General features: G+C 69.1%; 90 protein-coding genes (2 of these 90 running past the window's edge). 41 read left to right on the top strand and 49 right to left on the bottom strand.

The annotated features are described in order from the left end of the window. Together HUA75_RS10775 and HUA75_RS10770 are read left to right on the top strand one after the other, a co-directional pair. Positions 1 to 1,153: the 3' portion of a deoxyribodipyrimidine photo-lyase gene (locus HUA75_RS10775; protein ID WP_174456858.1), read on the top strand. 314 nt of this gene lie to the left of the window's left edge; 1,153 of the gene's 1,467 nt are visible here — the last part of the coding sequence; its start codon lies beyond the left edge, outside the window; the stop codon is at positions 1,151 to 1,153. Between the two features lie 104 nt (positions 1,154 to 1,257). Next, complete coding sequence (locus HUA75_RS10770) at positions 1,258 to 1,578, top strand: polyhydroxyalkanoic acid system family protein (protein WP_141647258.1); 321 nt, start codon at positions 1,258 to 1,260, stop codon at positions 1,576 to 1,578. 12 nt (positions 1,579 to 1,590) lie between these two features. Here HUA75_RS10770 and HUA75_RS10765 read toward each other — a convergent pair whose 3' ends face one another. From HUA75_RS10765 to HUA75_RS10740, 6 genes are read right to left on the bottom strand one after another with little or no spacing between them, the layout of a single operon-like run. Next, complete coding sequence (locus HUA75_RS10765) at positions 1,591 to 3,384, bottom strand: CheR family methyltransferase (RefSeq protein WP_174486314.1); 1,794 nt, start codon at positions 3,382 to 3,384, stop codon at positions 1,591 to 1,593. Beyond that, positions 3,378 to 4,376 (bottom strand): chemotaxis protein CheB, encoded by a 999-nt coding sequence (locus tag HUA75_RS10760; protein WP_174486501.1) that lies wholly within the window; start codon positions 4,374 to 4,376, stop codon positions 3,378 to 3,380. Before HUA75_RS10760 ends, HUA75_RS10765 begins: the two co-directional genes overlap by 7 nt. A 35-nt stretch (positions 4,377 to 4,411) precedes the next feature. Then, the gene (locus tag HUA75_RS10755) at positions 4,412 to 6,676 is read right to left on the bottom strand and encodes a hybrid sensor histidine kinase/response regulator (protein WP_141649261.1); all 2,265 of its coding nucleotides are present in this window, start codon (positions 6,674 to 6,676) and stop codon (positions 4,412 to 4,414) included. Between the two features lie 39 nt (positions 6,677 to 6,715). Next, complete coding sequence (locus HUA75_RS10750; protein WP_141649262.1) at positions 6,716 to 7,963, bottom strand: methyl-accepting chemotaxis protein; 1,248 nt, start codon at positions 7,961 to 7,963, stop codon at positions 6,716 to 6,718. Between the two features lie 5 nt (positions 7,964 to 7,968). Beyond that, the gene (locus HUA75_RS10745) at positions 7,969 to 8,355 is read right to left on the bottom strand and encodes a Frizzy aggregation protein FrzB (RefSeq protein WP_141649263.1); all 387 of its coding nucleotides are present in this window, start codon (positions 8,353 to 8,355) and stop codon (positions 7,969 to 7,971) included. Beyond that, positions 8,352 to 8,834 carry a chemotaxis protein CheW gene (locus HUA75_RS10740; protein ID WP_141649264.1) on the bottom strand — a complete coding sequence of 161 codons (483 nt, stop codon included), beginning with the start codon at positions 8,832 to 8,834 and terminating at the stop codon, positions 8,352 to 8,354. Before HUA75_RS10740 ends, HUA75_RS10745 begins: the two co-directional genes overlap by 4 nt. Before the next feature lie 170 nt (positions 8,835 to 9,004). Here HUA75_RS10740 and HUA75_RS10735 point away from each other — a divergent pair, with 170 nt between their 5' ends. Beyond that, on the top strand, positions 9,005 to 9,877 hold the full coding sequence (locus HUA75_RS10735; protein WP_174486313.1) for a response regulator: 873 nt from the start codon (positions 9,005 to 9,007) through the stop codon (positions 9,875 to 9,877). 110 nt (positions 9,878 to 9,987) lie between these two features. On the opposite strand, the gene HUA75_RS10730 is transcribed toward HUA75_RS10735, so the two are convergent. Then, positions 9,988 to 11,289 (bottom strand): radical SAM protein, encoded by a 1,302-nt coding sequence (locus HUA75_RS10730; RefSeq protein ID WP_174456659.1) that lies wholly within the window; start codon positions 11,287 to 11,289, stop codon positions 9,988 to 9,990. Between the two features lie 200 nt (positions 11,290 to 11,489). On the opposite strand from HUA75_RS10730, the gene ald reads away from it, so the two are divergent. The 4 genes from ald (at position 11,490) to HUA75_RS10710 (ending at position 16,384) form a co-directional block, all read left to right on the top strand. After that, entirely contained in the window at positions 11,490 to 12,614 is a 1,125-nt protein-coding gene (gene ald / locus HUA75_RS10725) for an alanine dehydrogenase (protein ID WP_141648080.1), read from the top strand. A 244-nt stretch (positions 12,615 to 12,858) separates the two neighbouring features. After that, on the top strand, positions 12,859 to 13,500 hold the full coding sequence (locus tag HUA75_RS10720; RefSeq protein ID WP_141648079.1) for a sigma-70 family RNA polymerase sigma factor: 642 nt from the start codon (positions 12,859 to 12,861) through the stop codon (positions 13,498 to 13,500). A 23-nt stretch (positions 13,501 to 13,523) separates the two neighbouring features. Continuing rightward, positions 13,524 to 14,405, top strand: a complete 882-nt coding sequence (locus HUA75_RS10715) for an anti-sigma factor (protein WP_141648078.1) — start codon at positions 13,524 to 13,526, stop codon at positions 14,403 to 14,405. A 212-nt stretch (positions 14,406 to 14,617) separates the two neighbouring features. Continuing rightward, on the top strand, positions 14,618 to 16,384 hold the full coding sequence (locus tag HUA75_RS10710) for a response regulator (RefSeq protein WP_174486312.1): 1,767 nt from the start codon (positions 14,618 to 14,620) through the stop codon (positions 16,382 to 16,384). A gap of 84 nt (positions 16,385 to 16,468) precedes the next feature. On the opposite strand, the gene HUA75_RS10705 is transcribed toward HUA75_RS10710, so the two are convergent. From HUA75_RS10705 to HUA75_RS10680, 6 genes are all read right to left on the bottom strand, one after another. After that, the gene (locus HUA75_RS10705) at positions 16,469 to 17,611 is read right to left on the bottom strand and encodes a hypothetical protein (protein WP_174486311.1); all 1,143 of its coding nucleotides are present in this window, start codon (positions 17,609 to 17,611) and stop codon (positions 16,469 to 16,471) included. Further along, entirely contained in the window at positions 17,608 to 18,378 is a 771-nt protein-coding gene (locus tag HUA75_RS10700; protein ID WP_141648083.1) for a type III pantothenate kinase, read from the bottom strand. The genes HUA75_RS10705 and HUA75_RS10700 overlap by 4 nt, the downstream gene beginning before the upstream one ends. Positions 18,379 to 18,433: 55 nt before the next feature. Continuing rightward, positions 18,434 to 19,453, bottom strand: a complete 1,020-nt coding sequence (locus HUA75_RS10695; RefSeq protein WP_174456662.1) for a biotin--[acetyl-CoA-carboxylase] ligase — start codon at positions 19,451 to 19,453, stop codon at positions 18,434 to 18,436. Positions 19,454 to 19,551: 98 nt separating this feature from the next. Then, positions 19,552 to 20,202 (bottom strand): hypothetical protein, encoded by a 651-nt coding sequence (locus HUA75_RS10690; protein WP_371746087.1) that lies wholly within the window; start codon positions 20,200 to 20,202, stop codon positions 19,552 to 19,554. After that, entirely contained in the window at positions 20,180 to 21,094 is a 915-nt protein-coding gene (locus tag HUA75_RS10685; RefSeq protein ID WP_174486309.1) for a HEAT repeat domain-containing protein, read from the bottom strand. Before HUA75_RS10685 ends, HUA75_RS10690 begins: the two co-directional genes overlap by 23 nt. 67 nt (positions 21,095 to 21,161) lie before the next feature. After that, positions 21,162 to 23,327 (bottom strand): HTH domain-containing protein, encoded by a 2,166-nt coding sequence (locus tag HUA75_RS10680; RefSeq protein ID WP_174486308.1) that lies wholly within the window; start codon positions 23,325 to 23,327, stop codon positions 21,162 to 21,164. A gap of 98 nt (positions 23,328 to 23,425) precedes the next feature. On the opposite strand from HUA75_RS10680, the gene HUA75_RS10675 reads away from it, so the two are divergent. After that, the gene (locus HUA75_RS10675) at positions 23,426 to 25,624 is read left to right on the top strand and encodes a PQQ-binding-like beta-propeller repeat protein (protein WP_174486307.1); all 2,199 of its coding nucleotides are present in this window, start codon (positions 23,426 to 23,428) and stop codon (positions 25,622 to 25,624) included. Between the two features lie 40 nt (positions 25,625 to 25,664). Here the strand turns inward: HUA75_RS10675 and HUA75_RS10670 are convergent, their stop codons facing one another. Beyond that, complete coding sequence (locus HUA75_RS10670; RefSeq protein ID WP_174456665.1) at positions 25,665 to 26,579, bottom strand: hypothetical protein; 915 nt, start codon at positions 26,577 to 26,579, stop codon at positions 25,665 to 25,667. A gap of 51 nt (positions 26,580 to 26,630) precedes the next feature. On the opposite strand from HUA75_RS10670, the gene HUA75_RS10665 reads away from it, so the two are divergent. Further along, positions 26,631 to 27,665 (top strand): alpha/beta fold hydrolase, encoded by a 1,035-nt coding sequence (locus HUA75_RS10665; RefSeq protein WP_174465359.1) that lies wholly within the window; start codon positions 26,631 to 26,633, stop codon positions 27,663 to 27,665. 12 nt (positions 27,666 to 27,677) lie between these two features. On the opposite strand, the gene udk is transcribed toward HUA75_RS10665, so the two are convergent. Genes udk through HUA75_RS10645 form a run of 4 tightly spaced genes read right to left on the bottom strand, consistent with a single transcriptional unit; the run spans position 27,678 to position 33,033 of the window. After that, positions 27,678 to 28,316 (bottom strand): uridine kinase, encoded by a 639-nt coding sequence (gene udk, locus HUA75_RS10660; protein WP_141643739.1) that lies wholly within the window; start codon positions 28,314 to 28,316, stop codon positions 27,678 to 27,680. An 11-nt stretch (positions 28,317 to 28,327) separates the two neighbouring features. Beyond that, positions 28,328 to 30,025, bottom strand: a complete 1,698-nt coding sequence (locus HUA75_RS10655; RefSeq protein WP_174486306.1) for a DUF692 family multinuclear iron-containing protein — start codon at positions 30,023 to 30,025, stop codon at positions 28,328 to 28,330. 22 nt (positions 30,026 to 30,047) lie between these two features. Continuing rightward, complete coding sequence (locus tag HUA75_RS10650; RefSeq protein ID WP_174486305.1) at positions 30,048 to 30,938, bottom strand: protein tyrosine phosphatase; 891 nt, start codon at positions 30,936 to 30,938, stop codon at positions 30,048 to 30,050. 7 nt (positions 30,939 to 30,945) lie between these two features. Beyond that, the gene (locus HUA75_RS10645) at positions 30,946 to 33,033 is read right to left on the bottom strand and encodes a hypothetical protein (protein ID WP_174486304.1); all 2,088 of its coding nucleotides are present in this window, start codon (positions 33,031 to 33,033) and stop codon (positions 30,946 to 30,948) included. Positions 33,034 to 33,231: 198 nt separating this feature from the next. On the opposite strand from HUA75_RS10645, the gene HUA75_RS10640 reads away from it, so the two are divergent. Beyond that, complete coding sequence (locus HUA75_RS10640; protein WP_254627487.1) at positions 33,232 to 35,112, top strand: von Willebrand factor type A domain-containing protein; 1,881 nt, start codon at positions 33,232 to 33,234, stop codon at positions 35,110 to 35,112. Positions 35,113 to 35,201: 89 nt separating this feature from the next. Beyond that, positions 35,202 to 36,017: a GNAT family N-acetyltransferase gene (locus HUA75_RS10635; protein WP_174486303.1), complete on the top strand. Its 816-nt coding sequence runs from the start codon at positions 35,202 to 35,204 to the stop codon at positions 36,015 to 36,017. Between the two features lie 9 nt (positions 36,018 to 36,026). Here the strand turns inward: HUA75_RS10635 and HUA75_RS10630 are convergent, their stop codons facing one another. Together HUA75_RS10630 and HUA75_RS10625 are read right to left on the bottom strand one after the other, a co-directional pair. Further along, positions 36,027 to 36,698, bottom strand: a complete 672-nt coding sequence (locus tag HUA75_RS10630) for an RNA polymerase sigma factor (RefSeq protein ID WP_246137267.1) — start codon at positions 36,696 to 36,698, stop codon at positions 36,027 to 36,029. Positions 36,699 to 36,764: 66 nt separating this feature from the next. After that, complete coding sequence (locus HUA75_RS10625; RefSeq protein ID WP_174486302.1) at positions 36,765 to 40,811, bottom strand: protein kinase; 4,047 nt, start codon at positions 40,809 to 40,811, stop codon at positions 36,765 to 36,767. A gap of 195 nt (positions 40,812 to 41,006) precedes the next feature. On the opposite strand from HUA75_RS10625, the gene HUA75_RS10620 reads away from it, so the two are divergent. The 4 genes from HUA75_RS10620 to HUA75_RS10605 all read left to right on the top strand — a co-directional run bounded on the left by HUA75_RS10620 (position 41,007) and on the right by HUA75_RS10605 (position 45,798). After that, positions 41,007 to 42,593 (top strand): hypothetical protein, encoded by a 1,587-nt coding sequence (locus tag HUA75_RS10620; protein WP_174486301.1) that lies wholly within the window; start codon positions 41,007 to 41,009, stop codon positions 42,591 to 42,593. After that, on the top strand, positions 42,535 to 44,112 hold the full coding sequence (locus HUA75_RS10615; protein WP_174486300.1) for a Dyp-type peroxidase domain-containing protein: 1,578 nt from the start codon (positions 42,535 to 42,537) through the stop codon (positions 44,110 to 44,112). Before HUA75_RS10620 ends, HUA75_RS10615 begins: the two co-directional genes overlap by 59 nt. A gap of 79 nt (positions 44,113 to 44,191) precedes the next feature. Continuing rightward, on the top strand, positions 44,192 to 45,016 hold the full coding sequence (locus tag HUA75_RS10610; protein ID WP_174456674.1) for a hypothetical protein: 825 nt from the start codon (positions 44,192 to 44,194) through the stop codon (positions 45,014 to 45,016). Positions 45,017 to 45,126: 110 nt separating this feature from the next. Then, positions 45,127 to 45,798, top strand: a complete 672-nt coding sequence (locus HUA75_RS10605; RefSeq protein WP_174486299.1) for a hypothetical protein — start codon at positions 45,127 to 45,129, stop codon at positions 45,796 to 45,798. A 290-nt stretch (positions 45,799 to 46,088) separates the two neighbouring features. Here HUA75_RS10605 and HUA75_RS10595 read toward each other — a convergent pair whose 3' ends face one another. Beyond that, positions 46,089 to 47,099: an Ig-like domain-containing protein gene (locus HUA75_RS10595; protein WP_174486297.1), complete on the bottom strand. Its 1,011-nt coding sequence runs from the start codon at positions 47,097 to 47,099 to the stop codon at positions 46,089 to 46,091. Between the two features lie 337 nt (positions 47,100 to 47,436). On the opposite strand from HUA75_RS10595, the gene HUA75_RS10590 reads away from it, so the two are divergent. The 5 genes from HUA75_RS10590 to HUA75_RS10570 all read left to right on the top strand — a co-directional run bounded on the left by HUA75_RS10590 (position 47,437) and on the right by HUA75_RS10570 (position 52,111). Beyond that, positions 47,437 to 47,958: a hypothetical protein gene (locus HUA75_RS10590; protein WP_174486296.1), complete on the top strand. Its 522-nt coding sequence runs from the start codon at positions 47,437 to 47,439 to the stop codon at positions 47,956 to 47,958. Then, positions 47,952 to 49,163, top strand: a complete 1,212-nt coding sequence (locus HUA75_RS10585) for a hypothetical protein (RefSeq protein ID WP_174486295.1) — start codon at positions 47,952 to 47,954, stop codon at positions 49,161 to 49,163. The genes HUA75_RS10590 and HUA75_RS10585 overlap by 7 nt, the downstream gene beginning before the upstream one ends. Positions 49,164 to 49,207: 44 nt before the next feature. Beyond that, positions 49,208 to 51,331, top strand: a complete 2,124-nt coding sequence (locus HUA75_RS10580; RefSeq protein ID WP_174486294.1) for a hypothetical protein — start codon at positions 49,208 to 49,210, stop codon at positions 51,329 to 51,331. A gap of 114 nt (positions 51,332 to 51,445) precedes the next feature. Continuing rightward, positions 51,446 to 51,859, top strand: coding sequence for a hypothetical protein (locus tag HUA75_RS10575; protein WP_141643753.1), 414 nt, complete (start codon positions 51,446 to 51,448; stop codon positions 51,857 to 51,859). 102 nt (positions 51,860 to 51,961) lie between these two features. Further along, positions 51,962 to 52,111, top strand: coding sequence for a hypothetical protein (locus tag HUA75_RS10570; RefSeq protein ID WP_174462411.1), 150 nt, complete (start codon positions 51,962 to 51,964; stop codon positions 52,109 to 52,111). 76 nt (positions 52,112 to 52,187) lie between these two features. Here HUA75_RS10570 and HUA75_RS10565 read toward each other — a convergent pair whose 3' ends face one another. After that, complete coding sequence (locus HUA75_RS10565; protein ID WP_141643754.1) at positions 52,188 to 53,021, bottom strand: endonuclease I family protein; 834 nt, start codon at positions 53,019 to 53,021, stop codon at positions 52,188 to 52,190. Between the two features lie 132 nt (positions 53,022 to 53,153). Here HUA75_RS10565 and HUA75_RS10560 point away from each other — a divergent pair, with 132 nt between their 5' ends. Genes HUA75_RS10560 through HUA75_RS10550 form a run of 3 tightly spaced genes read left to right on the top strand, consistent with a single transcriptional unit; the run spans position 53,154 to position 55,837 of the window. Then, positions 53,154 to 53,852, top strand: coding sequence for a response regulator transcription factor (locus HUA75_RS10560; protein ID WP_174465348.1), 699 nt, complete (start codon positions 53,154 to 53,156; stop codon positions 53,850 to 53,852). Beyond that, positions 53,821 to 55,458 (top strand): histidine kinase dimerization/phospho-acceptor domain-containing protein, encoded by a 1,638-nt coding sequence (locus tag HUA75_RS10555; RefSeq protein ID WP_174486293.1) that lies wholly within the window; start codon positions 53,821 to 53,823, stop codon positions 55,456 to 55,458. Before HUA75_RS10560 ends, HUA75_RS10555 begins: the two co-directional genes overlap by 32 nt. Before the next feature lie 13 nt (positions 55,459 to 55,471). Next, the gene (locus HUA75_RS10550; protein ID WP_174486292.1) at positions 55,472 to 55,837 is read left to right on the top strand and encodes a GatB/YqeY domain-containing protein; all 366 of its coding nucleotides are present in this window, start codon (positions 55,472 to 55,474) and stop codon (positions 55,835 to 55,837) included. On the opposite strand, the gene HUA75_RS10545 is transcribed toward HUA75_RS10550, so the two are convergent. The 3 genes from HUA75_RS10545 to HUA75_RS10535 form a co-directional block, all read right to left on the bottom strand. Continuing rightward, positions 55,825 to 57,012, bottom strand: coding sequence for a hypothetical protein (locus HUA75_RS10545; protein ID WP_174486291.1), 1,188 nt, complete (start codon positions 57,010 to 57,012; stop codon positions 55,825 to 55,827). The two genes, HUA75_RS10550 and HUA75_RS10545, sit on opposite strands and share 13 nt — an antisense overlap. Positions 57,013 to 57,019: 7 nt before the next feature. Next, the gene (locus HUA75_RS10540; RefSeq protein WP_174486290.1) at positions 57,020 to 58,330 is read right to left on the bottom strand and encodes a hypothetical protein; all 1,311 of its coding nucleotides are present in this window, start codon (positions 58,328 to 58,330) and stop codon (positions 57,020 to 57,022) included. A 118-nt stretch (positions 58,331 to 58,448) separates the two neighbouring features. Beyond that, positions 58,449 to 60,242 (bottom strand): choice-of-anchor X domain-containing protein, encoded by a 1,794-nt coding sequence (locus HUA75_RS10535; protein ID WP_174486289.1) that lies wholly within the window; start codon positions 60,240 to 60,242, stop codon positions 58,449 to 58,451. A 214-nt stretch (positions 60,243 to 60,456) separates the two neighbouring features. Here HUA75_RS10535 and HUA75_RS10530 point away from each other — a divergent pair, with 214 nt between their 5' ends. Then, positions 60,457 to 61,125, top strand: coding sequence for a hypothetical protein (locus HUA75_RS10530; RefSeq protein WP_141643761.1), 669 nt, complete (start codon positions 60,457 to 60,459; stop codon positions 61,123 to 61,125). A gap of 9 nt (positions 61,126 to 61,134) precedes the next feature. Here the strand turns inward: HUA75_RS10530 and HUA75_RS10525 are convergent, their stop codons facing one another. The 8 genes from HUA75_RS10525 to HUA75_RS10490 all read right to left on the bottom strand — a co-directional run bounded on the left by HUA75_RS10525 (position 61,135) and on the right by HUA75_RS10490 (position 70,348). Next, positions 61,135 to 62,556, bottom strand: a complete 1,422-nt coding sequence (locus tag HUA75_RS10525) for an RICIN domain-containing protein (protein WP_174486288.1) — start codon at positions 62,554 to 62,556, stop codon at positions 61,135 to 61,137. 197 nt (positions 62,557 to 62,753) lie between these two features. After that, positions 62,754 to 63,758: a cysteine synthase A gene (locus tag HUA75_RS10520; RefSeq protein ID WP_174486287.1), complete on the bottom strand. Its 1,005-nt coding sequence runs from the start codon at positions 63,756 to 63,758 to the stop codon at positions 62,754 to 62,756. Positions 63,759 to 63,814: 56 nt separating this feature from the next. Then, positions 63,815 to 65,047, bottom strand: coding sequence for an ABC transporter permease (locus HUA75_RS10515; protein WP_141643764.1), 1,233 nt, complete (start codon positions 65,045 to 65,047; stop codon positions 63,815 to 63,817). A gap of 4 nt (positions 65,048 to 65,051) precedes the next feature. After that, complete coding sequence (locus tag HUA75_RS10510) at positions 65,052 to 66,290, bottom strand: ABC transporter permease (RefSeq protein ID WP_174486286.1); 1,239 nt, start codon at positions 66,288 to 66,290, stop codon at positions 65,052 to 65,054. Then, positions 66,287 to 67,039, bottom strand: coding sequence for an ABC transporter ATP-binding protein (locus HUA75_RS10505; protein WP_141643766.1), 753 nt, complete (start codon positions 67,037 to 67,039; stop codon positions 66,287 to 66,289). Before HUA75_RS10505 ends, HUA75_RS10510 begins: the two co-directional genes overlap by 4 nt. After that, entirely contained in the window at positions 67,036 to 68,301 is a 1,266-nt protein-coding gene (locus HUA75_RS10500) for an efflux RND transporter periplasmic adaptor subunit (RefSeq protein ID WP_141643767.1), read from the bottom strand. The genes HUA75_RS10505 and HUA75_RS10500 overlap by 4 nt, the downstream gene beginning before the upstream one ends. After that, entirely contained in the window at positions 68,298 to 69,638 is a 1,341-nt protein-coding gene (locus HUA75_RS10495) for a TolC family protein (protein WP_174486285.1), read from the bottom strand. The genes HUA75_RS10500 and HUA75_RS10495 overlap by 4 nt, the downstream gene beginning before the upstream one ends. Next, on the bottom strand, positions 69,635 to 70,348 hold the full coding sequence (locus tag HUA75_RS10490) for a YIP1 family protein (RefSeq protein ID WP_174486284.1): 714 nt from the start codon (positions 70,346 to 70,348) through the stop codon (positions 69,635 to 69,637). Before HUA75_RS10490 ends, HUA75_RS10495 begins: the two co-directional genes overlap by 4 nt. A gap of 232 nt (positions 70,349 to 70,580) precedes the next feature. On the opposite strand from HUA75_RS10490, the gene HUA75_RS10485 reads away from it, so the two are divergent. Both HUA75_RS10485 and HUA75_RS10480 read left to right on the top strand, forming a co-directional pair. Then, positions 70,581 to 73,151, top strand: coding sequence for an AAA family ATPase (locus HUA75_RS10485; RefSeq protein WP_174486283.1), 2,571 nt, complete (start codon positions 70,581 to 70,583; stop codon positions 73,149 to 73,151). Then, positions 73,148 to 74,083, top strand: a complete 936-nt coding sequence (locus HUA75_RS10480; protein WP_174486282.1) for a Rossmann-like and DUF2520 domain-containing protein — start codon at positions 73,148 to 73,150, stop codon at positions 74,081 to 74,083. The genes HUA75_RS10485 and HUA75_RS10480 overlap by 4 nt, the downstream gene beginning before the upstream one ends. Here HUA75_RS10480 and HUA75_RS10475 read toward each other — a convergent pair. Further along, positions 74,076 to 75,392, bottom strand: coding sequence for a hypothetical protein (locus tag HUA75_RS10475; RefSeq protein WP_141645671.1), 1,317 nt, complete (start codon positions 75,390 to 75,392; stop codon positions 74,076 to 74,078). The genes HUA75_RS10480 and HUA75_RS10475 overlap by 8 nt on opposite strands. A gap of 223 nt (positions 75,393 to 75,615) precedes the next feature. Between HUA75_RS10475 and HUA75_RS10470 the strand changes: the two genes are divergently transcribed. Further along, positions 75,616 to 79,059, top strand: coding sequence for a hypothetical protein (locus tag HUA75_RS10470; RefSeq protein ID WP_254627486.1), 3,444 nt, complete (start codon positions 75,616 to 75,618; stop codon positions 79,057 to 79,059). 6 nt (positions 79,060 to 79,065) lie between these two features. On the opposite strand, the gene nadD is transcribed toward HUA75_RS10470, so the two are convergent. From nadD to HUA75_RS10445, 5 genes are all read right to left on the bottom strand, one after another. Beyond that, positions 79,066 to 79,626 carry a nicotinate (nicotinamide) nucleotide adenylyltransferase gene (nadD, locus tag HUA75_RS10465; RefSeq protein ID WP_141645669.1) on the bottom strand — a complete coding sequence of 187 codons (561 nt, stop codon included), beginning with the start codon at positions 79,624 to 79,626 and terminating at the stop codon, positions 79,066 to 79,068. A gap of 14 nt (positions 79,627 to 79,640) precedes the next feature. Further along, a complete protein-coding gene (locus tag HUA75_RS10460) occupies positions 79,641 to 80,312 on the bottom strand; it encodes a hypothetical protein (protein WP_141645668.1) in 672 nt (223 codons plus the stop codon). 16 nt (positions 80,313 to 80,328) lie between these two features. Next, entirely contained in the window at positions 80,329 to 81,510 is a 1,182-nt protein-coding gene (locus HUA75_RS10455; protein WP_174486280.1) for a DUF1343 domain-containing protein, read from the bottom strand. 39 nt (positions 81,511 to 81,549) lie between these two features. Continuing rightward, positions 81,550 to 82,854: an adenylate/guanylate cyclase domain-containing protein gene (locus HUA75_RS10450; RefSeq protein ID WP_174486279.1), complete on the bottom strand. Its 1,305-nt coding sequence runs from the start codon at positions 82,852 to 82,854 to the stop codon at positions 81,550 to 81,552. 65 nt (positions 82,855 to 82,919) lie between these two features. Next, complete coding sequence (locus HUA75_RS10445) at positions 82,920 to 83,666, bottom strand: lipopolysaccharide assembly protein LapB (protein WP_174486278.1); 747 nt, start codon at positions 83,664 to 83,666, stop codon at positions 82,920 to 82,922. Between the two features lie 75 nt (positions 83,667 to 83,741). Between HUA75_RS10445 and HUA75_RS10440 the strand changes: the two genes are divergently transcribed. Next, entirely contained in the window at positions 83,742 to 86,147 is a 2,406-nt protein-coding gene (locus tag HUA75_RS10440; RefSeq protein WP_174486500.1) for an endonuclease MutS2, read from the top strand. Positions 86,148 to 86,294: 147 nt separating this feature from the next. Further along, positions 86,295 to 87,062 carry an ATP-grasp domain-containing protein gene (locus HUA75_RS10435; RefSeq protein ID WP_174486277.1) on the top strand — a complete coding sequence of 256 codons (768 nt, stop codon included), beginning with the start codon at positions 86,295 to 86,297 and terminating at the stop codon, positions 87,060 to 87,062. Positions 87,063 to 87,071: 9 nt separating this feature from the next. Here the strand turns inward: HUA75_RS10435 and HUA75_RS10430 are convergent, their stop codons facing one another. Both HUA75_RS10430 and HUA75_RS10425 read right to left on the bottom strand, forming a co-directional pair. Next, positions 87,072 to 88,580 carry a hydroxymethylglutaryl-CoA reductase gene (locus HUA75_RS10430; RefSeq protein WP_254627485.1) on the bottom strand — a complete coding sequence of 503 codons (1,509 nt, stop codon included), beginning with the start codon at positions 88,578 to 88,580 and terminating at the stop codon, positions 87,072 to 87,074. Positions 88,581 to 88,840: 260 nt separating this feature from the next. Next, the gene (locus HUA75_RS10425) at positions 88,841 to 90,565 is read right to left on the bottom strand and encodes a phosphatidylinositol-specific phospholipase C (protein WP_141645662.1); all 1,725 of its coding nucleotides are present in this window, start codon (positions 90,563 to 90,565) and stop codon (positions 88,841 to 88,843) included. Positions 90,566 to 90,806: 241 nt separating this feature from the next. On the opposite strand from HUA75_RS10425, the gene HUA75_RS10420 reads away from it, so the two are divergent. Together HUA75_RS10420 and HUA75_RS10415 are read left to right on the top strand one after the other, a co-directional pair. After that, positions 90,807 to 92,981 carry a M4 family metallopeptidase gene (locus HUA75_RS10420; protein ID WP_174486275.1) on the top strand — a complete coding sequence of 725 codons (2,175 nt, stop codon included), beginning with the start codon at positions 90,807 to 90,809 and terminating at the stop codon, positions 92,979 to 92,981. A gap of 157 nt (positions 92,982 to 93,138) precedes the next feature. Then, entirely contained in the window at positions 93,139 to 93,534 is a 396-nt protein-coding gene (locus HUA75_RS10415; protein ID WP_174456700.1) for a VOC family protein, read from the top strand. A 10-nt stretch (positions 93,535 to 93,544) separates the two neighbouring features. Here the strand turns inward: HUA75_RS10415 and HUA75_RS10410 are convergent, their stop codons facing one another. After that, complete coding sequence (locus HUA75_RS10410; RefSeq protein WP_141645659.1) at positions 93,545 to 94,006, bottom strand: M48 family metallopeptidase; 462 nt, start codon at positions 94,004 to 94,006, stop codon at positions 93,545 to 93,547. Positions 94,007 to 94,104: 98 nt separating this feature from the next. Between HUA75_RS10410 and HUA75_RS10405 the strand changes: the two genes are divergently transcribed. Next, on the top strand, positions 94,105 to 94,695 hold the full coding sequence (locus HUA75_RS10405) for a hypothetical protein (RefSeq protein ID WP_174486274.1): 591 nt from the start codon (positions 94,105 to 94,107) through the stop codon (positions 94,693 to 94,695). 40 nt (positions 94,696 to 94,735) lie between these two features. Here HUA75_RS10405 and HUA75_RS10400 read toward each other — a convergent pair whose 3' ends face one another. Beyond that, complete coding sequence (locus HUA75_RS10400; protein WP_141645657.1) at positions 94,736 to 96,082, bottom strand: sigma-54 dependent transcriptional regulator; 1,347 nt, start codon at positions 96,080 to 96,082, stop codon at positions 94,736 to 94,738. A 3-nt stretch (positions 96,083 to 96,085) separates the two neighbouring features. Continuing rightward, positions 96,086 to 97,300, bottom strand: a complete 1,215-nt coding sequence (locus HUA75_RS10395) for a sensor histidine kinase KdpD (protein WP_246137460.1) — start codon at positions 97,298 to 97,300, stop codon at positions 96,086 to 96,088. Positions 97,301 to 97,869: 569 nt separating this feature from the next. On the opposite strand from HUA75_RS10395, the gene HUA75_RS10390 reads away from it, so the two are divergent. The 4 genes from HUA75_RS10390 to HUA75_RS10375 are packed head-to-tail and all read left to right on the top strand — an operon-like array spanning position 97,870 to position 102,871. After that, positions 97,870 to 99,378, top strand: a complete 1,509-nt coding sequence (locus tag HUA75_RS10390; protein ID WP_254627484.1) for a TolC family protein — start codon at positions 97,870 to 97,872, stop codon at positions 99,376 to 99,378. An 8-nt stretch (positions 99,379 to 99,386) separates the two neighbouring features. Beyond that, complete coding sequence (locus HUA75_RS10385) at positions 99,387 to 100,103, top strand: ABC transporter ATP-binding protein (protein WP_141645674.1); 717 nt, start codon at positions 99,387 to 99,389, stop codon at positions 100,101 to 100,103. Between the two features lie 45 nt (positions 100,104 to 100,148). Beyond that, positions 100,149 to 101,642, top strand: coding sequence for an efflux RND transporter periplasmic adaptor subunit (locus tag HUA75_RS10380; protein WP_174486273.1), 1,494 nt, complete (start codon positions 100,149 to 100,151; stop codon positions 101,640 to 101,642). A gap of 23 nt (positions 101,643 to 101,665) precedes the next feature. Continuing rightward, on the top strand, positions 101,666 to 102,871 hold the full coding sequence (locus HUA75_RS10375; protein ID WP_141645341.1) for an ABC transporter permease: 1,206 nt from the start codon (positions 101,666 to 101,668) through the stop codon (positions 102,869 to 102,871). A 48-nt stretch (positions 102,872 to 102,919) separates the two neighbouring features. Here HUA75_RS10375 and HUA75_RS10370 read toward each other — a convergent pair whose 3' ends face one another. After that, positions 102,920 to 103,690 carry an SDR family oxidoreductase gene (locus HUA75_RS10370; RefSeq protein ID WP_174486272.1) on the bottom strand — a complete coding sequence of 257 codons (771 nt, stop codon included), beginning with the start codon at positions 103,688 to 103,690 and terminating at the stop codon, positions 102,920 to 102,922. Positions 103,691 to 103,881: 191 nt separating this feature from the next. Between HUA75_RS10370 and HUA75_RS10365 the strand changes: the two genes are divergently transcribed. Continuing rightward, complete coding sequence (locus HUA75_RS10365) at positions 103,882 to 105,108, top strand: metallophosphoesterase (RefSeq protein WP_174477010.1); 1,227 nt, start codon at positions 103,882 to 103,884, stop codon at positions 105,106 to 105,108. 15 nt (positions 105,109 to 105,123) lie between these two features. Here HUA75_RS10365 and HUA75_RS10360 read toward each other — a convergent pair whose 3' ends face one another. Next, a complete protein-coding gene (locus HUA75_RS10360) occupies positions 105,124 to 105,576 on the bottom strand; it encodes a hypothetical protein (protein WP_141645338.1) in 453 nt (150 codons plus the stop codon). Further along, positions 105,573 to 107,120, bottom strand: a complete 1,548-nt coding sequence (locus tag HUA75_RS10355; protein WP_174486271.1) for an alkaline phosphatase — start codon at positions 107,118 to 107,120, stop codon at positions 105,573 to 105,575. Before HUA75_RS10355 ends, HUA75_RS10360 begins: the two co-directional genes overlap by 4 nt. Before the next feature lie 313 nt (positions 107,121 to 107,433). Here HUA75_RS10355 and HUA75_RS10350 point away from each other — a divergent pair, with 313 nt between their 5' ends. Continuing rightward, positions 107,434 to 111,276, top strand: a complete 3,843-nt coding sequence (locus HUA75_RS10350; protein WP_217446014.1) for a G8 domain-containing protein — start codon at positions 107,434 to 107,436, stop codon at positions 111,274 to 111,276. Positions 111,277 to 111,327: 51 nt separating this feature from the next. Here the strand turns inward: HUA75_RS10350 and HUA75_RS10345 are convergent, their stop codons facing one another. Then, positions 111,328 to 112,236 (bottom strand): sigma-70 family RNA polymerase sigma factor, encoded by a 909-nt coding sequence (locus tag HUA75_RS10345; RefSeq protein ID WP_174486269.1) that lies wholly within the window; start codon positions 112,234 to 112,236, stop codon positions 111,328 to 111,330. Positions 112,237 to 112,308: 72 nt separating this feature from the next. Between HUA75_RS10345 and HUA75_RS10340 the strand changes: the two genes are divergently transcribed. Continuing rightward, positions 112,309 to 112,614: a hypothetical protein gene (locus tag HUA75_RS10340; protein WP_174456713.1), complete on the top strand. Its 306-nt coding sequence runs from the start codon at positions 112,309 to 112,311 to the stop codon at positions 112,612 to 112,614. An 89-nt stretch (positions 112,615 to 112,703) separates the two neighbouring features. On the opposite strand, the gene HUA75_RS10335 is transcribed toward HUA75_RS10340, so the two are convergent. Continuing rightward, complete coding sequence (locus HUA75_RS10335; protein WP_174486268.1) at positions 112,704 to 113,450, bottom strand: hypothetical protein; 747 nt, start codon at positions 113,448 to 113,450, stop codon at positions 112,704 to 112,706. Between the two features lie 344 nt (positions 113,451 to 113,794). Between HUA75_RS10335 and HUA75_RS10330 the strand changes: the two genes are divergently transcribed. Both HUA75_RS10330 and HUA75_RS10325 read left to right on the top strand, forming a co-directional pair. Further along, the gene (locus HUA75_RS10330; protein WP_141645332.1) at positions 113,795 to 114,580 is read left to right on the top strand and encodes a tetratricopeptide repeat protein; all 786 of its coding nucleotides are present in this window, start codon (positions 113,795 to 113,797) and stop codon (positions 114,578 to 114,580) included. Between the two features lie 173 nt (positions 114,581 to 114,753). Then, positions 114,754 to 115,343, top strand: the 5' portion of a protein-coding gene (locus HUA75_RS10325; protein WP_141645331.1) for an S-(hydroxymethyl)glutathione dehydrogenase/class III alcohol dehydrogenase. It continues 523 nt past the right edge of the window; only the first 590 of its 1,113 coding nucleotides appear in the window; the start codon lies at positions 114,754 to 114,756; its stop codon lies beyond the right edge, outside the window.

Here is a 115,343-nt window from a genome sequence, read left to right as displayed (position 1 = left end):
GCTGCCGCGCCATGCACGCGAGCACCACCCGCGCCTGGCGGAATTGGGCAAGCGCGCCGCCGCCGTGGTGACGGACTTCTTCCCCACGTACATCATCCCCGGGCACCTGCGCGGCGCGGCCAAGGCGCTCCACGTGCCGCTGTTCGCGGTGGATGCCTCCTGCGTGGTGCCCATGCAGCGCATCCCCACGCTCCAGGCCGGCGCGTACACCCTGCGGCCGAAGCTGCAGAAGCTGTGGCCGGAGTACCTGGGCCGCACGCTGCGCTCGCGCCACCTCGAGGCCGCGGCCGCGGGGCGCAAGCTGTCACCGGACTTCGACGTGGCGGACGCGCGCGAGGCCCGTCAGTCCCTGGCGAGCTTCCACATCGACCACGCGGTGACACCGCTCGCGGAGCGCGGAGGGCGCAAGGCGGGCCTCAAGGCGCTCGACGCCTTCCTGCACGAGAACCTGGAGGGCTACGACGCCGGACGCAATGACCCGGGCCTCGCGCGCCAGTCCGGCCTGTCCCCCTTCTTCCACTGGGGCAACCTCTTCCCGGGCGAGGCGGCCCGCGCCGCCATCCGCGCGCGCGGCACCGACGACCCGAACGTGCGCGGCTTCCTGGAGGAGCTGCTGGTGCGGCGCGAGCTGGGCTTCAACTTCTGCTTTCACACGCCGGAAGCGAAGCAACTCTCCGTGGAGTCCTTGCCCGGCTGGGCGCGAGAGACGCTGTCCACACACCAGAAGGACGCGCGGGAGCACCTGTACTCGCTGGAGCAGTTGGAGCACGCGAGCACGGCGGATGGCCTGTGGAACGCGGCGCAGCGCGAGCTGGTGGAGCGGGGCCGCATCCACAACTACCTGCGCATGTTGTGGGGCAAGAAAATCCTGGAGTGGAGCCGCACACCGGACGAGGGCCTTCAGCGCATCGCCCACCTGAACGACAAATACGCGGTGGACGGCAGAGACCCGGCGAGCGTGGCCAACTTCATGTGGGTCCTGGGGCTGCATGACAGGCCCTTCCAGGAGCGCAAGGTGCTGGGGAAGGTGCGGCCCATGAGTTCGCCACGCACCGCGGAAAAGTATGACCTGGCGCCCTATATGGCGCGCTGGGGACGGCCCGGGGACCCGCCGGTGAAGCTCAAGCGCGCCCGGCGCGTGGCGGACCGGTGAGCAAGGCTGTTGACATCCGCGCGTCCAAAAGTGACACGGCGGTTCCCTTCCCGTCTCACCGCCACTAAACGCAAAGGTGGGACAACGACGCCAGGAGCCGCGCCATGGGCATGATGAAGTTCGATATTCCCCACTCCCTTCCGAAGGACGAAGTGAAGAAGCGCGTGGAGCAGCTCCTTCAGTACTGGGGTGGCAAGTACGGGGTGAAGGCGGACTGGCAGGGCGAGGGCGCCAAGATTGTCGGCAAGGTGATGGGCATCCAGTTGGACGCGTCTTTCAAGATCACCGACAAGGCCGTCGAGGGCGAGGGCACGGACCCCGGCATGCTGCTGCGCGGTCAGGCCAAGTCCTACCTCCAGAAGAAGTTCGGGTCCGTGCTGGACCCGAGCAAGTCGCTGGAGCAGGTGAAGAGCACCCTGGACTAAGGGCGCCGGGCTTCAGTGCGGAGGCTGTTCCTCCAGCGCGGCGAGGGCATAGCGCGCCGCGCGGGAGATGGCCTCCGCCGAGTCGGGCATCTCCGGGTAGTGCCCCGCCAGCGTGCGCTGCGGGAAGCGCAGCTGGGCAATCGCGTTGCGGTAGCTGCGACGCGCCGCCTCCGACTCGTGGCTGCGCTCCTGCACCTGGGCCAGCAGGTAGTGGCCGATGGCCAGCGTGGGCTCCAGGAACAGCGCCTTGGCCAGCTCCGAGCGCGCCTCCTTCAGCTCCCCGGCCTGCAGCGCCGCCACCCCGCCGAACACGCGAGCCTCCACGCACAGCGGCTCGCGCAGGATGGCCTGGGCGAAGGCCTCGCGCGCCTCGGGAATGCGCCCGGTGAGCGAGAAGAGGTTGCCCAGCGTCAACAGCGCGTCCAGGTCGCTGGGCTCATCCACCAGCAGCCGCTGAACGCCGGAGATGGCGGCCGGGAAATCCCCCAGCGTCATCTTCCGCACGGCCATGGCCAGCCGCTCCGCCGGAGGCAGCAGCTTGGGCCACGCGGAGGGCACCGGCAGCTCTCCGGTGACGGTGCGCGCGGGCGCTGACACCGCGGGCAGCTCCACGGTGGGGCGCGTGCGAGCGGCGTCCGAGGTCCCCACCGCGGGCAGCTCCACGGTGATGCGCGGACGGCCCAGGTCATTGACCCGCGACGTCGTCGACGACGACGGGGTCGACGCGGAGGAAATCCCCGGCACGGGCGAGGCGGCGGGCAGCGGCCCCACGGCGGGAAAGGACCCGGAGAGTGCGCCGGCCCCCCGGACCGAAGAGGCCTCCGCCGCGTTGCGAGGACGGGCTCCGAAGGCCCCTTCCACGGGCGGCCGCGCGTACACGGCCGGGGAGAACGGCTCCGGCTCCGGGGCGCGCTGGGACTGCTCCGCGGTGCCGGGATACGGATGGATGCGCAGGGGCGGCGGGCGGTAGCCCTTGTCGCTCGGCGGGCGCCGGTACACGAAGGCGCCGTCCACTTCGATCATCTCGAAGCGGACATAGACCTTGAAGAGGCTCTCCGAGTACCCGAGGAAGAGCAGCCCACCGGGCCGCAGCGCGCTGAGGAACCGGTCCATCAGCCCGCGGATGGTGGGCAGGTCGAAGTAGATGATGACGTTGCGGCAGAGGATGAGGTCCAGCGAGTTGAGCGCGACCTTGTCGAAGACGGGCACGGCCAGGTTCTGCCCGTCGAAGCGGATGTACTCGCGCAGCGCGGGCAGCGCCTCGTGGCCATCCTCGACGGGACGGAAGAAGCGGCCCAGGCGCTCCGGCTGGATGCTGATGCTCCGTCGCAGGGAGAAGCGCCCCTGCCGCGCGGCCTCCACCGCGGCCAGGTTCAAGTCCGTGGCCCACAGGTCCACCTCGGCGGACAGCGCCCCCAGCTCCGCCAGCACCATGGCCACGCTGTAGGGCTCCTCGCCCGTCGCGCAGCCCGCGGACCAGACGGACACCTTGCGCATCTCCCGCCGCGCGCGCGCCAGCAGGTCCGGCAGCACGCTCTTCTCCAGCGCGCGGAACTGCTTGCCGTCGCGGAAGAACTCCGTGTGCCCCACCGTCACCAGCGGCAAGAGCGAGCGCAACTCCTCCTCGCCCCCGGCTCCCGTCAGTCGCTGGAGGTAGCGCTCCGGCTCCTCCACGCCCAGCGCGGGCATGCGGGTGGACAGCGCCAACCTCAAGCTGTGGAACCCATCCGGGGTAATCTTCAGCCCCGCGCGCTCCAAGAGGAGCGCCGCGAGCTGCTGAAGCACTTTGTTGCTCACGTTCAGCACGCATCCACCCACTGCACCAACGTGGGGCCAATTCGCTCCAGCGGCAGCACTTCCTGCGCCGCCCCGAGCAGCACCGCCTCGCGAGGCATGCCCCATACCGCGGACGTCCCTTCATCCTGAGCGATGGTCCGCCCTCCCCGCTCCCGGATCTCCTTCATCCCCCGCGCTCCGTCCCGCCCCATCCCCGTCAGGATGACTCCGACACAGCTCGAGCCGAAGGCCTCCGCCGCCGAAGTGAGCAGCATGTCACACGAAGGCCGGAAGCCCCGAAGTGCCGGTCCCGAGTCCAGCTCCAGCCGGCCCTCGGGTCGCACCAACAGATGACTGCCCGACGGTGCGATGTAGACCGTCCCCGGCACCATCACCATGCCGTGCTCCGCCTCTGTCACTCCCAGCGCCGTCTCCATCGTCAGCCAGTGCGCGAGGCCCTCCGTGAAACCCTCGCTGATGTGCTGGCAGTAGGCGATGGGCGCGGGAAAGTCTCGTGGAATCTTCCGCAGTACCTGTGCAACGGCCTTTGGACCACCCAGGGACGCGGCGATGGCCACCAGGGGAAAGGGCGGCGGGGGCAGGTCCTCCTTGGGCAGCTTCGCGGAGGAGCGCGTCTGGCGCACGGCCTTCACCTGGGCCAGCAGCACCAGCTTGCGCGCGATATGGGCCCAGAAGTCCCCGCCGGGGGTGGCGGGGCGCTCCACCACGTCCAGGGCCCCCAGGGCCATGGCCTGGAACGCCTCCTGGCCGGACAGCGCGCCCGGGTGCAGCGCGAGGACGGGCACCGGCCGCCCCGCCATCACCTGTTCAATCGCCTCCAGGGCCTCCAGGCTGGTGAGGTCCACCAGCAGCACGTCCGGGAAGTGGCGCTGCACGGCGACGAGGGCGCCCGGGAAGTCGATTTCGGCGGGCCCCACCGGGACGAGCGACTCGCCGTCGAACAGGCCACGGGCCGCGAGCGCGCGCAGCCCCTTGCCCACCATGAGCACCCTGAACGCCATCCCCGCCGCGGCCGTGCCACCCAAAACGTCGCTCCTCAGGTCAGCCGGTCAATCGCCTGCGCGAGCACTTCCACGCCCAGCTCTCCCTTGACGAGATAGGCATCCGCGCCCGCGTCCAGGCCGCGCCGCTTGTCCTCGGGCGAGGCGAGTGACGACAGGATGATGACGGGGATGCGCGCCACGGCGGGCGTCGACTTCAGCCGCCGCGCGAGCGAGAAGCCGTCCATCTTCGGCATCTGCACGTCGGTGAGGATGAGGTCGTAGCTGTTGTTCTGCACCTTCCCGTAGGCCTCCTCGCCGTCCTGGGCCTCCTCCACCATGTGGCCCAGCGCCTTGACGAGCGCGCCTTCCGTCGCGCGGGCAATGGGAGAGTCGTCCACGAGCAGCACCCGGAGCCGCTTGGCCGCTGGCGCCTGGGTGACGGGCCGCGCCATGCGGCGCACCTCCGTCATGATGTCGGGGACATGCAGCAGCACGGCGATGCGGCCGTCCTCCAGCGCGGCGGTGCCGGCGATGAAGGGCGCGCCCTTGAGGAACTCTCCGCCGCAGGGCTTCACGGCCACTTCGCGCTCGTCCACGAAGCCGTCCACCACGAGGGCCGCGTGGTCCTCGCCATGGCGCACGACGACGGCGGGGGGCCGGTCGAACCGGTTGCCACCGTTGAGGCCGAGCAGCGGCCCCAGCGCCACGAGCGCCGTGGGCTTGCCCCGGTGTCGCACGGCGAGGGTGCCGAAGATCTCCAGACGGTCATCCGGCTTGACGCGCATCACCGCCTCGACGTCGGCGGCGGGCATGCCGTAGACGTCGTCGCCCAGGCGCACCAGCAGCACCTTCATCAAGGCGAGCGACTGGGGCAGCCGCAGGGTGATGGTGGTGCCACGGCCAATGCGGCTGTTGACGCCCACCGAACCGCCGAGCGTCTCCACCTTGCGCTTCACCACGTCCATGCCCACGCCGCGGCCGGACAGCTCGCTGACCTGCTCGCGGGTGGAGAAACCGGGACGGAAGATGAGCTCGATGGCCTCTCGCTCCGACAGCGCGGCGGCCTGCACCGCGTTGATGAGGCGCTTGTTGACGGCCACCTGGCGCAGGCGCTCCGGGTCGATGCCGCGCCCGTCGTCCTCCACCTCGATGTGGAGCATGTCGCCATCCACGCGGACGCGGATGCGGACACGACCCGTGAGCGGCTTGCCGAGCTGCTGGCGCGTGTCCGGCGACTCCAGGCCGTGGTCCACGGCGTTGCGCAGGAGGTGCACCAGCGCGTCGCGCACGTCGGCCAGCATGGACCGGTCCACGCCGATGTCGGCGTTCTCGATGAGCAGGTCCACTTCCTTCGTCTGCGTGCGCGCCATGTCCCGCACCGCGCGCGGGAAGGCGTCGAACACCGTGGACAGCGGCACCAGGCGGGCCTCCGCCACGTGGTCCGCCATCTTCGACAGGTTGCCGTGCAGGATGTTGATGCCGTCGTCGTTGCGCCGCACGAAGCGGAACGCATCGTCGCGCAGCATGTGGAGGTCGCTCTCCACGCGGTCCAACACCATGCGCACTTCGTTGGGAATCTCCACCTGCTCGGCCAGCCGCAGGAAGCGATCCCCCAGGCGGCTGAAGCGCTCGAACAGCGCCTCCGTCTCCGAGCTGCGCAGCCGACCCCGGGCGCTCTCCACCAGCAGGTCACCCGCGAGCAGGCCCAGCGAGTCCAGCACCTCCACGTTCACCCGAATCGTGCGGTCGGCGATGGCCGACTTCGCCGCGCTCGGAGCCTCCTCCTCCCCACCACGGCCCGGAGGGTGCGCCACGGCCGGAGCCGGAGCATCCACGGACGCCGGACGGGGAGCCGCCACGGGGGGCGGAGCGGCGACAACGGGCGCCGCCACCGGAGGCGGCTTGGGCTTCGCGACATGAATGGCGGGCGCGGCCTGGCCGGACACCTCCGCCATCGCGCGCACGATGTCCTCGCTCGCGGACGTGCCGGTGTTCGCACCGGACATGTCCTCGATGAGATCGGACAGGACATCGCAGGCACGGAGCATGACGTCCGTGGCGATCTCCGTGGCCGTGCGTCCCTCGCGCTCGGCGCGCAGGACGTCCTCCGCCGCGTGAGCGAGCTGACCGATGGCGGCGAGGCCCAGCATGCGGGCCTCTCCCTTCATCGTGTGCAGCTCGCGCGCGACGTCGTCCGCGGCCTGATCCGCGGTCTCCTTCTCCAGGTCCAACACACCCAGTTGGATCTTCTGGAGGCGGTCGGCGGTGACCTCCTGGAACTTCTTCAGGAGGGATTTCTTGAGTGCCTCGGTATCCATGGGCGGTGAGCGCTGCGCACCCTCCCCTTCCCAAAAGAGCTAGTCGGCCTTGAAGCGCTTGATGAGCTCCGCCAGCCGTGCGGCCAGCTGAGTGAGCTCCGCCGCCGCCCCCGTCGCCTGCTTCGACGCCTGGGTCGTCTGACGCGTCACATCTTCAATCTCCGCCATGGACGCCACCACCTGCTCGGTGGCCGTGCGCTGCTGCTGGGTGGCGAGGTTGATGACGCGGGCCGCGTCGCTCGTCTCCTGCACGCCGGCGAGGATGCCTTCCACGGCCTGGGCCGCGACGGCGCCCAGCTTCTCACCGGACTCGGTGGCGGACTTGGACGCTTCGGCGGCGCCCGCGGCGGCCGCGGTGGCCTCGCGGATCTCCGTGATGAGGTTCTTGATCTCCTTGGTGGAGTCCAGGACGTTCTCCGCCAGCCGGCGCATCTCCGCCGCGACGATGGAGAAGCCCTTGCCCGCCTCGCCCGCGCGGCTGCCTTCCAGCGCCGCGTTCAGCGCGAGCAGGTCGGAGCGGTCGGCGATCTCGTCGATGACCTCCACCACCGTGCCGATGCGCTCCACGCGCTTGGACAGCTTCGCGATGGAGTCCGCCACGGCGACGCCGTCGCTGCGGATCTGCTGCATGGCCTGGATGAACTCACCGATGGCGCCACGGCCCGCGCGCGCCGCGCCGAGCGTCTCTTCCGCCACGCGAGCCACGCTGCCGGCGTTCTCGGCGATCTGCGCGGAGGCGTGCTTGAGCTCCTCCATGGTGGCGGTCGTCTCGTGGATGGCCGCCGCCTGCTCCGTGGAGGACGTCTCGTGCTGGGTGGACGCCGCCAGCACCTGGTTGGCGGACGAGGACAGCCGCAGCGCCGCCTCGTTGATCTCCCGCACGAAGGTGCGCAGCGTTTCAATGACCTTGCCGAAGCCCTCCAGCAGGGGCCCGAGCTGGGGGTCCTCGGTGGTGGTGTTCCACCGGGACAGGTCGCCTTCGCGCACCAGGCTGATGAGCGCGTCGAGCGCCTGATCGATCTCCTGCGCCGCCACGTGCTTGCGGTGCTCGGAGCTGGCGAAGTTGTCCAGCACCTGGTTGAGCAGGTGGGCCATCTCCTCGCCGCCCTCGCCCACCAGTTCCTTGGGGACGCGGGCCTGGAGGTTGCCGGCCAGCACCGTCAGCAGCGTGTCGGTGAAGGCCTTGAGGGGCGCCGGCGGCGCGGCGGCACTCGCCTTGTTGGCGGGGGCCTTGCGCGCGGAGCGGGCCTTGGACGCGGGCTTCTCGTTGGGGGTGTCCAGGGACATTGCGGTCAGTGCCTTCCTTGAGAATCTTGGGTCCTGGCGGTCTCCACCAGGTCAATCAGCAAAACGGTGCGGGCTTCTTCCAGGCACACACCGACGGCATAAGAGGCCGCGCCCGCGGTGGGGGGCATGCGGCGAAGCTGCGTCACGGGGATGGGGCGCACACCCCGGACGGTGTCCACCTTCAGGTGGCCTTCTCCTTCCGGCGTGTCGAACACGAGCGCGCGGTGGCCTCGGGAGAGGCGCCCCAGCTCCGGCAGGGTGATGTCCTCCGGCAACGAGCGGTCGATGCGCAGCACCTGCGACGCGTCCGTGCCGAAAGTCCCACTGCCAATCTCGAAGAAGAGGATGTCCACCTCTTCGACCTTCTCCTCCACGAGTGACTCGTCGTTCATCGAGCCACCGCGCGCTGCCGGGCCGTCTGCAGCAGCTTGTGGAAGTTGAGCAGGTTGATGCCGTCCTGGGTGGTGCTGCCCTGCACCACGCCGAGCAGGTGCTCGGCGGCGGCGTCTCCTCCGAGCGGCGGAGGGAGGATGTCGGAGACCGGGATGCGGCGCAGGCCCAGCACCGTGTCCGCGACGACACCGGCGACGATGCTGCCAGTGACGCCGATGAACAGGCGGGTGCGGGGACCGATGCGCGCCTCTCCCTTGGAGAGGAAGCGCAAGAGGTCGACGACGGGGAGGACCTCACCGCGATGGCCGGTGACGCCCATGATGAAGGAAGGAGTCCTGGGCAGGGGGGTGAGCAGCCCGGCGCGGAACACCTCGAGGACGTTCTCGCTGGGCACCCCGAACCGCAGGTCTCCCACCCGGAAGCAAAAGAACTCCTGCTCCGGCCGGGCCTGAGCGGCCACGGCACGGTCCGGAGCCATCCGGAGTGCTCGCTGGAGGGGAGTCGAGGTCGTGGTCAAGGCGTCGGAGTATCCGGAGGGGACGAAAACCGGTCAAGGGGAGGTCGCATGGAGGCCGGCCGCTCGCCGTTTCGATGGTCCGCGCTGAACCAAAGGTGTAGGGTTGCACCCTGAATCCTTTGAGGAGGACGATGTCGCGCGTACTGGTCATTGATGACAGCCCGATGCTGGTGGAGCTCACCGTTCGGGCCCTCACCGCCGCCGGCTACCAGGCGAGCGGGGCCCAGGACCTGGCGAGCCTCGACCAGAAGCTCACCGAGGGACCGTTCGCGCTCATCCTCATGGACGTGAACATGCCGGAGATGTTTGGCGACGATGTCGTCGAATACCTGCGGCGTCAGAAGAAAGTCACCGCGAAGCTGGTCCTCTACTCCGACATCTCGGAAGCGGAGCTGGCCGGCAAGACGAAGGCGTCCGGCGCGGACGGCTACATCCTCAAGAGCGGTGGCCTGGAGGCCGTGCTCGGAGGAGTGATGGGGCTCATCGGGGCTCCGGCCCTGGGCGTCCCCGCCGCCGTGCCCCCTCCCCCGGCCTCGGCCACGTCGGATGCCCCCCAGGCAGCCGCCCCGGCCGCCGCCCCTGGCGCCTCGACGGGGCTCAAGGCCGCCCCCAGCACCGGTGGGCGAAAGCCGCGCATCCTCATTGTCGACGACAGCGAGATGACCGCCCGAATCATCGAGGCGGATCTGGTCGCGAAGGGCTTCGAGGTCCATGTCGCGGACACCGCCGACAAGGCCACGAAGATCATCCTCAAGAAGCAGACGCGTCCGGACCTGGTGCTGCTGGACGTGCGGATGCCCAACGTGAACGGCGAGCAGTTCTGCCGCTTCATCAAGAGCAACAGCCTCTTCAAGGGCATCAAGGTGCTCTTGTGCTCCGGCGAAAACGTCGAGGAGCTCCAGCGCATCTGTCGTGAGGCCGGCGCCGATGGCTACATCCCCAAGGATGCCGTCATGGGGAACCTGGTCGCCAAGGAGCTGATGCCGCCTGGCGGCGGCGAGTAGCCGACGCGAGGGCCCCACCCGGCCCGCGCGCGTCCGTTCTCGACGAAGCCCGCCAGGAGACACACGGGCCCGCCTCACGCGGGCCCGTCCCGTTCGGCGAGTTCCAGGCTTCACCGTCCCGCGGCGTTCTCCCGCTCTTCCAGCCCGCGCGCGAAGTTGCCGATGATGAGCCCAGGCCGTGCCGCCTTCAGGCGCTGGAGCAGTTCGCGGATGCCCACCGGCTCTCCGCCCGCGCCCACGTCCCGCGCCGCATCCAGGTACTGGAGCGGGTCGATGGCCAGCGAGCGCGTCTGCACCTGGTCCACCTTGTACTTCTTCACCAGCCGCTCCAGGGCCTTCACCTCGCCCTCGCGATCGGTGACGCCGGGGAACAGGAGCAGGTTGAGCGCCAGGTACGCGCCGCGCTCGCGCGCGAGGGCAATCGACGCCTCGACGTCCTCCCAGCCGTACTTCACCGGCTTGTAATAGGCCTCGTACAGCCCCTTCGATGCCGCGTTGAGCGACACGCGCACCGCGTCCAGGCCCGCGTCGAGCAGGGCCTCCAGGCCGCGCGTGAGGCTCGCGTTGGTGTTGATGTTGATGGAGCCCTTGTCCGTGCGCGCGCGCATGTAGCGGATGGACTCGGCGATCTGCTTCCAGCGCGTGAGCGGCTCGCCCTCGCAGCCCTGGCCAAAGCTCACCATGGTGCGGCCGGGCGCGTTCTCCAGGTGGAACAGGCCAATGGCGCCCATCTCCTCGGCGGTGGGCCCGTCATCCATCCGCTCGTGCGACGCGGGCGGGCCGCCCGCCGGCTGATCGGAGATGCAGCCCACGCAGCGCGCATTGCACATGACAGACGCGGGGATGGCCGCCTCGTCACGGACGTAGAAGGTGTTCTGCGACGTGAAGCACCGGTACAACATCGCGCACGTCTTCAGCTGCTTGAGCACGCGGTTGTCCGGGAAGCGCGCCAGGTGCTTGTCCACCAGCGCCTTCATGTCCGGCGTCGAGTAGCGCTCCGGATCCCAATGCGAGCGGCGGTCCGTGTGGATGGCCCACGCCACCGGCCCGTCCTTGCCCCACGCCGCCGCCGTATAGGCCCACTGCGGCAGCACCGGCCCGTTGCCCTTCACCTCGCCCGGCAGGAACGTGCGCGTGTAGCCCGGCGGCAGGAGCGCGCCCACCGCGTTGGGGGTGAAGGTCTTGCCGCCCACGTTGATCTCCCGCACCAGCTCCAGCTCCCCCGTCCGGGGGTCCTGGCCCACGGGGAGCCTGCCCGGCAGGTGGACCAGCCGCCCGGCGGACGGAAGGGGGATGGGCTTGTCCTGCGGAGGAACGAGTTCCTCGCCGCTGCGCAGCGTGGCCAGCAGGTAGGGGTGCTCCATCACCTTCCCCTTGGGGTCGGCGAACAGCAGCTTGGGCGCGGACGTCATGCCACGCTAACTACCACCAGCCCCCCATCTCTTTCGACGTCGAAGCGCGATGAGACGCGTTGCATTCAACGCCACGCGTCATCCCTCCGAGGTAACAAAGGCTCACCGGTGACATGTGTCCGGCTTCGGCGGATGCCTTGATTCCCTCGGGAGGGCTCGTTAGGGTCCGCGCGCTTTTTCAGTCCCTTTCGGAGGCAGTCGTGATCGTCGGAGTTCCCAAGGAGATCAAAACCCGTGAGTACCGCGTCGGCATGGTGCCTGCGGGCGTGCGCGCGCTCACGAGCGCGGGCCACACGGTGTTGGTCGAAACGAACGCCGGCGTCGGCTCAGGCATCCCCGACTCGGAGTACCAGCGCGTCGGCGCGCAGCTCATCGCCAGCGCGGATGAGGTGTGGAAGCGCGCGGAGATGATCGTCAAGGTGAAGGAGCCCATCGCGCCGGAGTACGAGCGCATCCAGCCCGGGCAGATCATCTACACGTACTTCCACCTGGCCGGCGTGGACCCGGAGCTGACCAAGACGCTGGTGAAGAAGAAGGCGGCGGCCGTCGCGTACGAGACGCTGCAGCTGGATGACGGCAGCCTGCCGCTGCTCAAGCCCATGAGCGAGGTGGCCGGAAAGATGGCCATCCAGGTCGGCGCGGCCTCGCTGGAGAAGGCCCACGGCGGCAAGGGCATCCTGTTGGGCGGCGTGCCCGGCGTGCGCCGCGGTCGCGTCACCATCATCGGCGGTGGCGTCGTCGGTCTGTGCGCCGCCAAGGTGGCGGTGGGCATGGGCGCCGAGGTCACCATCCTCGACGTCAACCTGGAGCGCCTCACCTACCTGGATGACGTGTTCCTCGGCCGCGTCAGCGTGCTGGCCTCCGACACGGAGAGCATCGCGACGTCCGTGCGCGAGGCGGACCTCGTCGTCGGCGCGGTCCTCATCCCCGGCGGCAAGGCCCCCAAGCTCGTCTCCGAGGCCCTCATCTCCGAGATGACCCCGGGCGCGGTCGTCGTCGACGTCGCCGTGGACCAGGGCGGCTGCATTGAAACGTGCAAGCCCACCACCCACGACAACCCCACGTTCGTCGTGCACGGCGTCGTCCACTACTGCGTCGCCAACATGCCCGGCGCGGTGCCCCAGACGTCCACCTACGCCCTCACCAACACCACCCGCCCCTACTCGCGGAAGATCGCCGACCTGGGCCTGGTGGAGGCCGTGAAGGCCGACCGCGCCCTCGCGCGTGCGATGAACACCTACAATGGCCACGTCACCTACGAGGCCGTCGCCAAGGACCTGGGGTACGACTACCGCCCCATCCTGGACGCGCTCAGCGGCAAGTAGCCTGTAGAGCGGCCTGACAGACAGGGCCCCACCCGGAGGGGAGGCGCGGATGGCGACATCCCGTCTCCCCTTCGTTATTGAAAGTGGGGAATAAAGTGCCCCGTCCGGAGTCTGGCGTACCCGAAGCGACCGGACGGGCGGGTGTGACTGGGAAGCCGTTGTTGCGACTTCTGTTCCCATGCATACATTGATGGGCAGGCGACAACTCATTCCCCAATTGTTTCGGGCCTTTGGAAGGCGGGACATGTTGGATTTCAGACAACCCAACCGGACGAAGCAGGAATTCGAGGAACTGGCGCTGGCCCACCTGGACCCGCTGTACTCGGCGGCCCTGCGCCTGACGAAGAACGAAAGGGATGCAGAGGACCTGGTTCAGGACACCTGCATGCGGGCCTACCGGTTCTTCGACAAGTTCGAGCGGGGCACCAACATCAAGGCCTGGCTCTTCAAGATCCTCACCAACACGTTCATCAACCGCTACCGGCGGAAGGTGAAGGAGCGCACGGTGGTGGAGGGCGTGGAGCGCGAGGCGGTCCATGAGCGCTTCGTCAGCCGGGACGCGACGGACTTCGCGGCCAACCCGGAGCAGTACTTCTTCGACAGGCTCCTGTCGGACGACGTGCTGCGCGCCATCGACTCGTTGCCCATCGACTTCCGACTGGTGGTCATCCTCGCGGACCTGCAGGAGTTCTCCTACAAGGAGATCGCCGAGATTCTCGAGTGCCCCGTGGGCACGGTGATGAGCCGGCTGTTCCGCGGCCGCAAGCTCCTGCAGAAGACGCTGCGCGAGTACGCGGTGGGCCAGGGTGTCTTCCGACACGAAGGCGAGGGCACCGATACGCCGGCGAACCTCGAAGAGTATCGTCAAAGGAAGAAGACGGGGTAGAAACAGGTTCCTACCGCGCGCCCATGAACTGCCAGGAACTCGAACGGCTTCTGTACCCGTATCTCGACGGCGAATTTCAGCCGGAGGAGCGGGTCGACCTCGAATCCCACCTCACCACGTGCGCCGCTTGCCAGGGGCGCGTCGAGGATGAGCGGAACATGCAGTTGGCCCTTCGCAGGGCCGCCCGTCACTCCGTGAAGCAGATGCGCGCGCCGGACTCCCTGCGCGCGGGTATCGCCCGGGGGCTCCACCAGGAACACCGTCGCGCCCAGTACGGCGTCTGGTTGCGCGCGGGCGCCGTCGCGCTGGTGGTGGTGACGGTGACGGGGGGCTGGTCCACGTATCAAGCCGGGCAGCGGCAGCGGCAGGCCCGGGAAGAGATCATCAAGCGCCACTCGCGCGGACTTCCGTTTGAAATCGCCTCGTCCGCGCCCGAGCAGTTGGAGACCTGGTTCAAGGGCAAGGTGGACGCGCGCGTCGCCCTTCCCCAGCTCCCCAAGGCGAAGCCCCTGGGTGGCCGCATCTCCATCCTCAACGGCCGGGAAGTCGCGTACATCAGTTACGAGACGCTCCCCGACGACGGCGAGCCCACGCGCCGGCTGGGCGTCTTCGTCCTCCCCGACGAGGACGGCCCCCGGCCCCAGGCGCTGCCCGCGGTGGAAGTCGACTCCGCGCAGGGCTTCAACATCGTCACCTGGCGGGACCACGAAATCGTCTACGAGATGGTCACCGACATGGACGAGCGCGACATCCTCCGCATGCTGGATGAGCGCGAGCACGGCACCACGGTGGCGAGCACGCCTCGGACGCTCGAATCCGCTGACGGGAATTACTCGTACCAAACACTCCCGCGGCCCCAGCGCTCCCGTCCCGCCGTCTCCGCCGAGCCCGCTTCGTATCCCTGAGCAGAAGCGCGCGGCGTCCCCTCGTGTTCGAAGCGCCTCACGTGAGTCGCGCTGGAAGCGGCCGCCCGGCTGCCCGGCGAGCGGAATTCCGTGCGGCCCGAACATTTGACGGTCCCTGACATGGCCGATAGCCTCGATGGCACTTCTTTCCTCGCGTGCCACCGTCACTCGTGGCGCCCGCGCGCGCCGCACCCAGGTCGGGCCGTTCCTACATGTCCAAGAAAATCCTGATCGTCGAAAAGAGCGACACCGCCCTCGCCGCCACCCTGCGGCCCGTCCTGGAAGGACGGGGCTTCACGGTGGACGACACCGCCGACGGCAAGGGCAGCGTGGAGCAGATTCGCCGGGACCGGCCCGACCTCGTCGTGCTGGCCGTGGAGCTGTCCGCCGGGCAGAACGGCTACCTCATCTGCGGCAAGCTGAAGAAGGACGATGACCTCAAGAACGTCCCCATTGTCATCATCGGCAACCCGGATGGTTTCGCGCAGCACCGCAAGCTGAAGGCGCACGCGGACGAGTACGTGGCCATGCCGGTGGACGCGCAGCTCCTCACGGACCGCGTGGGCGCGCTGATTGGCTTCCCGGAGCTGCCCGTCTCCGAGGACGTCGTGGACGAGAGCCTCACCCTGGACGCGCTCGGCGATGAGCCGATGACGGCGGACTTCGGCGAGGAGATCTCCGTGGACACGGGCGAAGAAGAGCCCGCGGTCGCCGGCGAGGAGCTGGACCTGGACGCGGCCTTCAACGACATGTCCTCGCCCGAGCCGGAGCCCGCCACGCTCGTGGAGGAGGAGCCCGTCGAGGCGCCTCCCGACGCCGTCGTGGAGGGCGTGGAGGAGGACTTCTCCACCCTGGACTCGCTCGGCTCGGACGCGGATGACGCCCTGGACGCGCTGGATGACTCGGAGAAGACGGTGGTGGGCTTCATGCCCGTCCCCGCCGCCGCGCCGCCGCCCCCGCTGAGGGTCATCGAGCCGGCCCGGCCCGCCACCCCGCCGCCCGCGCGCACCCCGCCGCCCGCGCCTTCCCGCCCCACCACTCCGCCCGTGGCCGCCACTCCGGCCGCCCCCGTCACGTCCGCCGCCGACGCCGCCGAGCTGCGCAACCTGCGCGCGAAGGTCGCCGAGCTCCAGGCGTCGCTCGAGGACTCGCGTGGCGTGGCCGCGCAGGCCGAGGACCGGGTGCGCGAGCTGGAGTCCGAGCTGGAAGGCAAGGCCACCGAGCTGGAGACCGCGCGCGCGTCCGTCGGGAAGAACGACAAGGACACCTTCGCCCTGCGCGACGCCGTCAACAAGCGCGACAAGGAAATCCTGCGCCTGAAGACGGAGCTGAACCAGAAGGACCAGGAGATCGTCGAGCTGAAGGACCAGCACCTGGAGCTGGAGCAGAAGTCCAGCACGGCCGAGTCGGAGATGGCCCGGCGCGACGCGCAGATCAAGACACTCACCACGCGCGCGGACACGCTCGCCGCGGAGCGCAAGCGCGTGGACCAGCAGCTCGCCACCTCCAAGGACGAGGCGCGCGGCGCCACCGCCAGGCTGGCCACCGTCCAGGAGGAGTTGGATCAGCAGGCCGCGCAGGTCGCCGGACTCAACGCGGAGCTGGAAGAGCTGCGCAACCGCACCGGCCAGCTCGAGGCGGATGTGCAGGCCGCGCACGAGGAGGCCGAGGGCCTTCGCGCCCAGGTGGACACGGCGCAGCGCGAGGCCGAGGAGCTGCGGGGCCAGCTGGAGCAGACCCAGTCGGAGCTGTCCGAGCAGGGCACCCGCGCGGCGGACGAGGCGGAGGAGCTGCGCAAGCGCATCTCCGAGCTGGAGGCCACCGCGGTCCGCAACGAGGAGCGCGTAACGAAGCTCTACGCGCGCATCAAGAACGACGAGAAGCTGCGCGAGAAGACGAAGAAGGCGCTCGTCATCGCCCAGCAGCTCCTGGAGGAGCCCGCCTCCGCCGTGGCCGACGCCGACGAAGCGGCGGCCTGAAGCAGCTGAACGCCCCGGGACCACCCGGGGCGGTTGAACCTCGGGGGTCGAGCCTCCCGTCTGGAAGGCTCCCCCACCCCGCGCCTACTTGTCCTCGGTCTTCTTGGGCGTGGTCTTCTTCTCCAAGAGCTTCTTGGCGAATGCCTGCACCGCCGCGGGCACGTTCTTGTCGCGGCTCAGGTCCTTGATTTCGTTGTCGCGCAGCGAGTTGAGGAACTTCATGGTGACGGTGAGCGGCACCTTGGGGTTCTTCACCAGGGCCAGCCGCACCTTCATGTTCTTCGTCCACTCGCGGTTGTTGTAGATGACGCGCAGGACGTCATCCATCATCGCGCGGTTGGCCGCGAAGGACAGCACCTCGCCGTCGGTGATGCGCGGGCTGCGGACAACGGCCACGGCCACCAGCTTGTTCGTCTCGCGGATGAGCGCCGTGCGGGCTTCCTTGTTGCCCAGCGTCGCCAGCTTGATCTTCTCCGCGATGGACATCTTCATCAGCCGCTGCGCCAGCGTCAGCCGCTTGCCCTCCTCCAGCGGCGCGGCGTTCTCGTCCGCCACCTCGCCCCCCATCTCCTGGAGGAGCTGATCCGCGGTGGGGCCCGGGTCCGGAGGGGCCTCGGCGGCCTCCGGGCCGAACAGGCGCACGCGCGCGGCCTTCATCTGCGGCACGTCCGCCAGCACCAGGCCACTGCGCACCGCGAAGTCACAGACGCTGTCGATGAGCGACACCTGCGCCTGCGCGTTGGAGCAGAGGCCGCGCAGGATGTCCTCGTGACGAAGCAGGCGAAGCTGGTTCTGTCCGATGATTTCCGCCAGCTTCGCGCCACAGTCGCGCGCCACCACCGCGACGGCGTCGTCGGGCGTGCTGGCGTTGAGGATGAGCATCTCCGCGTAGGCGGCCTTCTCTTTCAGGAGGCCCAGGAAGAAGCCCAGCACCTGCGGCTGCACCTCCTCGTCGCGCAGCGCGGAGCCGAGAATCCGGTCCGGAAGGCCCGCGGACGTCTTCGCCGCCGTCTCCCGCACGGCCTCGTCCGGGTCGAACGTCAGCATGAACAACGCGCCCAGCATGTCCGACGGGCTGAGCGGAACCAGCGACTTGGCGGCCATCATCCGCAGCGGCACCGGCGCGGCCGGGTCCACGTGCTTGCGCAGGTTGGGCGGCATGAACTCCGCGTTGAAGGGGCAGCCCGGAGGCGGTGCTGGGATGTTGCTGGGGGCGGCGGTGGTCATGTCGCGTGGTTCCTTCCGTAGATGATGCGAAGGCCCTCGAGCGTGAGGAGCTCGTCCACTTCGTGGATGGCCTTGGATTCACTGGCCACCAGGGGAGCCAGGCCCCCGGTGGCGACGACCTTCACGGGCTGGCCCAGGTCGGCCTGCATGCGCGCGCAGATGCCGTCCACCAGCCCGACGTAGCCGTACACGAGGCCCGACTGCATGGAGTGCACCGTGTTGCGGCCAATGACGTGCGGCGGCCGGGCGAACTCCACCCGCGGCAGCTTGGAGGCGTTCTGGAACAGGGCCTCCATGGAGATGTTGATGCCGGGGCAGATGCAGCCGCCCAGGTACTCGCCCCGCGCCGACACCGCGTCGAACGTCGTGGCGGTGCCGAAGTCCACGACGATGACGGCGGAGCGGTGCTTCTCGTACGCGGCCACCGCGTTGACGATGCGGTCCGCGCCCACCTCGCGGGGGTTGTCGTAGAGGATGGGCATGCCCGTCTTCACGCCCGGCCCGACGAACATGGGCCGCATCCGGAAGTAGCGCTCGCTCATCTTCTCCATGCTGAACTGGAGCGGCGGCACCACGCTGGACACTGCCACCGCGCCGACCTTCGTCGCGTCGATGCCGCTGTGGGAGAAGAGCTGGCGCACCAGGATGCCGTACTCGTCCGAGGTGCGCCGGGTGCTCGTCTCCACACGCCAGTGGTCGAGCAGCTTGCGGCCGTCGAACACGCCGAGGACGGTGTTGGTGTTACCCACGTCGATGGCCAGGAGAATCACGGCCCGCACTCTACTCCGAAGGTGACTTGTCGAGGACCGCCTTGCCCCGCGCCTACTTCGAGCGCGGCGACTGCCGGGGCCGCAGTTGCTCCACGTCCCCCGCCAGCACGCGCTCCACCTGCCCGGACTCCGTGCGCACCAGCAGCGCCCCCGACGGGTCGATGTCCACCGCCAGCCCCCGCAGCTCGTTGCGGTCCGTACGAACCAGCACGTCCTGCCCCAGGGTGGAGGACAGCTCCTTCCAGCGGGTCCGCACCGCGTCGAAGCCCGTCTCCAGATAGAGGTCCAGCCACTCCTCCATGCGCGTCCAGAGCTGGGCGGCGAACTGGGCGCGGTTCACCCGCTCACCCCGGGCCAGCGAGAGTGAGGTGGCCGTCTCCCGCAGCTCCTCCGGGAAGTGCTCGGCCTGGCAGTTGAGGTTGACGCCCACCCCGACGATGACGAAGTGGACCCGCTCCGGCTCGGCCGACAGCTCGGTGAGGATGCCCGCGACCTTGCGCCCCGAAATCTGGACGTCGTTGGGCCACTTGATGGCGGCGTCGGTACCGGCCTCGCGCAGCGTCTCCGCCAGCGCCACGGCGGCCACCAGCGTCAGCTCCGGAGCCCGCTGGGGCGGCAGCTCCGGACGGAGGATTGCGGAGAAGTACAGGTTGAGCCCCGGCGGGGACACCCAGACCCGTCCCCGGCGGCCCTTTCCCGAGGTCTGCTGCTCGGCGACGACGACCTCGCCGTGTTCGGCCCCGTCCTGGGCCAGGCGGAAGGCCACCTCGTTGGTGGAGCCCAGCACCGCGTGGTGGTGGAGGGTACGACCCAGGTCATGGGTCTCCAGCAGCGGCGCCACCTCCAACGAGGTGAGTCGGTCCGGCACTTCCACCAACCGGTAGCCCCGGGCGGGGATGGCCTCGATGCGGTAGCCCTTGGTGCGCAGGGCTTCCACGCGTTTCCAGACGGCCGTGCGGGAAAGGCCCAGCTTGCCCGACAGGGCCTCGCCAGAGGTGTAGTCGTCACCACTCTCGGAGAGGAACCCCAGGATGAGTTCCTCTTGCGTCTGCTCAGTCGATTCCACGGGCACGGCGGCACCTCGCACGAGGCGCAAGGGTACGGACCGGCGGACGGGCTTTCAACTCGCCCGCCCCAACGCCTGCCCCTCCCTGTTCACCAGCCCGGCGGTCAGCCGGCGGGCGGGGTGCTCGCTCCAGAGGGACGGCTGCCCTCCAGTTCGTACTTCGTCAGCTCCAGGCGCGTCTGGGGGATGCGCTGGCTCGCCGTCTCCAGCGCGGTCTCCAGGAGCACCATGCCCACCCCTGGGGCGAACGTCATGGTGTTGATGAGCGTGGCCTGGGCATCCACCCGGTTGCGCCCCTCCACCTGGATGCAGGACGGGAAGGTGCCCGCGGGCGTGTCACACGAGCCCCCAGCCTGGACAATCTGGTAGCGCTCCGTGGAGGACACCGACACCACGTTCGTCCACGCGTGGCCCGTCTCCAGGGGCCCTCGCAGCAGGTAGCGCTTGGGGTCTCTCAGGCCATAGGCGTCCACGGCCAGCTGCCCACCCTGGTTGTCGTGGAAGTAACCCTCCTCCTGCTTGAGGATCTCCACGGTGACGAGCTTGTCGGCGCGACCGTTGACCCGGTACGTCCACCGGTTGCCCACCGCGAGCGGGTAGTAGTCCGAGACGTCGCCAGACGCGGACTGCTTCTCCGGCTCCGCCTCCACCCGCTTGGAGCAGCCGCTCCCCAGCATCAGGGCGGCCAGAAGGACGGCGCCACCCACTCCGAACGAACGCGTCATCTCGATGTCAGTCCGCGTGGTCCCGACCACGCGCCTCCGCGGTGATGTGCTTGCGTGATGCGTAGAGCGTCTCCAGGGCCTGCTGCGCCGCGGCTTGCACGGCGGGCGCGTCATGCCCCTGGGCCACCGTATACAGGTACGCCTCCGCCTCGGGGCCACCAATCTCCCCCACGGCGAAGACCAGCTCCTGCACGAAGCCGTTGTCGCGTCCCCGCGCCAGGTCAATCAGCGCCGGCACGGCGACGCGCGCCTTCATCTCCACCAGCGCGCCAATCGTCTTGCGCAGGACGTCCCCGTCGGAGGACTCCTTCAGCCGATCCATGAGCAGCGGCGCGGCGGCGGGGTGCTGACGCTCGGCCAGCGTGCGCAGGGCGAACTCGCGCACGCGCGTGTCATCCGCGCGCAGCTCCTGCACCAGCACCTCATCGGTGCGATCCAGCGCGGACAGCTGCATCACCGCCGAGTCCGTCACCTGCCGCAGCACGGACTCCAGCGCGGTGCGCATGGCGGCCTGTCGTCCGGAGGGAGAGTCCTCCAGCACCGGCGCCTCACCCAGGCCCACCACCTCGTAGTGCTGCGGCAGCTCACCGCCGAAGCGCTCCAGCACGAGGTTGGCGCCCACCTCGGCGTAGCTGCGAGGGTCCCCGTCCTTCAGTACCTCGCGCGTGAAGGGGACATCCAGCGTCAGGCGCCAGGGACGCACCTCGCGCGGCCCCTCCTCGCCCTTCAGCTCGAAGCGACGGGAGGACCTCAACGCCTGGGTGAACAACGTCGCGACACCGTCGGGCGCGAGTCCCAGCAGGGCGTTGTCCCGCACCGTGGCGCCGGACACATCCACCGGCGCCACCGGGTAGCTTGGCGCCTGCGACCGGCAGGCGCCAAGGAGGACGACGCAGATGGCGAGCATCAAGGCCGGCTTCATCGCTCCCCCAGGCTAACACCCGGGGACAGCCCGTGCCGGCCAATCCCACCCTCCGCGACGAACCGTGTCAGCCCTCTCCCCCTTCGGACGGACTCCGAGCCGGAAGAGGCGCAGCCTCTCGCACCTCGTGCGACTCACCCGCCTGCGTCGACTCGGTGGCCGGCGGGGGCGGAGGAACATCCCGATGAGACTCCGTGGGCGAGGCCTCGGCGGCGGGAGCAATGCGCCCCTCCTCCGTGGACTCGACGTCAACCTGGGGCGCGGCGACAGCCTCCTCTTCGGAGACCCGCGCCGGAGCGGCGACGGTCTCGCCCTGGGTGTCGGCTCCCGCCTCGCCCTGAGGCGCGGCGGTGGCTTCGCCCGTAGGCGCGGCCTCGCCCGGAGCGACGGCCCCGGCTTCGCCCTGGGGCGCGGCACCGGCCTCACCCGTAGGCGCGGCACCGGCCTCGCCCGTAGGCGTGGCACCCGCCTCGGTGCCCCGATTGCCACGGCCGCGGCGACCCCGACGACGGCGGCGGCGGCGCTTGCGGTCACCCTGCGAGGCATCGCCGCCTTCCGCGGCTCCGCCCTCGGGACGCGCACCCACGAAGGCGCTCGCGGCCTCGAGGTCGTCGTCCTCGTCGTCATCCCCGTCATCGCCCTCCTCGTCCTCGGCCCCCGTGGACTGCGGCGGGGACACGGGCGCGGCGGGGAAGCTCTCACGGCCCTCGGCGGCGGACTCTCCGCCTCCGCGTGCCTCGGCTCCCTCGGAGGAGACCTCGACCTCGTCACTCGGGCGGGCCTCGCGCTGCTTGTCGCGGTCTCGCTCGCGCTCCCGGCGACGCTTCTCGCGGGGCGGACGCTCCGGCCGCTCCGACGACGCGGCGGCGGCAACCTCCGGGGACTCGTCGTCGCGCGTCTGCTTCTCGCGCTGACGCTCCTCGCGGCGCTTCTGGGCCTCCTCGGCGTCCAGCTTCGCGGCCTCGAAGAAGGTCTCGTCGACCTCGTACAGCTCCACCCGGGTGATGGTGACGGCGGTCTCGGCCTCCAGGAACTTCTCACCCAGCGCGTCGCCACACCACAACATCACCAGCGAGCCGCTGGCCTGGGCCTCCGTGCGCGCATCCCCGCGCACGTCACCCGCGCTCACCAGCAGACCCACCTGTGCCGAGTAGTGGCTCAGGTCGCGACGCAGCTCCTGCACCGACTTGCGGTCGATGGCGGGCGCGCCCTTCAGCATGCGCACCGCGTAGCGAAGCTCCACGCTGCCCTCGCGCTTGCGCGCCGTGAGCAGGGGGCCTTCCTTGGAGCGCTTGGCCACCTTCAGCTCGCGGAAGCCCAGCCCGTGCATCATCTTCACCACGGACTTCTCGAAGGTGCCCACGTCCGCTTCGCCCAGGCGCTTGCGCAGCCCGCGCGCCACGGCACGGCGTGCATCCTTGAGCGACGTGCGCAGCGTGGCGAGCAGCGCGGCGTCGACCACCGGCTCTCCCGCCGCCGCCGTGGCCGCCGTACGGGCCAGCACCGGACGCCCGGCCTCCAGGGGAATGCCCAGCGCCTGCGCGAACGCGGCCTGCAGCTCCAGCGACGGAGCCTCGCTCGGCGAACCCGCGCGCTCCAGCGTCACCTCTCCGGAGTCCTTGTTGAACGCGTACTGCGGACGCCGACCCGCGTCGATGCGACGCTGGTTGTCCTCCAACAGCGCCGTGAGCACCGCCTCCACCGTGAGGTCCTCGGCGCACAGCTCCTTGCTCCGAGCGCGCTCGATGATGACCTCCGTGCGCAGCCCAGCTTCGGCGTCGCTGAGGATTTCGAACACCACCTCGGGCAGCGGCGGGAAGCGCTTGCGCTTTCCACCCCGCTCCTCGTCCTCGTCCCTCCGGCGCTTGCGCTCGCTGCCTCTGCCCGCCGCACGCACATTGTCCGTGCGCGGCTCCGGATGCCGCTCCGCTGGACGCAGCGGCGGCAAGTCCTCTTCCGGATTCGGCTCGATTACGCCAGTCTGCGCCAGGGCCTCCACATCCTCGGGAATCGACCAATCCACCAGCGCGAAGGTGTCCTTCGCGGTCACAATCACCTTGCGGTCCCTCGTGCGACGCGCCATGGCGGCGAGACGCGAGAGCATCGTCACCTCAGGCGTCTTGCCGACGTGGGAGAGCAGGCTTTGTTGGATGGACTTCTCGGTGATTTCAAGGAAGTGGAGGGGACGACCTTCGCTCTCCAGGATTCGGAGCGCGGCCTCGTAAAATGTCATCGAGTATTCCCCAAGAATTCCGAACGGTTACAAAAATGTAGGTCCGTATGGGCGGCGGATGCTAGCCATCGGTAAACTGGCTTGTCAACGAACCGAAGATGACCCGCATACGCATCGGACAGCGTTGGAAACGCGAACCCTCGGCCTCCCCGCTGGATTCCATCGCACTGGAACTGGATGGAGTGGACCTGCTGTCCGGCGCGGTGGAGGAGTCCTTAGCAGAAGTCGTTCCCGCTTTGGTGCGCGCCGTGGCCTCCTTGCATACAGGGGGGCGTGGGCTGGCCCAGGTTTCCCTGGCGGAGGCCCACCTGGAGCTGGTGCTCCGGAGGGTCGGCGCGGAGGTGGAGCTCCTCGTGGCGAGCCTCGCCCGCCCCGCCCGGCTGATGCGCCCCCCCGTGCGGGTGGACGCCGAGGAGCTGACGGAGGCGGTCCGGGGCACCGGCGCGCGATTCCTGTCGGACGTCACCCGGGTGGCGCCCCGAGCGGTGTCAGGGCCCCTGGCCCAGGCCCTGGCGGAGCCCCTGAAACAGCTCGGTCGCCCGGCGAGGCCCCCGGAGGAAGAGCCCGCCCGCCCGTCGGTGAAGCGGGTGGAGCCGCCTGAAACACCCGGTTTCGGCTTCGAGCTGAAGGACACCGGAGCGCGAGCCAGTCGCGAGGGCGGAAAGCGGGGCGCGTCCGGAACCCTGGCCTCCCTGTTGGGCGCCGGTGAGGTGTGGCTGGCGCTGCCCGGCCGGCCGGACGCGTGGAAGGTGCAGGCCCCGCCATTCCTCACCGTGCTGGAGCTGTCGCGGCAGGCGGTGGAGCTGACCCGGGCGGTGGAGCTGGGGGAGTCGCGCTTCGAATTGGAGCCCGCGGGCGCCCGGACTCCACTGCTTCTGGACCTCCAGACGGGCAAGGCCCGGACGGGGCGCACCGGAGCGCCCTTCGCGCTGACCGGCGGCACCCTGGCCACCGCCCTCTTCCATCTGGGTGAGGCGCTCGCCGCCGCGTTCGCGGAGGAAGACCGCGCGCAGGTGAGCAACCCCTACCTGGTGGAGCTGGCGGAACGGTGCCGCGAGGGCCTGTCCCACCTGCGCGGCGCGGTGGAGCCCCCGGAGCAGACCGGCGCGGCCCGCGAGAAGCGGACGAGGACGGCGGAGAGCGTGTCGAAGCCACTCAAGGTGCCCGGTCGACTGCGGCGGCTGCGGTTCGACCGCCTGTGGGAACAGCGCGGGCTGGAGGACGCGGAGGAGTCCCGCCTGTTGCTGGGGCGTCATGGGCCCGTGTGCTGCGCGCCCCAGGCGGCGGTGGCCTTCTCGCGCAAGGACGGGTCGCGACTGTGGAAGCGGGCGGCGGCGCTGGGCGTGGCCGCGTCGGCGGATGGGCACGCGGTGGCGGCGGACCTGTCGCGCGTGTACGGCTTCACGGGCCGGGGCGCGGGTGCGCGCTGGCTGCATGACCACGACGGCATCCCCCTGGGGCCGTTGCTGCTGCGCAAGGACGGGCTGCTGCTCACGCTCTCCGAGGACCGCACCGTGGTGGCCTTCGCGGAGGCCACCGGACGAGAGGTGTGGCGGCTGGCGCCTCCCCGCACACAGCGAAGCTGGCTGACGACGCAGGGACACCGGGCCCTGGTGACGACGGACTCCGGCTACGTCTACGGGTTGGATTTGGAGGACGGCCAGGTGCGCTACCGCATGCGCGCGCCCATGCCCTTCCACGGCGCCCCGGTGCCGTGGGGACGGCGCTTCCTGGCGCTGCTGGGACGCGGCTCGCACTGGGCCCTCCTGCTGGCGGACGCGCACACGGGCGAGGCGGCGTGGACGCACGAGCCCAACCTCACCCACCCCTCCGCGCCGCTGCCCGTGGGCTCGCGGGTGTTCATCGCGGGAGAGCGCGAGCGCGAGGGCATGTTGCTGTGCCTGGACGCCAAGGGACAGCGGGTGTGGGAACGGCCGCTGAACCTGGGGCCGGGCCCCTATGCGCTGTCGCCCCTGCCGCGCGCGGTGGTGGTGACGAGCGCCTCTGGCGCGGCGGCACGGGTGGCCGCGTCGGGCACGGTGGACTGGCGCGTGGGGGCCGCGGGAGAGCCCCTCATCGGCGCGCTGCCGGCACGCACCGCGCGAGGCGTCACGCTGCTGGCCGGCGAGAAGGTGCGCGCGGTGGACCCTCGCGGGGGCCAGGTGCTGGCGGAGGTCCGCGCCGGGCTGGGGCTCGTCGCGCTCCAGGCGGACGTGCGCCTCAACCTCTACTTCCTGGACGACACCGGCACGCTGTCCGCGTACCGGCTCGGCTCCCACTTCACCGTCGTGGAGTGAGGGCGCGAAGCACCACCGCGCCCCCTCCTCCCCAAGGCCGCTAGTTCGCGGCGGCCTTCTTGCTCGGGTCGATCTCGTCCTCGGGGCGCTCTTCCTGCGTGGCGCCTTCCCACGTCTCGCCCGCACCCAGCTTCCACTCGGAGGGCACGTCCAGCTTCCACACGTAGGAGGCCGTGGCGTCACCGCCCGAGGCCGCGCGCGAGGAGATGTTGATGGTCATGTCCATCTTCGCCACCTCGATGGGCATCAGGTCCAGGTCGTAGTGGCCCAGCACCATCTGCGGAGGGAACTCCGCGATGAAGCGCTCCGGGTGGTCGACCTTCATCGACGGGTCGCTCCCGCGCATCTCGCCCAGGAGCTTCCCCTTCGCGTCGGTCAGCTTCCACACCGTGTCGAACGAGGCGCTGGTGATCATCTTCCGCACCTTGCCCTCGTCCTTGAGCGTCCGCTGCGCGCCCCACAGCGCGAGCTGCAAGCGCACCTGGGGCTTGCCCATCACCATGATGACGTCCGAGGACACGACATCCAGCCGCATGCCCTTGTCCGTGGCCGTCCACACCGGGCGGTAGCGCCCCTCGCGCAGACTGTCGAAGACCTTGCGCGTGTAGTCGTAGAACGCCTTGCGATCTCCCGCGCGCTCGTCCTTGCCGCTGTCGGCGCGCTTCTCCAATTCCTGGAGGTAGTTGTCGAAGTTCTTGTTGCCGTTGAACGCCTTCAGGTGGTCGTCCACCTGCTCGAAGTAGCTTTTGAAGAAGGGCTTCAACTCCTCGCGATACGCGTTGTCGTCAGGGTTGACCCGTATCCAGGAGACGCGCTCCAGATAGTCGGCGTGGATGCGCTGGATGTCCGCCTCACGCTGCGCCTCCTTGGTGCGGGCACTGGCGCTGCGGTAGCTCATGATGGCGCCCAGCAGCACACCAGCGACGAGGACAATGACTCCGAAATAGCGCTTCAAGCGGCAGTCTCCTGTGCGGTGGAGCAGGCAGTGATATGAAAATTCCCCAACGTGATCCAGGCCACCGGCACCCACCTGTTCAACTCGCTGCTTCCTCTGGAGGAGGGAGAGCTGTTGCGCAACCCCCAGGTGGCTTGGGAGGCCTACGGGGAACCGTGCGACGGCAAAGCGGTGGTGCTGCTGCACGACTTATCTCACTCGCACCGGGCGCTGGGGCCCGTGGAGGACTCCGCGTACCAGTCGTCGGGATGGGCGCGGGAGGTGGTGGGGACGGGGCGGCCGTTGGACCCGGGCATCATGCCCATCGTCGTCCCGGGGCTCCTGGGCAGTCCCTTCGGGAGCACGTCACCGGCGACGGTGGACGTGGAGACGGGCGAGCGGCTGGGGCTCAACCTGCCGCCGCTCACCGTGCTCGACATGGCGCGCGGGGTGTCCGCGCTCTTGAGGGCCCGCGGGCTGAACCGCGTCCGGGGCCTGGTGGGCGTGGGGCTGGGAGGCCAGGTAGCGCTGCGACTGGCGGCCCTGTTCCCAGAGCTGTCGGACTCGGTGGTCGTCATCGGCGCGGCGCGGGCGCTGCCCGAGGGCGTGCGCGAGAAGCTGGGGCTGGCGTGGCAGTTGCTCCGCGCGGACCCGGACTTCCGCGAGGGCCTGTACGAGCCGGACGCCCAGCCTCGCAAGACGATGCGGCGGCTGCGGCTGGACTTCCAGAAGCTGCTGTACGGACGGGAGTACCTGTCCCGGAACTTCCCTGACGTCGACACGGCGAAAGCCGCCCTGGACGCGGAGGCGGAGGACTTCGCCGACCGCTTCGATGCCACGTCGTGGGCCACGCTGTGCTCGGCCTACGCGGGCTGCGACGTGGCGGACTGCTTCTCGCAGATTCGCGCGCGGGTGCTGCTGCTGGCGGGGAGCTCGGACGTGCTGGCGCCGGTGAACCGGGTGCGGGACACGTACCATCTGCTGAGCGCCGCGGGCGTGAGCGCGCGGATGGTGGAGCTGCCCGGCCCCGGAGACCATGGGGCCCTGCTGACGGAGCCGGAGCGACTGCACGCGCCGCTGGGGGATTTCCTCCGGCGCGTGGGCTGAAGACGGCCCCCGCTACTCGCGGGGCTGCGGCGCGGAGAGCTTCCCGCGCAACGCGCCCACGAGCATGCTGATGGCGATCTCGTTGTTGCCGCCGTGCGGAATGATGATGTCCGCGAAGTGCTTGGACGGCTCCACGAAGCCCATGTGCATGGGGCGCACGTGGCGCAGGTACTGGCTGACGACGTGGTCGAAGTCGCGGCCCCGGTCCTTGATGTCGCGGGTGAGGCGCCGGAGGATGCGCAGGTCATCGTCCGCGTCGACGTAGATCTTCACGTCCATCTCGTCGCGCACTTCCTTCATGTGCAGGACGAGGATGCCCTCGATGAGGATGATGTCCCCCGGGTCCACGCCCATGGTGCGGGGCTGACGCGACGAGGTGACGAAGTCATAGACGGGCTTCTGGATGGGGCGTCCGGCCTTCAGCTCCCGGAGGTGCTTGACCAGCAGGTCCGTGTCGAACGCGTCCGGGTGGTCGAAGTTCACCTCCCGGCGGTCCGCGATGGGGAGGTCCTTCAGGTCCCGGTAGTACGAGTCCTGATCGATGAAGGCCACGCGGCAGTCGGCAAGCGCCTCACGGACCTTTCGGGCGACGGTGGTCTTGCCGGACGCGGTGCCACCCGCGATGCCGATAACCAGGGGTGACGACGTCATTGCGGCGCGACCTACCCTACCGGACGGGCAGGTGCAAGGGTTCGGTCCACTCCGGGGGTGTCACCCAGGCGGATCAGCCGGTGGTGGAGCCCCTCCGCCAGCAGGGCCGGGGGCACCGACTCCACCGCCCGGGGCCGGGCGGACAGCTCCCGGAGCAGCTCCGCCAGCCCCCGCGACACGCTCAACAGCTCATGTCCCGGGGACTTGCGTCGCACCGCGAAGGTCCACGGCGAGGCTCCCGGGCGCCGCGCCACCTGCGCCAGGGCCTCCAGCCCGGACAGCTCCAGCTCCCCACATGCCCACGCACGGGAGGTGAGGTGCCGGCGCACGGCCCGAGCCGCGAAGAGCAGCTCGGACAGGTCCGCCGGAAAGCTCCCGGGCCGGACCTCGTCCACCAAACCCACCTGCCCCGCCCCCGGTGCGGGCACCGCCTTCATGAACGCGGTGGGCGCCATCATCTCCAGGCTCAGCGCGGCGGAAGCCCCGTCATCGGGCCGCTCGCGCAGCCGCCGCATCGCCCAGGTGGAGAAGGATTGCGGCAGCGAGCGCCCTCCCCCCTCGAAGAGGTTTCGGTACTCGCGCGAGCTGGTGAAGGCCACCAGGTCCTCGCGTGTTCCCGCCAGGAGCAGGCGCGACAGCGGCCAGTCCTTGTCCAGCAGCTCCGCCACCACGGCCAGCCGGAAGTCCTGGTCCGCCAGCGTGCCCTCGGGGTCCTCCGTCGCGCCCGTGGGGACCAGGCCGTGGCCCGCCTCGAACAGCTCCCAGGGGCGGCTGTCACCCGTCAGCGGGGTCGGCGTGCGAGCCTCGGGAGCGCGCAGGCGCAGCGGAGGCCGCTCTCCCGAAGGAATCATCGCGCGCAGGCGACGCAGTGACACCTGCGCCACCTCGGCGGGGTGACCATCGCCCTCGAAGGTGACGGCGCGCAGCGAAGGACAACGCGGTAGCAAGGACTCCAACAGCTTGAACAGCTCCTCGCGCACCGGCTGCGTGTGGTCATCGACGTAGAAGCCGCGAGCCCCCCGGCGCGTCACCACACCGCCCGCGATGTGGATTTCGACGACCTGCTCCAGGGGGAAACCATCCAGTCCGGCTTCCAGCGGGAGACCGGACGCGAGCTGATGACTGAAGAGGTGCCCCAGGTCGAGCAGCAGCGGCAGGCCCGTACGCGCGTGCAGCTTCGCGAGGAAGTCGAGCACGTGCCACTCGCCCCGCCGCGCCAGCACCGCGGGGTTCTCCAGCACCAGGGGCATGGAGAGGTGGGCCTGGACATGGAGCGCATGCGCCACGCAGTCGCTGAGCCCCGCCTCGTTGAAGGGAGGCGTGATGTAGAGGTAGCCCGGAAACGGCTGGCCCCCCACGTGCCACCAGCCCACATCGTTGCCCACCCACGGGCTGCCCACGGCGCGCGCGTGCGCGTCCAGGTCCTTCAGCACGGAGACAGGCTCCAGCTCCGGCCCCCAGAGATTCAGGTGCACGGGGTGAAAGAGCACGGGCACGTCCGAGCGGCGGCTCCACATCTCGGGGAACAGCGACGCCTGGGCGCGCGCTTCGTCCAGGGACAGGGGCGCGCTGTACTCGACGAAGTCGAAGAGGCCCGGTGACGCGTCGAGCAGCCGGTAGGGCTGCGGGATGTCCGCCGCGCTCAGGTTGCTGCTCAGCCCCAGGCCCCGCCAGGGCAACGTCCATGCGTCCGAAACAGCCTGCGTCATGCGGCGGACCCTAGACCACCGCTCATCCTTTGTGTTCGGGGTTCATGGGTTGCCGAGCAAGCCACGCCAACCATCCGAGCGGCGCACCGCCGGGGTTCTCCCGTGCATACGCGTGGAACCGCTCCAGGAAGGCCCGGCGCTCGGCGATGTACGGGGCCTTGCGGCTGGTGGGGTCCGCCGCCTTGCGAAGGTCATAGCCACCGAGCCGCATCTGGCGCGTGAGCAGCGCGTCCAGCGAGAGCCTCTCGGCATTGCGCAGCATGTCCAGCAGGCACATGAACGTGGCGGTGCGCCCCTTGCCTCCCCGACAGTGCAGGTGCACGTGCGCCCCCTCGTCCAGCGAACGCACCTTCTGGATGAAGCGCTCCACCGTCTCGTCGCGAGGCCGCGTGTGGTCGGTGACGGGCAGTCGCACGTAGCGCTCCGGCGGAAGCTCGAAGGCCCGCGCCTCGTCGCGGACGTCGCGGCACTCCCACTCCGTGGAGACCAGGGGCTCACGGCGCTTCACCGTGCCGGCATCCCCCACCCTCGCCGTCCGCGACCGCGCGAGCAGCCACAGCCGGCCGGTCTCCAGCGCCAGCGACTCCTCGTCGGAAAGGCCCGCCGCGCCCCAGTTGGACTCGGCGTACCAGCTCACCGCGACGCCGTTCAGGAAACCATGTGACTCCTGGCGCAGGTCGAACACGTGCAGCGCTTCAGCGCTCACGCCCTCGAGTCGCCGCACCAGGTCGCGAAAGCCCGCCACGGAGAGCTGGGCACTCCCCGAGCACCGCAGCTCCGAGAGACCGTGCGTGTCCAACCCCACCATGTCCGGCGGCCGCGTCGTCGTGCGCAGCAGGCGCGCCTCGTCGCCCCCGTCGTCGAGAACGAGCACCGCGGACGTCGCATCGGGAGCAAGAGGAGGTATTCGCATGGGCCTGTCAGACGTGCCCTTCATCCGTGATGGGAGGAAGCCCCAGATTCGGGCCGGCAATCGCCAAGACAGGCCCGGCATTCCCCTGGGTGAGCTTATCGAACATCGAGCGGATTCTCTGAACCTCGTCGTCGCGCTTCCTCTTCTCCTCCTCGTCGGTCGTCTTGTCGGAGGAATGCGTGACCAGCCATTTGTGGAAGAGCTTCTTCATCTGGGGGTCGCCCAGGTAGTTCTGCGCACCAATCGCGGCGGCGATATCCGACTGGAGGGTCAACCGCTGTGCGGGCTGGAGGCGGGGCGCCTGTTCCTGGTGCAGCATGAGTGCGCCCATCGACCCATCCAACAGGGGCCGAGGCACGGACTCGCCCCGGACCAGGCGCTGCCACGCCGCGTACTCGCGAAGGACCTCCTGGTTCTTGTCACCGGCCCACACATCCACCTCGGTGCCCGTACGGTCCACGTCGCCCGTCGTGCTCCACCGTGGAATGACCGAGCCCGGGCAGGCCGCGAGCACCTGCTCACGCGCCTGGGCCGTCGCCGCCTTGAGCTCCCGGCCAAGGTTCGCGCCCGTCTTCTTGTAGAGGTCGACGCAGTCCTGCCAGAACGACCGCACCTGTGTCTGTCCACCCGGTGAACGGTTCAACACGGCATTCCACACGTCGTCCCCGTCGACGCGGGGAATGGCGCTCAAATCACGGACCGTCGCGTCGGCGTGCGAGCCCTGGAAGGTCTCGAACATCGTGTGGAAGCCACTCACCCGCTTGTCGTAATACAAGCGCCAGAGCACGGCGTAGCCTGCGGAGATGACGAGCCCCAAGGGGATGTTGGCGAGCGCGGGCACCGTCGGCACGAGCGCGAGCCACGCCAGGATGCGCCCCTGGTTGTGGCCCGACGTGCCCGCGTAGAGCGGCGCGAGCATGAGTCTCGACGAGACGACGTTGGGACAGAACTCGTTGCGACTCCACCCCGTCGCGAACGGAAAGGGATTGGCCGCCGGGTTTCCGTATCCGGGGTCATGCGGTGTCGCGCTCTGATGGACACGCATCGACACCGGCCACCCGCCGCATCCCGCGACGTTGCCGGGGAGTCCTCCCAGCGTGGCATGGTCGAACTCCACCCGGATGTGAGCGCTGTGCGCCTTGCCACCCGGTAGGATGCGCGCCAGGTCGCTGATCATCACCTGGTACCTCGCCACCGGTGGCAACATCCGCCAACGGCGGTACTCCTTGCCGCCGTCGAGCCCCTGGAAGTCAGCGATGTGTTGCGCGTTCGCGCGGGCACGCGTCACCGGGGAGTCGTTCAGGCAGTCATGCAGCGCTCCAAGCACGCGAGTCGCCACCTGGAGCGCGGTCAGGGCCTGACCCGGGCCCGACCTCTCCAGCGCGATGCCTCGAAGATAGTACGGCAGGTATTCCCACATCGCGGGAGTGGCCGTGGGCGCGGCGACCGCGGCGGCCACCGCGTCGAGCATCTGCAACTGGAGCGCGGCCAGTCCCCTGCTGCGCAGCAGTGACAACACCGAGATCTTCTCGATGGTTCGCGAGGGCCAGGAGGTGACTTCGCCGACGATGGCGCGGGCCGCTTCCGTCACGTTGCGATAGATCTGGATGCGATCCCTGCGACCCGCGACATTCAGCTCACTGAAGAAGGGCAGGTTCGCCAGGTTGTTCAGCGTCGCCTGATTGAGCCCGTGTTTGCTCCACAGCCGGTTGTATTGCTCGTCCACGGTGGAGCGGTGCGCATCGCGACTGCCCAGGTTGCCCGACAACGGGCTCAGCCAGACCTTGAGCAGCTTCAGGTACTGCTTCTGGACCGCCTCGGTGACGAACGCCCCCGCGTTGATGGAGAAATCCAGCCCCCAGACGGTGGTGGCGCGTGCGACGAGCGCGCGGCACACGGGGTCCGCCGCCGCCACGGTGAGCAGCCGCCTTCCGAACACCTGGGGATCCGCGTCGATGGAGTACCAGGGGACGACGCGGGTGGCGTTGTTCAGCTTGGGGTAGGTCCCGGTGTAGTTCGCGATGAGGATGGCCGGATTGGCCGTGGTGATGGCGGTGTCATTACCGTCGGCGGTGTTTCTCAAGAAGATCATCATGGCGGCGTCACCCTTTTGACGTCGCCTTGAGCAAGGAGCGTACCGACACGGGAGCATGTCCCGTGCGGGCAAGGGTCCCTGACGACCGCGCCCCTGGCGTTCCAACGTGACGCGACTGCGTCTGACGGGAACGCGCGGAACCTTTCGCGCCCGCCTGCTGTCGGAGGTTCCGGCGATTCCAAGACACGGAGGCAGCAAATGAGGCGGAACCCCAGGGCCGTCATGGGTGTCGTGTGCGCACTCGCGGTGGGCAGCATGATGTTCGCGTGCCGTTCGAGCGAGGAGGGCGCCAACGCCCCGGCGAAGGCACAGGGAGACACGGACGGAGCCCCCGCCTTCTCCGACAAGGCAACGCTGATCGTGACGCCCGAGCCCGCGAAGCAAGCGCCAGAGCCCGCGTCCGCATCGGCTCCAGCACCAGCACCCTCCTCGGCCCCGCCCACTGCGAAGCGCAGCCACCTCGGTGCGCAAGGTCTTGGGGTGTTCGGCACCGGCGCGGGCGGCGGCGGCCTTGGGAGCAATCTGGGCTCGGGCATCGGCTCCATGGGAACGGGCTCCATCGGAACGAAGGGCCGCGGCGGAAGGAGCTCGAACTACGGCTCCGCCAAGGCCCCGTCGGGCTCCAACGGCGCCCACCGAGTGCACCCCATGGCCGTCCTGGCCGGGAAACTGAACACGACGCCCGAGGAAGATCCTGCCGCCGCACAGCGCGCGGAGGCCGCACTCGACACGGTGGTGAATCCCTTCGTGACGACGCAGGAAGACCGGCTCTCCACCTTCGCGGTGGACGTGGACACGGCCTCGTACACGATGACGCGACGGGCGCTGATGGAAGGCTCGCTTCCACCGCGTGACGCCGTGCGCGTGGAGGAGCTGCTCAACTACTTCCGCTACACGTATCCGGACCCTCGGCCGAGCGACGGCCCCTTCGCCGTACACATGGACGCCGCGCCGTCACCCTTCACCCCGAAGCGACACCTGCTGCGCGTGGGAGTCCAGGGCAAGCGCTTGAGCATCTCCGAGCGGAAGCCCGCGCACCTCACCTTCCTCGTGGATGTCTCCGGGTCGATGAGCTCACCGGACCGCCTGCCGCTGGCCCAGCGCGCCCTGCGCATGCTGGTGGACAACCTGCGTGACGGCGACACGGTGGCGCTCGTCACCTACGCGGGGAACGTGCGCCGGGTGCTCGGCCCCACGGGCATGGAGCGCAAGGCCCTCATCCACTCCGCCATCGAGGACCTCACCGCCGGAGGCTCCACCGCGATGGGCTCGGGCATCGAGCTCGCGTACCAGGAAGCGATGAAGACCCTGGATGGGACCTCCTTCTCGCGCGTCATCATCCTCTCGGACGGCGACGCCAACGTGGGCAGGACGTCACACGAGGACATCCTGAAGACCATCCAGGGCCACGTGAAGGAAGGCATCACCCTCACCACCGTGGGCTTCGGCATGGGGAACTACAAGGACACCACGATGGAGCAACTCGCGAACAAGGGGAACGGCAACTACTTCTACGTGGACTCACTGATGGCCGCGCGCCGCATCTTCCAGGAGCAGCTCGGCGGCACGCTGGAGGTCATCGCGCAGGACGTGAAGCTCCAGGTGGACTTCGACCCCGCGCAGGTCGCCCGCTATCGGCTCGTGGGCTACGAGAACCGGAACATCGCGGACCGCGACTTTCGCGACGACAGGGTGGACGCGGGCGAGCTGGGCTCCGGCCACACCGTCACCGCGCTGTACGAGCTGGAGCTGAAGCCCGGCGCGGGCGAGGCACTGGCCACCGTGCGAGTGCGCGCGAAGCAGCCGCGCGCGGTGAACGCCACCGAGCGCGCGTACCCGTTCCAGGCCCACGCACTCGCGAGCACGTTCAAGGAGGCCAGCGTCGATCTGCGCTTCGCGACGGCGGTGATGGGCGCGGCGGAGCTGCTGCGCAAGAGCCCACACGCGGAGAACTGGAGCCTGGAGACGATGCGCGACATCGCACGCGCGGCGTCACCCGCGGGCAACGCGGAGCGCGAGGAGTTCCTCACGCTGCTGGAGAAGGCCCGGCCGCTGCTGCGCGGTGTCGCCGCGCGCTGAACAGAAGCGGATGGATTCCGGCGCCCCGCGTTTCCAGGCGGGGCTCGTGGGGTAGACTCGCGGGTCCACCCCTACCCTGGAGCCCCTCCATGCACTCCGCGACGCAGGCAGAGATCGACGAGTCCCATGCGCAATTTCGAGGCGCGTGGAGGAGGATGGCGCTGGCGGGACGCGCGGGTGAGGTTGTCGAGCGTCCCGAAATCTACATCGCCGCGAGCCACGTCTCGTGGGCCCTGATGAACGCGTCCTTCCTGCGCGCCCCCGCGGAGACGGAGCAGGCCCTGGCGACCTCCGTCGCCTCCGCGGCGCGCTACTTCTCCACGGGCAAGCACGCGTGGACGTTCGTCGTGTCCGACGACTGGCTCGCGCCCCAGGTGCGCGAGCGGGCCGAGTCCATCCTCGCCTGGTACAAGCTCAAGCCGCTCGCCGTCATCACCGGGATGGTGGCGGACGGGCTCGCGGAGCCCACGCATCCCCTGCCCTCTCTCGAGTTCCGCCCCGTGCAAGATACGTGGGGCCGACAGGCCGTGGCGGACATCAACGCCCAGTCATACGACGCGTCTCGCGAGACGGGCCGTGAGGCGTTCGACGTGGAGGCCCTCTACGGGCCGGACTCCCGAGGCTTCGTGGCCTGCCGAGGCGACGCCCCCGCCAGCAGCACCGTGGTGATGCGCGTGGACGACGTCGCATACATCGCGCTCGTGGCGACGTCGCCCGAGCACCGCCGGGTCGGCGCGGCCGAAGTCGTCATGCGACGCGCGCTTCAGGAGGCTCGCGACGCCTGGGGCCTCCAGCGCACCGTGCTCCACGCCACCGAGGCCGGACTGCCGCTCTACCTCCGCATGGGTTATCGGCCCGTGACGCGCTTCCGCGTCTACAAGGCCCCGCCTCCTGGGACGACCTGAGGCCGCGACTCACTCCGCCGACTCCACCTTCTCCGCGGAGATGACGCCCTGTTCGATGGCGAGCGCCCGCAGCCTCGCCTTCACGCGCTGGAACTGCTGGCGCAGCGCCGCGGCCCGCCGGTTCAGCGCCTCGCGCGTCAGCGGCTCGTCGGACTCCACCATGACGCGCGCGATTTCCGTCCAGGGCTGACGCTGGTCCACGCGAAGCATCAACAACATCCGCTCCTGCGGCTCCAGTTGTTCCCGCAGCGCGCGGAAGCGCTCCTTCACGGCGGTGCGCTGCCAGGGGTGTGTGTCCGTGCGGTGCCGCTGGGGCTCGTTCGCCGCGGGCTCGCTCACCGGCTGTTCCCGCAGCGCTGGCGAGTGGAGCTGGTGGTAGCAGGCATTGCGCGCAAGCCGGTATGCCCATGTCCGGAAGGAGCTCTCCCAACGAAAGCCCGGCAACCCCTTGACCAGGTTCTCGCTGAACAGCCCGAACGCGTCCTTCGCCAGCTCGGGGTGATGCAGTACGGACGCCATCAATCGTCGCAGCTCCGGCCCATACGTGCGCATGGCCAGCTCCACCGCCTTGCCGTACTCGCCGCGAGTGCAGAGCACATGGAGCACCTCCTCCGCCTGCTCACGGGGCACCGCCACCTCCGCGCCCGAGACTCCCCCTGGCTCGACGTTCATGGACATCATCACGTCACGCTCCTGCTGTGGACCTGCCGGGAGGAGTCACCCCCTCGGCCCTGTGACGACGTCGTCTCACGGCCCAGGCGCGGGCTCCTCCGCTTGAAGGTCCCGCAGGGGAGGAAGCTCCAGGAGCGGATGGCCCAGCCTTCGCTCCCGCACCAGCCGTCCGTACCCCAGCGCCCCCTGCGTCTCCGCGACGCGCAACGCGTGCGCCCGGGCGAGCAGGGCCTCGTCCTCGCGCCCCATCATGGACAGCGCCTCCGCTTCCAGGCCCCGCAGCACCACCTCGTAGGAGCGCTCACCCGTCGACCCCGCCTCCCCCAACGCCTCGTGCAGCGAGTCGAGCGCCTGGCGCTTCTGCCCGAGGAGCAGCTGGATTTCAGCCAGCATCCCCAGGTTGTGGGGCAGCCCCGCCTTGAAGCCGGAGCGCCGCCAGTGCCCGAGCGCCGCCTGCATCAGCGCCAGTCCTTCACGCGCATTGCCCAGGAGCGCCTGCGCCCAGGCGCGGATGAGCGTGGACCAGCCCAACCACAGCCGGAAGTGGTGCTCGCGGGAGAGCGCGATGTTCCTGTCACACAGCTCCAGGGCCTCGCGCGGCTCGCGGCGAAGCTGGGCCGCCAGGGCCGCGTACAACAACGCGAACGCGGAGGTGTTCGCATGGCCGATGTCCATCGCCAGCCGCAGCCCCTGTCGCGCGTGCTCGCGGGAAGCGTCGGGGGCGTCCATCACCGCGTGCAGCACCGCCGCGTAGGCCAGCGCCGCCACGCGCGGATTGACCCAGTGCTTCACGGCCAGCATCTGATGCCGCTCCAGCTCGAAGTCCGAGAACGTCAGCGCCAGCTCCACATTCTCCAGCGCGGAAGCCAGCCGCCCCCACGTGAAGAAGTCCGTGGCTCGCATCCGGTAACCCAGGGCCAGCAACTCTCGCTGCCCATGCCGTTTGCCCAGGCGCACCAGTCGCTCCGCGACCTCGTGGGCCTCGTCCCAGTGCGCCCGCGCGAAGGCGTGCGCGAAGGCCACCCAGTGCGGCGGTTCCAGTCGAGGCAGGTCATCCTCCAGCTCGCGCATCAGGAAGCGGACCCGCGCATGGACGGACTCGACCTCCGGCGACGAGTACCCCTGCACCTGGACCAGGGACAGGGCGAGGCCGAGCAGCAGCCGCAGCTCCTCGCCATCCAGCGTGCGCGACGGGCGCTGCGCGCGAAGCAACGACAGGGCCTGCCGCAAGTGGCTGATGGCCTCCACGTTGGCCATGCGCCGGCTCGCCATCTCTCCGGCCCGCGCCCACCACCGGATGGCCGCCTCGCCCTGGCCCGACTCGGTGTAGTGCCACGCCAACAGCTCCGGCTGGGCCTCGGTCACCTCCGGGAACTGCTCCGCCAGCACCCGAGCCACTCGACGGTGATATTGCCGCCGCGCCTTCCTCGGCAGCGAATCCGCCGCCGCGTCCTGGATGAGCGCGTGCCGGAATCCGTAGCTCGGCTCCACCGTCTCTGCCGGCTGCAACAGCCCCTCGGCCACCAGGCCGGAGAGGTCCGCGCGAAGCGAGGTCTCCGTCCGTCCCGACAGCGCCGCCAGCAGCGCATGGGAGAAGCTGCGCCCCACCACCGCGCAGACCTGCGCCAGCTCCTTCTGCGAACCGGGCAGCCTGTCCAACCGTGTGAGGAGCAGCTCGCGCAGCGACACGGGCACCTCCACCGATGCGGACTCGCCCCCCCGGGGCTCCTCCACCACCCGACGCGTCAGCTCCTCGGTGAAGAGGGGAATGCCGTCGGTGCGGCGCACCAGTTGGGCGACGAGTTCCGACGAGAGCGGCCTCTCCCCCGCGGCCTTCCGCACCAGCTCGCCCGCAACCGGGGGCGGCAGCCGCTCCAGGGCCAGGCGTTGGACCCTCGAATCGTCGCCCCAGGGCGGAGGCAGCGCGACGCGCGAGGTGAGCAACATGCAGACGCGCAGCTCCGGCAGTCGCTCCAGAAGGAAGCCCAGCAACTGCAACGAGGACGGGTCCGCCCAGTGCAAGTCCTCGACCTCGAGCAACACCGGGCGCTGCTCGGCCAGTCGCGCCAGCAGGTGCGCCAGTGCATCCAGCGTCTCCTGCTTGAGTCGCTCGGGGGCGTAGCGCAGGTGCGGCGCGCCCTCGTCACCGGAGAGCCCCACCAGCCCCGACAACAACTGCGTGCGCCCCGCGCCCAGCCCGAGCACGCCCAGGCCCGCCTCCAGCTTCGCCCGGTGCTCCTTCGGAGTGCCCTCGGCGTCGAGCTGGAGCATGCGGCGCAACAGGTCGATGACCGGCGCGAAGGCACTGGTGGTCGACTGGGGCCAGCACTGTCCTCGGAGCAGATGGGCCATGAAGGGCGGCACGCGCTCGCGCACCTCGCGCACCAGCCGGGACTTGCCAATGCCCGCCTCTCCCGTGACGAGCACGCACGACCCTCGGCCCGCGCGCGCCTCCTCCCATTGTTCCAGAAGGAACTGGAGCTCTCCCTTGCGCCCCACCAGCGGAGTGAGGGAGCGCGACACGAGTCCCCGGTCGAAACGACTGGTGACGCGCCGAGGTTGCACAAGCCGATACGGCGTCACATCTCGCACGCCCGACAGCCCGGTGAACCGCAGCGGCGGCATGGCTTGCGTCACGAAGGCCCCGCGCGTCAGCGCATCCGTCGAGTCGCTGATCCACACCGTCCCCGGCGTGGCCTGTCGCGCCAGCCAGGCGGCCACGCGGGGCGCCTCACCCTGGATGGAAGCGTCGTCCAGCACCACCGTGTCCGTGTGCACGCCCACCGTCACGGTCAGCTTCCGCTCCGGGAGCGACGCCAGGGACTCCTGGAGCGTCGGAGCCACGGTGGCGGCGAGTCGCAGCGCCGCGCGCAGGGCCCGCTCGGAGTCGTCCTCTCTCGCCACGGGATGACCGAAGCAACCCAGCACCTCTTCCCCGACGCACAGCACGACCGTTCCCCCCTGCTGCCTCAGCACCTCCGAGCAGCTCCGGTGGAAGGCGGCCTCCAACTCGCCCAGGTCCTCCGCGTCGAGCCGCCCGACCAGCCCGGCCAGGTCCGCGAGGCGACAGGCGACCAGCGTCACCTGTCGTCGCTGCGGGGCCCGGACTCGCCTCGGCTCACGTCGCGGCGCCAGGCCCTCTTCCACCTCGCGCAGCCGCTCGCGCAGCTCCGTCGCCGAGCGAAGCCGGGTCTCGGGCGCCTTGGCCAGCAGTTCGGCCAGGAGCCCCTCCACCGGCTCCGGCACATCGGGCTCACGCTCACGCACCGGCGGCACCGGGCCCTGCGACGTCACCCGTTCGCGAATCGATTCGGGTGCGCCCAGGAAGGGGGGCTCACCGGCGAGCATCTCGTACAGCAGCACGCCGGCGGCCCATAAATCCGTCCGGGCATCCTGCGCCTCGCCGCGCCATTGCTCGGGCGCCATGTACGGCGGCGTGCCGGCGGTGGAGAGCGTCACGTCGGGCGCGGCGCTCGCGGCCACCAGCCAGGACAAGCCGAAGTCGAGGATCTTCACCACGCCCGAGCGCGTGATGAACACGTTACTCGGCTTGAGGTCGCGGTGGACGATGTGCCGCTCGTGCGCGTGAGCCAGCCCCGAAGCCACCGCGTCCAGGATCTCCATCGCCCGCCGGTGCCCCGGACGACCGCGCCGCAACAGGGAGGACAGGGACTCGCCCTCCAGGCACTCCATGACCAGGAAGGGAACCGGCGGCTCCGTCGGCCCACTGCTCCAGAGGTCCACGTTGAAGATGCGGACGATGTGCTCGTGGTCCAACTGCGCGATGGCCCTCCCCTCCTGACGGAGCAGGGAGATCATCGGCGCCTCCGCGATGGACTCGTGCGGGACGAGGAACTTCAGGGCCACGGGCCGCTGGAGTTCCGAGTCGAGCGCGCGGAAGACCTGCCCCATGGCGCCGCCCCCCAGCTCCTCCAGCACCTCGTAGCGCTTCCCATCCCGGTCGCCGACTCGCATCCCAGGGACAGGCAGCCGAGGGGGCACGGACGCCCGCGCCACCTCCCGGAGAAAGGCGTCGTCGAAGTCCCCGTCCTCGATTGCGTCCGGCCCGTGCTCCAGCACGGAATCAGTACATCGCTCCTCGTCCTGGCCGCTCTCAGGCATCACCGAGTCCCCCGGATGTCTCCGCGCGCGTTGTCCTCCCCTGCCCCCCAACTCCAGGCGTGCCACGCGGCTCCTGCCTGCCCATGAACCGTCGGGTGGGACAAGCGGGCGCAGCCCCTGGTCCCACTCTGGTTCCCACCCGCCCGGGCCAGCGTCACCTCATCGGAAGCAGCCCACGCAACGGGGAAGGTGTGAATGCACCATGGCACATCGACCGTCATCACCCGCGTCCTCCAAGGCAAGCGCGAGGCACTGGATGACTTGCTGAGCTCGGCCGCCAACGCGCGGCGTGAGCTCTTCGCGGGAGTGCCCGGCCTGCACTTCGCGCGTTGGGCCCTCATCGACCTGGGGCCTCGGACCTCGGGAATGGGCCCCGCAGACCCCAGGCTCATCTTCGGCGCGGATGCAGTCCTCGACACGCGAGCCACGAAGCCGGACGTGCTGGACCGCGAGTTGCTCCATGCCCTGGTCCGCTGGCTGACGACGCTCCACGAGCGCGGCGCCGACGCCGCCCACCTGTTCGACGCCATCTACCGGAACTGCGCGGGTTATCCCGAGGCGGGACTGGCCGAGCCCGAGGCCGTGGAGGACTACCTCGTGGGCCACCGCGCGCCCGCCGTGACCCGGCACGTGGACTTCGCCTACCGCTTCCAATCTCCCGAGGACCTGCGCGCCTCCGTGGACGCCCTGCGCGCGGTGAACACGCACCTGGACATGCGGGCACCGCTGCTCGCGGAGACGCCCTGGCGGGGACGCCCCCGGGACATGCCGGACCTGCACCACGAACTGAGGGACGTCGCACGCGCCGCCGCGACGAACCTGGATGACCCGGGCTGGCGGGAGCGCCTGGCCACCGCGCGCGAATCGGCGGCGGTGTCCACGCTGGGCTACGCCTTCTATCGCTATGCCTGGGCGCTTCCCGGCATCTATCTGCTCAAGCTGCGAATGTGGCTGGGCGCGAGGAACCGGCCCGAGAGCGCGACCTCCTCGCAGGCGCATGCTTCGGAGTCCGCGCCCCCCATCCCTCCCATGAGCGACGCCATGGTGCAGAACCCCATGGTGCATGTCGCGCGCATCGTCGATGACCCGGGCGCGCTGGCCCTGGCGAGACTGGCGCTTCGCAGCGTGAACCTGCGCCTGCGACGGTACGTGGTGGGCCTCAACCACGTGCAGACCATCCACTGCGCGCGCTGGCTGGTGTACAGCGACGAGGACGGTCGGGGCCCGCACCACCTCATCTTCTTCAGCAACTACGACGACACCTGGGAGTCGTACATCGACGCGTTCGTCGACCACGCGGACGTGCGTGGCTTCCTGGAGCTCATCTGGAGTCGGACCGAAGGGTTCCCCGCGAAGTCGCGGGGCATCGACCCGACGATGCCCAAGCCACGTCTGCCCGTGGAGCCGTTCAAGGCCTGGCTGCGCGCGCACGAGGTCCCCACGCGAGTCTGGTACAGCGCCGCGCTCGACGGGACTCCACGCCAACGTCACTCCGTCCTGCTGCTGCACAACGCGCTCCGCCTGCGTGAACTGCTCACGCGCGAGCGCATGGACCAACCCGTGAAGGACAGAGGCGCTCGCCGCGCCCTGGCCGCGTTCCTGTCCAGGGGCGCGTGCGACCCCGGCCGTCCGCTGCTGCGCCCCATGGCCCTCGCCATCCACTCGATGTCCGCGCTGCTCGCCTCGCTTCGACACGGGCGGCGAGAGCCCCGGAGGAAACACCATGAGAACTTCCGAGCCGAGCCTTCCCACGTCGCCCCCATGGAGCACGCCCCCGCCTGAGCTTTCGACGCAGGTGGACCTTCATGATGTGCAGGGCGTGCTGCTGCATGGTTACCGGCACATGGGGGAACTCACCCTGCTCTTCCTTCGCATCGACGACGCTGACGGCTGTCGAAGGTGGCTGCGTGAGCTGACGAGCGATGGGACGCTGACCCAGGCGGACCGCACCGAGCACCCGAGCGACTCCACGCGTGACAAGACGCGCGTCAACGTGGCCCTGTCCCATGCGGGGCTCGTGGCGCTCGAAGTGCAGGAGGACGTCCTCGACTCCTTTCCCCATGAGCTGCGCGAAGGCATGGCCCTCAGGGCCCGGGAGCACCTGCGCGACGTGGAGGAGAATGACCCGGACCGCTGGACGCTCGGTGGGACGCGGCACGAAGGCGCGCTGCATGTCCTGCTGCTGCTCTATGCGTCGGACGCCGCCAACATGGAGCCGCTGCTTCGTGAACACCGCGAGCGGGCACAGCGCCACGGGCTGCGCGAAGTCTTCGCCCAGCGAGGCCAGCGACGCGCTCGCGAGGGAGATCCTCCGGGGTACTTCCGCGACCACTTCGGCTTCCTGGATGGCGTGTCGCAACCTCGGCTGGAGGGACTCGATGGATCCCCGGCGTACCCTCGCGACTACGACCGCCCCGTGAAGCGCGGGGAGTTCCTCCTGGGCCACGCCAATGAATACGGCGAATGGCCCCTGTCACCGCACGTCGCGGAGCACCTGCCTGGCGCAAGCGCACTGCCTCTCGTCCCGGGCCTTCCGGGCCGAAGGGACCTGGGACACAACGGGACCTTCCTCGTCCTGCGCAAGCTGGAGCAGGACGTGCCGGCCTTCGAGTCCTTTCTGGACGAGCAGGCCTCGCTCGCGCCGGAAGGAAGCCCCGAGGAGCGACGGGAGTGGGTGGCCTCGAAGCTGGTGGGGCGCAAGCGCGACGGTGCTCCTCTCGCCGCGCCGCGACGACATCGCTTGCTGCGCAGACTGCTTCCCTTCCTGTTCCAGAAGGACGGCACACCCGCGCGCGCGAGCGGCACTGGACGGCCCCAGCCCGACAACGACTTCCTCTATGCGCGGGATGATCCCCACGGGTACGGCTGCCCCATCACCGCTCACACGCGGCGATGCAACCCTCGGGACGCACTGCCTCCCTCGCCTCACGTGTCGAGCGACGTCACGCGGCGCCATCGACTCCTGCGGCGCGGCTTCAACTACGAGGACCCGGAGGGCAAGGGACTCCTGTTCATCGCCCTCAACGCGCACGTGGGCCGTCAGTTCGAACTTGTCCAGCGAAGCTGGGTGCACTTCGAACAGCTCGGAGGCATTGAGGGCGTTGAGGACCCACTCGCCGGAGACGGCGGCGGACGCCTGGTCATCCCCGCGGAGCCAGTCCGGCAATGCGCGACATCTCTGCGAAAATTCGTGACTACCCGGGGAGGCGGGTACTTTTTTCTGCCGAGCCTGAAAGCGCTCTCGTTCCTGGGCATGAAAGAGCGCGCGGCGGATGACGGAAGAGGGGTCCCCCGCTCGTGAAACCGCGTGGCTGTGGCAGACTTGTTCCTCAGGGGGTTCGACGGATCCATGAGGCGCGGCAGCACACGGGAGTCCGCAAATGGCGACGTGGAATGACCTCATCCAGGCGACGCCCCGGCAGGTGGGCGGCAAGTTCCAGGATGAAGGTTCGGTGGCGCTGCTGGAGGCGCTGCTGGGGACGGAGGGGGAGCAGTTGGTCCTCTTGGGCCATCTGCATCGGGAACCGCATCTGCTGAGGGAGGGGGCTTTTCACCAAGGCCGGATCCACCTGGAGACAGCGACGCGGCCCGAGTGCACCCGCGAGGCGCAGCTCGAGTTGCTCAAGTCCGCGAGTCACTGCTTCACGGAGGCGCTGGGCGCCGAGCGGGACACCGCGCGCGTCTCGTTGATCTCCCTGCACCTGGGGGTCTGCCGGCTGCTGCTGGGCAGTCCGAAGGACGCCAGGGAGTGGGCGGCGATGGCGAACCAGGCGGCGGTGGAGACGCTGAAGGACATCCTCACGGAGGCGACGGGTGAGCAGGGCTTCACGCGCAACCGCTACCTCGGGGGCGTGCTGAACTTCGTCATCTTCTTCACCAGCTCGGCGACGTTGGGCGCGGGCTACCTCGTCTGGGACCGAGTGATGAGCAAGCGGGCCGACAAGGTGCTGCGCCGGGCGCTGGCGCGCATGGAGCCGCTGGCTGGCTACATCGACTCGATTCGGGAGATGCGGCTGCGGCTGGGTGAGGCGGCCTCCAACGTGCCGCGCTACGTGGTGACGCACGCCGTGGACGACAGCCAATGCCTGTCACGCATCACCATCCGCGCCCTGGTGGGTGAAGGCGAGTCCGTGGACTTCAACGGACGAGAGACACGGCGGGTGTCGCGCACGGGGTCTGAGCGGATCACGACGGTCATCCGCTGAGCGTCGGGCGTCGCATGCATCGGTTGTGATGTGAACCGGTGCGACAGAACGAAGCATGGAACGTTGGAGAGGTACGGGACGTACCAATCCTACCCGCTCGAGGAATCTCCATGCCCGCTCACCGCGCTCCCCTCCTTTCCGCTCTCTTGCTCGTCACGATCTCCGGCTGTGTCCCTGGCCTCGCGACCTCCAACCCGACCTACTTCACCGGAGGGAAATGGAGCGCGCTGGACAAACCCTACGCGCTCACACCGCTGCTCGCGTGTGCCGAGTCGGCGGACAACAACGACAAGGTCATCCAAAACATCGAGGACTACGTCGCACCGGCGCTCTGGAGCGCCTACGGCCAGGACGTCTCCACCGCGAAGGTGAAGCGCTTGAAGGGGGACAGCGAGTGGTGCGAGGCCCTCCCGAACATCGCCACCGACAAGTTCACCGTCCCGCCGAGGATGAAGCAGGACCTTGCCCGGTACGTGAAGGAGGCCGGCGCCAAGGGCATCATCATCCCCGTCGCGACCCTCTATCGCTCTCCCATCCAACGGGAACTCCGGACCGAGGACGGGACGCCGTTCGCGAGCGTGGATACGGATCGCTTCACCGCCGACGGCACCGCGCTCTTCTATGTGCACTACATCAACGAGAGCGGAGAGCTGCTCCACACCGAGCGCGCGGGCAGCGGTGGCGACGGAGACTTCAATGATCGGCTCAAGTACATGCGTGACAGCGCGGCGGCGGTCGCCAAGAGGCTGACGCAGGGAGCGCCGCCGGTCGACTTCCAGTAGGGCCCGGCCCGGTCAACGCCACGGCATCGTCCATGAGCCGTGCCGAGACCATCATAGACAAGCGCTCAAGGCAGACCACTCCGGCCGCACCGTGCGAATTGTTCGACGCGCTGCTGGAGTTCGCCATCTCGCGCGGCATCTCGGCCAGGGCGAATAGCCAGACACTCGCGCGCGGGGACGCGTTCGTCAGCGAGAGGTCCTTGGATTGAAACGACGGGCCGAGCATGGCGTTCCTCATCCACGAGGACACCGCACCCGGCCCCACGGCGAATCCCCCTTCGCGCGCTCGACTACGGCGCGGGAGTGGACACCACGCACAGGTGGTACGAACCCGAGCGAACGCCACCCTTGAGGTCTCGCGCCGTCATCGTGACGCTACAGTTGTTGCAAGCGCCCGTGGGGACCGCCGACGGCGTGAAGTTCGACGACTGGCCCGTGGGCGAAGAGAAGGTCCCCGCGCAGGACGACGTCCACTGATACAGCACCGTCCCCAGGTCCGGGTCATGGACGTTGGCGCTCACCGCCGTGCTCTGGCCCAGCACCACCCTGCCCTCGCTCGCGGTCACCAAGAGGATGAGCGGCGGCGTGTTGAAGCTCACCTGGATGGTGACACTGCCGCCCACCTCCAGCTCCTCCGTGACCTCCACTGTCACTCGCGCCCGGCTGATGCCATTGCGCTGATCTCTCACCGTCAGCGTCAGCGTGACGGTCTGCGCGGACGAGGGCGCCGTCCACGTGGGGTTCGCGATGGTCGCGCTGCTCAGCGTTCCCGCGGAGGCGCTCCAGGAATACGAAACCAGGTCGTTAGGCACCGGGTCATGCGCCGTCGCGCCCAGGGTGAGCTGCCCACCGGCCTCCACCGTCGTGCCCGACACCGTCACCGAGTCGATGATGGGCGCATCGTTGTCCGTGTAGTGCCCCAACGTCATGTCATGGAGCGTGACGGCCACGAGCGCCGTCTCGCCTTCCACGATGGTGACCTCCGTCGCCTGCCCCTGGTACTGGAGCGAGTTGTTCGAGGCGTAGGCGGAGACCACGACGACCCGATTCGTCCCAGCGGGGATGCCAGCGATGGTGCCGCCCCAGGTGCTGCCCGTCTTCACCAGTTCCTGCTGGATGTCGGAAATGCCCAGGCCGGAGATGACCACCTGGATGCGAGTGACGCTGGACTCGCTCGCCGCGAACTCCTGCGTCCCGATGACCATCTGTACCGCCCCCGCGCCCGCGGGTAACTCCTCACCACAGCCAGCGACGAGCGCCAGCAACAACCCGACGACGGGAAGACGCTTCAAAAGGTGCATGACTGTTCCCCTCTCGCGCGAAAGCGAAGATTCGCTGATGTGGCGCGAGGACTTCGGGGCCCATCAAATACAAGACAACCCATACATCCAACTGGGGCAGGTCCGACACCTTTGCGCAGGGTTTGCGCACTTCGGGTGACTCAGAACGCTGCATTTCCCAAGACACCGAGCGGGTCATTCCAGAGGCCCCTGAGTGCCCGAGCCGGCACCTCACGGTGTTTCACGCGCCCGGCAAACCACGGGATTCCTGTCCGTGGACATACACACAGGGAGTGCGCCGGCACCCACCCTCGTGCTAGAGACATCGGCCGAACCGTCCACCTGGGAGTCTCTCTCCATGACCTCGGCTGTCCGAAACGTCCTCGCCCTCGCCCTGTTCTTCGCCTCCACGTCCGCCGTCGCCATCGAGCAGTGGGCCGACGGCCGCGCGGTGCTCCACTCCTGTGTCTACGCCAGCTCCTATGAGGCGGAGATCCGGATGTCGTACCGGAACTACACGCTGCCCTGGGGCACGTCCGTGTATCTCATCCACGGCTGGGGTGGACTCGACAACGGCGTCGCCATCGAGTGGGACAACACGCAGACGGTCTCCGCCCCCGCGTCCGCCCCGTGGACGTGGACCGTGACGGTCCGAAACACCATCTCCAACCGCACCACCCCCAAGTGGTACGAGCACTTCGACTACGTCTGGAAGGTCGTCCTGCCGAACGGCACCGAGTTCTACGAGAAGGGCAACGGCTCCACCTACGGCTACTACTCCGCCAACCTCCTGGACATCACCAACCGCCCCTGCACGTCGAACGGCACGTTCATCGGCACTCCGTTCGCGCTGACCATCACTTCCATCGAGAAGTGGTAGTCCGTCTGGCTTCACCGCGACACCTCCGGGCACGGCTGCTGTTGTGGGCCGCCGTGCTCGGCTGTACCTCGAAGCCCCCGCCGTATGCGCTCGATTGCGCGCTACCCACCGGGGACGTCGAGTCCCACTGCACCCGCCTCGTCGAGCATCAGCAAGTCAATCGGCTCGAACTCACGGGCGCGCGCGAGCTGGTGGTCACCGCCCTGTCCGCGACGCGCACCACCACGCGCCTGGTGGTGGATGCGACGCTCCAAGGCGGCTTTCGCAACCCCGCGGACCAGAACCTTTATCTGTTCCTGGGCGAGCCCACCGACGGCGCCCCCACGACGTATTCGCTGACGGCGGACCCGCAGTACGCCGCGGACCTGGGCTACCCGGTGCGCACCGCGCTGGAGCTGCCCCATCGACTGGACGTGCGCGTGGGCCTGATGGCGCCGCGCACGCAGGGCTATACGCCCCAGGTCTACGTGCGCGACACGGTCCGCGCGGACGCTGTGGGCCCCGACGCGGAGGTGCTCGTGCAGGTGGATGGCGCCCGGGTCCACGTGGAGGTGCCCCTGGAGCGCTACTACGCCCTCAAGGGTGTTCCCGTTCCTGGCACGCTCTCCGTCACCCTCGCCACCGCCCGCGACTACGTGGGCTTCGTGGACCACCTCACCGTCCCCTCCCTGGCCCCGGGCGACATGAGACTCGCCGCGACTCGCACCACGGAGCCCGTGCTCTACCCTTCGCTCAACGCGCGCGCCCACCGTTTCAAAGCTGTGACATTGCGCCGGGACGAGGCCGTCACCAGCGTCGAGCTCGAGATGGCCGCCCCCATCACCGACTGGGCCCAGACAAACCTCCAGTTCTTCTTCATCCCCCTGCCACCCACCGCACCACGCCAGGTCCTCCAGGACGCCGCGCACGCGGTGGACCTGCCCTATGCCTGGTCCTGGTACTGCGCCGTGTATTCCCCCCGCCGCGTCTTTTGCCGAGCCTCCGGGGGGCTCGACTTCTCCTACGACACCGCCTACGCCGAGCGCACCGAGCTGCCCACTCTCACCGGCGTCCGCTTTCGCGAGACGGCCCCGGGCCGCTACATCCTGGAGTCCCCCAACACCTCCGTGGGCGCGGGTCCCGAGGGCTTCGCGGTGATGCTCGCCGCGGGACGAGATGGCTTCGCCCCCACCGCGTTCTACGGCAAGCCTCCACCCGCCAGATGACAGACAATCTCACGAGCTGAGTCCAAGCCACGTCCCCGGTATCCATGAAGCAAACACTCACCTCGCGCCCTGTCCTGTTCGCCGCGCTCGCCCTGGCGGCGCTTTACGGGGCGGTGCTCATCGTGACCCGGCTGGATGTCTTCAGCATCGACGTCGCCGGACATCTCGCCAGTGGAATGGCGGTGCGCCGAGGATACTTCCACCAGTTCAATGACAGCGCCTTCCTGGGCTACGTCCAGAACCTCTTCTACCCGCCGCTCGAGGACCTGCTGTTGGGGGCGCTGCTCTGGCTTCCACTGGAGCCCATCACCACGTTCAAGCTGTTCCTGTCGCTGCTGGTGGCGGGCTACTTCGCGGGCGTGGGCGCCCTGGCACTCCGCTTCGAGCGGCCAGCGGTCCGCTGGCTGTTCGTCCTCGCCTCGGTGCTGCTCTTCTACACGCACAAGGCGGAGGGCTTCGCACAGGGCCTCTGCTTCCTGGACCTGTTCCGGGTGGGCATCACCAGTCAGTTCCTCGGCGCGGTGTTCTTCTTCGCGGTGACTGCCGAGCTGTACGGCACACCGCGACCACTGAGGCTGGCGTTGCTCCTGGCCGGAGTGGTCCTGTCACACCTCATCATGGGCCTGGCCTCGGGAGTGCTCGTGCTCCTGTCGCTGCCTCGGATTGTCAGGGTGCCTCGGCTCATGGGGGCGCTGGTGCTCGGCGCGGGACTGAGCGCGTTCTTCTGGCTGCCCTTCCTCGCCTACCGGGGGTTGATGGTCAGCAACCGCGTCATGGTCGAACAGACGGGCTGGAGCGTCGCGCTCGCGTGCCTGCCCGTGGCGCTGTTCGGCTGGACGCGCGGCATGCGCCTGCTCGCGGCCGGCACCGTGACGCTGCTCCTGCCCTCCCTCTTCGCGCGTGTCTTCGAGGACGCCGCGTGGCTGCCCTCGCTCCACTTCTACCGCTTCGACATCTGCGGCCTCGTGCTGGTCCCCGCCGTGGCGGCGGCGGTGCTGGACGCCCTGCCCGCGACGACGTCCCCGTGGAGAACCCGGCTGGTGCGCGGCGCCGCGCTCGTGGCCCTGGCGCTCGTGACCTGGCTCTTCCCGCTGCGGTCGGGTCTCACGCTGCCGGACAGGCTCGCGCAAGGAACTCGCTTCGAGCGCGAGGCCGCGCCCACCCTGGATGAGCGCTTCGGACGCCACTTCGTCCTGGAGTACCGACGGGCCTTCGACTTCGCGGTGGAGAGCTACCTGGGCGCGATGGACGAGGAGTTCAAAGGCCCCAAGGGCCTCTTCTGGGAGAGCAACACCGCCAACCATCTGGTCAGCTCGTACATGGCCACGCTCGTGGGGCGCCCCGTCATCCTCGACCACTTCTACTTCGGCAGCTTCACGTGCCCCTTCCAGCAGTGCGTGCTGGACCACTTCCTCGCGGACTTCAACGTCACCCGCTTCTCGGTGGACGCGCGGGTGCTGGCCGCGCGCCCCGTGGAGCCGGGCACTCCACTGGAGGCCATCACCGCCCGCGCCGCCTGCTACACGCGGACGCTGGAGTTGGGTGGAACCTCGCGCTTCCGGCTCGTGCCCGAGCCGTCGTTCTCGGTGAATGGCGCGCCCTTCCGCACCCTGCGAGTCGAACCTCGAGAGGACATCCCGGGCGGCCCCGCCCTCAACTCCGCCGTGGAAGTGCTTCCTCCGTCCGAGCTGATGCCCTTCGAGCGAGAGGAGCGGTTCTTCTACAACGCCTATTTCCATCCCATCGGCCCCGCCTGCGAGGCGCGCATCCACCTGCGACAGACGCTCGTGGGCGATGCGGAATGGCAGCCGTTGCACGACGCGCTCGCCCACGCGGGACCCTCTGTGAATCTGCCGCCCGCGCCCGTCTCGTTGCACAAGGAAGGGCGAGGAACCTATCGCCTGGAGCTTCCCGAAGGAGGCCCGCGACTCTTCAAGGTGAAGCTGGCGTGGTTTCCCGGCATGCGGCTGGTGGATGAGCAGGGCATCGAGCAGCCCCTCTTTCGCGCCTACCCGCATCTGCTCGGACTGGGACAAGGCACGCTGCGACTGGAGTACCGGCGACCGCCCATCCTCTGGGCGGGCTATGTCATCAGCGCGCTGTCCTGGGCGCTGCTCATAACCATTGCGGTCATGGCGCGGAGACAGTCAAGACACCCGTCCGCCTGACGCCCCGCGACGGCACACAAAGATTCGCAACGCTTTCGCGGGATTTAAAGACTTTGCACTGATGATATTGTTGAAGCGCGGTCCTTCACCCGAATCACATTCCAGGAGACGCGCATGGCGACGAACTTCATGGCAGCGACGATGCTCGGAGCTGGGTTGGTATTGATGGCCTGTGGTGGCCCCGCCGACATCGAGGACCCAGGTGGGGATTCGCTGGCCACGCAGGATGCGGCCCTGTCGGCCTCGCTCGCCTGCTCCCAGGACTTCAGCGGCGTCACCTGCACGGCGACCGTCACGGACGGCATTCCGCCGTTCACCTACTCCTGGACCCAGCAGCACTTCCTGTATGCGACGAACAGGACCTACACGTCCGGGCCGACTGCTGGCGGCGCCACCCGGCACTTCTCGTGTCCCGGGCCTGATGAAACCGGAACGTCCCTCTACGACTTGAGGGCCAGGGTGACGGTGACGGACTCCACGGGAGCTTCGGTGGGCACCGGCTACGGCCCGTACTTCTCCTGCTCCTGAGCCGTTCCGTCACACCCCGCCCCACACCCGGAGTCCGGGCTCTTTCAGGTTTTGCAGGGACTGAGCGTCAGACCCCACCGCCATAGTTCCAGGAGGAGGGAGATGGTGACGGCTCAAGCGTTGTTGGTGTTCGTTCCGGTGGTGCTCGCGCTCGTAGCGGCGGTGGCCATCCGGCGCCCGCGGCGGCGGACGCGGCGACTCAAGGTTCGCGAAGGGTACCCGCCGTACCCTTCGCCCACGGTGACTGGGTGAGCCGGGGCTCGGACTGACGCCCCGGCTCGTCCCGGACGAGCCCCTCCCCCGAGGTCGCTCGTCCCTTTCCGTCAATTCAGAAGTCCTTGATGCGGTCGACCAGGTCCTCGTGTTCGACGAACTGGTTGACGTTGCCCTGGATGTCCGCGACGCGCTGGTTGCGCGCGTGCTCCGCGGTGTCCACGACGTCCAGGTCATTCCACTCGCGCAGCACGGCCTCTTCCGCATCCGGGATGGGCTTGCTGTAGGTGGAGGAGAAATAGAACATCGCGCGCGCGACGTTGCCCTTGTGCGAGTCGGGCGGCTCGAACACCGTGCGCCCCTGCGCGTCGGTTCCGAACTTGGCGCCGTTCTCACTCCACTTCACGTTGACCACCTCGCCGAAGGGCCAGTTGCCCCGCTTCGAGTTGGCCTTGCTGTCGGTGGGGAACAGGTGGTGCAGGTCGCTCTTCGCGACGCCCGTGGCGCCCTTCGACTGGGGCCAGGTGTGCTCCACGTTCATGTCGGAGTTCTTGGGCAGCTTGCCGCCCTCGATTTCCCGGCCGGTGTACACGCACGCCACCTTGCCGTTCACCACATCGAGTTCGCCGAAGATGACCTTGCGCGCCTCGGTGTAGCTCTTCACGTGCTTGCCGGAGGACGACTCCTTGATGGCGCGAAGCAGCGCGGCGTCCCGGAGCCCCTCGAAGGGGTCATTGCCCTCCGACGGCGCCGGCGGGGTGGGCGCCTCCGTCCTGGCCGGGCCCTGCTTCGCGGCGGGCGCCTGCTCGAACGTATCCTTGAGGCCCAGGGCGGCGACGTTCCGCGCCTGGGGCGACGACACGTCTTGAGAGGGACGGGTCCCCACGCCAGCGGTGGATGAATTGACGAGCAGACGAGTCAGCGGGCGGGGGGAACCGACAACGGTCATGCCGGGGTTATCGACCGACCCATCCGGCAGTTGCGTTCCGTGACGACAAAAAATACGACTGTGACGGCAAGTCCCTGAGGAGGGGTGGCGGAGCTACACTCCGAGTCTCGCCCTCCCATTTCCGAGTGTCCCTTGGCCGAGCGTCCCACCATCCTCGTCGTCGATGATGATCCGCACCTGCGGGACATCGTCCGCTTCGCGTTGGAGCAAGGAGGCTTCCGGGTGGAGGAGGCCGCGGATGGACGGGCGGCGGTGGCGCAGGTCCAGCGTGCTCCCCCCGCGCTCATCGTCCTGGACATCATGATGCCGGAGATGGACGGGCTGGCGGTGTGCCGCGAGGTCCGCCGCGCGCACGAGTTGCCCATCGTCTTCCTCTCCTCGCGCGACGACGAGGTGGACCGCATCCTCGGCCTGGAGCTCGGCGGTGACGACTACCTCACCAAGCCCTTCAGTCCGCGCGAGCTGGTGGCGCGCGTGAAGGCGGTGCTGCGCCGCGCCCGGCCCGCTCCTGAAGCAGCCGCCACCTCGACGGCGCCCCAGCCGCTCTCGCGGGGGCCCTTGAAGCTGGACGAGGAGCGCTTTCGCGCCTGGTGGGGCGAGCAGGAGGTGGTGCTCACCGTGACGGAGTTCCACCTGCTCGCGGCGCTGCTGCGCGTGCCCGGCAAGGTGTTCACCCGCGACGAGGTGATGACCCGCGTCTATGACGACGGCGTGGTGAGTGACCGCACCATCGACAGCCACGTGCGTCGGGTGCGCCAGAAGTTCGCCGGAGTCGGCGGAGAAGTCATCGAGACGGTGCATGGCCTTGGCTATCGGCTCGCCATCCCCTAGGCCCCGCGCCAGGCCCCGGCTGTGGATGGTCTTCGCCTCGGTGGGGCTGGCGGGCTTCGTGCTCACGCTGGGCGGACTGTCCTTCGTGCGCGTCTACGACAACCAGCTCATCCGACAGACGGAGACGGAGCTGCTCACGCAGGGCGCCGTGGTCGCCGAGGTCTACCGGTCCATGCTGGCCGAGCAGGTGGGGACGCTCGACTACGGAAAGCCTCGCACCGCGAAGTGGCCCTTCCCCATTCCGAGCGACGACCAACTGCGGCCCGTCCTCCCTTCCCTCCGGGCCTCGGACGAGCCCTTACCGCCGGACGACCGCCCACCCCTTTCGCGCGTGCCAGGAGAACCCCTGGCCCAGGACGTGGGCCAGCGACTGCGTCCCCTGTTGGAGAACGTGAGGGCGGCCACGCTCGCGGGCATCCGCGTCGTCGACGTCAGGGGCGTGGTGGTGTCCAGCAGCAGCGCCGAGTTGATTGGCGCGACGCTGGGTGACCGGCTCGAAGTGCAGGAGGCGCTTCACGGCGTCCCCACCAGCGTGCTGCGTCGCCGCCACGCCGAGCCCGAGGACACGCCCCTCGCCTCCCTCAGTCGCGACACCGGCATCCGCGTCTTCGTGGCCCTGCCCGTCCTCCACGGTGAGCGCGTCTGGGGCGCGGTGGTGCTGGCGCGCACGCCCATGACGTTCGCCAAGGCCACGTATGCGGACCGATGGAATCTGACGGCCACGGGGCTGGTGTTGCTGGGCGCGGTGGCGCTGATGTCGCTCGCCGCCGCCGCGCTGCTGGGCCGTCCCGTGCGTGCGCTGGTGAGGCAGACGCGCGCCATCGCCGCGAGCGCGCCCGAGGGCTTCGAGCCCGTGGCCCGCCCCGTCGTCGCGGAGCTGGCCGAGCTGTCCGAATCCCTGGCCGGCATGGCCACCGCCCTGCGCGACAGGAACCAGTACATCCGATCCTTCGCCGCCAACGTGTCGCACGAGTTCAAGACGCCGCTGGCCTCCATCCAGGGCGCGGTGGAGCTGCTGCGCGACAGCGCCGAGGTGATGACGCCAGAGCAGCGCGCGCGCTTCCTCTCCAACATCGACGCCGATGCGAAGCGCCTCACCCGACTCGTGCAACGGCTGATGGAGCTGGCCCGCGCGGACTCGATGACTGCCCGCCCCGCGCGGGTGGAGTTGGCGCCCTTGCTGACGGCGCTCTCCACCCGGGCAGCCGCGGAGGGACTCGCGCGCGTCGACGTGGGGCCCGTGCCGGAGGGGCTCACCGTGAGCCTGCCCGCCGAGGTGATGGATGACGTGCTCTGGCAGCTCGTCACCAACGCGAGGCAGCACGGGGGCGAGGACGTCCAGGTGTCTCTGTCCGTGGAGACGAACGCCGAGGGGTCCGTTCGCGTCGTCGTGCGCGACACCGGCCGAGGCATCTCCGAGGCGAACCGGGCGCTCATCTTCGACGCCTTCTTCACCACGGCGCGTGAGCGCGGCGGCACGGGTCTGGGCCTCACCATCTCCCAGTCGATGCTGCGAGCGTTCGGCGCGGGACTGGAGCTGCTCCCGGCCCGCCCCGCGGAGTCGGGCGCGGCCTTCGCCGTGGCGGCGCCCCTGGTTCGTCGCTAGGTTGGGCAGGCCCATGAAAACCGTGGATGAATGGAAGGCGATGCTTCGCGCCGCGATGAAAGAGGCGCTTCGTGCTCGGAACGCACCTGCCTCGGCGGTGCTTCGTGAAGTGCTGGCGGCCCTCGACAACGCGGAAGCTCCCGATGTGAGCGGCGCTCCAGCGGCCGTGGATGGCGCCTTCGCGGGAAGTGCCGGTGGCCTGGGGAGTGGTGAAGTGGCCCGCCTGGCCCTGACGCCCGAAGCCGTGAACGCCGTCATTGAACGCGAGGTTCAAGAACGGCGGGACGCGGTGGCCCTCTACGTCAGCCTCGGCAGACACGACGAGGCCAACGCGTTGACGGCCCAGTTGAACGTGCTCCTGGAGCTTCAGCGGAAGTAGCTGTTGGAGATGTCCACCGAGTAGCCCAGCTCGAGCGTGGGCGAGGACGCGGCCACCAGGTACTGACGGAAGTGCAGCACCTTGCCCGGCAGGGGCGCGCTCTCCGCCACGGCGGCGGCTTCATCCACCTGCTCCAGGCTGCCACCCTCGCGGCGGTAGTTGAACACCGCGGGGAAGTGCGCACGGGCCCGCAGCTCCGCCACCGGCCACGAGACGCGGGGCAGCGCCAGCTTCAGCCGACCGGACAGGTGGAAGACGCCCAGCTCCCGCGCCAGCACCACTTCCAGCGCGCCGCCCGTCTCACCCAGCCGCGCCGGAGCGACCTTCAGCTTCAGCACGCCGTCCGTTGCCTCCTCCACCGGCACGGGCACCGCGTTGAGGGTGACACGCTCCAACTTGTGCCCTTCCGGCACCGTCAACTCCAGCGGCTGCTCGCGGTCCAGGCTCAGCGTGTAGCTGACGCGCAGCGAGGCACGCCCCTCCAGGGTGGACACCCACGTCGCGGTGGCCTCGGCGATGCGAGGCTCCATCGGCGGGCGCACCTGCGGCTTCATCGACTGCGACACCAGCGAGGCCGCGCGCCACCCCACCCGCAGCACGCCCTGCACGGGATAGACGGCGTAGCCCTCCCCCGAGGTCCGCAGCGGCTCCATCAGCGTGAAGACGGACGTGTCGGCCTCCAGCTCGAGCGGCACCGGAGAGGCCTGTGGTCCGAAGCGAAGCTGCGCGCGGCGCTCCGGCCCCGTGCCCGACGAGCGCACCGTGAGGCCCACCTCGAAGGCGTGACGCCCCGCCTTGCGCGTGAGCAGGCACAGGAAGCCGTCCACGACTCCCACCGTGGCGTCCTCCAGCGTGGGCAGCGCGGTGGGGTACGTGTCCGCGTCGAGCTGGAGCAGGCGCACCTGCGTCCAACGTCCGTCCGCGAGCACCTCCACCTGGAAGGTCGCTTCCACCTGGAGGGCGTCCGTCGACAGCCGGCCCTTGAGCTCACTCTTCACCAGGGCCTCGGTGGGAGGCGCGGGCACATCCGCCTGGCGCTGCGTGTACAGGGGAATGAGCTGCTCCAACGGCACGGTGGCGGTGCCCGCGGGAGAAGTCGAGGCCGCGGTGGCGCCCGTGGCCAGGGCCTCCGGGGCGAGCAGCATGAATCCGACGAGGAGAGAAAGGGTCCGCATGGTGGGCTCAGCTCGCTTCCGGGGTGACAGGGGTGGCGGCGGCCTCGCGAGGTGCGGCGCCGGGCTGGGACAAGTCGGAGAGGAAGGCCCGCACGCTGGCGCGGGTGGAGAGGACCATCAGTCCGAGCAGGCCGGCGAGAATCTCCAGCGTGTAGATGAGGCCGGTGTAGCCCTCCAGGATGACGGCGCCGGTGGGCACCAGGAGCGTGGCCGCCCAGAGGCCCGCCAGCACCGCCACGCGCTCCTTGGGGAACAGCCAGCGGGCATAGGCCACCACGGCCGCGCCCAGTCCCAGCGCGCTGAGGACGTACGCCCCATAGAAGTTCATGAAGGCGGCCAGGTACGCGAGGAGCACGAAGAAGAAGCCGTACACGGCGGCCAGCAGATACGCCTCATGCAGCGCGAGCTGTCGCTTGTGCCGCATGCCCAGCGCCGCGAGCAGCGCCACCAGGGCGAGGAACGGCACCCACGCGCGGCTCGCCATGCGGGACACCATGGAGTCGAACGTCTTCTCCGAGGGCAGGATGACGCCCAGATTGACGCCGGACTCCAGCGACTGGAAGGCCCAGTCCAGCGTCACGGTGTCGCTGCCCGTCTGCACGGACGAGGCGGACAGCACGCCTCCCGGATAGTCGTAGTTGTCGCCCCCCTCCACGGCGAAGTGCAGGCGGACGTCGCGCGCGGAGAGCGCCGGGTCCAACTTGTAGATGAAGGAGTCGAGCCCTCGGGCGCGGTAGCGGATGACGAAGCGGGCCGTGGCGCCCTTCGCGATGCGTCCCGTCCACACCAGCCGGTTGCCGGAATCACCCAGGTCCAGGCTGGCCTCCTGGCCATCCACGAGGAACTGGAGCTCCGACAGCAGCACCTGCGACTTGTCCATCTCCATGGGGAAGATGAACGCCACGTCGATGTCGTGGCCCTCGCGGTTGACCACCGCGTACTCCGCGCCCAGGTTGAAGTCGAAGCCGGAGAAGTAGCGCAGGCCGCGCTTGCGGTAGTTCATCTTCGCCAGCACCTCCACGTGCTGACGGTCGAAGGCCAGCGGCTTCAGCTCTGTGAAGATGGTGCCGCTGTGCACGAAGCGCAGCGAGGGCGCGGGTTGGACGACGGGAGCACCCCACCGGTCCTCCACGCCCGCCGCCAGCTCCGAGTTGGCGAAGTCCGCCCGGTCCGCCACCTGGCCGGCGATCACCGCCGTGGCGAAGATGACGATGACGAGACTGCCGAAGACGTGGTGGGCGACGAGCCACCGGAAGGCCCTTCGGATGGGGCCGTCGGACGTCCGCTGCGGACGCGGCGCGGAAACAGGGATGTTCATGGGCCCAGACTGGCCCCCCGGTGTGCAACCCGGATGGCCAGCCTGTGCGCTTCATGAGGAATGTTCGTGCGGAATTTGTGCAAGCCCGGGGAGATTCCCCCCGGACCCGCGTTTCACATCAGTGCACCGCGAGGTTGCGCATGTCGAACGCGCGGGTGAGGCAGGACTGGTTCGCGGTGGAGTCCAGGTGCTGCGCGCGGTCCCGAATCTCGAAGAAGCTGCGCACCGTGCCGTCCACCGGGTCCGCCACGTTGAAGGGCGTGAGCGGGTTCACCATGCCCGTGGAGAGGAAGGCCGACAGCGCGCCCGTCTCGCCAATGTGCGTGAAGGGCGTGTTCGTCTCACGCGCGTGACAGCCGTTGCACGTGTTGAACGAGAACTTGTGCCGCGCGGTGTTGTTCACGATGCCGGTGGCCCGCCAGAACGTGCTGGACGGCGTTGGGACGCGCGGGTTGGCGCCCAGGAAGTTCACGCTCGCGAAGGTGGCCGGCACGCCGTAGGTGTTGGCGAGGATGGCCGCCTGGTTGGTGTTCACGAAGTCGCGGAAGATGGTGGTGTTGTTGCGCGCGTCTCCCGGCGTCAACGCCACCGTGGTCTCCGACAGGAAGTTCGGCGTCGCGCCCGTGTCGAACAGGTGGAACTCCCGCAGCTCCCAGGGCGAGGCGAGCATGAAGTCGTTGGTGCGAATCTGGTTGATGGCGTTGCCGTTGGGCTTGGTGGGCGCCGCGCCGGCGACGACGACCTGCTCCGTGAGCGCCTGCAGCGCCGCGTTGTAGGCCGGGCTGCCCAGCACCATCAGCGGGTTCGACAGCTGCATCCACTGCTGCGCCCAGCTCTTCACGTTGAGGCAGCCGGAGATGGGCACGCCGTACTCGAAGATGACCAGCAGCGGCCGGATGACGCAGCCCGCGCTCTTGTCCACCGCGGCGAAGACGAAGCGCAGCTCACCGCCACCGCTGGAGCCGCCGTAGCCCACCGGGCCGTTGCCCTTGCCCAGGTCCAACCGGTTGAAGATGGCCACCAGCTTGAACGCCGACTTCGTCATGTCGAGCGTGCCGGCGATCTTCGGCCACGGGTTCAGGATGCGCGGCACCACCTGCGTGCGCGCCGGGACGGTCCACCCGTTGAGCGTCTGGTTCGCGTTCCACTGCAGCAACCACTGCTCGGTGAGGGCCGACGGCGTCACGAACGTGCTCGCCATCTCCGTCATCAGGTGGTTGAACGTCCACACCCCGTTCGGGTTGCCAGAGTTCGAGCACGGGTCATACGTCCGCGTCGGGTCGTTGATGACGTTCGGATGGGTGATGATGAGGGATTTGGCCGGCCTGACGTCGGCGAGCAGGCCCACGGGCGTCACCGGGATGGGGACGCGCGGACGGAAGACGTCCGACGACAGCGCCACCACCCGGCGCTCCTCCACCAGCTCGCGGTTGTTGAAGACGGCGAACGTCAGCGGCTCGTTGGGCTGCCGGTTCTGCGCCGCGGTGATGCGGTCCTGCGTCTTGCGGTGCAGCTCGAGGTCGACCTCGGCGAAGCCGGAGAACACACCGTCTCCGGCCTGCTCGTCACCCTCCGTGCCTTGATCTCTCAGCACCACGGGCTTGCCCGTGTCGGACACCACGGGGACCTCCGTGAAGAGGCCTTGCTGACTCTGGGCGAGCCGCACTCGGACCAGGCTGCGGGTCGCGGTGCCCAGGACGTCGTCCTGCGCCACCACGTCGAGCGATTGGATGATGGGCGCGGGCTTGTTGGTGGGCGTCGGCTCGGCCACCGCCGCCTGGGGCCGCTCCTCCAGGGGAGCCGGGCTCTCCAGCGCCTCACCACCACAACCCGTCATGCACAATGCGATTGCGAGCACACCGGACCCAGCCCACTTCAGGCCCAGGGCCTTCTTCGGGGACCACTTCTTCATGGATGTCGCCTCCAGGGGATTTACGGCGACCCCTCCAAGTGCACCCCGCAGGCCAGGACCAGCACCCCGAGAGAAGCCCACACACACCAGAAGGATGTGTCTCTTGAGGCAACAACCGTCACTCGGACTGTGACTTTCCACGCTACAGCGCCTCTCCTTTCCCGAGAGGGCCCAAAGTTTTACGGCAGCCCAGAAACCGGCTCAAATCCAGGAAATGGAGAGAGTCGAGGAGATCTACCAGGGCTTCGTGGTTGATCATCAGCTCGAGCGCGCGGGCCTCTTCGAGCTGCTCCGCGAGCGGTTCGTGGCCGTGGACACCGTGCTGTACCCGGGGTGCTTCGTGCACATCACCCCGTCGTTCTTCTTCCAGCACGTCGTCTACGTGGACCGGAACGACCTGGCGCAGGGGTTCTTCGCCAACAAGGACGGCGTGCTGCGGAAGATCTCCTCCCGGCAGCAGTACGCCCAGAAGGCCCACGTGCGCTTCGTCTCGCAGGACTACCTGCAGCCCATCCCCGCGCTCGAGGAGAGCTTCGACCTGCTGCTGGCGCTGTATGCCGGAGGAATCTCCCGCGCCTGCGGCAAGTACCTGAAGGTCGGCGGGCTGCTGGTGACGAACGACCACCACGGCGACGCGGCGGAGGCCGCGGCCGAGGAGAACCTGGAGCTGGTCGCCGTGGTGAAGGAGCTGAGGGGGAAGTACACCTTCAGCGACCAGGAGCTCGCCGCGTACCTGGTCCCGAAGCTACCGCCCCGGGGCCCCGCCGCGCTCGACGACGCGGGCGGCTCCCACTGGGCCCGGCCCGCCGACTACTACGTGTTCCGCAAGACGCGCCCGGGCGCGGCGTCGCTGGAGACCGGGCGCTTCTCGGCACCGCACTGAGGCCCCTCGTTACTGAGCCTCCAACCGGAACTGCTGGCAGTCGTTGTTGGACCAGGTCCACTGCTGGATGACGGTGCCGTTGGCGCTCGTCCCGCAGGTCGTGACATCCAGCACCTTGCCGCTGTGTCGGGCCTCGATGCGATGGAACCCGCCGGAGGTCGCCACCGTGCGGAACTGCTGGTTTCCGCCGTTGGACCAGGTCCACTGCTGGAGCCCCGCGCCGTCCGCGGTGCTCACGTCGCGCACGTCCAGCACCTTGCCGCTGTACTGGGACACGATGCGGACGTAGCCGCTGTCGGTGGGCTCCAGTACCCACTGCTGGCTGGCGCCCGTGTGGCACGCCCACTGGTGAATCGTCGCGCCGTCCACGGTGCTGGGACCGTTGATGTCCAGGCAGCGGCCGGAGGACTTGTTGACGATGCGGTAGCGGGTGGCGCCACCGCCGCCCTGCGCGGCGTTGAAGATGGCGAGCAGCAGCGACGTGTCATTGCGCGTGTCCTGGGTCAGCTCCCAGATCATCACCCCGCCGCCCTGCTGGAGCCCCAGCCGCGTCTTCGCCTGGATGGTGGCGATGCCGTTGTAATAGACGTCGCCCACGTTGTCCTTGTACGGCGCCTGCGAGTCGCGCGCGACGAGGTCCGCGTAGCCGACATACGACGACGGCGAGCGCCCGTAGAACGGCACGCCCAGCACGGCCTTCGATGCCGGCAGGCCCCGCCCCTTCCAGTAGTTGAGCGACTGGACGGCGTAGTCATACGTCGAATGCGGCTGCCCGCCGTCGTACGCCATGATGTTGAGGAAGTCGAAGTCGGCGAACGTCGAGGTGGGGATGCCCTCGCCGTAGTAGCCGTTGGCCACCACCGCGGCCGTGAGCAGCTTGCCGCGCGAGCGCATCGCCGCGCCCAGCTCCCGGATGAGCGCCGCGTAGTTCTGCGCGGAGGCGCCCGGGTCCGGGTACTCCCAGTCGATGTCCACGCCGTCCAGCCCCGCCGCGTTGACGTAGTTGACCAGGTTGTTCACGAAAGCCGTGCGAGTGCCCGCGTTCGCCGCGAGCGACTCGAAGCCACTGTCATTGCCGTCGTTCCACCCACCCACGGCGATGAGCACCTTCACGCCTCGCGCGTGCGCCGCCGTGACGAGCGAGCGAAGCCGTGCGTCCGTCCCGCTCGGCCCCGTGAGCCCCCCCTGCGCGGTGGGCACCACGAAGGCGTAGTTGATGTGCGTGAGCCTGTCGTAGGGGATGGTGTTGACGTCGCCCGCCCACGTCGGGAAGTAGCCGACGACGCGGGTCGCCAGCGCCGCGCCCTCTTGCCGGCCCAGCGGCTCTTCTCCGGAAGAGGCGGCGTCCGGCGGCCCGGAACAGGCCAGCACCACGGCCGCCAGCGCGGCTTGCACCACCAGGGCTCTCAACGGCAACACCATGCGCGACATGCGGACTCCATGAGGTGAGCCCCCGCCCCCGATATGGGGACGGATGGGTCGCGCACCTGTAGCGTCGCCCTAAACCCGCAACAACAGTTTTTCCAGAAAACGAAGAAAGACTATCCAGTCCTGTCGGACAGTTGAGAGGACCCTGAACGCGCTTGCGCCGGGGTCCGCATTTTCGGCGCGGGCTGGACGGGCGCCGCTCAACGCGCGGCGAGGTTGACGGGCAGCGGCTTCACCCGGAGCTGCTTCGAGGCGAGGAACTCCGCGTTGAAGACCTTGGAGGCGTAGCGGCTGCCGTGGTCGCACAGGAACGTCACGATGCGCAGGCCCGAGCCCGGGTGCTGGCGGGCAATCTCATACGCGGCGCGCACGTTGAGGGCGGCCGACGTGCCCACCACGAGCGCGTCCTCGCGGGCCAGGTGGTAGAGGGTGTCGAGCATGTCCTCGTCCCCCAGGCGCATCGCCTCGTCCACGCGCGCGGCCTTGAAGTTGGCGGTGAGCCGCATGATGCCGATGCCCTCGGTGATGGAGGAGCCGGACGACTCCAGCTTCCCGTCGCGCACGAAGCAGTAGAGGCCGGAGCCCGGCGGGTCCACGAGCACCACTCGCAGCGCGGGGTTCTTCTCCTTGAGGAAACGGCTGACGCCGGACATCGTCCCGCCGCTGCCCACGGAGACGACGAGCACGTCCACGCGGCCCTCGCACTGCTCCCAGATTTCGGGCCCCGTCGTCTCGTAGTGGAAGTCGCCGTTGGCCATGTTCTCGAACTGGTTGGCCCAGAACCAGCCGTGCTGCTCGGACAGCGCGCGCGCCTGGTGGAAGAAGTGGCCGGGGTTGGCGAAGGGCACGGGCGGCACCTTGCGGACCTCCACGCCCATGGCCTCCAGCAGCTCGTACTTCTCGCGCGCCTGGTTGTCCGGCATCGTCACCACGACGCGGTAGCCGCGCTCGCGGCCCAGGAGCCCCAGGCCGATGCCGGTGTTGCCCGCGGTGCCCTCGACGATGGTGCCGCCCGGATGGAGAAGTCCCTCCTCCTCCGCGCGGCGAATCATCCCCTTGGCGGCGCGGTCCTTGATGCTGCCGCCAGGGTTCATGAACTCCGCCTTGCCCAGAATCTCGCAGCCGGTGATGCGGCTGAGAGAACCGATGCGAAGCAGCGGAGTGTTTCCCACCGAGTCCCACAGCGAGCCGATGCGTGGCGCCATCCCCCTCCCCTAATGGAGTCCGGGGAGGGAGGCAACCGACGACGGACCGGGGCCCGCTACTCGTTGCGCATCGCCTCGACGGGGTCCAGCTTCGCGGCGCGGGCGGCCGGGTAGATTCCGAACAGCAGCCCTACCCCGCAGCTCATCGACAGGGCCAGGCCCACCGCCCAGGGCGGCACGGACATGGGGAAACCCACCATCCAGTCGCCCAGGAAGACGAGCCCGAAGCCCAGGCCCACGCCCAGGCCACCGCCAAAGAGCGCCAGCAGCACGGCCTCCGTGGCGAACTGCCCGAGGATGCGCCGCCGCTTGGCCCCCAGCGCCTTGCGCACGCCAATCTCCCGCGTCCGCTCCATCACCGACACCAGCATGATGTTCAGGATGCCGATGCCGCCCACCACCAGCGACAGCAGGCACACGCCGATGCCGGCGATGGTGATGACCTGGGAGAGCTGGTTGAAGGACGCCGTCACCGACTCATTGGTGTGGATTTCGAAGTCGTTGGGCTGGTCCGGGTCCACGTTGCGCCGACGCCGCATCAGCGTCGTCACCTCGTCCTGCGCCTTGCGGAACAGGCTCGGGTCCTTCGCCTGGATGTCGATGTCCAGCGAGCGCTCCTTGCCGTAGAGCTGCTGGAACACGCGCAGGGGGATGAGGGCCTGGTTGTCCATGCTCACCATGCCCAGGAAGCTGCCGCGCCGCTGGAGCACGCCAATCACCCGGAACGGCCGGTTCTGGATGCGCACCTCGAAGCCCACCGGGTCGATGCCGGGGAAGAGCAGGTCCGCCACGTCCACGCCCAGCAGCACCACGTTGCGGCCGTCCATGCCCTCCACTTCGTTGAAGTAGCGGCCGGACTGCACGGAGACGCCGCTCGTCATCGGGTACGTCGTGGACGCGCCGATGATGCGCACCGACGGCCGCGTCTCCGCGCTCACCGTCGACACCTTCTGCCCGCCCTGGTCGTCCGACGGGGCCACCACGCCCACCGACGGACAGAACATCTCGATGGCGCGCACGTCCTCCAGGCCCATGTCCGGGCGCTTGGCGAACTTCGCCCAGTTGAAGCGGCCGAAGCCGCCCGCGGGCCACTTGGTCAGCTGGAAGGTGTGCGCCCCCAGCCGGCCCAGGTCGCGGTTCACCTTGGTGCGCAGGCCCTCGATGAGGCCCATCATCGTGATGACCGTGGCCACGCCGATGACGATGCCCAACAGCGTCAGCAGGGAGCGCAGCGGGTTGCCCAGGAAGGTCCCCAGGGCCAGCCGCAGATTGTCCAGGAAGGCTCGCATCGACTCACTCGTACCGAAGGGCTTCCACGGGGTCCAGGTTCGCCGCGCGCGCCGCCGGCCAGATGCCGAACAGCAGGCCCACCAGCGCGGCGAAGAACACTCCACCCAGCACCGTGGACGTCTGCACGTCCGCCGCCAGGGGCGTTATCAGCGACACCACCTTGGCGGTGCCCAACCCCACCGTCGTTCCCAGCAGGCCTCCCACCGCGGACACGCTGGCCGCCTCCATGAGGAACTGGACGACGATGGTGCGCTTGCGCGCCCCCAGCGCGCGCCGCACGCCAATCTCCCGCGTCCGCTCGCGCACCGACACCAGCATGATGTTCATGATGCCGATGCCGCCCACCAACAAGGTGATGAGCCCCACGCCCACCGCCACGCCGTACAGCGCGCCGGTGAGCTGCGCGTAGGTCTGCGCCATCGCCTCCGGCTTGTTGATGTTGAAGTCGTCGGGCTGACCCGGCTCCGTGCCGCGCAGGCGCCGCAGGATGCCGATGAGCTGGTCCTCCGCCATGCGCACCTGGGACGCGTCCGCCACCGCCATGGCGATCTCGAACGGCCGGCCCTTGCCGAAGTTGCTGTAGAACGTCTTGAAGGGGATGAGCACGAGCAGGTCCATGCTCTCGTTGACCACCTTCCCCTTCCGACTGAGCGTGCCCACCACCTGGAAGGAGCGGTTATCCACGCGGATGCTCCGTCCCACCGGGCTGATGCCGGGGAACAGCCGCTCCGCCACGTCCGCGCCCAGCACGGCCACCGGACGCGTCACCTCTTCATCCGACTCCGTGATGAAGCGGCCCCCGGTGATGTCGAAGCCCGCGATGCCCAGGTACTCGTGGTTGACGCCCTGGATGCGCACCGACGACATCTGCTCGCCGCCGTACGACACGTCAGACAGCCGCGAGACGGACGGGGACATCGCGGTGATGAACGGCGCCATCGCGCGCAGCCGGGGCAGCTGCTCCAGGGTGAAGTTCTTGCGATTGCGGTACTTCCACCAATCGCCCTTGATCATCCACGGGAACTTGGAGACGTAGAGCGTGTTGGCGCCGAAGCTCGCGAGCTGTCGGTGGAAGGACGTGTTGAGCCCCTGGATGATGCCGACGATGGCCAGCAGCGTGGCCACGCCGATGCCGATGCCCAGCGTCGTCAGCACCGTGCGCAGGCGGTTGGCGCGCAGGGAGAACACGGCGATGCGCGCCCCCTCCAGGACATCCACCCGCAGGGTCGTCGCGTTCTTCATACGCCTGCCACCATCGGGCCGGCGACGCCCATGGCCACTTCACGCCCGGGACCGTCGGCGACAATCTCTCCGTCGCTCAGGCGGATGGCCCGGGGGCAGCGCGCCGCGAGCTTGGGCTCGTGCGTGACGAGCACCAGCGTGTGGCCCGCCTGGTGGAGCTGCTCGAACAGCCGGACGATCTCCTCGCCCGTGGCCGAGTCCAGGTTGCCCGTGGGCTCGTCCGCCAGGAGCATGGAGGGCTCCGACACCAGCGCGCGGGCAATGGCCACGCGCTGACGCTGACCACCCGACAGCTCGTTGGGTCGGTGGTGCATGCGGTGCGTGAGCTGAACCTTGTCCAGCGCCGCCTTCGCCCGCTCCCGCCGCTCCTTGGCCGCCATGCCCCGGTACACCAGGGGCAGCTCCACGTTCGCCAGCGCCGTCTCCTTCGGCAGCAGCTGGAACGTCTGGAAGATGAAGCCGATCTCCACGTTGCGGATGACGGCGAGCTCGTCGTCGCTCATGCGCGACACGTCCTTGCCGTTGAGCATGTAGCGGCCGCTGGTGGGCGTATCCAGGCAGCCCAGCACGTTCATCATCGTGCTCTTGCCAGAACCGGACTGGCCGATGATGGCCACCCACTCCCCTCGGCTGATGCCGAAGGTGACGCCTCGCAGCGCGCGTACCTCCTCGCCACCGACATGGAAGACGCGGGTGATGTCGTCCACCTGGATGAGCCGGCCTGTGCCGGCGCCGCTGCCGTCACTCACGACTTCTGACCGCCCTTCGCGCCAGGACCCTCGCCCGGTTCGGGCGCCTGGACATTGTCCCCGTGGTTCAGCTCCTTCGACAGCGTGCGGTAGGGCCCTTCCACCACGCGGTCCCCATCGCTCAGCCCGGAGAGGATCTCCAGCTCCGTGTCGGAGGCGATGCCCGTCTGCACCCGCCGCACCTGCGCCTTGTTCGCCGCGTCCACCACGAACACCACCTTGGCGAGCGTCTCGGTGCGCTTGGCCTTCAGCGCGCCGCCCTCCACCGACTCCTTGAAGTCCGGCAGCGAGCGCTCCGCGCGCACCGTCACCGCCTGGATGGGCACCAGGATGACGTCATCGTGCGTCTCCGCGGAGATGCGAGCCTCCGCGCTCATGCCCGGCAGCACGCCCGGCGGCCGCATGTCCAGCGCCACCGTGACGGGGAAGCTCGTCACTTCCGCCTCCGTGCCCGGGTTCTTGATGAGCGCCTTCTGGGCAATTTCCACCACCGAGCCCTGGAACGTCTGCCCCTCCAGCGCGTCCAGCGTCACGTCCGCGGGCTGGCCCGGCTTCAGGTGCACCACCTCGTGCTCACCCACCTCGAACTTCACCTCCATGGCGCTCAGCGCGGCGATGGTCATCACCACGTCCTCGGCCAGCTCCGAGCCACGCACGCGCTCACCCACCTCGCGCGACAGCTCGATGACGTTGCCGTCGATGGGCGACGACAGCGTCGTCCTCGACAGGTCCGCCTGCGCCTGCTCGACGATGGCGATGTTGCGCGCCAGCTGCTGGCGGGCGGACGCGAGCCGCGCCTCCGCCGTGTTCTTGCTCGCCTTCGCGATGTCCAGCTCCGCGCCGGACGCCAGGCCCTTGGTCACCAGGCCCTCCACCCGTCCCAGCTCCGACGTGGTGCGGCTGACCTCCACCTCCGCCACCTGGGAGTCGGCGCGCGCGGCGTTCTGCGACGCCATCGCCTGCTTCATCGCGGCCTCGTAGATGCGCTTGTCGATGCGCCCGAGCACCTGGCCCTTCTTCACCGGCTCGCCATCCTTGACGAGCAGCTCCACCAGGTCTCCGGAGAGGCTGGAGGAGATCTTCACCGTGGTCGCAGCCTGCACCTTTCCCGCACCGGTGATGGTGCGGGTGATGGTGCCCTTGCGAGCCTTGGCGATCTGCACTTCCTGGGACGGCGGCGGACGCTCCTTCAGTCCTCCAGCCGTGATGGCCGCGGCACCCAGGAACAGCGCACCGGCAATCGCACCCTTCCACCACTTCATTTCGTCTCTCCCGGGCTCAGGGCGCCCATGGCCCGCAACAAACTGAAGCGGGCGATTTCGACATCAATCCTGTTTTCCAACAAGCTCAGCTCCGCTTGCGTGAGGTTCAGCTGAGCATCGCGGACTTCCAGCGTGGAGCCCGCACCGGCCTTGAAGCGCTCCTCCGCCAGCCGGAGGCCCTGGAAGGCGGCCTCCTTGTTCTCGGCGGACAGCCGGGCGGCGACCATCTGCGCCTCCAGCGACTGGTGGGCGGCACGCACCTGGCCCTCGATCTCCCGGGCCGACTGCGCCAGCGTGAGCTGCGCCTTGCGGATGCTGGCCTCGGCGCGCCGCGTCTGGGCGGGGGTGATGAACCCGTTGAAGACGTTCCACTCGAGGTTGATGCTGCCCAGGAAGTTGTTCTGCAGGCGAGGCTCGGTGAAGACCTGCTCCGCGTCCGGGCCCTGGCGGGTGTAGAGGCCACGGGCCGACAGCACGGGCAGGTAGTCCGCCCGGGCGATGGCGCGCTGCAGCTCCGCCGAGCGCACCTGAAGCTGGAGCGCCTTGAGCAGCGGGCGCCGCTCGCGGGCAGACTCGATGGCCTGCTCGATGGTGGGCGCGGGCGCGGGCTCCGAGGTGAGCACGCCCGGGTCCACCGCCTCCAGGGGCTCGGTGCCGGGACGGGTCAACCACACGGCCAGCTGCGTCTGGTCCGTCACCAACGTCGTGAGGGACTGGACGAAGGTGATGCGGTCATTGCCCAGGTTCACCAGCGCGGAGATCTCCTCGACCTTGCCCACGCGTCCGGCCTGGAACAGGGAGCGCGCGCGGTCCAGCTGCTCCTCGCTGCGCTTGACGGTGGCCTCCAGCACCTGGCGGGTGGCCTGGGAGCGGAAGAGCGTGAAGAACCGCCGGATGGCCTCCAGCTCGGAGGTGTCCGCCTCTTCCTGCGCCTGGCTCGTCTGCGCATCGCGCAGCACGCCGCTCTGCTCCAGCTGCTTCCAGCGCGCCCTGTCGTAGATGACCTGATTGAGGATGAAGCCCAGGTCGTAGTCGCCCGTGCTGGTCGGCTTCGACTCGACGGGGATCTGCACGAACTCGCCCGGGTTGTTCGGGTCCGGCACCAGGTTGAAGGACTTGCGGCGACCGAACCAGTTCTTGCCAACCGAGGCGTTGACCGAGAGCTGCGGCAGGAGCGCCGAGCGCGTCACGCGCACGTCTTCACTGGCGATGTCCAGGTCGAGCAGCGCCTGGAGCGCGGTGGTGCTCTGGCGGCCCTGGGTGCGGACCTCGTCCAGGGTGAGGCGCGTGGGCGCGGGAGCGGCGGTGAGCAGCACGGCGACGAGGAGCGCGTTCATCGGCCACCTCCCGCCATCTCCGCTCCGGGAAGGCCCACCATCAACACCCCCGCGAACATCACGTAGAGCACCAGTGCCAGGAGCAGCGCGCGGCCGCGGGGCATACCGGTGGCGGCGGCGAAGCCCAGGCCCAACAGGCCCGTGCTCCAGAGGTTGAAGAAGTCCACGGTGGACGCAACGCGCGCCATCTTCGGGCTGAGGGTCCCCAGGAACGCGCCCAGGTGCGACGGCACCAACTGCGCGACGCGAGCGACGCTGAGCGTGTGCTGCGCGGCGATGCAGAGCGTGAGGACCGCGTGGTACAGCGCGATGGGCAACAGCGCCAGCGCCGCCACGGACATCAGCTGCTCGAAGTGGGCGGGGCGATCAAACAGCCAGGACACCACCCAGAGGATGGCGGCCAGCAGCAGCGCCACCATCGGCATCACGAAGACGCCCTTGGCGATGCCTCCGACGAGCGCCTTGCGGGTCGTCGTCTGGATCTTGTCGGTCAGGTCGGCCTCGGAGATGGTCGCCATCTCCCCGGACGCCTGGAGTTCACGGATGACATCCGGGGTCGCGTCCCAGCGAAGGGAAAACAGCGTCCCGGAGGCGGACACACAAAGCGCGAGGATGAGCAGGGGCCAGACCCAACGGCGGGCTTCGACGGCGGCGGGCGTTCCCTCGACAGGGTCGATGAAGACGCGCACGGGTTGGACGAGTGAGGTCATAGAGTGAGTGGTCTCGGAGGGATGTACGGCGCTCCCCCTCAGGCAATTGCTCGGCCAGTCGAAAAATCGCGGCGGTGAACGGGCAGCCGGCCAACCGAATTCCATCCTCATGGAAGGTTGCGCGGCTTTCTACCTCAAGGATTCCGCAGACCTGTAGCAACCTGTTGCGGAAATTTTGCCGTCGGGATCGAGAGGGTGTATTCCGCTCGGCTGCACGCTTGCCGGAGCTCGAATGGTCGAAAGCACGGATCTGGCCCAGGTCCTCCAAGAAGCGAATGACATCGCCCGGAGCGTGGCCCAGAAGATTACTTCGGCCCACGTGCTGTTGGCGCTCTTCACGGTGGAGAACCGGGCGCAGCTCCTGCTGAAGGAGCGGGGCGTGGACGAGGATGCCCTCCTCCACCTGCTCACCGCGGCCCCGGCGGAGACGGACGGACAGGTTCGCGAGCTGCGCGAGAAAGCCCGGGAAATCGCCACGAGCTGCGGCTCGCAGGAAGCCGACTGCCTGCACCTGCTCATCGCGGTGACCCGGGTGCGCTGCGTCGCGCAAGAGCTGCTGGTGCAGACGGGGTTGGATCTGGCGACCCTGCGGACCACGGCGGTGTCCTACTTCGTGAGTGGGCGGATGCCTCGCAAGCTCCAGCCCGGTCGCACGCACGTCCTGGGCGCGCGCCCCGCCCCCAGCCGGCCGCTCGGTGCGCCTCCGTCTCCCCTGCCCGCCTCCGCCGTGGCGGTGAGCCTGCCGCGCTCGCTTCCGAGCCCGCCCCCGGCACCTCCCTCGCTGCCGACCCCGCCGCCACGCGTCACCACTCCCGCCCTCTCTCCGAGGGACCTCATCGACGTGGACGACGACGAGGCCCAGGCAGCGCCCCCGCCCAAGACCGCTCCTCCTCCCGCCGCGCCCGCCCCGGTGGCTCGCGCGGCGCCGCCGCCGGCTTCGACGCCCCTCGCCGCCACGCCGGTGTCACGCCCCGCGCCGACGCCCGCGCCGGCTGCTCCGGCGGCCCGAGGCACGTCGCTGGCGTTGGACCCCAAGGCGTTTCCGATGTTGACGTCGCTGGGCCGCAACCTGAGCCAACTGGCCCGCGAGGGTCGGTTGGATCCAGTGGTGGGCCGCGCGCGGGAAATCGAAGAGGTCATCGACGTCCTGGGCAAGCGCCGCACCAACAACCCGTGCTTGCTGGGTGAAGCCGGCGTGGGGAAGACGGCGGTGGTGGAGGGCGTGGCGCAGCGGCTGTTGAGCCTGCGCGGGAGCCTGGCGGAGAAGGTGGTCGTCGAACTGGACATGGCCTCGCTGGTCGCGGGCACGCAGTTGCGGGGTTCCTTCTCCGAGAAGCTCAACACGCTGAAGGAAGAGGTCCGCCGCGCGGAAGGCCGCGTCATGGTCTTCATCGACGAGATTCACACGCTGGTGGGCGCGGGCTCCACGGGTGATGGCCCGCAGGACGCGGCCAACGAACTGAAGACGGCCATGGCACGGGGCGAGTTCCCCTGCATCGGCGCCACGACGCACGACGAGTACCGCAAGTTCATCAGCGCGGACCCGGCGCTGGAGCGGCGCTTCACGCCGGTCGTGGTGCACGAGCCGTCGGTGCCGGACACGGTGGAAATCCTGCGCGGCATCATCGGTCGCTACGAGGAGCACCACGCGCTGCGCTACCGGCCGGAGGCCCTGGAGGCCGCCGCGTCGCTGGCCAGTCGGTACGTGACGGACCGGTTCATGCCGGACAAGGCCATCTCCGTGGTGGACCTGGCGGGCAGCCGGTGCCACCGCGAGGGGCGGGACGTGGTGGAGGTCTCGGACGTGGCGCGGGTGGTGGCGAAGCTCGCGGGCGTGCCGGAGGAGCGACTGTTGATGAACGACTCGTCGCGCCTGCTGCGGCTGGAGCAGGACCTGAGCGAGCGGGTCATCGGGCATGAAGAGGCGATTGCGCGCATCGCGCGGGTCATCCGCCGCAACTACGCGGGCTTCGCTTCGCGGCGGCCCATGGGCAGCTTCCTCTTCCTGGGCCCCACGGGCGTGGGCAAGACGGAGATGGCGCGCGGGCTGGCGGAGGTGCTGTTCGGCAATCGCGACGCGCTGGTGCGGCTGGACATGAGCGAGATGTCGGAGGCGCATGGCGTGTCGCGCCTTATCGGCTCTCCCGCGGGCTACGTGGGCTTCGGCGAAGGTGGCCAGCTCACCGAGCCGGTGCGTCGGCGCCCTTCGTCCATCGTGGTGCTGGACGAAATCGAGAAGGCGCACCGCGAAGTGCAGATGCTGTTGCTCCAGGTGCTGGAGGAGGGACGGCTGACGGATGGCAAGGGTCGACACATCGACTTCTCCAACACCGTCATCGTGATGACGACCAACCTGGGCGCGGAGGCCTTCTCTCGCACGGGTCGTCCGCTGGGCTTTGGCTCGGAGGGCTCGGCGACGACGAACGCGCTGGAGCTGGCGGCGTCCGCGGCGCGCAAGGCGCTGCCCCCGGAGCTGTGGAATCGCATCGACGAGCGGCTTCCCTTCCGTCCGCTGGAGGAGGAAGAGGTCGCGCGCATCGCCACGCTGTTGCTGGAGGAGAGCAGCAAGCGACTGTCCACCGAGCGCGGCATCGAATACGTCGCGGGCCAGGACGTGGTGGGCCACCTGTTGAAGTCGGGCGGCTTCGACCCGCAGCTCGGGGCGCGACCCATGCGGCAGATGGTGCAGCGGCTCGTGGAAGGACCGCTCGCCGAGCGCATCCTCTCGGGTGAGTTCGGCGCGGGCGACAAGGTGCGCGTCGCGCTGCTCGCCGGTCAGCTCGCGTTCCAGCGGGTGCGATGAGCCCCCGCGTCTCACGGACGCGCGGCGGCAAGGGGACGGGGAAACCCGCTCCCGGGACAGGCACGGGCTCCTCTCGGAAACGTGCCGTCCGCGCAGCACCTCGCCGCGAAACGCGGCCGCCCCTCGTCATCGTCGGCACGGGGAGGCTGGGCGGTGCGCTGGGCCTCGCGCTGAGCGCCTCGGGCTGGCCCGTGCGCATGCACTCGCGGAGCGATGAGGGACGCCATCGCGCCGAAGCCCTCGGCCTGAAGCCCGCGACTCCCGGGGACTTGAGGCGCGCGCGACTCGTCCTGCTCTGCGTCCCGGACGCGGAGGTGCCCCACGTCGCGGAGACACTCGCCACCACCCTACCCCGCTCCGTCGCCCTCGTGCACACCGCGGGCGCGCTCTCCCTGGACGCGCTGGGCCCACCACGAGGTCGCGCGCTGGGCTCGTTCCATCCACTGTGCGCGGTGTCCTCCGCGCGCGACTCCCTCGCGGGACATACCGCCTCCATCAGCACCCGCTCACGCGCGCTGAGAGACGTGCTCCGTCGCATGGCCGTCGACGTGGGACTGAACGCCATGGAAGTGCCAGAGGGACACCGGGCCGCCTACCACGCGGGTGCGGTGATGAGTGCGGGCCTCATGGTGGCCCTGGCGGACGCCGCCGTCGCCGCGCTCGGTGCCGCGGGCATTCCACCGAAGGACGCCCTGCCGGCGCTGCTGCCCCTGATGCGCTCCGCGCTGCGCGGCGTGGAAGCCCGGGGCCTCGCGGGAGGCCTCACCGGACCCATCGTCCGGGGTGACGCGGGCGTGGTGGCCGCGCATCTCGCGGCGCTCCCCGACGACGTCACCCCCATCTACCGACTGCTGTCGCGGCGCGCCTTGAAGCTGGCCTCGGAGCGTCTCCGCCCCGAGTCGCGCGCCGCGCTGGAGAAGCGGCTCAGGTGATGATCAGCGAGCCCTGAAGGCCCTTGCGCACGGAGCCGAGCGCCCGCTCGGAAGCGGCCTCCGCCTCGGTGAGCCGGCGCAGGCACAGCTCGCCCTGACCCGACGCCACACCGCGCTGCAGGTCCGACAGCAGCGTGAGCGAGGCCTGGAGCATCTCCTTGCCCTGCGGCGTGTCGTTGACCGGCTTGCCAGCGGCCTTCGCCACGGCCTCGCCGAACGCCTTGATGGTGCCACCGAGCTTGGCCGCGTCGAAGCTGGCCAGCAGCGGCTTGATGCGCGCGGGGTCGATGCGGATGAGTCGCAGCGCGCCCACCCGAGCGAAGCCCGGGTGCAGCAGACCGATGTCGCTCATCTCGAACGCGCCCAGCAGACCCTCGTCCGGAGCGGGGTGCGCGTGCGGCACCACGTCCACGAACAGGGGCAGCGCATCCGCGCCCTGGCGGTACAGCTCCACCTCCTCGTCATCCAGCGGCGGGAAGGAGGTCGGCGCGCCGATGAAGAGCAGCGGCAGGACGATGTCGTGCCAGAAGTCCTCGGGCGCGGAGCCCGTGCCATTCACCGTGGCGAACAGGTGGACCATCAGCTCGGCCAGACGCGGGGCGCGCTCGGCCTGCTCGATGAGCGTCTTCGTCGGATCCAACCGCTGGAGGGACTGGACGATCTGCCCCTCGAACTGCTGGCGAGCCTCCGCCGGAAGGTCCTGCGCACGACCCAGCGCGTTGCGCACGTCGCGGGCGAGCACGTCCGGCTTGGTCTCCAGCGTCGTCGTCGCCTTCTTCGGGTCCACGACGACGAACTGGAGGAAGCCCGGGTCGAACAGGCGCTGGTAGTCCACCGGCGTCAGCTTCGGCGCCTGACCGCCCAGGGCCTGGGCCGGGTTGGTGCCGAAGCGGGCCTGCCCCAGCGAGCGGCGGATGTCCGCCGCCAGGTCATCCAGCCGGCTCAGCTTGCTTTGACCCAGTGCGTCCATCGCCGCGCCAAAGGGCGACAGCATGATGATGGCCTCGGGAAAGCCCAGCGTGGCGCCTTCCGGAGAGTCGCGGTTGGGGAACCAGAACGCGTTGTGCTCCACGATGAGGCGCATGGCGAACGCGCCAGCCAGACCCAGGGCCACCGTCTGGTGCTCGGGCTTGTTCACCTGGAAGGGGCCACCCAGCACCTTCGCGACGGCCTTCTCCACGTCCGCCCAGGGCGCCTTGACCAGGTCGATCGGCTTGCCCTCGGCCTGTTCGAGGGCCGCGGCGACCTGGAGCTGCGCCTGGTGGACATGCTGGGGGACAGGATGCGCCTGGGGTTCCGGTTGGGACATGAAGGAATCCGAAATCGAAAGGGAAGCGGTGGGCCTCCCCTTACCGTGAAAAACGCGTTCGTGGCTACGATTTGTGGCCAGTAGGATGGCCCGCATGCCTGCTTCCCGCTGGCGCCTGCGCTGGCATGCCGTAGCCGTCTGTCTCCTGCTGACATCCTGGGGGTGTGCTTTCGTCACACCTCGTTTTCCCCAAGACATCCAGACGTCGTTCGCGCGCGACCCGATGCGCAAGCTGACGACCGCGTCACTGGAGCTCTACTACCCGGAGCAGTTGCGAGGCCCCGCGCTGCGGATGGCGGCGCGGCTGGAGGGCTGCGTGGAGCAGTTGCGCGCGCAGACCTGGCGCAAGGAGCCGCGAGCGCGAGTGCTCGTCTACATGACGAGCGCGGACTTCAACAACGCGTACGTGGTGCCGGACTACGCGAGCATCCCGCAGCAGATGGTGGTGCCCGCGAACGTGACGCTGGAGCTGTTCCATCTCTTCGGGTTGGGCGAGGTGGATGTCGGCGATGTGGCCTGCCACGAGGCCGTGCACTACGTGCAGCTCCAGCAGACGAACGGGCTCTGGGGCTTCCTCAACGACTTCACTGGTGGCCTGTTCCAACCCAACACCTTCACCGAGTCGTGGTTCCTGGAAGGTCTGGCCACGTACTACGAGGGCCGCTTCGGCAAGGACACGGGGCGTCCGCACAGTCCGGTGTGGCGGGGCTGGTTCGACTCGGTGGTGCAGGCCCGGGATGGGCGGATGGACCCGGGGTTCCTGTCACCCGAGAACCGGGCGTTGGACCCGTTCGGCGGCAACTACCTCACGGGCATGCACTTCGTGGAGTACCTGGCCACGAAGTACGGCGAGGCGAAGCTGTGGAAGCTGGTGGACAACCAGGGTACCACCGTCATTCCGCCCATCGCCGTGACGCTGCGATTCAAGGGTGTCTATGGAAAAGACATCGGCTCGCTGTTCGCCGAGTACACCAAGGACCTGCGTGAGCAGCTCATCGTGCGGGAGCGGCCGCAGTCGCAGCGCGTCTGGATTCCCGAAGCGGGGTACTTCTCGCGCCTCGCCTCGCATCCGTCTACCGGCGTGACGGCCCTGGTGAGCGTGGGACGGGAACAGTACTCGCGATTGACGGTGCGTGAGCCGGATGGACATGTGCGGTTCGAGCGGCCGTTGGTGGAGTTGCTGCCCTTCCGCCGGTGGGTGCTGGGGTCGTCGACACTGGTCAGCGGAATGTCCTTCAGCGCGGACGGGGCGTGGCTCTACCTGGTGATGGCGGACCTGAACGCGGTGGGCGCATACGACGCGAAGCTGTGGCGCGTGGACGCGCGCACGGGTGAGGTGGTGCGCGTCTGGGATGACGTGAAGGGAATGGGGGGGAGCGTCACGCCGGATGGCGCGGCGTATGTCTATGTCCGCGTCGAAGGAGACACGGCGAACCTGAGGCGGTTGGAGCTGGAGACGGGCAAGCAGGAACAGCTCACCCACTTCGACGCGAGCGCTCCGCTGGGCCCACCGGCCGTGTCCCCGGATGGGACGCGGATGGTGTTCCCACTGAAAGGGAACCAGGGCTGGGACCTGGTCGTGCGCGAGGCGGATGGAAGCCTGCGTTGGCTGACGCGGGATGGACTGTTCAACTACTCGCCGCGCTGGCTGGACGCGGACCGCATCGTGTTCCTGCGCGAGGACACCGGACGACTCCAGGCGCATGTGATGACGGTCTCCACGCGGGAGCTGGCGCGAATCACCGATGCACCGTTCCTGGTGATGGACGTGAGTCCCATGGGCACCGGTGAAGTGGCCTTCCTGAACAGGGATGGGGCCTCGTTCACCATCGACCGTGCCGCTGTGTCCGCGATGACGGAGCGGGTAAACGCGGCGGTGTTGCCATCCGGAATGCAGGCGCCCACGTCGTCTCCCGATGGAGCGTCTTCGCTTCGCGCCGAGCCGGGAGTGCCTCCCGCGAACGCGCCCGCTGGCTCCGGCACCGGGACTCCTCCGCCACCCCTGGCGGACACGTCGCCGATGAGCCCGCCGCCTCTCACTGCGGCGCCCGCCGTCACGACTCCCGCGGAGCAAACGCCTCCGCCGCCCGCGCCCGAGGAGCTTTCGACCTTCCCCAGCACGGCGCATCCCGGCGGACAGAACGCGGGGATGTCGCCCGAAGCACTCGCGGCCTTTCCTGGAGCGACCTCTTCCGAGAGCCCCGATGCGGGAGCATCGCGCGACACGCTCACGGCCACTCCCAGCACGACCACCTCCAGCGCGCCAGATGCAGGAACGCTCGCGGCTCGCCCTGGCACCAGTGCCTCGGGTGAGCCGGATGCGGGAGCATCGCCCGACACGCTCGCGGGCGCGCGGGACGCGGGGACCTCGTCACCTGCCCAGGCGCAGGGACCCGCGACGTCCGAGCCGCCCCCTGGAGGTTTCACGCCCTTCCCTCCAGGTTCCACGGACACGCCAGTGGAACCCGCTCCAGTGGCTCCGCCGCTCGCGGGAGCCCTTCCGGTGGAGCCCATCGCATCCACCACGGGCAATCTCGAAGCGCCTGTCGGCGCGCCGCCACCCGACCCAGGCACGCCCGTGACGGTCCTCACCGATGAGCCCTACTCGACGCTGGAGGGCTTCCTCATCCCCGAGTTCCGCCTCCCCTACCTGTGGGTCGCGAGGGAGAGCGACGACTCGGACGACTTGTTGTTCAGCGGTGGGTTGTCGCTCGCGGGCCAGGACCGGCTCGGCTTCCACGCGTACGCGCTGAACTTCTCGTACAGCACGCAGGACGAAGAGCCCAACGTGTCGCTCGCATACGGCAACGCGCAGCTCGCCCCCTGGTACTTGCAGGCCTCCGTCGCGCGCGTGCGCGAGAACGAGCGCACCGACCTCCAGGCCCTGGCCTACGCGTCCCGCACGTTCTGGACGACACCGGTGACGATTGGCGTGCTGGCACTGCATCGTGAATACGACGCCGTCGGCCAGTTCCCTCGGCTCGTCACGCGGCTGATTGGACCCGAGGTCTCCATGTCGTACTTCGCGGGCGACGCCACGTCCTACGGTGGTCTCCAGCGTGGACTCGGAATCTCCGTGAGCGGCGCCGTCTATCCCGGAGCGTTCGCGCTGGACTCGACGGTGGGCGACGTCCGCCTGGGCCTGGACGGCTTCTTCGGCGGATTCTTCGGCGGGAAGGACAACCTCCAGCTCAGCGCCGTGGGGCGCTACCTGCCGGGTGCACCCGAAGGGCTGCTCGAAGTCGGTGGCTTCAGCGCCGGCCAGACCTGGTACAGCAGCCGGCGCTCGACGGAGACGAGTCGCCTCCCCCTCCAGCTCCAGCCGGGCATCGCGTTCAGCGAGTACGTGCGCGGCTACGAGGACATCACGATTCGCGCCAGGAACGCGCTGATTGGCGGCGCGACGTACCGGTATCGCATCATCGTCGACCACGGCTGGGCGTCCACGCTGTGGCTGCTGCCGTCGCTCTTCGTGCGCAACTTCGAGATGGACGTCTTCGCGACGCTGGCGCGGACGGACAACCGGGACAACCACGGCGCGTTTGGCGCGGCCATGTCCATCCAGTTCACCATGGGGCAGGCCGTGCCCTTCTCCCTCTTCTACCAGTTCGCCCGTCGCTACGACGATGGGCTGGGAGACCTGCACCTGGTGGGAATCGGCCTCTAGGCCCTGCTACTTCCCGCGCCTCAGTCCATACAGCCCGGCGGCGCGGGCATGCGCCAGCACCCCGGACGGCACCAGGTCCGAGGGCTCCGTGCCCCGCGCCAGCAGCTCGCGAATCACGGTGGAGGACACCTCGGCCAGGGGCGGTCCCACCGTGTCCGGCGCCGGGTAGCCCGCGCGGTACAGCACGAGGACCCGCGACATCTCCTGGATGCGGTGGAAGTCCTTCCAGTGAGGCAAATCCCGCAGGATGTCGCTGCCAATGATGAGGGACCAGCGCACGCTCGGGTGGCGCTCCACCAGCAACGCGAGCGTGTCCACCGTGCGGCCCGTCAACCCAGGCTCGCTCTCGATGCGCGTCGTCTTCAGCCAGCCCGACGTCTCGCGGCACATGGCGTCACACATGGCGACGCGGTGCTCGAACGCTTCCATCTGCTTGCCGAACGGGTGTTGCGCGGACGGCATCAACCACACCTCGTCCACGCCCTGCGTCGCGTGCACGTACGAGGCCGCCATCAGATGCCCCACGTGCGGCGGGTTGAACGAGCCTCCAAGGAGCGCGACCTGCACGTCAGGGCCTCACGTCACTTCAAGGTCAGCTTCGGGGACTTCTTGTCCAGGGCCAGCACCCGCGGCTCAAACACCACGTGCCCGTCCAGCCGGTACGCGGAGAAGCGCAAGTCGCGGTCCGCCTTCTCCAGCAGCGCGCACGTCTGCTCCGCGGCGCCCACCAGGCGTCCCGGCGTCAGGAAGTAGCGCGGGCCAATCTGGACGACTTTCGGCTCCGGGTCCTTGCCGTGGATGAAGACCATCGCGTTCAGCAGGTCCTCGCGCGTCAGGTCGTTCTTGTCGTGCACCACGCAGCACAGCGTATCGCCCAGCAGGTCCATCGCCTTGTTGTTGATGGTGGGGTCTCGATACTGGAGCGATTCGCGCTCCGGAACGCGCACGAAGCGCTCCATGACCAGTCGCCGGTTCTCCTCGGAGGCCACATCCGCGGGCGCCGCACCGCGCGCGGGCGTCCGAGGCAACGAGTCCTGGCTGCCGAGCCACTGGCTCACATCCGCCAGGAAGTCCGAGTCCGAGTACTCCCGGCCGCCCCGGCTCTTCTGCCGCCGCCAGAGCAGCCACTCGTCCAGGTCCGTGTAGCGCGCGCCCGTGAAGAGGAAACGGCGCGCGCCCAGGGAGCGCAGCAGCTCATAGGCCGCGTCGAAGGCTTGCAGGTCGCCGTGGCTGTCGGAGAAGACACCAATCACGTGGAGAGTCCCACGCTCAAGCGTACAGCAGGTAGGGCTCCCTTTGTCCGGCGAAGCGCTCTGTCTGGGTGGAGAATCCCTCCATCAGCCGCTCCAGGCCCCACCCGGCCTCGATTCCCCGGCGCACCTGGTCCGTCCCGCACAGCAGGTCGAACGCCGGCACGTCCTCGACGAACTCGTACGCGTCCGCCCGCCAGTCGAACTTCCCCGGGCCAATGTCGTGCAGGGCCTGGAAGATGGCGACCCCGGTGCGCAGCGACTGGAAGGTCCGCCGGTCCGTGACATGGATGAAGGCCCCGTTGCAGGACTCGCCCCGGTACTTGTCGAACGTCGGGGTGAAGCCCACGGCGCGGAAGGCCACGCCCGGAAGGTCCTCCTTCGCCAGCCGCGCCAGCAGCGCGTCCGTGTCCACCCAGGGCGCGCCGAACTGCTCGAAGGGGCGGCACGTCCCGCGCCCCTCGGACACGTTGGTCCCCTCCCCCAGGCACATGCCCGGATACACCAGCGCCGTGTCCGGCGTGGGCATGTTGGGCGACGGGGAGATGAACGGCAGGTTCGTGTCTGACCAGAAGTGCTCGCGGCGCCAGCCCTCGCAGGGCACCACCGTCAGCGCGCAACCGAAGCCCTCCTGCGCGTTGAAGAGCCGGGCCAGCTCCCCCGCCGTCATCCCGTGGCGGTTGGGCAGCGCGTACAGGCCCACGAAGGAACGAAACCCCTCCCCCACCAGGTTGCCTTCCATCGCCTGGCCATTGAGGGGATTGGGCCGGTCCAGCACATAGAAGGGCACACCCGCCTTCGCGGCCACCTTCATGGCCAGCGCCATGGTGTAGACGTAGGTGTAGTAGCGGCTGCCCACGTCCTGGATGTCGAAGACGAGCGCGTCCAGGCCCTTGAGCCACTCGACGCGCGGGGACAGCGACTCGAACGTGGAGCCATAGAGGCTGTGGACGGGCACGCCGGTACGGCGGTCCTTCTCCTCGCCCACGGCCACCATGTACTGCGCCTCGCCGCGCACGCCGTGCTCCGGGCCGAACAGCGCGCCCAGCGTCACGCCCGGCGCCTGGGCCAGCAGGTCCGCCAGGTGGCGGAAGCGCGAGTCCACACTGGTGGGGTTGACGATGGCCCCCACGCGCTTGCCCTTCAGCGCGGAGAAGCCCTGCTCCACCCACACGTCCAGTCCCGTCTTCACCTTCGTCACGGCGCTTCCTTCCTCGCAACGGGCCTCGCGGGCCGGTCCTCAGTCCTTGAAGCTCTTGAGCGCGTTCTGCGCGGCCACCTTCGAGTCGCACTTCCCCACGCCAAGGAAGCCGCCCGAGCCGTCGTCCGGCCCCCCATCCTCCGCCAGGTCCTCCAGCTCGCCCAGCGCGCTCTGCAGCTTGAGGGAGCGCACCGCGTCCGCCGCCGCCGCGCGCACGCTGCACATGGGATGCGACAGCATCTGGATGACGCGTTTCTCGGCGTCACCATTGCCAACCCTCACGGCGCGCGCGTAGTCGTCCAGCGAGCGTCGGGGGTTCTCCATCGCTTCGTCCAGCTGGCCCTGGAGGTAGAGGCGACGGCCCTGGTCCTTCTCCTCGCCGATGATCTTCCGCGCTTCCTTCGCCAACGCCTCACGCTCGCTCTTGGGCGCGCGCTCCACCTCGGAGATGGCCCGCGTCGCCGGGCTGCCGCTGAAGGCCACCACGCCCACCCCCAACACCACCGCCAGCGTTCCGGCGATCAGCAGCGCGCGACGGTGCGCGCCCAGCACCCGCAGCACCGCTCCCGCTCCGCCCGGAGGCATCCCGTCCCGCATCCGCGCGAAGAGCGACCTGCCGGCATGTGACGCCTGACGCCCCAGCACCACCGCGCCCGCCGCGGCCCGCTGTCCCAGCTCCGCCGCCCGCTGTCCCAGCAGCGCCACATCCACCGCGCCGCCCTCCAGCGACGACTCCGGCACACGCGACAGGCCCAGGTTTCCGTAAGGCGGCATCGACTCCGTGCCCGGCGCCTCGGCGATGGCGCCCGCGGAGGGCGCCTCCACGCGGTACGGCGCGCGCGGAACCTGGAAGACTCGAATCTTCCCAGGGATGCCCTTGAGCTCGAAGGCGCCCACCTCCCGCGAGGGAATCTCCGCCTTGTTCATCGCCAGGTAGACGGCCTCGGTGAAGTACACCTCGCCCGCCTCGGCCAGCCCCTCCACGCGCGCGGCGATGTTCACCGGCTCCCCGAAGACGTCGTTGCCGTCCAGCCGCACCTCGCCCACGTTGATGGCGAAGCGGACATGGAGCTGCTCCGACTCGGGCACCCCCCGGTTGTGGTGCCACAGCCGGTCTTGGATGGCGACGCCACTGAGCACCGCCTGGGTGGGCGACTCGAACGTCAGCAGGAGCGCATCACCGATGGACTTGATGATGCGGCCGTCAAACGCCTTGATGAGCGGCGACAGCAGGGCACCGTGGACCCGCAGCAGGCGCTGGTTCTGCTCCAGCGACTGCCGACTGGTCCGCTCGGTGAAGCCCTTGATGTCGGTGAAGACAATGGCGAGGTTGGCGGTCTTCAAAGCGCGCGCAGTCTATGCGCCACGATCCGGGGCGCAATCGCCGCGACGCACCGCGACGTCATTCGTCAGCGACGCGACGGCTTGAGCGCTCGCATGCGCTTCTTCTCTTGCGGCTCCATGGACTTGCGCACCTTCGCCGCGAGCTGGGGCCGCTCCGTCCGCTCGTAGAAGTCGGCCAGCTTGCGGAGCACCAGCGGGCTGTCCGGCTGGACGCTCCGCGCCGCCAGCAGCTCCGTCTCGGCATCCAGAAGCCGCTCCTGCTTCTCCAGCACGTCCGCCAGTTGGAGGCGCACCTGCACCCACTCCGGCTTCGAACGGGCCAGGTAGCGGTAGTGGAGCTCCGCCTTGAGCAGGTCCCCCAGGGAGACCCACAGGCCCCCGAGCCGGAAGCGAGCCTCCTCGTACGACGCCCGGTGCTGCACGGCCGTCTCATAGGCCCGGGTGGCCTGGAGGGAGTTGCCCCGCTCCTCCCAGAGCAGCCCCCGCAGGTACCAACCCCGGGGGTTGGTGGGAGCGATGCGCGTGGCGACTTCCAGGTGGGCCTCGGCCTGCTCCAGCGAGCCGCCCACCTTCAGCAACAGTCGCGCGGCCTCCAGGCGGGGCAGCTCCCACTCGGGTTTGGAGAGGACCAGGGCCTCCACGGCCTGGAGTGCGCCGGTGTCATCCCCGCCCGACTCCAGCGCGAGCGCGTCCGTCAAGGACATGGGTGGTGAAGCCGGGGCCACGGGTCGGGACTGCGCCACCGTCAGGGTGGATGGCTCCGCGGCGTCAGAGGCGCCCGCCAGGCAAGCCACCAGGAAGACCCAGTGCATGCGCGGCAGATAGCAGAGCCGAGCGGGGCTCCTCAATAGATCCTCTTGACGGCCGGACGGCTGCGCATGAAACCCATGACCGTGCAGATATCCCAAAAGACGCTGGAAGACCTCGGATTCGCGGAAGTACTTCGCGCGCTGACGCAGCGGTGTCGGACGGAGCCAGGCAGGGAGCGAGTGCTCGCCCGGCCGTTCCTCGACTCGGCCGAGCAGGTCTCGGAGGCGCTGGCCCTGGTGGACGAGGCGCGCACCCTGTCCCGGGAACAGTTCTCCCTGCCGCTTGGCGGCGTGGTGGACCTGCGAACCCCCGTGGGCCATGCGGCCAAGGGCGGCATCCTGGAGCCCCGTCAGCTCATCGACTCGGCGCAGCTCCTGTTCGCCTTCGTCCGCACCCGTGAGGCAGTGGAAGAACGCAAGGAGCGGGTGCCCCGGCTGATGGAGCTGGCGCGCCGGCTGCCCATGCTGGAGTCACTGGCCCGGCGCATCGACCAGTGCTTCGAGCCGGACGGTGAGATTTCCGACCGAGCCAGCCCGGAGCTGCGCGAGGCCAGGGACAGGGCCCGGGGCCTCCACCGGCGCATCAAGATGCGGCTGGACGAGATGCTCCACGACGAGGGCTTCCTCTCCAAGCTGCGCGAGAACTACTACACCCTGCGCAACGGCCGGTACGTGGTGCCGGTGGTGTCGAACTACCGCTCGGAGGTGGACGGCATCGTCCACAACGCGAGCCAGACGGGCCAGACGCTCTTCATGGAGCCGCAGGCGATGGTGGGCCTGGGCAACGACCTGGCCATTGCCCAGTCGGTGGTGCTGGAAGAGGAGCGGCGGGTGCTCCAGGAGCTGAGCCAGCAGCTCGGCCGGGAGTCGGACCGCATCCTGGAAGGTCTGGACGCGGTCGCGGAGCTGGACGAGGCGGAGGCGGTGGCCATCCTCTCCGCGGACCTGGACGCGAGCACGCCGGAGTTCGTCGGAGTATCGGACCTCCAGTTGCAGTTGCTGCGCCATCCGCGCCTGGTGCTCAAGGGCACGGAGGTCATCGCCAACGACGTGACGCTCAATGGTGGCGCGAAGGCGCTCGTCGTGTCCGGCCCCAACGCGGGCGGCAAGACGGTGACGTTGACCGGCGTGGGGCTGTGCGCGCTGATGCTACGCGCGGGCCTGCCCATTCCGGTGGCGGAAGGCTCGCGGATGCCCCTGTATCGCTCCGTGCACTCCACGGTGGGCGACTCACAGGACCTGACGCAGGGCCTGTCCACGTTCAGCGCGCACGTGGTGATGCTGCGCGACATCATCGCGGAGGTGGGCGAGGGCTCGCTGGTGATGATCGACGAAATCGCCGCGGATACGGACCCGCGCGAGGGCGCGGCCATCGCCATCGCGGTGCTCGAGGAGATGCTGGCCAAGGGCGCAGTGGCGCTCGTCACCACGCACCTGGAGGAGCTCAAGGCGCTGGCGCACATGGACCCGCGCTTCTTGAATGCACGGGTGGGCTTCGACTCGAAGCGGATGGCGCCAACGTATCGGCTCCAGATGGGCGCGGCGGGCCAGTCCTCCGCCATCGACATGGCGGTCCGGGTGGGCCTGCCCCAGCGGGTATGCGAGCGCGCGCGTTCTCTGACGCTGAACGCGGGCGGTCCCCTCTCCCAGGCACTGGCGGCGGCCGAGGACGAGCGGCGCAAGCTGTCCGAGGAGCTGGAGCGGGCGCGCGTCGCGGCGAAGGAAGCCGAGGCGCTGCGCACCGAGTTGGAGAAGCAGAAGCAGACCTTCGAGCGGGAGCGCCGCGCGAAGATGATGCAGTTCAACGAGGACGTGCATGCGGCCAGCGAGCACGCGGCCTCGGAAGTGAGAGAGCTGCTGGCGAAGCTGCGCTCCGAGCAGAACGAGAAGGCGCTGTCGGAAGCGCGGATGCAGCTCCAGCAGCGGGCGGAGGATGCCCAGAAGCGCGCACTGGCGGCGAAAGCGGAGCTGTTCCAGGTGGAGGCTCCGGGGCCGGTGAATCTCAAGGTGGGCGCCTGGGTGCACCACTCCGGACTGGGCCGGGATGTGGAGATCCTGGAGCTGGCGGAGGGCCACGCGGTGGTGTCCGCCGGTGGGGCGATGAAGATGCGGGTGCCCACGTCGGAGCTGTCGGGCTCTCGCACGCGCAAGCCGCAGCAGGCGAAGTTCCCGGAGCGGCAGAAGCAGGAGGCCTCGCTGAAGCGGGCGGCCTCGGCGGCGGCGGCGCAAGTGGAGGCAACGAACTTCCGGTGCGACGTGCGCGGTATGCGCGCGGATGACGCGCTCGCGGAAGTGGAGTCCTTCCTGGACCGGGGCATGCGCAGCGGCGAGGAAGCCGCGCTCATCGTCCACGGCCACGGCACGGGGGCGCTGAAGCAGGCGCTGCGCGACTACCTGTCGAACTCGCCCTACATCCGGATGTACCGGCCAGGTGAGGCCCACGAGGGTGGTGACGGCGTCACCGTGGTGGCCCTGCGCGCCTGAGCGAAGGATGCAGGTCACCCGGAGGGCCCGGACGGACTGGGGAGACCCAGGCGCTCCGGGCCCTTCCCTTTTCCACCAAGGCACAGGTCGTCAGCCCCACCCCGGGCCGAGCGTCCCGGGCCCACCGCTTCGCACGGAGGGAGCCACATGCACTGGGTCGTCCAGAACAACCTGTTCAACGAGCGCGGCTTCCACGACCTGGTGCAGGCTCTGGAGCGCGGAGGCATTCCCCACACCCTGGTGAAGGTGATTCCCTTCGATGGGGGCGTGGAGCCCACCGTTGACGTGACGGGGCCCGTCGTCGTCATGGGCTCGCTCAGCCTGGCGCGCTACGCGAAGGCCCGGGGATGGTCGCCGGGCGCGTTCCTCAACGAGCGGTTCGACTTTCGCGTGTGGCGCGAGCACCTGGGCGAGCACCTGTTGAATGCCGACGCGCACGTGTGCCGATTCGGCGAGGTGCCCGTGCGGGCGAAGCCGTTCTTCATCCGACCGTGCCTGGACGACAAGTCGTTCTCCGGCATGGTGACCTCATGGGAGGACTTCGAGCACTGGCGCGAGAGCGCCCTGGCGGAGCCCGAGAACACCCAGGTCACCTCGGACACGTGGGTGGTCGTCAGCGCGCTCCGGCACATCCAGAGCGAGTACCGCATGGTCGTCGTGGACGGCCGCGTCGTCACGGGCACGCGCTACAAACTGGGGGACCGGGTCTTCTCCTCGCCGGAAGTCGAGCCGGACGTATGGACCTTCGCTCAGCGCATGGCGGACCGTTGGGGACCGGACCGGGCCTATGCGCTGGACGTCTTCGTCCACGAGCAGAAGCCCTACGTCGGGGAGATCAACACCCTCAACTCGGCGGGCTTCTACGGGTACGACGTCGGGAAGATGGTGGCAGCACTCGAAGCGATGAGCTTCTGACCTGGCTCGCTAGCGATTGCGCCCCAGGTGCTCGTGGCTGGCAACCCACTCCTCCGAGCCCAGCGTGGATGACAGGGCACACGCGAGCGACAGCTCTCCCGCGAGGACGACTCCCGCGACAATCTCCGCCAGCCGGCGCACCTTGCCGCGTCCGTAGCAGTCCATCATCTCCAGGCACTCCCGCTGCGTCGGCAGGCCCGTGCCTCCACCGTGCGTGGCCAGCACGAGCGCGGGCAAGGTGATGGACGCATAGAGGTCCCCGTCCGAAGTCTCCTCCATGTACAGGCGCCCGGCGGCGGACTCCGCCAGGGCCCCCACGTCCTGGCCCGTCGCGATGAACAGCGCCGCGAGTGCATTGGCGGACTGAGAGCCGTTGTTGTGTGAGCCCGCCAGATTCGACCCTTCCGTGGTGATGCGCTGCACCTGCACCAACTGGCGCACGTGTGTGCGCATCCGTGACAGGAGCAACTCCTTGCCGATGACCACCTCCGCCACCACGCGCTTGCCTCGGGTCCGCAGGATGTTGAGCTGGGACGACTTCTTGTCCGTGGAGATGTTGCCATCCAGGAAGCTGGCGCGGATGGCCGGATAGTGCTCCCGAATCCACAGGAGCGCGGCGAACACGGCCTTGCCCACCATGTTCTGTCCCGCCGCATCTCCCGTCGTGAAGTTGAAGCGCAGGAAGACCATCCGGCTCACCTGATAGGCCTCGATGTCCTGGAGCGTCGCCACACGGCTCGTCGACTCCGCCTGCTCGGCGATGGCCGCCTGATTCGTCCTCACCCATGTCGTGAATTCTCGCCCGGCCTTCGCGCTCTCGAAGACGAAGACCGGCGAGCGTTGCATGGCGTCGTCCAGCACCGTGCAGACAGCCCCTCCGGCCTCGTTGAGGACCTTGATGCCGCGGTTGTAGCTCGCCACCATCGCCCCCTCTGTCGTGGCCAGGGGGATGAGGTACGCGCCATGCGCATTCTCCCCCAGGATGGTGAGAGGCCCGGCGATGCCCAGCGGAACCTGGGCCACACCCGTGAAGTGCTCGCACGAGTTCCTCGCATGGCCGGCGTCGAACGAGTGGCTCGCCACATGCTCCAGCCGAGCCCCCGTCCACGCCTCCGCGTAGTCCCGCCGGGAGCGGACGATGTCCTCCGTGTAGTCATCCTCCGGACGGCGCGGGATGCGACTGTCGGGCTCCGGGTGTCCCTCCTCGATGGCCTCCGTCACATGCAGACTCACGGGGCCGTGAAGTCCACACTCCAGCTCCACCTCCACCCGGTGCTCCCCCTCCCCGAGCGGCGGAATCTCGGCGCGCAGGCACAGCGTCCTGCGCTGCTCGAAGGCAACCGGGCATTCCCGCGACAGCCGCTCGCCACGCCACACGGGGCCCTCGTCCGACATCAACACGACCTGCTCGAGCGGAACTTCCTTCCCATCCACCCGAACCACGCCGAGCCCGATGAGCCGCAGGTCCGTCAGGTGATTGCGCAGCTCGAGTTCCACCGCGCCGCGCCGATTCCTCAAGCACCGCGTCGCTCCGGGTTCGCTCCCGATACTCCTCGTCGAACTCACCACATCGCTGGCCATGACGCCCCCCCGGGCCAACCAAGGCACGCTTGTTTCAAATGTCGCGCGGAGCCGGCACGACACTGCCGACTTCCCGGCAAAGCATGTTCAACGAGGCGCCCCGCCATCCAACGCGTGACAGCACCTTGCCCCGCGAGGCAGACAGGACGGGCCCGCGGGACGAGGAACATTCAACCCCGCGGGCACCGCCCGAAGCCTCAGTGCAGCCCCGTCCGGCTGACGGAGGCCGACGAAATCTGGTCATTCCACGGCCCACCCGGCACCGCGTTGACCTCGCGAATACTCGAGGACGTGGTGAAACACCGGCCCGTCTGGTTCGGGTGCTCGCACAGCGTCGCCTGATAGGGCCCCAGCACCGTGACGGAGCTCAGCGAATCATCGAAGCCGACGTCCCCCAGGAAGCCGACGTTCGACGTCAGACGGACGACGTTGCCCTCCTGCTGGATGTGCTCGTGCAGATACACCCCGTCGTAGGCCGAGTAGCCCTGGACCGCATACGTGTAGTCGCCCGACGACGTCTTGTAGCCGCGCCCGAAATCCGAATACGCCCAGTTGCCGAGCCCTCCCGGAGCGCGCTTCACCACCACGGACCAGAGCTGGAACGGGAAGCGCGCGCTCAGCCGTGAATGGAGCTGGGAGGACCTGTCTCCCGAGCCTCCAGACAGGCTCCCGAGCTGCCCGTTCACATAGCTGGCCAGATACCCCGGCCCCACCACGCTGGTCACCGTCCGCGTTGGAAAGGCGAGGTGCGTGAAGTCATCCATCGAATCGGATTGATAGAAGGCGCCCTCGTGGTGCATCCACGCCCCCCACTCCTTCTTGAGCGCCATCACATGCCAGTTGCGCCCGGGCGCCGCATTCTGGAGAAACGCCTGCATCCCATACCAGCGCGCCTCCGCGTCGCCACCGAGCGTGTACGCCGTATTTCTGAAGATGGCGCTGAAGTCCGTCGGCAACCCACTGGAGGACGGCAGCAGCCGGAAGTTGAGGGCCAGGATGGCGTCAATCAATCCCGCCCCCGGGAAATCCATCATCATGATGCCCGCGCGCTGCGCCCACCCGCCCACCAGGTGGTCGATGGCGTAGTCATTCACGCCCCGGTAATTGATACCCAGGATGTTGATTCCTCCCGCCACATGTAAGGGATAAGCCATGGCGGAAGAACCACTCAGGAAGTTGATGAACAGGGTGGACGGTGAGCCGCCCTGGGTCCTGTCCAGGTGCGCCCGGACCTTGTTCCACTTGTCGTCGATGTCCGCGAGCTGGGACACCGTCCAGTCATCCTGGAGATTCACCGCGCCCCAGGGGATGCCGTAAGTCCCTCCGGCGAAATCGTCCACAATCACAATCTTCCCGCGGACCTCTCCCAGCGTGGGCACATGAGAGCCCCGCCAGAGATAGGGGCTGTAGGCGGGCTGGTCGCGATACCACTCGAAGGTCTGCGCGAAACCGCGCGTATTGCTCTCCTCCGTGTGTTCCCGCTTCACGCGCATCACCACCGTCTCGGTGGGGTGCGCATTGAGGAACTGGATGGTCGTCTGGAGGACATCGTCGAAGTTGACGTGCAGGTAGACGACGCCGTGGTGGATGGTGAAACGGTCACCGATGTGCCGACAACGGATGTCCAGCGCGCGGATCCCCGCGTCGAGCTGCTGGCGCAATCCCAACGACTGGGTCTGTGTCAGATCTCCACCATAAGATTGATAGGCCATGGTGTCGTGAGTCCCAGGCATGGACAGGGCGCCCAGGCCCGTCGAGCTGGGGACCCAGCTCATCCACGCGGGGTGACTCGTCTCGATACCGCCGGAGTGGTTGTAGTACCGCCCCCTCGCGAGGGCTGGAGTCGTACCGACGATGAGCCCCAGAGCCAGCAGGAGCGCCAGGGGACGAAGCCCCGCGACAGGGAAAGACAGCGTGGACATGATTGTCTCTCGTTGACGTGTGAAGGGGTGGCGGCGACATACCCTTGCCCACGAATGGGCACACCTGAGCGGGCCTGCGTGTAAAACCACCCCGAAACAGGAAAAACCATCTTATATATCAAAATCACTTGAAACACGAATAAGCCACGTGCAATGAAAGAGCCCCTTCTACAGAAAGGTCGTGCTCTTGAGAGGCAATGTCTGGAGGACGTTCTGCGCGGCGTGGGTTGGCGCCGGTCTCATGGCTTGCGGTGCGGTGCAGCCAGAAGGAGAAGCACCCAACGGGGAGGCCAAGGACGCGGATGTCCAGGCCGCGTTGGCGCGACTGCCTGGAGCAGAGGTGGTCGGACAGCAGGAAGGTGTCCCGTTCCTCATTCGCGGTGAGCTGGGTCGGCTGACCGAGGCTGGCGGAGTGTCCGCGCAGCGCGCTCGATCCGACTCCGGCGAGGAGGCTCGCGAGGCCCTGGCGGAGATCGCCTCCGCCTTCCGCCTGCGCAACGACGACCTGGTGTTCCGCCGGGCCACGGTGGACGCGCAGGGCCGCAAGCACCTGCGCTTCCGGCAGCTCGAGCAGGGCCTGCCCGTGGTGGGCAGCGAGTTGGTCCTCCACGCGGACCCGGAGGGCCTCATCTACGCGGCCAACGGCTCGGCGCGCGGTGGCTCGGCGCCTTCCGCGCGGGCGACGGTGGCCTCGGAGGCCGCTCGCACGTCCGCGCTCGCCGGAACGTCCGTCGACGGCGCGAAGGCCGAGGGCGCTCCGACGCTGGTGTACCTGCGTCCCGAGGGCACCGAGGAGCTCCGGCTGGCGTGGCAGGTGCGCCTGGTAGGCACCCGCGACGGCTTCAAGGCCGATGACCTGGTCTACGTCGACGCGCAGCGCGGCGGCGTTGTGGCCACGCATCCGCAGATCCACGAGGCGCTCAACCGCCGGGTGCACAGCGCCAACAATGGCAGCACCACGCCGGGCACCCTCCGTCGCAGCGAGGGCCAGGCGGCCACGGGCGATGCCCACGTGGACATGAACTACGACCAGCTCGGCGTCACGTACAACTGCTACCAGACGCTGTTCGGCCGCGACTCGTATGACAACGCGGGCGCCGCGCTCATCAGCACCGTCCACTACGGCAGCAACTACGTGAACGCGTACTGGGACGGCACCCAGATGGTGTACGGCGACGGCGACGGCGTGAACTCCATCGAGCTGGGCAAGGACCTGGACGTCACCGTCCACGAGCTGACCCACGCGGTGACGGACACCGAGTCGGACCTCATCTACTCGGGTGAGTCCGGCGGCCTCAACGAGTCCATGTCCGACATCTTCTCCGGCGTGTGCGAGAGCTGGACGCGCAGCTGGGCCACGGACGCGGACGTGTTCATGGTGGGCGAGGACATCTGGACCCCGGGCACCGCCAACGACGCCCTGCGCTACATGGACGACCCGGCCAAGGATGGCGACTCGCTGGACTTCTACGGCGACTACTCGTCCGGCGTGGACGTGCACTACAGCTCCGGCATCAGCAACCTCGTCTTCGCCCTGCTCTCCAAGGGTGGCACGCACCCGCGTGGCAAGACGACCAACACCGTCGCCGCGATTGGCCCGGAAGCGGCCGGCCGCATCTTCTACAAGGCCAACACGGACCTCTTCACCCCGAGCACCACGTTCGAGCAGGCCAAGGCGTACACCGTCCAGGCCGCGCAGGAGCTGGGCTACAACGCCGCGACGGTGCAGGCCGTGACGGATGCGTGGGTGGCCGTCGGTGTGCCGCCTCCGCCCCCGGTGACGACGCCGCTGAGCAACGGCGTGCCGGTGACGGGCCTGTCCGGCAGCTCCGGCAACAAGAAGTACTACACGCTGGAGGTCCCCGCGGGCCGCGCCTCGCTGGTCGTCACCACCAGCGGTGGCACGGGTGACGCGGACCTGTACGTGCGCTTCGGCGCCGCGCCGAACTCCGGCACCTACGACTGCCGCCCGTACACCAGCGGCAACGCGGAGACGTGCACCATCAACAACCCGCAGGCCGGCACCTGGTACGTCATGGTCAACGCCTTCTCGGCCTACTCCGGGCTGACGCTGACGGGCACGTATTCGGGCGGTGGCGGGCCCGGCACGCCCACCACGGAGACGGAGTCGGGCTCGGTGACGCGCAACACGAACGTGCGCTACGGCCCCTACACCGTGGTGCCGGGCACGACGTTCAGCGTGGTGATGACAGGCACGCGCAACCCCAACCTGTACGTCCGCTTCGGCTCGCAGCCCACCACCAACGCCTATGACTGCCGCCCCAACCTGTCGGGAGCCGCCGAGACGTGCACGCTCACCGTGCCCGCCGGGCAGACAGCGGCCCACGTCATGGTGCGCGGCGCCAGCAACCAGGCGGCGACGTACAACCTGACCATCAACTACACGACGCCGTAGCACCGGCTTCGCGCGGCACCTCACGCGGCGGGCGGCTTCCCTCGGGAGGCCGCCCGTCGTGCGCTTTCCGCCCGCTCGAAGGCAGGCGGGAGAGCGAGCGCGGGGACCGCCGGGCGGTCACTTGTCACGAAGTCGCGCCCGTTCCCATCGTGACCGCATGCTCAAGCTCGACCACTTCGGATTCGTGACCAAGGACCTGGAGAAGTGCGTGCGCTTCTACGAGGCGTGCCTCGCTCCGCTGGGGCTCAAACTCATGGAACGCGGCGACGGCTTCGCGCTGTTCGGCACCGACCCGAAGTCCCCCTTCCTATGGGTGGGCACGCTTCGACCGGAGACCTGGACGGACCAGCACGGCCCGGGGCGCAGTCCCCTCCACATGGCGTTCTCCACCACGGACCGCGCGGAGGTGGACGCGTTCCATCAGCGCGGACTGGCCGCGGGCGGCCGGGACAATGGCGCGCCCGGTCCGCGCGTCGGCGCCTACAAGTACTACGCGGCCTTCCTGCTGGACCCGGACGGCAACAACATCGAGGCGTGCGTCCGGGAGATGTGACGCTCGTGGCTCAGGGCGCCTGTCCGGACAGCACCCGCTCCAGCGCCGCCGCCTGCTCGCGCTCGTCCGCGTTGGAGCTCCGGCCCGCGCGCTGGGCATGAAGCCTTGACCGGTCCGGCTCCGTCTTCGCCAGCGCCAGCGCCAGGTCCAGGTTCGCCCGGGGGTGGTCGGGGTGGGCCTCCAGCACCGGCCCCAGCACCTGCGCCGCGCGCGCGTCCTCCCCTTTCTCCAACAGCGCAATCGCCAGGTCACACGCCGGGCCCGGCTCCGATGGGGCCTTCGCGTGGACCAGCTCCAGCAACTCCACGGCCCTCGCGCGCTCCCCCGCCAGGTCCAGCGCCCGTGACAACGCGTGCATCACCCCCGCGTCCCCCGGGGCTTCATGCAGCGCGGCCTCCAGCAGCCGCTTCGCCTCGTTCCCATCCCCCGCCTCCAGCCGCGCCAGTCCGTCGCGATACAGGTCCGTGCCCACAAGCTCTCCTTCTCACAATGCGGTGCGTTAATCCCATTCACGCAACTTCCACCCTACAGAGTGCGACAAACCAAGAGAAGCTTTCCCCCGGGTCCTCCATGCTCGTGCGCAATCCCCCCGTCTCCTCCCGCCGTCCGGTCTCCAACAGCGCTGAGTCGCCGACCGCCGAGCGCTCCAACACGGCGGTGCCGGTCCGGCCGAACACCCAGGACACCTTCGCCCGCGGCACGAACGCCACGGAGAAGACGGCCAAGGTGGGCGCGGCGCCCGCCGGGGACCACGGCAAGCTGATGAACGAGTACCTGACGGGTGCCCGCCCGCCCCCGGCCGACTTCGAGAAGGTGATGGGCTACAAGCCCTACGCCATCCAGACGAAGCACGGCCAGCGCATGCAGGACCCGCACGGCTCCGCGTCCGCGCCCGGCAAGATTGGCCCGGACAAGGAGTTCGACCCGGCCGCGAAGACGCACGACTACGGCTATGACCTGCTGCGCTACTACGACCGCAAGGGCACGCCCCTGGACGATGGCGCGCGCAAGGCGGCCGACGCGCTCTTCCGCAAGGACCTGTTCAACTACGCCAATGACCAGAAGGGCTTCGGCGACAAGCTGAAGTACCGGACGTGGGCGCAGATCTACGCCACCGCGGTGGAGGTCAACTCCCGCGTGCAGGGCTACGGCCCTCCGTGAGCGTGGCCCAGGGGGCGCGGCTGCTTCGCGCCCCCTGGCCTCACTGCATTCCGTAGCGCCGCAGCTTGTCGTAGAGCGTGCGCAACCCGATGCCCAGCCGCTGCGCGGCGCGCTTCCGGTTGCCACCCTCGTCCGCGATGGCCTGTTCAATCGCCATCCGCTCCAGCTCCTCCAGCGTCGTGTCCGGCAGGCGCACGCCCGCCGCGGGTGTGGCCGTGGGAGCCGGAGCACTGGTGGGGTCCAGCCACAGGTGGCTCGACTCCACCACCGCGCCGTCGGCGAGGATGGCCGCGCGCTCCAGGGCATTGCGCAGCTCGCGCACGTTGCCCGGCCAGGAGAAGGACTCCAGTCGCTCCGACGCCTCCGGGGACAGCTTCAACCCGGGCCGTCCCAGCTCCTCGCCAATGCGGCGCAGCAACAGCTCCGCCAGCGGACGCAGGTCCTCGCGACGCTCGCGCAGCGACGGCATCCGGATGGGGAACACCGCCAGCCGGTGGTAGAGGTCCTCGCGGAACTCGCCGTGGGCCATCATCGTCTTGAGGTCGCGGTTGGTCGCCGCCACCCAGCGCACGTCCGCCTCCAGCGTCCGGGTACCCCCCACGCGCTCGAAGCGCCGCTCCTGGAGCACGCGCAACAGCTTGGCCTGCAGCTCCGCCTTCAGCTCGCCCACTTCGTCCAGGAAGAACGTCCCGCCCTGCGCCAGCTCGATGCGTCCGCGCCGCTGCGCCACCGCGCCGGTGAAGGCGCCCTTCTCGTGGCCGAACAGCTCGCTCTCCAGCAGCGTCTCCGTGAGGGCCGCGCAGTTCACCGCGACGAAGGGCCCCTCCGAGCGCTCTCCCCACTGGTGCAGCGCCCGCGCGGCGACCTCCTTGCCCGTGCCGCTCTCGCCCACGAGCAACACCGTGGCCTGCGTGGGTGACACCTTGCGCAGCGCCTCCACCACGGGCCCCATCGACGGCGCGCCCCAGCTCAGCACCACCTCGCTGGTGGACTGACGCGCCTCCGCCTTGAAGTTCAACAGCGCGCGGCGCTCCAGCGCCCGAGCCACCGTCAGTCGCAGCTCCGCCGGACTTCCCACCGGCTTGAGCAGGTACTCGAACGCGCCGGCCTTCATCGCCGACACCGCGCTCTCCACCGAGCCCACCGCGGTGAGGATGACGACCTCCACGTCCGGCTGCTCCTCGCGCACCTTGCGCAGCAGCGTCAGCCCATCCATCCCCGGCATCCGCAGGTCCGTCACCAGCAAATCCACGCCCTGCTTCGCCAGGAGCCGCGCGGCCTCTTCGCCATCCGCCGCCGTCGTCACCACGTGGCCTTCGACCTCGAGCGCCTCCGCGATGAACGAGCGCACGCCCTCCTCGTCATCCGCCACCAGGATGCGCGCCATGGCTCAGGTCCCCCTCGCCGGGACGATGAGCCGGAACTCCGCGCCACCTCCGGAATGGGTCTTCGCGCTCACCGAGCCCCCATGCAGCTCCACGATGCGGCGGGTGATGGCCAGGCCCAGGCCCACGCCCCGCAGCCGCCCGGTGACGAAGGGCTCGAAGATGCGCTCCTCGTCTCCCTTCGGAATGCCCGGCCCGTAATCCCTCACGATGAACACGAGCGACTTGCCCTCCTGGGCCACGTCCACCTCCACGCGCTGCCCGGCCGGACTCACCTGCACCGCGTTGCGCAGCACGTTCTCCAGCGCCTGCTGGAAGCGCCCCGCGTCCAGCTCCCACTGCTCGCGGCTCGGCAGGTAGTGCGCCTGCACGCTGGACTCACCCGTGGCCTCCACCGCCGCGCGCAACACCTCGTTGGGGTCCGTCCCGGTGCGCCGCAGCTCTCCGCTGCGCACGAAGGACAGCAGATCATTCATCAACTGCTCCAACCGCACCGCCTCACCCACGATGCGGTCCGCCTTGGGGCGCAGCACCTCGTCCCGCTCCACGCGCTCCGCGAGCAACTGCGCGTGGCCCTTGAGCGAGGCCAGCGGGTTGCGCAGCTCGTGCGCCAGCACCGCCGACATGGTGCCCAGTGCCGCCAGCCGACGGCCTCGCTCCAGCTCCGCCGCCAGGGCCTCGCGCTGCGCCAGGGAGCGCGAGAAGGCGAAGGCCAGCCCCAGGATTCCCACGCACGACACCGCCGCGATGAACAGCAGACGCTGCGCGCGGTCCGTCAACTCCAGCGCGGTGACAGGCTCGAACTCGTAGCCGATGCGCAGGTTGCGGCGCGGCTCCTGCGGCGCCGGGTCCACCGTGGGCGCACCCCCGCTCGTCGTGACCGGGGCCTCCGGCTTCGGCTTGCGCAGTCGATGGATGAAGCGTCCCCGCCCCGCCTCGATGCGCAGCAGGGGGCCATCCTGAATCTCTCCCAGCGAGCCCTCACCCGACGACTCCAGCACCCGCCCGTCCTCGATGATGGCCACGTAGCGCAGGCCGCCCTCCTGGTTCGCCGCGAGGAAGGCATCGAGCGACTGCTGGCTCGGAGGACCCGAGCCCTCTCGGAAGGCCTCCAACCCGGAGTGCATCAGGACGTTGGCCATGCCTCGCACCACCAGCGAGGACGACTCCATCGCGGACCTGCGGATGAAGAGGACCGCGGACAGGAGCACGGCGCACATGAGCCCCGCCGCGACCCACGGCATCCACGGACCACGCGGCCTCCAACGGGACGCGCCGCTCATCGACGATGACCCCGCTCGGGGTGAATCCCACTCCATGAGATGCCTCCGCTCGCTGCGAACTCTGCATGCACGGTGCGGAATCCGCACTCCCTTCTCGCACGGCGTGGCGCCACGCGGGCTCCCCATTGCCTGGTTGCTGTCGAGCCCATGCGTTTCTCCCCGAGGGTTGGCGCGGCGCACAGGCCGCTGGAGCGCAGTCCGAGCAGGCGGCGACACGCGTCACGCCCACCCGTCCCGGCCTCCGTGTGCAAGCACGAGGCCCACGCCTCGCCAGGGGCCCACGAAGCCTCGCCCCCACGCGGCCCTCACGCCGCGCGGCCTGACCGATGGAGGCCCTCGCGGACCGCATGCGGAATCCGCACTCGGACGGCGCTTCTCGCAGCGCTCGCGCGGGTTTCCCCTGAGGTTTCAATGTGTTGAAAACTGGCAAGGCGCATGCAGTCACCCTGCTTCGGAACCGCCGGACGCGCCAGAAGCGCACCGGCCTTCAACGGGACATGGCTGCGATGACGATGCTCAAGAGAGCGTGGTTCAAGAGACGGCCCCACCGGATGACGGCGCTGACGCTGGGCCTCCTCGGCCTGGTGGCGACGCCAGGATTGGGCGCGGCGCAGACGCCCACCCAGGCTCCCGGCACGGAGCAGAACAGCGCCGCCCAGACACAGAAGGCTCCGGCCGACGCGCCCACCCAGGAAACGACGAAGAAGGACGCAGCCGCGCCGGTTCAGGGAACTCCCCAGGTCCCAGACAGCGCGCCGGTCCAGAGCCTCACGGCCCAGGCAGAAGAGCCCCAGGGCGTGACTGTCACGCTCGAGGAGGCCATCGCGCGGGCGCTCAAGGCGAATCCGCAGGTGGTGCAGGCAGAGGGCACCGTCACCAACGCGGCGTCGGCGGAGCTCAGCGCGGTGGGCGCCTACCTCCCTTCCCTCTCGGCGAACGCGACGGGCTCGCTCTCCAGCAGTGATCGCATCGTGCCCGATACAGGCACCGTCGTCTCCGGTTCCAACGACACGTACAGCGCGGGCCTGTCCACGTCGTGGAACGTCTTCACCGGTGGCCAGCGCAGCGCCACGCGCAAGCAGACCCGCGCGCAGTCCGGTGCGGCCGGGGCACAGCTCACCGCGCAGCGCGCCAGCGCCGTGCTCGACGTGGAACGCTCCTTCTACGAGGCCCTCCGTGCGACGGGCCTGGAAGAAGTGGCGCGCTCGCGCATCGAGCGGGCCAGGCAGAACGAAGACGCGGCGGAGCGGCGACTGGCGGTGGGCTCGGCGACGCGCTCCGACCTGCTGCGGGCGCGGCTGGACCACACCACGGCCCGGGAGGCGCTGCGCACGGCGGAGACCCAGCGCACCTCGGCGGCGCTGTCGCTGGGACGCCTCATCGGCGCGGACGGCCCGGCGCAGGCCCAGGCCGACGGGAACCTGGGCCCCAAGCCGTTCACGCTCACCGAGGCCGCGCTCATCACGGAGCTGGAATCCAACGCCCCCGCGGTGCTCGCCGCGGCCTCCACGCTGCGCGCCTCCGAGGCGGGCGTGAGCGTGGCGAAGGCGACCTACCTGCCCTCCGTTCGCCTGTCCGCCGGCTACGACTGGTTCAACCAGGACGCGAGCTTCAACGGAGGCAAGACGAGCTGGTCGGTGCGCCTGGGCCTCTCCTACCCCATTTTCGACGGCTTCCTGCGCGAGGAGCGGGTGCAGCGGGCCAGGACGCAGGAAGTCGTGTCCCAGGCGCAGCTCGCGGACACGCGGCGCGCGGTGAGGTCGGGGGCCAGCCAGGCGTTGGCTCAACTGCGCCTCTCCGCGGACCGCATCACCCTGTCCGAGCAGTCCGTGGAGGTGGCGCGCGAGGACCTCAAGGTGCAGGAAGAGCGCTACCGTCTGGGCGCGACGACCATCCTGGAGCTGCTGACGTCGCAGGAGAACCTGGTCCAGGCGGAGATCAACCTCGTGTCCTCTCGCTTCGACTACCGCATCGCACGCGCCGAACTGGAAGCGCTCGCCGGGAGGCCGCTGTGAGCATCGCCATGGAGAGTTCGACGGCGCGGGACATCGCGGACGTGGTCATCCGCGTGGAGGGCTTGAGCAAGGACTACACGATGGGCTCGGAGGTGGTGCGCGCGCTGCGCGGCGTGGACCTCACCATCCGCCGCAACGAATACGTGGCCGTCATGGGCCCGTCGGGCTCCGGCAAGTCCACCTTCATGAACCTCATCGGCTGCCTGGATGTGCCGAGCGGCGGGCAGTACTGGCTCAACGGCCAACCCGTGGCGGGGATGACGGAGAACGCGCTCGCGCGCATCCGCAACCGCGAGCTGGGCTTCGTGTTCCAGAGCTTCAACCTGCTGCCCCGCGCCTCCGCGCTGGACAACGTGGCGCTGCCGCTGGTGTACGCGCGCGTGCCCAAGAAGGTCCGCCACGAGCGCGCGGCGGCGATGCTGGAGAAGGTGGGCCTGGGCGCACGCAAGGACCACCGGCCCAACGAACTGTCGGGCGGTCAACGTCAACGCGTGGCCATCGCCCGCGCGCTGGTGACGCAGCCCGCGCTGCTGCTGGCGGACGAGCCCACGGGCGCGCTCGACAGCCGGACGGGTGAGGAGATCATGGCCCTCTTCGGGGAGCTGCATGCCCAGGGGCAGACGTTGATGCTCGTCACGCACGAGTCGGACATCGCGGCGTACGCGCGGCGGGTGCTGTTCTTGAAGGACGGCGTCATCGAGCGGGACGAGCTGAAGCGGAATTGAGCGGGACCGCGCATCGCGCGGCCACGAAGAGACCTGGAGGACGTCGTGAGCAAGGCGAAGAAGATGGTCATCACGGGTGTCGCGGCGGTCCTGATTGGAGCGGGCGTCTACGCCACCCAGCGGAGCACGGAGCCCGCCACACCGGAGCGCTCGGCGGCCGTCGCCGTGGTGGAGCGCCGGGACATGGAGGTCGTCGCGGAGTCCGCCGGCCTGGTGGAGCCGCTGCGAGTGGTGGAGGTGAAGTCCAAGGCGTCCGGCGAAGTGCTCCGCGTGCTGTTCGACACCGGCGACAAGGTGGAGAAGGACGCGCTGCTCGCGGAGATCGACCCGCGCGACGTGCAGAACGCGCTGGCCCAGGCGCAGGCGGACCTGGACTCCGCGCGCGTGCGACTGAACACGACGGAGGCCCAGCGCCAGCGCATGGAGTCGCTGCGTCAGTCCGGCTACGTCACCCAGCAGGAATACGAGACGACGGTGGACGCCTACGCCACCGCGCGGGCGGCCAAGGTGCGCGCGGAGACGAACCTCCAGCTCGCCAAGGAGCGCAGCCGCGACGTCACCATCCGCGCCCCCAGCGCCGGGACGCTGCTGGAGCGGACGATTCAGCCCGGGCAGATCATCGCGTCGGCCACGTCCAACGTGTCCGGTGGCAGCACGCTGTTCAAGATGGCGGACCTGTCCGTCATGCAGGTGCGCGCCAAGGTGGACGAGACGGACGTGGGCCAGCTCAAGGCGGGCCTCAAGGCGCGCGTGACGATGGAGGCGTACCCGGGAAAGACGTTCGTCGGTGAGGTCGTGAAGATCGAACCCCAGGCGCTGGTGGAGCAGAACGTCACCCTCTTCCCGGTGCTCGTGCGCCTGGACAATCCGGAAGGGCTGCTGCGCCCGGGGATGAACGCGGAGGTGGCCATTGAAATCTCCCGCCGCCGCGACGCCATCACCGTCCCCAACTCCGCCGTGGTGGGCCTGCGGGATGCCCGCGCGGCGGCGCTGGCGGTGGGACTCACGGAGGAGTCGGTGCGCTCGCTGATGCGTCCGCCGGGCTCCACCGGGGCGGGCCGGGGCCGGGGCGGCTCGGGGGGAAGCGGCGCGGACACCGCTCCACAGGGCCCGGCGTCGACGGGTGGCACCGAGGGCGCGCCCGTGGCGGGCGGCGACAAGGGCACCGTGGGCGCGGGCACGGCCACGCCGGTGAACGTGGCGACTCCCGCGACGGCCGCGGGTCAGGACGGCGCGGGTGAAGGCCGGCGCAACCGGGGCAACCGCGACGGCCAGCAGCCCCAGGGCGACACGCGACCGGGGCTCGTCTTCGTGCAGGGCGCGAAGGGGCCGGAGCCGCGCCGCGTGGTGCTGGGCATGAGTGACTGGGAGAGCTCGGAGGTCATCAGCGGGCTGGAGGCGGGCGAGCACGTGTTGCTCGTGTCGGTGGCGCAGCTCCAGCAGCAGCAGGCGCAGCGCAACGAGCGGATGCGGCAGGCGGGCGGCGGAATGATGCCCGGCATGGGTGGTGGTGCTGGCGGTGGGCGCGGCGGTCGTTAGTCGGCGGGAGGAGGAGGCAGGTCATGGGTGAAATCATCCTTGTGGCGTTCGACGCGGTCCTCGCCAACAAGCTGCGGTCGCTGTTGACCATGCTCGGCATCGTCATCGGCATCGCGGCGGTCATCACCATGGTGGCGTTGGGCGAAGGAGCCCAGCGCTCGGTGGAGCAGCGGCTGAAGACGCTCGGGACGAATGTCCTGACGGTGCGCCCCGGCCAGTCCTTCTCGGGCGGCCTCGGTCGAGGTCAGGCGTCGATGACCATCGACGACGCGGAGGCGCTGCGCACCAACGCCAAACACATCCAGGCCGTGGCGCCGGAAATCGAGTCGCGCTTCCAGGTGGAGTACGGCGCGGGCAACGCGAACCTGTCGGTGGTGGGCACGTGGCCGGCGTACTTCGGCATCAACGAGTCCCGCGTCGTCGCGGGCCGGATGTTCACCGACGCGGAGGACCGGGGTCGGCGGCGCGTGGTGGTGCTGGGGGCGCTGGCGGGCGGGCAGCTGGGGATTCGCGACTCCTCTTCGCTGGTGGGCGAGACGATTCGCATCCGAGGCATTCCCTTCGAGGTCATTGGAGTGCTGGCGGAGAAGGGCTCCCAGGGCTTCTCCAACCCCGACGAGAGCCTCTACATCCCGCTGTCCACCGCGCAGTTCCGGGTAATGGGCAGCGACCGCATCCGCTCCATCGCCGTGCAGGCCATGAGCGAGAAGACCATGGACGACGCCATGGCGGAGATCGACCTCAAGCTGCGGCGCGAGCACCGCCTGCGTCCCGAGGAGCCGGCCGACTTCAACATCCGAGACCAGGCCTCGCTGCTCGCGACGGTGCAGGAGACGACGCAGACCTTCTCGCTGCTGCTCGCCGGCATCGCCGCCATCTCCCTGCTGGTGGGAGGCATCGGCATCATGAACATCATGCTCGTCTCGGTGACGGAGCGGACGCGCGAGATTGGTCTGCGCAAGGCGCTGGGGGCCACGGGCACGGACATCCTGCTCCAGTTCCTCGTCGAGTCCCTCGTCCTGTGTCTGGCCGGAGGCACGCTCGGACTGGTGCTGGGAGTGGGGGGCGCGGCGGTGCTCCAGAAGCTCATGGGATGGACCATGGTGGTGGCCCCCGAGGCCATCGTGGTGGCCATCGCCTTCTCCGCCACCGTGGGCGTGTTCTTCGGCATCTGGCCCGCGCGCCGCGCCGCGAGCCTCGCGCCCATCGAATCGCTCCGCTACGAATGACGCCTACTCCCGGGAGCAACCCGACTGCTCCCAGGCGTCACACCCCGCTCAGCGCCCGGGACGCGCGCCCGGGTCCGCCTCGAACGCGGCGACGTCGTGGTAGTAGCGCTCGACCTCGGCCTGCGTGGACGCCTTCGTGAAGACCTCCGGACGCGGGTGGGCGATGGCGTCGAGGATGGCCTCCACGGCCTCCTCGACGGGCTGGGCCCCGGGCAGTGCGCGCGAGTCCGGCCCACCGCCCAGCGCATTGGCGCCGAACTCCGTGGCCACGACTCCGGGCATCACCACCGTGACGGAGATGCCTGGGTGCGTCTGGCGCAGCTCCAACCGGAGACAGGCGCTCAGCGCATTCAACGCGTGCTTGGCCGCGCTGTACGCCGAGCGGTGGGGTACCACGGGCAGCCGTCCCAGGGTGCTGGAGACGTTGAGAATCTGTCCGGCGTTGCGCGCCTGGAAGTGCGGCAGGACGGCCTGCATCCCATAGAGCGCGCTGTGCACGTTGTCGCGCCACATCGACTCCAGGTCCGCGTCGGTGAGCTCGGCCACGGAGCGGGTGATGCCGCGTCCCGCGTTGTTCACCCAGACATCGATGCGACCGAAGCGTTCGAGCGCCGCGTCACGAAGTCGTTCCACCTCCGCGCGAGCCGTCACATCGGTGACGACTGCGAGCGAGTCACGGCCGGAGCGGTTGGCGACAGCCTCCAGCTCCGTCCGACGCCGCGCGGCCAGCACCAGCTTCGCTCCACGCGCCCCCGCGACCCGGGCCAGCTCCGCCCCGATTCCCCCACTTGCCCCCGTGATGACGATGACCTTGTCCATGCGTGTCCCCTCGTGACGCTCGCCTGCCCCACGGAATCTACCTGCCCGAAAAGACTCTGGCGGATTCCCGGCGATGACGCCGAGGACTCTGTTCAATCGCGAGGACCCGGGCGTGGGCCTGTCTCCAGGACGGCCATGGCGCGGGCACCGTGTTACCCTTCTCGTCCGCTCTCGCCTCGGGTCGCTCGCACATGCCGTTCAGGATCTTCTCCTTCTCGATGCTCATCGGGCTCGGCGCGGTGCTGGGCCACCTGTACCTCTACCGACGACTGGTCCGTGAGCTGGTGCGGGGTCGCGCGGCCCGGTTCGTCGCCCTGGTCGTGCTGGGCCTCCTGACGTTGCTCCTGGGAATGCGGCGCACCGTGCTGGATGCCCTCCCCGAGGGATTCGAACGCATCGCGACGGTGACCACGTACACGTGGATGGGCGTGGCGCTCTGTCTGGTGATTGCGCTCGGAGCGACGGACCTCCTCCGGGCCCTCGTCGGCCTGGGACGGCATGTTCAACGGCGCTACGCGGCCCCACCACCCGCGCCCACGGCCACCGTGCCGGAGGCTCCGCCAGACGTCGAACTCCGGGTGGACGAGGAGCGGAGGAAGTTCCTGGGGCGCGCGCTGGCGGGAGGCGCCGCGCTCGCGGGCGGAGGGCTGGCGACGTACGGGAACTGGCGCGCCTATGCACCGCCGCTGGTGACGGAGCTCGCCGTCAGGATTCCCAAGCTGCCGCGAGCGCTGGATGGGCTCACCATCGTCCAGCTCACGGACATCCACGTGGGCCCCTTCATCCAGCGCCGGTTCATGGACGAGCTGGTGCGTCAGGCCAACGCCCTCAAGCCAGACCTCTTCGCCATCACCGGCGACCTGGTGGACGGGGACGTGCCCACGCTGGGAGGCGCCGTCGCCGCGCTCGGAGCCCTGCGCTCCCGCTACGGCAGCTACTTCGTCACCGGCAATCACGACTACTACTCCGGTGACGCGGAGTGGACGGCGTTCCTCCAGACGCTCGACATCCAGTCGCTGCGCAACCGCCATGTCCGCATCGGCGATGCGGGGGCATCCCTGGACCTGGTCGGCGTGGACGACTGGAGCGGATGGAGACGGCGCAACCAGAAGGGCTACGACCTGGACCTGGCGCTCGCGGGACGGGCGCCGGACCGGGCGGCCGTGCTGCTCGCGCACCAGCCCGCGAACTTCAAGGTGGCCGCGGAGCGAGGGATGGACCTCCAGATTTCAGGCCACACCCACGGCGGGCAGCTCCTCCCGATGACGCTGTTCATCGGCCTCGCATGGGAGCACGCGGCCGGTCTCTACCGGCACCAGGACTCCCACATCTACGTGAGCCGGGGCTGTGGCTTCTGGGGGCCCCCCATGCGCGTCGGCAGTCCCCCGGAGCTGGTCAAGCTCGTGCTCACCACGTAGCGGGCACGTCCGCCCTCACTTCGCCAACGAGGCGCGGGGCGTGTAGCGCCAGAACCGCTGGAGGTGGCCACAGCCCTGACAGGCCAGCTCCACTTGAAGCTCGCCGCCACGGGCGGCCGTGGCGGGGACGACGGTTCGCATGGACTGCTCCGCGCGCCCACTGCACGCACGGCACACGCCCACCGTCTGGATGAACCGCGAATTGCGCGTCACCACGCCGTCCTCGCAGGAGCCACACCACCAGACGTGATAGTCGACGGCACCGCTCTGCTCCTGCCGGCGTTGCTCATCATTCAGATGGAGGTCATCCATCTCCTCGTCGAGCAGTTCCCGCGCCTGACCACAGTGCTGGCAGACCTCCAGCTCCGAGCGTTTCGACTCCCCCTGCCCTGCCGGACGATTCATGGAGAGCACGACGACCACGGCCGACACAAAGCCCACCAGCAGGACGACGAGCATGAGCATCATCGGTTCGGCTCCAGTTCCACGGAGTGCAGCGCCTTGCCCGTCAGGTCATGGATGGCGACGGTCATCACGCCACTGTCGCCCTGGATGCGGACGCTGCCGAAGTACTGCTGTCCTTCCCACGGTGCCGCGTTCATCACCGTCGCCGGCTTGTGCCACTTGACCTCCGGGCCGAAGGTCTCATCGAGCAGGCTGGGGCCGAAAGTGCCCGCGTTGAGCGGACCCGCGACGAACTCCCAGAACGGGTCGAAGTCGCGGAAGCGCGCGCGGTCCGGGTGATAGTGGTGCATCGCCGGGTAGTGTACGTCCGCGGTGACGAACACCACGTTGCGCACCTTCCGCTCCTTCAGGAACGACAACAACTCCGCCAGCTCCAGCTCGCGTCCCAGCGGGGCACCCGGACCGTTGGCCCACGCCTCCATGAGGTAGGCGCCATCCGGCAGCTTCTCCGCCGGGATGATGAGTCCCAGCGGCATGCTGGTCGCAATCACCTTCCACGTCGCCCGGGAGGCCGCCAGCGACTGCTTGAGTCCGTCGAGCTGCGCGCGTCCGAGGAACGTCGTCTCCGGTCCCTGCTGCTCCTGCCGATTGACGGAGTTCGGCGCCCTGAACGCGCGCACGTCTGGAATGAAGACATCCAGCAAGGGCCCCTGTGAGAGCTGGCGATGGATGCGGCCCTCGGCTCGCGCGGCGCCGCCCACGGGCGAATACTCGAAGAACGCCTGACGCGCTCGCGCGCCGAGCACCCGTTCGTCCGAGACCTGCGTGTACCGAGGGTCGTCCGCGAGGCTGCGCCCCGGATACCAGTTGTTGCGCACCTCGTGGTCATCCCACTGGTACGCAATGGGCACGTCCCGCGCGAGGGCTCGTAGCGAGTCGTCCAGGAAGTTGTAGGCGAAGTTCCCGCGCAGCTCCTCCAGCGTCTCGGCGACCTTCGACTTGGCGGGAGTCACCTTGTTGCGCCACACGCGCCCATCCGGGAGGACGACCTCCGTCAGCAGGGGGTTGTCGGCATAGATGGCGTCGCCGACGTGCAGGAAGAAGTCGGGGCGCAGCGCATGGACGGCCGCGTAGCCTCGATAACCGCCCCACTCCGGGTTGATGCCCCAACCCTGGCCACACACGTCCGCGCTCCACGCGAAGCACACGTCCTTGGCCGAGTCCGGTGACGTGAGGAACCGCCCGCGCCACTCCTCGCCGGTGACGCCGCCGTCCTCCGCGAGCACGCGCACGAAGACCTCGCGCCCCGCCGGCAGGCCCGTGAGGTCCACCACGCCCGTGAAGTCCGTCGCGGCGGTGAGCGCGGCGCCCTCCACGCGATGCACGCCCTTCACGAGGCGGGAGTCCTCGCTCCACTCCACCACGAGCCGCGAGGCCCGGTCCGCCTTGCCCCAGACGGTGACGGCGCCGGTGCGCAGGTCTCCCATCTGCGCGCCCAGGGGTAGCGACGGCCCGGGACGTGGCGCGCGCACCGAGCGCGTCGAGGCACAGCCCGCGGCGGTGACGGCGAGCCCCTGGAGCACGGTTCGTCGAGTGAGGACAGTCATGGTGCGCACGCTCCGAGGAAGGAACCGGCCCTCACACTAGGGCCACTTCCGCCAGGCATCCAGCACCACCGCCGCCACCCGAAAGCCACGCATGAACGAGACCTCCGGCAAGAGTCGCGAATTCCGGACGCGCGTATGACGTGTCAGGTCAGCGACGCGAAGCAGCCCGCACTCGCGACGACTCCCCCCACCCATTTGACGACGCCCCGTGATGACAGCCATAAATCCGCCCATGCGGACATTCTGGCTTTATCCGAAAAAGCTGCTTCTCTCATTGGCGCTGTGTTTCGCGCTTGAAGCCAGCGCCGCCGCCTTGAGCTCCGCGTCGGCGACCGCATTCACGGTGCCCAACGGAACGTTCGAGGTGCCTGCCCTCCCCGCCTCGCCTGGGTACGCCTACGCCCCCGCCGGCTCTGGCTGGACGCTGGCAGGCGGTGCGGGACTCTCCCGGAACGCCACGGCGTTCACGTCGGGGAATCCCAACGCGCCCGAAGGCGCGCAGGTGCTCGTCCTCCAGGCCGAGGGAACGGCGTCACGCGCGTTCAACTTCACGGCGGGCTACTACGTCTTCAGCTTCTCCACGGCGCAGCGTGGAAACGACCCGACCAGCGCCCAGAGCGTCCAGTTGCTCGTTGACGGCACGGCCATCCTGACCGTGAGCCCCGTCGGCGCGACCTACCAACGGCTCACGGCCGGACCGGTGCTGCTCACCTCCGGGCCCCACACCGTCGAGCTGCGCGGGCTCAAACCCCAGGGCGGGGACACCGCCTTCGTGGATGACTTCAGGGCGTCGCGCGTGAGGGACATCAGCATCAGCGGCTTCGAATCGCCCGCCATCCCCACCAGCCCCGGCTTTGTCTATGCGCCCACGGGAAGCCCCTGGAGCTTCACCGCGGGCGCGGGCCTCGCACGAAACGGGAGCGCCTTCACCGTCGCCAATCCCGCCGCGCCCGAGGGCGCTCAGGTCCTCTTCCTCCAAGGCGGGGCCACGGCCACCACCGCCGTCACCCTTCCGCGCACGGGCTACTACCGCTTCCGGCTGAGGGCCGCCTTGCGCGCCAATGACCCGACCCAGCCCCCGGCCAAGGACGTCCGCGTCACCGTCAATGGCACGGAGGTCGGCCACTTCCGCCTCGGGAGCATCCAGTACACCGAGCACGTCTCCACGGTGCTCGCGCTGAACGCCGGGCCCGTCACGGTGAGTGTGCTCGGTGAGGACACGTCTCCGGGAGACCACACGGGGCTGGTGGATGACCTCCGGATGGAGATGGTCCACGACTGGAACGATGCCTACGTCTGGGGCGGCGCTGTGCCGACGGCGAGCGACACCGCCACCGTGGGCCTCGGCAGCGCGGTCAGCCTCCAGGGCACGCTCACTCCAGGGGCCGTCGTGGTGAACGGCGAGGTGCTCGGCGTCCAGAACCGGCCCGTGTCCCTCACCACGCGGTATGTGATGGTGATGGGCCCAGGCTCCCTGTTCGAGCTGGGCCAGGAGCTGACGCCCTACCCCAGCACCGCCGTCATCACGCTCAACGCATCCGAGCCCACGCTCGACGTGATGGGAATGGGCGACAAGTTCCTCGGAGCCATGGCCAACGCCACCGTCCGGCTGCACGGCGAGGAACGGGTGAGCTGGACACAGCTCCAGGGGAATGTGAGCGCGGGAAGCAACAGCCTGGTCCTGAAGCAGCCCGTCAACTGGCGGCAGGGCGACGTCATCGTCGTCGTGTCCAGTACCCGGAACTGGAACGAGGCCGAGCAGCGCGTCATCCAGTCCCTCGACGCAACCAACACGCGGCTCACCCTGACGAGCCCGCTCTCCTATGCACACAGCGGCGTGCAGAAGTCCTACTCCAACGGCTCACGCACGTGGACCGCGGACCTGCGCGCCCAGGTGGGCCTGCTCACGCACAACATCAAGGTGCAGGGAGATTCCACGTCCGCGGCCAACGGGTTCGGCGGGCACGTGATGATCATGGGCAGCTCGCGCGCGCACATCAGCGGCGTCGAGCTCTTCAACATGGGCCAGAAGGCGAAGCTCGGGCGCTACCCGTTCCACTGGCACATGCTGGGCGCCGAGGGCGCCGGGCAGTACTTCAAGAACTCCAGCATCCACCACTCCTACAACCGCGCCATCACCATCCACGGCACCGAAAGCACGCTGGTGGAGAACAACTTCTTCCATGACCACATCGGCCACGGCGTGTTCCTGGAGGACGGCAGCGAGCGCTTCAACGTCATCAAGCGCAACGTGACGCTGCTCACCCGCCGTCCCGCGCCCGGAGAGCAGGTCACCCCCTCCGACAACCAATTCAACGCCGTCCAGAACCGCACGCCGGCCAGCTATTGGATCACCAATCCCCAGAACACCTTCGAGGACAACGTCGCGGCGGGAACCGAGGGCACGGGTTTCTGGTTCGCGTTCCCCGACAAGCCCATGGGCCAGTCCGCGGGGGATTCGCGATTCCGGGACATGCCCGTCCGGACGCTCCCGTTGATTTCGTTCAAGGGCAACAGCGCCCACAGCACCATGAGCGCGTTCGACATCTTCGACAGGCTGAGCCCTGACCATGAAATCGAGCCGAACCATGGCTGGTTGAACCCGGACCTCCACCTCATCGAGGACGGGACGTGGTACGCGAACGCGATGGCGCTCTACACGGGGATTGGCGCCGGTGGTTCGACAAGCAACCTCGTCTTCCGCAACAACATCATGGTCGACAACACCGTCGGCACCATGATGGCCAGCTACAGCATCGTCGAGCAGAGCCTGTTCGTGGCGGACTCAGGGGAGAACCTCGTGAGCGGCGAGCGGAGCGCCTACCGCGTCTATGACGGCGCGGGGCAGGTCCGTGACTCCCACTTCGTCGGGTGGACCGCGGCCAACGCCAATTTCCTCATGAACACGGGCGCGGCCATCAAGCACCCCAACCACACGTTCCTCCGGAACACGATGTCCCCCGCCGGGCCACCCCGCATCCGTTATTGCGACGAATCAGGCACGCTGTGCGACGCCACGGGCAAACCCACGCCGGGCACCCACGCCGGGCACCCCAAGCACCCGCGCGTCTGGTCCACCGTGCTGCGAGACCTCACGGGGAGCATCACCGGCAAGCCCAACACGGCCATCGTGTCCAACCATCCGTTCATGCTCGTGGGAGACGAGTACCAGCCGCCGAACTGGGAGTACGCATACCGGAGCGACCACCGGTTCGTGCTCTCCCTGCTCTACTACGACGAGAACCTGCAACTGAGCCCCAACCTCACCTGCACGCGCAGGAAGGCGGGGACCAACACCGAGCACGTCTACTACGTCGACGGCTACCGCGAATGGCATCAACTGCCCGTCATCGTCAACGAGGGCTATGAGTACACCTATGCCTACGAGTCGCTTCCATCGAACAAGTCAGTGCTGATGCAGATGGTGGACGCCACCCCGGGTGACTCATACATCGCCCACTTCAAGGACTTCGGAAAGCTGGGGGGGCTCTCGTACTTTACCAATCAGGGGAGCTTTCCCCCTCGCGAATCCCTCGCCGCGCTCCGTGCCTCCACCGCCTCGGGGTACTACCTGCAGCCGGGCGGAGACCTGAGCATCAAGGCGGTGGCCACGGACAGCTACCAGGGGTTCATCATCTCCTGGATGACGGACTTCGTGGTTCCACCGCTCGACACGGACGGAGACAGGATGCCGGACTCCGTGGAGATTGGCGCGAACCGGCACGCCTTCGACGCCTCGGACCTCTCCGTGGAGTTCAACGCGCTGGGTGACACCGAAGGCTGGGTGGGCACCAACATCGCGGGACAAGCGGTGAGCGGTGGCGTGTTGACCGGAACCTCCAGCAGCGCCGACGCGATACTCATCAACAGCGACTACAACTTCGAAGCCAGCCGAGTGGCGACGCTCCGGGTCCACATGCGGTCCTTCGCGCCCACCGGCGTCCAGTTGTTCTTCGCCACCGACACCCAACCCGGGTTCTCCGGCGCGCGCGTGGCGACCGTGGGCCACTCCGGCGGCGGCACGTACCAGACGCTCACGTTCAACATGCAGGGCGTCCCCGGTTGGAATGGGACCATCACCGACCTGCGCCTGGACCCGGTGTCGGGCTCGGGCATCGCGTTCGACATCGACTGGATTCGAGCGACGGCGACGTAGCGCTCCGCCTTCCCGGTTCAAGGGGAAGGTGGGCTCACCCACCTGGGCGGTTCACGCGGGAGATGCCTGGGTGGGGACGGGGTCGACAACGGAGAATCGAAGCTGACGGAGACGGGCCCGGTCGCTGATGACGTTGAACGCCGCGACGCGGTCGCCTCGGCGTTCGACTTCGAGGACGAGCAGCGGCCGCCCAAGCGGCGCGACGACGATGCCCAGGGCGCCATTCACGAAGACGGGTCGGGCGAAGCGCGCTCGGCCGGAGTTGGTGAGCGTCTCCTCCGCGACGCGGCGGGCGCCACGAACCTCGGTCTCCTCCTCACCTCGCAGCGCGGCACGGTCCGCACGGCGCACGACGTCCGGCGCCAGCACGGCGAGGAGGGCCTCCAGGTCCCCCGCGCGTGAAGCGGAGAGGAAGGCGTCGATGACCTCTCGCTGCTCGCGGAGCTCGGCGGCGGAAACCGTGGGCGTGCCCCGCACCCGCTGACGGGCACGGCTCGCCAGCTTCTTCGCGGCGACAGGGGAGCGCTCGACAATCCCGGCGATCTCCTCGAAAGACACGCCGAACAAATCATGCAGCACGAAGGCGATGCGTTCCGCGGGCCCCAACGCGTCGAGCACCACGAGCAGCGCGAGCCCGACGGACTCCGCCATCACCAGGTCACCCTCCGGATGAGCCTCGGCATCGTGGGCGATGACCCGGTCGAGTTCAGCGACGTCGAGAAACTCCTCACCCCGTCGCTGGCGCGAGCGCAGCGACTCCAGGCACACGCGCGCGACAATCGTGGTCAGCCAGCCCGCCACGTTGACGACGGAACGGGCATCGAAGCGGCTGGCTCGAAGCCAGGTCTCCTGCACCGCGTCGTCCGCCTCGTCCGTGGAGCCGAGCATGCGAAACGCGACCGCCCGCAGGTGGCGGCGGGACCGGTCGAACTGCTCGGCAAACTCGGAGTGATTCGCCATCGGTCACCTTTCATCCGCCCCATTCATCATAGCGAGAGACGCGATGAACGACGCGAGAACAAGGAGCCGGTCATGCCTGTACTGATGGTGCGTTACCAGGTGGCGGAACAAGGTGTCGAGGAGGTGACTCGAGCGGTCCAGGCCGCGTTCGAGGCCGTGAGGGCACAGCAGCCCAAGGGCCTGCGCTATTCATACTTTCATCGAGCGGGCAGCACCGAGTTCATCGCGCTGCTCGACCTGGACGAAGGCATCGAGAATCCGTTGTTTGGAATCGAGGCGGCCCGAGCGCTGCAAGCCACCGTGGCCCGCTGGGCCGTGGGTGAGCCGCCGAAGCCGCTACCCGTCGAGCGGATCGGCTCGTACGGCAGCGCCCCGTAACGAGACTCGAGGCGGACCGATGGAGGCCCCGGCGTGGGTCCAAGGGTGGGCCCATCGCCGGGACTCCGGAACCAACACCCCGCGAGACACTACACGTCGCAGTCCAGCGGCCCCTCCGGGGTCCACGCGCGCTGGAGCATCAGCGAAAAGGCGGTGAGCACCACGGCATCGCGCTCCTCCGCCGACAGGTCCGTTGCCATCCACAGCGTCGCGGGGTTCACCACCTGCACGGAGGCCACCGTCCGCTCATCGCGGAGCAGGTGGAAGCCGAGATAGGACACCGGCAATCCGTGCCGGGACTGACTGGCGCTCAGGACACTCAAGCGCACCTCGCCCACCTGCGCCTGCCCTCGTACGACCGGTGCCTCCGTGATGGCTCTCTGGCGCTCCGCGGACTGCGTGAGCTCCACGCGCCCGCCCTCTTCCAGTTCGCAGAGGACACGGCTCTGGCCGCGGCCCACGGTGAACTGCCCCTTCAACGCCTCCAGTTCCGCCTGCACGCCCGTCATCTTCTCCTGGCACTCCACCTTCGTCGGACGGGATGACGGCACCCCTGAAGCCAGCGTGAAGCGATAGGCCGACTTCCGCTCGCACGCGGTGGCGTTGCGCAGCGAGCCGCTCATGAACTCGACCGCATCGGTGGCATACAGCGCGGAGTATCCAGCGGCGGACAGAGTGCCCCCCGTGCCCAGGAACCGCTGGTGCCGCTCGATGGGGACCGGACGGGCCTCGCGCGCCAACGTCTCCGGGACCGCGAGCCTCAACGGGCTGCATGCGACCCCATTGCCCACCATCAGCCCCATCATCAGGACTCCCACCCACCTCTTGCTCCACATCGCCTGACTCCCCCTGACGGGTGCCCCACGTGCTCCCCCGGCCGGGGTGCGGACGCCGCGCCTTGTCGCGGTTCATACGCAGCGAGCGCCGCGCCCTGGCTGTGACTCGCCGAGACCCGTACCCCGAGTGACCGAGCCAGGTGGCCGCTGGTCGAGGTGCCGGGGGCCGGAGGGAGCCCGAAAGCTTGGAGGGCAGGCGCGCTTGGCCTGGGTGCCAGAGCCAGGACTTCAGGTATGCTTGCCGGGCTTTCGGACCCGTGAGGCCGGGTCCCACACGATGAGCGGACAGCAGGATGAAGGGGGCCGGGGTCGACTCCTCAGGCCCGCTCGAAAGGTTCACACACATGAAGCGACTGGCACGAGTCGGTCTGGTGTTCGGAGTTCTCGCCCTGGGCGGCACGGTGGCCTGTAAAGGCGAGGAGGACCTCGCCAAGCCACACCGCATCAAGGGCAGCGATCACCTGAGCAAGAAGGAGTACAAGGAGGCCGCCGCGGCCTACGCGCTGTCACTCCAGGCGGACCCCAAGCAGGAGAAGGTCTGGGAGAAGAAGGCGTTCGCCCACCTCCAGCTCGGGGAGATGGACAAGGCCAGCGAGGCCGTCCTGAAGATCCTCGAGATGAAGACCACGCCGGCCGAGAAGGCCGAGACGTACCGGACGCTCGCCAGCATGAACATGCAGGGCGGTGCCACGGAAGCGGCCGAGAAGTACTTCAACGAGGCCCTGAAGCTCGAGCCGAAGGACGAGGCGTCCCTCGGGTGGATTGCTGAAATCTACGCTCAGCGCGGTGGTGCGCGCTCCATGGCGGCGCCCATCGTCAAGGCCGACCTGGAGAAGTCGCTCAACTATTACGACCAGGTCATCGCCCTCAACCCCAACTCCGCCAACACGTACCTCAACAAGCGCGTGGTGATGGGCCGCCTCATGGAATACGAGCGGCAGCAGAAGGAGATGGCGCTGTCGGAGGCCACCGAGAACGCGAAGGACCCGGCCATCGTCGCCGAGGCGAACGCCCGCGCCGCCGAGCACCAGAAGCGGATGGACGAGTTCCAGGGCCAGTTCGCGGACATGACCAAGAAGTTCAGCGACGCGCAGAAGGCCACCAAGGCCCAGGCGGCGAACGCGCAGTAGTCCCCTCGCCTTCCTGAAGCTCCAGGGCCTGGAACCGCGCACCGGTTCCAGGCCCTTCGTTTTTTCTCGAAGGCAGAAGCGTTTCCTGGAGGTCACGGGGTGATTCCGTCGTGCCCCCAAGGCACCGTGCGCATTACGCTGCGCCCCTCAAAACTTCACAGGGAGGCTCGTGTATGGACGTGCGCGCGGCGGTGGCGCTCGAGGCGGGAAAGCCGTTGAGCATCGAGACGGTTCACCTCGAGGGGCCCAAGGCGGGAGAGGTGCTCATCGAGCTGAAGGCCACCGGCATCTGCCACACGGACGAGTTCACGCTCTCCGGGCAGGACCCGGAGGGCTTGTTCCCCGCCATCCTCGGCCACGAGGGCGCGGGCGTGGTGGTGGACGTGGGGCCGGGCGTGACGTCGGTGCGCAAGGGCGACCACGTCATCCCGCTGTACACGCCGGAGTGTCGGCAATGTAAGTCGTGCCTGTCGCGCAAGACGAACCTGTGTACGGCCATCCGCGCGACGCAGGGCAAGGGCCTGATGCCGGACGGCACCAGTCGCTTCCGGTTGGGCAAGCAGAGCGTGCACCACTACATGGGCACGTCCACCTTCGCGCAGTACACGGTGCTGCCGGAGATCGCCGTCGCGAAGATTCGCGAGGACGCCCCGTTCGACAAGGTCTGCTACATCGGCTGCGGCGTGACGACGGGCATCGGCGCCGTGGTGTACACGGCGAAGGTGGAGGCGGGCGCGCGCGTCGTCGTGTTCGGACTGGGCGG

The sequence above is a fragment of the Myxococcus sp. CA040A genome, from assembly GCF_013336725.1.
GTDB lineage: Bacteria > Myxococcota > Myxococcia > Myxococcales > Myxococcaceae > Myxococcus > Myxococcus llanfairpwllgwyngyllgogerychwyrndrobwllllantysiliogogogochensis.
Note: the sequence above shows the minus strand (reverse complement) of the source record. Positions and strands in the feature narration are given on the sequence as shown.

Coding starts and splice junctions, on each gene's coding strand:
- HUA75_RS10720 (WP_141648079.1), top strand. CDS start 12,859: ATGTTGGATTTCAGACAACCCAACCGGACGAAGCAGGAATTCGAGGAA.
- HUA75_RS10490 (WP_174486284.1), bottom strand. CDS start 70,348: ATGACCTCACTCGTCCAACCCGTGCGCGTCTTCATCGACCCTGTCGAG.
- HUA75_RS10610 (WP_174456674.1), top strand. CDS start 44,192: ATGGCGACGTGGAATGACCTCATCCAGGCGACGCCCCGGCAGGTGGGC.
- HUA75_RS10710 (WP_174486312.1), top strand. CDS start 14,618: ATGTCCAAGAAAATCCTGATCGTCGAAAAGAGCGACACCGCCCTCGCC.
- HUA75_RS10595 (WP_174486297.1), bottom strand. CDS start 47,099: ATGCACCTTTTGAAGCGTCTTCCCGTCGTCGGGTTGTTGCTGGCGCTC.
- HUA75_RS10445 (WP_174486278.1), bottom strand. CDS start 83,666: ATGCACTGGGTCTTCCTGGTGGCTTGCCTGGCGGGCGCCTCTGACGCC.
- HUA75_RS10480 (WP_174486282.1), top strand. CDS start 73,148: ATGAGCCCCCGCGTCTCACGGACGCGCGGCGGCAAGGGGACGGGGAAA.
- HUA75_RS10625 (WP_174486302.1), bottom strand. CDS start 40,811: ATGCCTGAGAGCGGCCAGGACGAGGAGCGATGTACTGATTCCGTGCTG.
- HUA75_RS10770 (WP_141647258.1), top strand. CDS start 1,258: ATGGGCATGATGAAGTTCGATATTCCCCACTCCCTTCCGAAGGACGAA.
- HUA75_RS10475 (WP_141645671.1), bottom strand. CDS start 75,392: ATGTCCCAACCGGAACCCCAGGCGCATCCTGTCCCCCAGCATGTCCAC.
- HUA75_RS10580 (WP_174486294.1), top strand. CDS start 49,208: ATGAAGCAAACACTCACCTCGCGCCCTGTCCTGTTCGCCGCGCTCGCC.
- HUA75_RS10425 (WP_141645662.1), bottom strand. CDS start 90,565: ATGTCCACGCTGTCTTTCCCTGTCGCGGGGCTTCGTCCCCTGGCGCTC.
- HUA75_RS10730 (WP_174456659.1), bottom strand. CDS start 11,289: ATGACGTCCGCGCCCAAGCTGCTGTTCGCCGACCCCAAGGGGAAGGTG.
- HUA75_RS10745 (WP_141649263.1), bottom strand. CDS start 8,355: ATGAACGACGAGTCACTCGTGGAGGAGAAGGTCGAAGAGGTGGACATC.
- HUA75_RS10370 (WP_174486272.1), bottom strand. CDS start 103,690: ATGGACAAGGTCATCGTCATCACGGGGGCAAGTGGGGGAATCGGGGCG.
- HUA75_RS10355 (WP_174486271.1), bottom strand. CDS start 107,120: ATGACTGTCCTCACTCGACGAACCGTGCTCCAGGGGCTCGCCGTCACC.
- HUA75_RS10590 (WP_174486296.1), top strand. CDS start 47,437: ATGACCTCGGCTGTCCGAAACGTCCTCGCCCTCGCCCTGTTCTTCGCC.
- HUA75_RS10330 (WP_141645332.1), top strand. CDS start 113,795: ATGAAGCGACTGGCACGAGTCGGTCTGGTGTTCGGAGTTCTCGCCCTG.
- HUA75_RS10485 (WP_174486283.1), top strand. CDS start 70,581: ATGGTCGAAAGCACGGATCTGGCCCAGGTCCTCCAAGAAGCGAATGAC.
- HUA75_RS10630 (WP_246137267.1), bottom strand. CDS start 36,698: ATGATGTCCATGAACGTCGAGCCAGGGGGAGTCTCGGGCGCGGAGGTG.
- HUA75_RS10565 (WP_141643754.1), bottom strand. CDS start 53,021: ATGACCGTTGTCGGTTCCCCCCGCCCGCTGACTCGTCTGCTCGTCAAT.
- HUA75_RS10640 (WP_254627487.1), top strand. CDS start 33,232: ATGAGGCGGAACCCCAGGGCCGTCATGGGTGTCGTGTGCGCACTCGCG.
- HUA75_RS10555 (WP_174486293.1), top strand. CDS start 53,821: ATGGCCTTGGCTATCGGCTCGCCATCCCCTAGGCCCCGCGCCAGGCCC.
- HUA75_RS10375 (WP_141645341.1), top strand. CDS start 101,666: ATGGGTGAAATCATCCTTGTGGCGTTCGACGCGGTCCTCGCCAACAAG.
- HUA75_RS10520 (WP_174486287.1), bottom strand. CDS start 63,758: ATGGCGCCACGCATCGGCTCGCTGTGGGACTCGGTGGGAAACACTCCG.
- HUA75_RS10680 (WP_174486308.1), bottom strand. CDS start 23,327: ATGACATTTTACGAGGCCGCGCTCCGAATCCTGGAGAGCGAAGGTCGT.
- HUA75_RS10715 (WP_141648078.1), top strand. CDS start 13,524: ATGAACTGCCAGGAACTCGAACGGCTTCTGTACCCGTATCTCGACGGC.
- HUA75_RS10530 (WP_141643761.1), top strand. CDS start 60,457: ATGGAGAGAGTCGAGGAGATCTACCAGGGCTTCGTGGTTGATCATCAG.
- HUA75_RS10395 (WP_246137460.1), bottom strand. CDS start 97,300: ATGTGCGCCGTGCTCCTGTCCGCGGTCCTCTTCATCCGCAGGTCCGCG.
- HUA75_RS10605 (WP_174486299.1), top strand. CDS start 45,127: ATGCCCGCTCACCGCGCTCCCCTCCTTTCCGCTCTCTTGCTCGTCACG.
- HUA75_RS10575 (WP_141643753.1), top strand. CDS start 51,446: ATGGCGACGAACTTCATGGCAGCGACGATGCTCGGAGCTGGGTTGGTA.
- HUA75_RS10705 (WP_174486311.1), bottom strand. CDS start 17,611: ATGACCACCGCCGCCCCCAGCAACATCCCAGCACCGCCTCCGGGCTGC.
- HUA75_RS10540 (WP_174486290.1), bottom strand. CDS start 58,330: ATGAACATCCCTGTTTCCGCGCCGCGTCCGCAGCGGACGTCCGACGGC.
- HUA75_RS10740 (WP_141649264.1), bottom strand. CDS start 8,834: ATGGCTCCGGACCGTGCCGTGGCCGCTCAGGCCCGGCCGGAGCAGGAG.
- HUA75_RS10635 (WP_174486303.1), top strand. CDS start 35,202: ATGCACTCCGCGACGCAGGCAGAGATCGACGAGTCCCATGCGCAATTT.
- HUA75_RS10675 (WP_174486307.1), top strand. CDS start 23,426: ATGACCCGCATACGCATCGGACAGCGTTGGAAACGCGAACCCTCGGCC.
- HUA75_RS10385 (WP_141645674.1), top strand. CDS start 99,387: ATGGAGAGTTCGACGGCGCGGGACATCGCGGACGTGGTCATCCGCGTG.
- udk (WP_141643739.1), bottom strand. CDS start 28,316: ATGACGTCGTCACCCCTGGTTATCGGCATCGCGGGTGGCACCGCGTCC.
- HUA75_RS10390 (WP_254627484.1), top strand. CDS start 97,870: ATGACGATGCTCAAGAGAGCGTGGTTCAAGAGACGGCCCCACCGGATG.
- HUA75_RS10415 (WP_174456700.1), top strand. CDS start 93,139: ATGCTCAAGCTCGACCACTTCGGATTCGTGACCAAGGACCTGGAGAAG.
- HUA75_RS10535 (WP_174486289.1), bottom strand. CDS start 60,242: ATGAAGAAGTGGTCCCCGAAGAAGGCCCTGGGCCTGAAGTGGGCTGGG.
- HUA75_RS10340 (WP_174456713.1), top strand. CDS start 112,309: ATGCCTGTACTGATGGTGCGTTACCAGGTGGCGGAACAAGGTGTCGAG.
- HUA75_RS10420 (WP_174486275.1), top strand. CDS start 90,807: ATGGCTTGCGGTGCGGTGCAGCCAGAAGGAGAAGCACCCAACGGGGAG.
- HUA75_RS10470 (WP_254627486.1), top strand. CDS start 75,616: ATGCGCAAGCTGACGACCGCGTCACTGGAGCTCTACTACCCGGAGCAG.
- HUA75_RS10615 (WP_174486300.1), top strand. CDS start 42,535: ATGAGAACTTCCGAGCCGAGCCTTCCCACGTCGCCCCCATGGAGCACG.
- HUA75_RS10335 (WP_174486268.1), bottom strand. CDS start 113,450: ATGTGGAGCAAGAGGTGGGTGGGAGTCCTGATGATGGGGCTGATGGTG.
- HUA75_RS10510 (WP_174486286.1), bottom strand. CDS start 66,290: ATGAAGAACGCGACGACCCTGCGGGTGGATGTCCTGGAGGGGGCGCGC.
- HUA75_RS10345 (WP_174486269.1), bottom strand. CDS start 112,236: ATGGCGAATCACTCCGAGTTTGCCGAGCAGTTCGACCGGTCCCGCCGC.
- HUA75_RS10400 (WP_141645657.1), bottom strand. CDS start 96,082: ATGGCGCGCATCCTGGTGGCGGATGACGAGGAGGGCGTGCGCTCGTTC.
- HUA75_RS10685 (WP_174486309.1), bottom strand. CDS start 21,094: ATGAAGCCGGCCTTGATGCTCGCCATCTGCGTCGTCCTCCTTGGCGCC.
- HUA75_RS10500 (WP_141643767.1), bottom strand. CDS start 68,301: ATGAAGTGGTGGAAGGGTGCGATTGCCGGTGCGCTGTTCCTGGGTGCC.
- HUA75_RS10525 (WP_174486288.1), bottom strand. CDS start 62,556: ATGTCGCGCATGGTGTTGCCGTTGAGAGCCCTGGTGGTGCAAGCCGCG.
- HUA75_RS10650 (WP_174486305.1), bottom strand. CDS start 30,938: ATGCGAATACCTCCTCTTGCTCCCGATGCGACGTCCGCGGTGCTCGTT.
- HUA75_RS10360 (WP_141645338.1), bottom strand. CDS start 105,576: ATGATGCTCATGCTCGTCGTCCTGCTGGTGGGCTTTGTGTCGGCCGTG.
- HUA75_RS10495 (WP_174486285.1), bottom strand. CDS start 69,638: ATGAACGCGCTCCTCGTCGCCGTGCTGCTCACCGCCGCTCCCGCGCCC.
- HUA75_RS10440 (WP_174486500.1), top strand. CDS start 83,742: ATGACCGTGCAGATATCCCAAAAGACGCTGGAAGACCTCGGATTCGCG.
- HUA75_RS10545 (WP_174486291.1), bottom strand. CDS start 57,012: ATGCGGACCCTTTCTCTCCTCGTCGGATTCATGCTGCTCGCCCCGGAG.
- HUA75_RS10365 (WP_174477010.1), top strand. CDS start 103,882: ATGCCGTTCAGGATCTTCTCCTTCTCGATGCTCATCGGGCTCGGCGCG.
- HUA75_RS10620 (WP_174486301.1), top strand. CDS start 41,007: ATGCACCATGGCACATCGACCGTCATCACCCGCGTCCTCCAAGGCAAG.
- HUA75_RS10405 (WP_174486274.1), top strand. CDS start 94,105: ATGCTCGTGCGCAATCCCCCCGTCTCCTCCCGCCGTCCGGTCTCCAAC.
- HUA75_RS10760 (WP_174486501.1), bottom strand. CDS start 4,376: ATGGCGTTCAGGGTGCTCATGGTGGGCAAGGGGCTGCGCGCGCTCGCG.
- HUA75_RS10550 (WP_174486292.1), top strand. CDS start 55,472: ATGAAAACCGTGGATGAATGGAAGGCGATGCTTCGCGCCGCGATGAAA.
- HUA75_RS10645 (WP_174486304.1), bottom strand. CDS start 33,033: ATGATGATCTTCTTGAGAAACACCGCCGACGGTAATGACACCGCCATC.
- HUA75_RS10750 (WP_141649262.1), bottom strand. CDS start 7,963: ATGTCCCTGGACACCCCCAACGAGAAGCCCGCGTCCAAGGCCCGCTCC.
- HUA75_RS10515 (WP_141643764.1), bottom strand. CDS start 65,047: ATGCGAGCCTTCCTGGACAATCTGCGGCTGGCCCTGGGGACCTTCCTG.
- HUA75_RS10570 (WP_174462411.1), top strand. CDS start 51,962: ATGGTGACGGCTCAAGCGTTGTTGGTGTTCGTTCCGGTGGTGCTCGCG.
- HUA75_RS10755 (WP_141649261.1), bottom strand. CDS start 6,676: ATGGATACCGAGGCACTCAAGAAATCCCTCCTGAAGAAGTTCCAGGAG.
- HUA75_RS10735 (WP_174486313.1), top strand. CDS start 9,005: ATGTCGCGCGTACTGGTCATTGATGACAGCCCGATGCTGGTGGAGCTC.
- HUA75_RS10435 (WP_174486277.1), top strand. CDS start 86,295: ATGCACTGGGTCGTCCAGAACAACCTGTTCAACGAGCGCGGCTTCCAC.
- HUA75_RS10655 (WP_174486306.1), bottom strand. CDS start 30,025: ATGACGCAGGCTGTTTCGGACGCATGGACGTTGCCCTGGCGGGGCCTG.